The following is a 115,343-nucleotide window of genomic DNA, read 5'->3' as shown; positions in this document are numbered from 1 at the left end:
TCAACCTCCGCCTTATTGACCTTTCCCATGAAAAACCCACCAGCAAAAAATTGTTCGACTCTATATTCCAACATATTTGATCTCCTCCTCAAAAACATAATCACTCCATATATTGATATCTTACCCCTAAGTGTACTAATTACTCAGAGTTGCATGGCATGGATTTCCATTTGTCAATATTGGGAGAGCTGTTTTGCAACACCCCCCTTTTTCCTCCCCTAAGCCCCAACTGTCCCCAACCCGCCCCTTTTCCCGCCGCCCTGTTATCCCCTGCACAGAAATGGGTATCAATATAATCACAAAATATATCATTGCCGGGCATCCCTGCCCGCGCATCAGCACAATCTGTAAACCGGCATTTTACCCAGACCAAGCCTGAAAAAGGACAAAGGAGAAGTCCCATGGATACGTTTAGAAAACAGGATCTCGAACGTTTGCTACACGTTGAAGCAGAAGGCTGTGTCACCATCTATATGCCGACCTTCAAAGCCGGCCCTGAGGTCCAGCAGGCCCCAATCATGCTGAAAAATCTCGCCAAGGAAGCAGAGGAACACCTTGTGCAGCTTGGCCGCCGAAGGCCTGAGGTCCTCGAATCACTCAAGCCTATAGAAAAACTGATTCACGACTCTGAATTCTGGAAGCATCAAAGTGACGGTCTGGCTGTATTTCTTGCGCCAGAGACCTTTGAGACCTTCAGACTGCCGCTCCACTTCGAGCCTGCGGTTTCAATCGACCATAAGCTCAATGTCAGGCCACTGCTGTCCCACTTGCAGGATGATGGCACCTTCTACATTCTTGCCATCAGCTTGAATGATGCGCGTTTTTTCAAAGCCAGCAAATTCGAAATTGAAGAAGTTGAAATTGAAAGCCTGCCTCTCAATAAAGATCAAGCCCTCGGGCTTGACAAGTCTCAATCCATTTCTTTGAAAAACGCCGCGGGCGCAGCCTTTGGCGCTCCAACCCACGGCTCCCTTGAACTCAGTGACATTGAAAAAACAGAAATTCGCCAATACTTCAGAAAAGTTGACCATGCGCTTGCAGAACAGCTTAAAACGGAAAAAGCCCCACTCGTCGTGGCCAGCGTGGAAGCCTTGTTCTCCCTCTATAAAGAAACCAACACCTACCCACACCTGATGGCGGACTGCCTGAAAGGCAATCCTGAACCGCTCTCCCCTGCCCAGCTCCATGCAAAAGCTTGGCCGATGGTCGAGGAAAACTTCACTGCACCAATGGCCACCACCCTCGACAAATTCTCCATGCTTTACGGACAAAAGAGCCCTCTCGCCTCTGCCAAACTCGAGGAAATCTTCTTCGCTGCCCACCAAAGCCGCGTCGAAGCCCTCATGCTGGCTAAATCTGCCGCCCAGTGGGGCAAATTTGACCTCGACCTTCAATCCCTCGAGCCCGTCAGCGTGCCCGAACCAGGACACCGCGACCTCCTCAGCGCCATCACCGCCTCAGCCCTCCTCACCGGAGGCGCTGTCTATGTGCTGGAGCTGGAAGATATGCCAGAGGAAGAGCCTATTGCGGCGGTGTTCAGGTATTAGGCGGTACATTGAAAATTAAGTGAAAAACAGCAAAAGCAATAAGGAAGGAAGCCAGGGCAAGCCCCGGCTTCCTTTTATTGTTATGAGGAAAAGGTACTGGGGAACCTTTTGGTTGGGGACTGGGCCGAACCAAATCAAGCCGCACCAAATCACTCCAGCGGCTTATCCAGCAATACATTCCCAAGCGTTGCGCCCTTCTGCCCCTCCACAAGGATCTGAACCTTGTCTATACTCGGAAACTGCTTAAGTGTCTCGAGGATTGAAGACAACGTCATAATTTCTCCAGCGCTGCCTCCAGGATGGTTGTCTACAAATTCCCTTGAAAAGTCCACGGTGCAAATGCCATCCGCAATTGAGACGCCAAGCAGCCTCGTCCCATCAGGAATCGTTGGCCTTAAATTATCAGACTGAGGCCCCCAGATAAGCCCCATGACAGCCGCTTTGGCAACAGCACCATCCGCCACCAGCATGGTGCGCGACTCAGGAAGAAGGCCATCTGCATTCGGCGTTGCGAAATATAGCGTCAGCGACACCTCCGTCAGCTGACCACCCATATATAGGCTATAAGACACCGGAAAGGCTTCATCCGTCAGCTGCAGCAGCTTCTCGAACGCTATCACGCCAGCGCCTTCCCTGATAACCCTAAGCTCATAGTAAGACGTTCCCACTTCCTGATGCCGGATGGTATACTGCTTCTTTCCATCGACAACTTCAACCTTTTCAATAATAGCGTCCAATTTCGTCCAGCGGCCTGTTCGGTCCGTCAACGTCTCTGTCCAGGTCGTCCCAGCCACAAGAGGTGTTTCGGTCAGGGTCAGCCGGTCAAACCTGGAGTCCAGCATCCGAGGCGCAGCCAGCACCTGGACCATAGCATTGCCCTGAAGGACATAGCTGAGCTGAAGGGACCGGTCGAATGTGGCCTCCCCACCAGAGCTGTCCTCAATCTCCCCGGAAACCACATAAGTCCTGCGGTTTGCCGCCGCCTCTATACGGTCCAGTGTCATAGTATGACCATACTCGGCAAAACCGCTGTAGATCCAGGTATAGCCCGTTTCGGACGGCAGCAGCGCCGCCAGAGCTTCACCCTCATAGACCATGTCATCAATGCCAGCCGTCTTGGTATAAGCATTCCACCGCACATCCTTGCCCAGAAGCTCTGCCACTTCTCTCATAGGGACGTAAGTGCGTTTGTTGTAGAGAAAGTTGTCCATAGTGACAGGGCTCCCATTGACCTGAACCTGGATCAAATTGCGGTAGACCCGGATCATTTCACTGGTATCCGCCCCGCCTGAAACGATAAATCCCGCCGCGAAGCCCATCATCAGCAGCGTCATTGCAACAATAAACCATACGCGTCTCATTCCTTCACCTCCAAAAAATTATAATTTCCAAACAACGAAAGCGCCAATAAACAGTACCTGTAAAGCCCTGCCTCAAATCCCAAAAACACGCACAGACGTCAAGAGCCCTATGCCTGCTATTGCCTGCCGTGACTGCCAACGCCTGTGCTATGCCTATGTTTTAGCTTGTTACTTCACAAACTCCAGGATGGACTGAACTACCGCCACATCCACATGATTCGCCACATTATATTCATCAGGGGTACTCAGTGTCCCTGACTCAGCACCTTCAACGCCACCACCCGCCATCATCAGGTGGTTCAGCTCAGGAAAGCTTTTCAGCGTGACGCCATTTCTGCCGGAAAGCGCCGCTGCCCAGATCCTGAAATCCTCCATGGTCACCTGGTAATCACGCTCCCCTTGCAGGATCAGCAGCTTCAGGTTGAGCGTCTTCGCCACTTCAGCCGGCTGGTAGCCCTGAAGGTCCAGCCAGTAGGCTGCCGAAACCCCGAGAAGCTGATCCGGCGGCGTCTGCGGATCCAGCTTTGGATCCTGAATGCGAGCGACATGTTTTTCGACCTCAGTGAGATTCGCTTTTTCATATTCCGTCACCTCTCCGTCGATTCCAGCAAGGTAAGTCATCTGTTCCAGCATCAGCACTTCGAGCGGCCGCGCGGCTCCAGCCATGATGATCAGACCTGCAAGATCCCTCGACTGCACCCCAATCCTGGGCGCCAGCATCCCCCCAAGGCTGTGCCCCAGCACGTAAATCCTGGAAGGATCCACCTCAGGCAGAGACTTCACCAGCTCAATGGCCAACAAGACATCCTCAATACTCTCCTCCTGAACCGTCAGGTCCGGCATCTCCGCCATCAGCTTCTGCCCATGCACCAGCGTCCGCTTGTCATACCGCAGCACCGCGACTCCCTCAGAAGCCAGTCCCAGCGCTAAATCCTTAAAAGGCTTGTTGGGGCCGATGGTCTCATCACGATCATTCGGACCCGACCCATGCACAAGAATCACCACCGGCAGTCCCTCTGCATTGTCTGCCCCCACCACCGGCAGCGTCAAAGTGCCAGGCAGCGCCCAGGCACCCTCTCCAATAACGACCTCCCGCTCCACCAACCGCTCAAGATCCGCATAGTGTGGAGTTTCATATGCCGGCATCTCCGTTTCAATATTCTCTGCAGGCTGGAAGAACAACCCGGACATTCTGTGATCCGCGTTGAACACCATGCGCAGATTGAGGGGCGACTTCTCAAACTGGGCTGTCACTATGATCACATCATAGCCCTCTGAGACTTCCTGCTTCCTGGTGACCTCTTCCTTGTAGGCGCCAAACTGCCCTATGACCTGTTTCCACGCGCCCTCCAGCTGAGCAGCAGGCAGCGCTTTCAGCATTTCAGCGTCAAAGTAAGACGTGGCACCCTGAAAATCCTCTGCCGCAAGAGTTTCAATAAATTCGGTCGCCAGAGCATTAATATCCCCTTCGAGAGGTTCCAAAGCCGGCGGTTCTTCTTTCTTGGCACATCCGGCTAAGGTCAGGACGGCTGTTAACAGTAAAGCGCCTGTTATTAAAAACATTGAATGGAAATTAAGCCTGAAACAAAAACCCCGACTGTTCTTAAATGATCCCAAAATTGTCACAACCTTTCTTGGCGGTGCTTCATAACTCTGCTTTTATTTATCCTATTCTTAAATATACCTTTATTTTTGGGGTTTATTCCACGAACAAAAAAAACTGAATCCCAGCAGCCAATCCAGTGCTGAAATTCAGTGTATTATTCAGAAAAAAACTTCTCGATTATTTAATCAAATGACTTTAGAATGCCTTAAAACAATTTTGTAACGACAACAAAAATCCCATAGACTGCTAACAGCAGTAAATTGGTTCTCATTCAAACGGGGATTTTCTTATACCAAGGCTGCTTCAGTTCCTGCATGGTCATAACTCCTCTCAGGTTATACAAATAGATCAAAGCTGTTCTTTTAAAACCATGACATAAGACGGCTCCTCCTGCTTAAGGTCGTCATGCCATTTCATGCCCTCATAAGCGAAACCCAGCTTCTCAAGGATACTTGCGGAAATAGTATTCCTTGGATCAACAGAGGCTATGAGTCTGTTTATTGAGTTTACACCCAGCAGGTGTTCAATGCAAGCTTTGGCTGCTTCAGTGGCATAACCCTTTCCCCAATAGGCTTCGGCGAAGTGATAGATCAGCTCTGCCTCATCCGTCCTTTCACCTGGATTAAAGCCGCATGCGCCTATGATGCGGTTCAGTGACTTTTCTTGAACACCATAGACTGAAAATCCGCGTTGAAGAAACAAATTCTGATAATAGAGTACCGCCCTGAGCTCTCTTTCCTCACTGCCCGCCCCACCACAATAGCGCATAACCACTTCATTTCCCCAAAAGGTCATTATAGCCTCAATATCAGCAGACTCAAGCAGCCGCAGACCAAGACGTTCGGTTTCCATTAAAAACATATAGGCAGCCCCTTTCCTGAATTTTCAATTCTTTTTCCTTGTACCAGAGCATGTCCTCTCTAAAATTGGGTAACAGAAAAAAGTATGTGAGATACGTTTGAGACCTCAATGATCCGAAAGGAGCCCTCATATGACCGAAAGCTACAATTTCGACGACATCCTGAATCGACAAAACACGGATTCGCTAAAATGGGACTGGCTGAACAAATTCCTTCCCGAAGCCCCTGAAGGCGCACTGCCACTCTGGGTCGCGGACATGGACTTTCCCGTGGCAGAGCCCATCCTTGAGGCGCTCACTGCTTGCCTCGACCGCAAAGTCTTTGGCTACAGCTACTATAGATCTGAAGCCTACTTAGACGCTGTCACAGGATGGTTCAAACGAAGATTCGACTGGTCCATAGACCCTGAATCCATTTACTACAGCCCCGGAGTTGTCCCTGCCATAGCGGCGCTCATAAGGATCCTGACAGAGTCTGGAGATTCCGTCATCATTCAGCGACCCGTCTATTACCCTTTCACAGATAAAATTGTCAACAACGGACGAAACGTCATCAACAATCCACTCAAGCTGGTAAGCGGACGCTATGAAATGGATTTTGAAGATCTTGAAGAAAAACTTAAAGCTACGGACACCAAAGGCTTGATTCTTTGCAGCCCCCACAACCCTGTGGGCAGAGTCTGGGAACCAGACACCCTGAAGCGCGTTGTCGAGCTCTGTAAAGCCTACGGTAAATGGATCCTTTCTGATGAGATCCATGGAGACCTGACCAGAAAAGCCATCAGACATTATCCTTTGGAAGCCCTCTGTCCTGAATATAAGGATAAAATTATAACCTGTACGGCGCCGTCGAAAACCTTTAACCTCGCAGGCCTTCACCTCTCCAATATCATACTCAATGATCCGGCGCTGCGCAAGGCCTGGTCTGAGGAGGTGGACGGCCGTCTGTCCATAGGCATGGCGAGCCCGTTTGCCATTGTATCCGCTATTGCAGCTTACAATCAGGGTGAGGTCTGGCTGGAGCAGCTGAGAGCTTATCTGGATGACAATATTGAATTCGTCTATGACTATTTCAAAAACAAGCTTCCCGAGGCCATCGTGCACGAAACAGAAGGCACTTATCTCGTTTGGGTCGACCTGAGATCTTATGAAAACGATCCAAATAAGCTTGAAGAAAAGATGCTCAAAGAAGCCAAGGTTGCCCTGGACGAAGGCTATTTCTTTGGTCCTGAAGGAAACGGCTTCGAGCGCATCAATGTGGCTTGTCCAAGGGCGACGCTGAACGAGGCCCTCGAGCGGATGACGAAGGCGCTTCTAAAGTAACACACGCTTTTCACCCACGAGTTAAACCTTTTTTTCATAAAAGGGACGCCAGTCCAAATGGCAGTTATAGCCATTTGAACTGGCTTCCCTCTTTAGTTTTTTCCTGAGTCACACACTCGCGCCGCAGCGCCAAACGCCAAACTCGCTGAACCCGTAAACTTCCGCTTTTGTCACTTTGCCATTTGCCACTTTAACGACCTCTTCAAAGACTTCTCTCCCGAGCTCGTCCACAGTCTTTAGGCCTTCAAGAATGACACCCGCATTGATGTCAATATTGTCCTTCATCTTTTCGTAGGTAATGGAATTCCCAGTGAGCTTGATCACCGGCACCAGCGCGTTGCCCACCGGTGTACCGCGGCCTGTGGTAAAGACACAGATCTGGGCACCGCCAGCGACCATCCCTATGACAGAATCCACATCAAACCCTGGCGTGTCCATAACGACCAGACCTTTTCGCGTGGGTCTGACCCCGTAGTCCACGACCTCAACAGTAGGCGTTGTCCCGCCCTTGAAAATGCACCCCAGGGATTTTTCCTCAATGGTGGTAATCCCACCCTCAATGTTTCCTGGCGATGGATTCCCACCTCTCAGGCTGCCGCCCCTGGCTTCGACAGAAGCCTCCAGACGGTGCACAATATTGAAGATATCCTCAGAGACTTTGGGATCTATGGCTTTAGAAGCCAGGACATGCTCAGCGCCAATAAATTCTGTCGTTTCGCTCAAAATGGTCGTTCCACCTGCCGCAACAATTAAGTCAGACGCATAGCCCATACTTGGATTGGAGGCTAAGCCAGACGTTGGGTCAGAGCCCCCGCACTCGAGGGCGACTACAAGCTCAGACAGGTCACATTCAACTTTTTCCTCGCAGGACATGGACACACTGAGTTCAGTCGCGTAGCGGATGCCCTTCATAATTGCGTTTAGCGTCCCACCCTCCTCCTGAATCACAACCGTATGGACAGGCTTCCCACGTTTCGCGATTTCCGCGGCGACCATCTTGGGCTGAGCGGTTTCACAGCCAAGGCCAACCACGACCACCCCATAGACATTCGGGTTTGACCCTAATCCAATCAGGATATCAATGGTCCGCTTCGCATCTGCCCCCATTTGACCGCAGCCTTGCTGATTCTGGAAGGTGACCGCACCCTGGACCTGCTCTGCAATAATTCTCGCGGTTTCACCAGAACACGACACAGTAGGGAGAACCAGAATTTTGTTTCGGATGCCAACCCGGCCATCCGCACGCTTATAACCCATAAACTTTTTAACCTCTTCTGGAGCTGTCATTCCGTCACCCCCTCAGCGTCACAATATTGTGGACATGGGCATACGCCCCGGGCAAAATCCTTGCTTTGGCCTTGCCTATGACCTCGCCGTACTTATAGACCAGCTCACCCTCTGCAATCTCCACAAGGGCAATCTTATGGAAAATGGGAATGGACTCTTTTACCTCAAGCTCATAAACTTTCCCGAAACCTTTGACTTGAATCCGCTCACCCTGGCTCAAATCCCGCAGCGCAGTCGCCACGGTGTCCTTTTCATGAATGAGCAGTACCTCTGATACTGCCATAACTCACCAGCTCCTTTAATCCCATACCGCGCCATTCTTGGCCTGTGGCTTCACTTTGCCATATAAACCCAGCACACCTCTGACCTTTTTCTCCAGAGGCACCCAGTTTTTGCGGCGATCCTTGAGCTCAGCCTCAGAAACCTCTAAATTAAGAACACCCCTTGGAATATCGATTTCAATAAGATCACCGTCCTCGACAAGTCCAATTGCGCCGCCAAGGGCGGCTTCAGGTGACACATGGCCTATGCATGGCCCTCGTGTGGATCCGGAAAAACGCCCATCTGTCACAAGGGCTGTGGTATTCGCAAGGCCCGTGCCCATCAGCATGGCGGTAATCTGCTGCATTTCCCTCATCCCCGGTCCACCCGTTGGACCCTCGTAGCGGATCACAATGACAGAGCCTTCCACGATTTTACCCGCCTTGACAGCCTCAATAGCCGCCTCCATGGCGTCAAACACCACGGCAGGCCCCTTGTGGACACGCATGTTTTCTGCGACTGCGGACTTCTTGACAATAGCCCCTTCAGGCGCGAGGTTGCCCCAGAGCACCTTCAGTGCGCTGTTATCCGCAATGGGATTCGAAACCGGCCGGATCATTTCTTTGTCTGGCCACTCAGCCGCTTCAATGATTTGGCCGATGGTTACGCCACCCACCGTCTGACATGCCTGATCCACATAGCTTTCCAGCGACTTTAAAACCGCAGGCACGCCGCCGGCACTGTGAAAATCTTCAACCGGTCGCGGCCCTGAAGGATTGATCTTCGCAATGTATGGAACGTTTTGGTACCGGTCGAAAATTTCGTGGTTGAGCGGAATATCGAGCTCATTCGCAATAGCGGGAATATGCAAAACCGCGTTGGTCGACCCCCCTATGGCCATGACAAATTTCACCGCATTTTCAAACGCGGATGGCGTCATGATATCTGAAGGCTTCAGATCCTCTTGGAAGAGTCTCATGATTTCTTTGCCGGCGCGCTCACCATCGGCCAGCTTCTCTTCAGAAGCAGCGAACTGGGTCGCCGAGTGCGGAAATGCCATGCCAAGGGCTTCACACAGACAGTTCATAGTATTAGCCGTGCCCATCATGGCGCAGCTGCCTACGCCCGGACAAGCCTTTTCCTCTATTTCATGGAGTTCCTCAAGGGAGATCTGTCCGGACTGCGCTTTGCCAATAAACTCGCGCATCAGCGACAGTGTCAGCTTCTGGCCCTTGTGTTCACCGGCATGCATGATGCCGGGCGTCACGAAGATGGACGGGATATTGACTCTGGCCGCTGCCATCAGCATGCCCGGCGTAATCTTGTCACAGCTGGAAAGGAACACTGCAGCGTCAAAGCGGTGCGCCTGCAGCATGATTTCTATGGAATAGGCAATGATTTCGCGGCTCGGAAGTGAATATTTCATGCCTTCATGGCCTTGCGCTATGCCGTCACAGACACCTATGGTATTAAACTCCAGCGGTGTTCCTCCTGCTTCCCGAACGCCCTTTTTAACGCGCTCTGCGACCTCCCGCTGAGGGACACAGCCTGGCACAACTTCGTTGAAACAATTGACCACGGCTATGATGGGTTTGTTCAGCTGGTCTCGTTTAAGCCCCATGGAAAACAGCAGCGCCCTGCTTGCAGCGCGGTCAGAGCCCTCCGTGATTTGAAAACTTCGCAGCTTTTCTGACTTAATCAAAGTGATCACTCTCCCTGTCCGAGCTTGCAAGTGTCATAGGGACCTTGTTTTTTTATTGACAGAATGGCGCCAGTTCGGACGATTCTATTAAAACAGATTGCCTTTTTCATTGAAATTCAGAGCATACGGTTCGCTGATGACACGCATAAAGGGGCTCTTTTCAACTTCTTCCAGAAGATTTTCTGAGACTTCGATTTCTTTGACGGCGACTGTATTTTTAATTCTTACAAATCTGACTTTTGTTTTGTCCAAAATATTGCAGGTTTTTATGGCAGCCTGAATGGCATGTTCGTCATTTTTAAGGACCATAGGGATTTTGACACTCATAGGTACCGTGGAGGTCAGGGAATTGGGATACGTCATTTCAAACACGAACTTGTCATAAGCCCTGCGGGTTGTGAAGTCGAGGATGCCCAGGCCGTTGCCGTTGCCGTGAGAGCGATCGGTGATGTCGAGCACAGAGACTCTGGTAATCTGAGGACCACCACTGGCATAAGGCGTATGATAACGGCCTACCATGTTGGTGTCAAACCCCGTGCCGCTGATGTCTTTTCCAATCTCATCTATGATGAGGACGTCCAGCTGGTCAAAATAGAGCCGCGGTGACAGACGTTTCGCTTCTTCCTGAAGGCCTGGCTCTGCCTTTTCAATTTCATCTTTCATCAGAACTTCAATCCGGCAGACTTCATGATAGGCATTTTCAAGAATACCGACTGCGAACAAAATATTCGTCTTTTCAATAACCACACGCCCTATGGCAGGAATGTTGTGCGCCATTTTCCCAAAACCCAGCTCATGACAGATGTCCGCGCCTTTTTGTTTGCCCAGTCCTATGGTGACCATTTTCATAAGACCGCTCTCAAATGGACCGCGAAATGCGACGTGAGGCTTGACGCGGTTGATGATGACAATCCCATCGGCTTCATAAGCGTACTTGTCTATGTTGCAGGGCAGCCCATCCTCTGATTCGCCCACAACTACAGTATCCATAGTCGCGCGAATAGGTGCCCCTACATAGTCCTCTCGTATACCCATGCCAATCAACATTTCCTTTTGGCCCTCTGCTGTCGCGCCGCCGTGACTGCCCATAGCAGGCACAATAAACGGTACGCCGCCGGCGTCTTTAACAGCAGCCACTACGCCCTTGACCACAAGGGGGAGATCCGTGATGCCACGGCTGCCCACAGCAAGGGCAACAGACATACCGGGCGTAATTTTGGCGGTAATATCCCTGGCTGACATTTTGGTTTTGAGCTCACCTTCGACGTCCGTCAGTTTTGGCCTTTCAAAGGTCTGTTCCACACGGACAACCTTTGGGATAGGGATGGGATCCAGCAGTCGGTCAATCGTTTCCTGACTCATTAAAGCACCTCCAAGCAGTAATTCACAGAAAAATTCTGACAAAAGAGACCTCAAGCGAGGCCTCTTTTTCGTTTCAAGACGGGCAATATTTTATGGTTTGATCGCGACTCTCAAGCATTCTGAACAGGTCGCTGCCAGATCAAAGCCTGCTTCCCAATCGTCAAGGTCAAAGACGTGAGTTACAAGAGGTTTAAGCTGAACGGCGCCCGTACCAAGCAGATGAAGGGCAGTATGCCAATCATACGGAATTTGGGAGATTTCACCATAGACAGTAATTTCTTTGACTATGATCTTATAAGTATCCACCGGCGCTACTATGCCGCCGCGAATGCCACCGCCGGCCCATAGGACTTTGCCGCCTTTTCGCACAATGTCCAGAGACTCTTCAATGGGCTCCACAGATCCTGTATTTTCCAGGACATTGTCGACGCCAATCCCATTGGTTTTCTCCAGGATAATCTTCCTGAGATCTTCCTTTTCCACATTGATCACAGTATCTACGCCCATAGTTTTGGCCATTTCCAGCCTGAAGGCCTCATCCCGTTCAAGGCCGGTCATAAAGATTGGCCCCGCGCCTATTGCCTGGCAGACCTGCGCCATCAAAATACCTCGCGCGCCAGGACCTAAGATGGCTACGGATTCACCGGCTTTGATCCCCATCCTGGAAATAACGCTGTGGATGGAGCCAGCCGTTGGCTCTACCAAAACTGCCTCGACATCAGTGATATTATCCGGGAGAACATGGAGCTGCCACTCTGGCCAAACCGTATATTTGGCAAACCCACCGCCTGTCATGAAGTGCGCGCGGCCTTCCATAGGAGAAATTGTGTTGCAAATGTTGAATTTCCCTTCCAGGCAGTTTGGACAGTGGCCACAGTAGAAGGTAACGATTTCGTGTACGACTCTGTCACCCGGCTTCACTCGCGTTACTGCCGGACCGACTTCTTTGACGACAGACACAATTTCGTGGCCGACCACCACTTTCTTTGGCGACGTTTTTACCCCTTTTTTGTCAGCTTTCCACTTATGGATGTCACTGCCGCAAATACCGCAGTAAACTACTTCACACAGCACATCATGAGGCGCGTATGGATTGTTTCCAAGCTCTGGGACTGGCACTTCTTCAAGCATGATATCACCATTTGGGTAAGCGACAAGACCTTTCATCATTTCCATGAGACCACTCCTTATGTTTTTAGGATTTGGACATTGCAGATTTGATAGCATTAAACAACCGATCTGAAAGCGGTGTTGCCTGGAAAACTGATATGGCTGCTATGATAAGGAGGACAGTGGAAATTGGGTTGCTGAAGAATATCATCCAGCTGCCGCCGCTGATCATCAAGGATTGATGCAAGCTGACATTGAGCATTTGACCGAGGATCAGGCCCACGACCATAGGTGCGGTAGGGACGCCAATCTTGTCCATAAAGTAGCCTAAAAGACCAAAGATCAGCATCATGTAAACATCAAAGAAGCTATTGTTGATGGCGAACGAGCCAATGACGCAAAGAATTATGATGATTGGTGACAGGACTTTATTAGGCACACGTGTCACATGAATGGCAGCCCTTGTAAACATCAACCCCTCGAAAAACATGAAGAAGTTTGAGAATAACAGAGCCCAGATCAGTGTATAAGTGACATCCGCATATTCTGTCATCAGTGTTGGTCCTGGCATAATGCCGTGAACCATCAGTGCGCCCATCAAGATAGCAGTCGCAGAGCTCCCCGGTATCCCAAGGGTCAATGTTGGAATCAACGCGCCGCCAACGACTGCGTTATTTGCGGCTTCAGATGCAGCGACACCTTCAATGTCGCCTTTGCCAAAATTATCTTTATTCTTTGAAAACCGTTTTGCTTCATTATATCCAAACCAGCAAGCTGTATCTCCGCCCGTGCCAGGGATAATCCCCGTGAAGATACCTATTAGGCTGGAACGTAGAACGGTCACAATAATCTGTCTAATCTCTGCCAACGTCGGCAGCATTTTATCCTTGAATGAATTAATTCTTTTCTGGACGGCATCATCTTTCTCAATCAGTCGAATGGCCTGAGGAATCGAAAATAATCCAATTAGTGCCACCGTGAAAGATACGCCGGAGTAAAGATTGAGGATGCCAAAGGTAAATCTGGCACTCCCGGTAATCGGATCCATACCGACTGTAGCCAGCAGCAACCCAACCACACCAGACAGCAAACCCTTTACCGCCGAACCTTGTGAGAGCGATCCTATGATCGTAATGCCCAGGACCGCAACCGCGAAAAGCTCAACTGGACCAAACTGAAGGGCTACACTTCCAAGGATAGGGGCTATGGTCAATAAGGCGATTGAGCTAAGAACCCCACCAATCAAGGAAGCAAAAAGCGAAACCCCCAGCGCCTTGCCTGCTCTGCCTTGCTGCGCCATTGGATAGCCGTCAAGAACAGTCGCTGCGGCAGCCGGCGTACCAGGTGTTCTAATTAGAATAGCCGCAATGGATCCGCCATACATGGCGCCCATATAGAGAGAGGCCAACATGCTTAAACCTGTCGCGGGCGGCATATTAAACGTCAGTGGGAGCAATATGGCAATCGCCATGGTTGCTGACAATCCTGGCATAGCACCAACAAAGAGACCCAGAGCTGTTCCGAAGGAGATTGCCAGAAGGTTTGTTAAGGTCAGGACATTCGTTAAACCAATTTCAAGATAATCGAACACGCTGGCACCCCCTTAAAACATTGTGATTGGAATAGGCAAGTGAAGGAACCGGATAAAGAGCAAGTAGACAAAGATTGTAAAAAATGCAGCAATAATTAAGGCCGTCCTAAGTCTCAGTGCTTTGAGATACATGAAGATCCCAACGATAAAAATTGGCGTCACAATAAAATAACCTAAAATCTTGATCGAAAAAATATAGGCAGCAATGGCAAGGATAAAGACGATAATTCTATCATAATGAAGCTTTTCATTGTTTTCATCTTCATGGACGAGACCTTTCGCGGCTTCTTTCTTTGCCTTGAAGTAGGCCTCCAGATACATCGCTATAGAAAGCAGGACAATAATACCAATCAGTATTCTCGGTAATTGGTACGAGGTTTTCGACATTTTGAAAGTTTGTATGTAAAATACAATGGCAAATATAATGGTACATGTTGAGGCTATAGCAATTTTAGTTGTCCTTTTCATCACGCTTCAACCCCCTGAAACGCCCGAGTACTTCAGTCGACATGAGTTGCAGACAGGACTGACGCGTGTCAGCCCCGTCTGCAGCAGAATTGCCTGAATTACTGAGCGTATTCCCCTTTAACTTCTTCCCAAATTTCTGTAAAGACTGCCTCTTGCTCTTCCAGGTAGGCCATGTAGTCATCTCCAACCTTAATGTCGACTGGAAGCGCACGATCATCCGCGGCTTTAAGGAAATCAGGGTCTTTCGCCATTTCTTCGAATGCGGCGATCAGCGCCAGTCTGACATCCTCAGGGATGCCTGCCGGTGCGCTGTATCCGCGTGAAGACCCGTTAACGACATCATAGCCAAGCTCTTTGAGTGTTGGAACATCAGGTATAGCCGGGTTGCGTTCTTCAGAGAAAATTGCGAGAGGAATCAAGGTACCTGCTTCAATTTGTGGGAATGTGATGCCAAGGTTATTGAAGGAAGCGTCAATTTTACCGCCTGCAGCGGCCTGCCAGGAAGGTCCGTCACCTTCAAATGGGATCATGTTGAAACGGATGCCGGACATTTTTTGGAACATCAAGACGGTAAAGAAATCGTCGCCGCCAACACCGGAGTTGCCAACGGTAATAGTGTCCGGATTGGCTTCAGCTGCTGCAATAAGCTCTTCAGCAGTTTTATACTTACTGTCCTTGCCTACGACAATAATCCCAGGATCTGTGACGACGTTGGCAATTGGTGTGAGCTCGTCAATATTGTAAGTAATGTCTGAGTTCATGATGTAGTTGGTTTGAAGCATAGGTGTATTGGTGATACTGATGGTATAGCCGTCAGCATCCGTTTGTTTTGCCAGTTGTGTCCACGCTATAGCGCCCGTCGCACCCGGAATATACTGGTTGACAAAAGACTGGCCAAGGATTTCTGTAAGGAAAGGCTGTGTCAGTTGTGCCAAAGCATCACTGCCGCCGCCGGCTTTAAAGCCCTGAAGAACTGTGATTGGTTTTTCAGGATAGTTGCTTTCAGGCTCTGCAGGTGTTTCCGCAGGCGTTTCTGCAGGAGTTTCAGCAGGCGCCGCTGGCTCAGGTGAGCACGCAGCCATTGAGAACATTAGGATCGCGGCCAGCATTAACATCAGGATTTGCTTGAATTTCATCAATATTGCCTCCTTTTTAGTATAAATCTGGACCATACGTAAAATTCCAATAGCTAAAGATCACCCCCGGAATTATAAAATTTATTTTCTGCCATAGTGATGGCAAGTCGCATGGCGGCTTCCATGCTGTTTGCAGATGCTCTGCCCTGTCCAGCCCTGCCAAAGGCCGTCCCATGATCAACCGAAGTGCGGATGATGGGGAGTCCAAGTGTCACATTGACACCCTCATCAAAGTTGATGATTTTCATTGGGATGTGACCTTGGTCATGGTACATGACCACCATAACTTGATATTCTCCGGCCTTTGCCCTGACAAACAGACTGTCCGGAGGAACAGGACCAATAATTGTGGTAGCTGGATCTTCAATTCTTGCCGCTTCAATGGCGGGAATAATTTCCTGGATTTCTTCTGTACCGAAAGCGCCATTTTCCCCGCTGTGTGGATTTAGCCCGGCAACAGCTATTTTTTTGTTTTCTAAACCGCTCAGTTCAATGACCTCTTTAGCCAACCGTATGACGACGCCAACCCTCTTTTGGGTTGCCCGGTCACACGCTTGCCTGAGTGAGCAGTGCGTACTGACGTGGATGGTGTGGAGTCCGTCAGCGAACAGCATCATGGCATAATCTTCGGTATCCGTCATTTGAGCGAAAATTTCCGTATGTCCCGGAAAATGATGTCCTGCAAGATGGATGGCTTCTTTGTTGAGAGGCCCCGTTACAACGGCGTCTACTTCCCTGGCTTTTGCGAGCTCTATGCCTTTCAGGACATAAGTGACAGCCGCTTCACCTGCGACGGCGTCTACTTTGCCGTACCCAAGGGAGGAGACACCTGGCACCTCCATGTGAAGGACATCAATGGTGCCAAATTCGAAACGGCCCTCTTCCGGTGAGCGGATCACATTTAATTTCAAGGGAAGCTCAACGAATTTAAAACAATACTCAAGCCTTGTCAGGTCACCAATGACCAGCGGCCGCGCCTGGTCATAGAAAGCCTTGTTCGCCAAAGCCTTTACCGCTATTTCTGCGCCTACGCCACAAGGGTCTCCCATAGTGAGGGCAAGTATAGGTCTTGGTTTCATTCGGTACCTCTTTCTTTTAAGTACTTGTTTTTCAAATAGGCAATCCCTTCAATAAACGCGCCTTCCGTGCCAAACCCACCGGCTTTGGTTATGATGCCAAGCCCATTCAACGGGCCGCCAATGACTGTACCGTAAGGAAGTCCCACCTCCATCTCTTCAACCATCTTGACGCCGGCACCTTCTATCCCTCTGAGAATATACAGTGCTGTGGAGCCTCCGGTGACAATAATTCCAGAAAAGAGATGATGTTTTAACAGCGCTGCAGCAAAGTTCTGAAGTCCTTTGCCAATATTGGCCGGGAGCTCACGTTCCTCTGATATATCACGTCTCGCGCGATCACGGCTTGCCTTTCTCGCCTCTGCGCATTGATAGGTGTGAAGGATGATGTTCTTATTTTCCCTCAGGAGGGTTTCAGCCTTTTCGAGAGCTTTCGCAATCATGTCCGGATCCTGCATGCAATCTGGATCAAGGAAAACCTCCCCTGCGGCTTGTGCGCTTGTGGCGGCATCCATCAATCGGCGGTTATGGGGGTGGACGCTGCCCACTATGATCATGACCGGCGGTGCCTTTGGCTGCGTAAAAACTTTGCTGCTGGAGAGCATGACACTGGACATCCCTGCCGAGCCACAAAACAGCATAGGCGGCAGCAGCGCCCGATTGACTGAGATAAGGACTTCAAGGTCTTCATTGGTAACGGCGTCTGCGACAACCATGCATTTACCATTTCCAGCAAAGCGCAGCAAGGCCTCTGTGACGGCCTCAACACCTTTTCGAACAGTATTCAAATCAAGCAGTGAGACATTTAACGAAGTCTGTTTCTTTAGAAGCTCAGGCAGATACGATTCCCGGACAGGGCAGCCCGGATCCTGAGCAAAAGGCGTTTCCTCAAGCAAAATACCGTCTATGTAGAGAGACCCGCTGTGAACCGTACGCTGCAGATTTGGAAAGGTCGGACAAATTAAAGCCAATGGAATACCAATAGTTTCCATTATTGACTCAACTTCCGCGCCTATGTTGCCGCGAAACGTGGAATCTATTTTTTTGTAAATGTTGTCTATGCCCAACTGAAGCAAGTAAGTGGATACCTCTTTTGCGACCTCTGCTGCCTCCTGAGGGACAGACTCCCGGGTATTTGTCGAAATAGCCAATACATCACAAAAACCTGACTCTAACTGGAACCCTTCAGGATAATTCAAAACACAGCTGGAAAAACCATATTTGCTGAAATACACGGCTGTGTCATTTGAACCACTCAGGTCGTCGCCAATAATTGCTATACTCATTTCTGCAATCCCTCCTTCAGGGACACTCTTTGTTGCATTCTAATAACGCAAGGTTTGTGCCAATTAAATTTCAGCAGGCATTTTACTTGTATGCCTTGCTCTAACTGCCGCTTGTAATTTTTCATAATATTTCGAATTGTTGCGCAATAAAAATGCAACGTTGCATTTGCAACGTTGCAACACTTAATCCTATTGACGTTCATTCCTTTTATTGATTTTTTTAAGCCGCCGCCACAAAGTGGTCCGGTCCACGCCTAAATGCTCAGCTGCCATGGTTTGATTTCCACTACATTCAGACAATGTCTCCAATATCATTTCATCCGAAAGGGAAGCTCTGAAGTGAAGATTGCCTGGACTGTGGGACTGGGTTTTAATAAGCTTATCAATCTGAGCGTCTACAATCGATTTACGGATGAGATTTCCTTCGCTGTATACTATCATTTGCTGAATAAAATTAAAAAGTTGACGGACATTTCCCGGCCAATCATAGTGTTTTAAACTTTCAAAACCAAAAGGCTCCAATTTGATCAGCGGCGCGTGGGTCCTCAAATAATAAGCCGCCAGGACAGGCAGGTCTTCCCTGCGTTCAGCCAAAGTTGGGATTTCAAGGCGGAGCACATTGACCCTGTAGAACAGATCTTCCCGGAATTTCTTTTTTTCTACGGCTTTCCACAAATCTTCGTTGGTCGCTGCAATGATGCGTATATCTACAGGAATGATCCTGTCATCACCTAGTCGCATGACCTCCCGCTCCTGCATGACTCTCAGGACCTTTGCCTGAACAGACAGGCTCATCTCACTGATTTCATCCAGGAAAATGGTGCCTCTGTGGGCCAGCTCAAACAATCCTTGTTTGCCGCTTTTCCTCGCGTCCGTAAAGCTGCCTTCCACATAGCCAAACAGCTCGCTTTCCAAGAGGGTTTCCGAAAAAGCGGCGCAATTGACCGCGACAAAGGGACGGTCCCTTCTGCCGCTGAGATTGTGGATGCTTTGCGCGATCATTTCTTTACCGACGCCCGTTTGTCCAATGATTAATACAGTAGCAGTGGTTTCACTTATTTTAGCGAGCTGTGATTTGACAGCTTTAATCGCGTTACTGGTCCCAACAATGTCCTCAATGGTGTGCTTTGCAACCAAACCCTGCCTGTGAAGCTTTTTGCGGACCAACGTCTCAGTCTCCTGTATGGCACGAAGGGCCTTCATAACAATGACATACCCTTCTTCAAGGCTGCCGTCAAATCCCATCTGGCGTGTCGTCACCAGATACTGTCCGCCAGAGAGCGTTATAATTTCTTCTGAGCCATTATAATCAGGCAGCCACTCCTGTATGACATGGCCAACCAAAGTCCCACCAGACAATCCAAAAAATTCAACAGCCACCTGATTGCAATGCGTCACCGTTCCTTCGTGGTCCGTTGCAAGAATGCCTTCTTCAACTGAGTTCATTATGGTTTCTATTCTGGCCTTACTCAAGGCGTCTTTTTTTCTGACAAGCGCAATATTCTCCGCGCGTACAAGTGCTTCGTAAACTGCCCGCTTGCCAGAAGAGATCAATATGCCGCGAAGTCCAATTTCCAAAGCGACCTTGACTGAGATTGTATCTCCCACTATCACTTTGAGGCCATCTATTGCTGCGTGCTTAAGCTGCTGATATAAACGCTCCGGGTCTGTAACCAGAATCTCAAGAATTTCATAATCAAGCCATTCTCCGAGAGATGCCGCATCATAAATGGTGTTGGCATAGCCCACTACACCAATTCTGTGATCCTCTTTGGCGGCTATATGTATGGCTCTCAGCAAGTCCACCGTAGACACATCAATGGGCACACACGGAACAGGGTCCACCATTTGGCATATGTCAAGATAGGTGCCCCCACGGCTGATAATCACCTCAGAACCCTCATCTGCTGAAGCTTTTGCCAGCTGAGCGCCAAGGGCCAAATTACCTATGATCACTTCGCAGTTAAAGCCTTCCTCTTCAACGACTTGAACACCGACTTTATAAATATCTTCATTGGGCGCAATAAGCGTCATCCTTGGTCTCATGGCATCACACCTTTACTCAAATGTCATTTTCTCTGCTGCAAATAGAGTTCTATGCTTACCCATAAAGTCCTTTGAAGTTTTTGTTTTCTTTATGACCATATTATCCAGGAAGTGAGTTTGATTCCGCCCGAGTCGTTAATACCTTTCACTCCGTCGCTCCATCAACACCACATCATGAAAAGAACCGTCTTCCATCCTGCCCAGTCGCCATCGAACGCCTACTTCTCTGAAACCACACTTTAGATGAAGTTTTTGGCTCGCTTCGTTTTCTATCAAAATACCCGCCCAAAGCGTCCAGTAGCCTTCGGCTTCAGATGCTTCAATCAAGGTATTCAGCAGCGCAGTTCCGACTCCGAGGCCTTTGCTTTTTGGGGACACATAAATGCTAAGCTCCGCGACGCCGGCATAGCTGTCCCTGTCAGAAGTTTGAATCAACGCCGTCCAGCCCAGCACTTCCTCCCCCTGACGCGCTACCAGTCGGCAGGCTTCAATATGCTCCCTGTCCCATTCCTCCCAAGTGGGAATTTGAGAAACAAAAGTCGCGATCCCAGTGTCAATGCCCTCCTGATAAATCTCAGCAACTTGTGGCCAATCCTCTGGTTTCATTTTGTCTATATGATAAGTCATAAATGTCCTCCTTTTCTCAAGGTCCAAACACAATTATAGATACTGTTTATTTTTATCCCGTTTTTACACTTTTGAAACAGAAAATTCAAGAGAAAAGGACAGCGTATACGATGACAAAACAAAAAAGACAGCTGGTCATTTCACTTTGAAGCTTCAAAATGAAAGTCCAACTGTCTTGTAGTTGTAGAAACAGGGAATTACTTCACCGCATTCAAAATCAAAGCCAATTCTTCCTCCGTCAGCGTCACGAGAGCACCCTTCACATTCTCCGCTACTTGCTCAGGCCGCTTGCCGCCAGGTATGACGGCATCGACGCCGGGCTGATGAAGCAGCCAGGCCAGGGCAAGGTTTGAGAGTGTGGTATTCTTACCATCGGCAATCAGTTTTAGTCTTGAGACCCGGTGCAAATTCGCCTGAAACTGCTCTTTGTGGAAGAGGGCCACCTTGTTTCTCCAGTCCTCAGGTGACAGCTTGAAATCCGGGCCATACTTGCCGCCCAAAATGCCAAAAGCCAGCGGTCCATACGGTACAAAAGCAATGCCCGTTTCGACGCAGTAGGGCAGATGCGCTGCTTCCACTTCCCGCTGGAGCAAGTTGTAAGGGCCCTGGTACGCATTTAACGCGCCACTGTGGTTGGCTGCCTTCAGCTCCTCCGCCGTGGCATTGGAAAGGCCAATTGCCCTGATCTTCCCTTCTTCCTTCAGTCGCTCGAGGGCCCCCACGGATTCCGCGAGAGGCACCTCCGGATCCACGTAATGGATGTAATAGAGATCCACATAGTCCGTCTCCAGCCGCTTCAGGCTCGCCTCAAGGGCTGAGCGCAGGTACTCCGGCCTGTTGTTGATCCGCCTGCTTCCATCCGCCCCATTTTGAATGGCGCCTTTGGTCGCTATGACGACTTCATTTCTCTTGCCTCTGAGCACCTCGCCCAGAAGCTCCTCAGAACGGCCCAGTCCATAGGCGTCTGCCGTATCGAAAAAGGTAATCCCTTGAGCGAGGGCTTCCCTGACAAGGGCGCGCCCCTCAGCTTCATCCAGTGCGCTGTAGAGGTTATGGCCACCAACGGCATTGGTGCCGAGGCCAATTCTTGAAATATCTATGTCCGTCTTTTTGAGTTTGATCTTCTGCATAAATTTCTTCCGCCTTTCAGCTTAAGGTTGGTATCACTAACCAGGGTTGCTCAGATTGCATATAAACGCCTTTAGAACGTAATGATCTGATACCCCTTCTCCAGGTAATCCGCCATGGACGGATGCCCGCTCATGTCCCCTGTCACAGGTATGCCAGTAGTTTCATTGAATTCAAGCACACCCATTTTCGCGGAGCAGGCCTTACAGATGCAGTCGATCAGCCCCTGCTCTTTCGCCTTCATATAGAGCGGATTTTTCGAGGTTTCCAGCTCCTGTATAAGTTTGACGGCCTCGCCTTCAATGACAACCGCCACGGCCTCGGCCCCCCTGGCCTTGAGATCCAAAGCGTTGAGCAAGACATGGACAAAGCACATGGCGTTGCCGTTAAAAGCGAAAAGTGCGTACTTATTCATGAAAGCGCCTCCTCAGATGTGTGTATTCTTAAAAGTTTGTCAGCAAACATAGCCATTACTATGACGGGGACAGCCCCCTGGAGCACCATCACCGGATCATAAACGCGGATCCCGGCAATGATAGGGACGCCAAAGCCGCCAGCGCCTACCGTGGCGCCTATGGTGGCCACAGAAACATTGATCACCAGGGCTGTGCGAATGCCCGTCAGGATAATGGGCGCCGCCAGCGGAATATCAAGCTGAATGAACTGCTGCAGCTTTGTCATGCCCATACCGGTCCCAGCTTCACGAACACTTGGGGCAATGGTCTCCATGCCTACGATCACATTGCGGACCACAGGTAAAATGGCGTAAAGATAGAGTGCCAGCATGCTGGGCAGATTTCCGTAGCCCAAAACAGGCACAGCGAGAGCAATAACGGCCGCGCTTGGAATGGTTTCTCCTATGGCGCTGGCAGAAAGCACAAGGGATTTCAGCTCGCTGCTGCGGCTGAGGTGCACCAGACTCCCGAGCACCAGGGAAGTAAGGACCGCAAGGCCTGTGGCGACAACGACAATAAAGAAATGCTGCCACGCCAGGACATGAAGCGGCGTTCTCATCTGTACAGCAGCCCGTTTTGGCAGCCAGGGTGACAAAACCTGTACCGCGTCATCAAAAAAATAAATCCAAACGAAAAAGAGCAGAAAATAAATCAGCGCTGACACCCATTTTCGCCGCTGCTGTTTAAGTCCCCTCATACCCGTCACCCACTGACGGCCCTGTATGACCTCAATAGCTTTCATACCTGGGACACCTCTTTCAGCCACCCGGCAAGGTCCTCATAGGTGACCTGCGCCAACCGGCCGGTTTTGTCCCGGACCGGAATGCTTCGGAGCCCAAGGCGCAGCATTTCTGAAAGGACCTCCTTGAGACTGGCCTCATGTCCCGGAGGTTGACTGATGGCTTCGCCGGAGAAGTGATCCGGGATGGCGCCAAGCAGGGTGTCTGGCATGGTCTCTGGCACAGTGTCACGCATCCCCGCCGGCAAATCTCCCCGCCACTCCGGCAGCGTCTCCAGCGCCAGCACGGATACTTCATAACGCCTTAGCAGCTTCAGTGGGTACTCGGACCCCAAAAAGCTGACCACAAAATCATCTTTCAGCGCTCCTGCAAATTTTCCTGGCGTGCCTGCATCCAAGATCCGCCCCTGGTTCATCACCACAATCCGGTCCGCAAGGGTTATGGCCTCCTCCACGTCGTGGGTCACAAAGACCACAGTCTTTTTAAGCGCCTTCTGGATCTCTGTAAATGCCAGCTGAAGCCGTTCCCGGGTCAGTGGGTCCACAGCTCCAAAGGGTTCATCCATGAGCAGCACCGGCGGATCTGCCGCCAGCGCCCTGCAAACGCCTACTCTTTGAGCCTCGCCCCCTGAAAGCTCTTTTGGCTTTTTCAGCCTGTAAGACTCAGGAAGCCCGCTCATCTCCATGAGCTCCCGGACCCTAACCTCTATTTTCGCTTCAGGCCACTTCATAAGCCGGGGCACTACAGCAATATTGTCGTGAACCGTAAAATGCGGAAACAGCCCAACACCTTGGATACAATACCCAATCTGCCGCCTCAGAAGCTCCGGGGCATAAGCCCCCACGTCAACACCGCCCAGTTCAATGGTGCCCGCGTCAATGTCCACCATGCGGTTGATGGTCTTAAGCAGCGTCGACTTCCCGCAGCCAGAGGGACCTATCAGAACGGCACACTCCCCTTCAGGGATTTCGAGGTCAATGCCGCGAAGGGCTTCCAGAGCCCCATAAGCTTTAAATACCTGCTTCAGCAGAATCATAGGTCACCCCCATCCTGTCAATCACACGGGCTTCAGCGAGTTTGAAGACGGCTTCCAGCGACAACGCCATCAATACGACTGGAAGCGTTCCCAAAATCACCAGGTCTGGTGCCGATTGTGACAGGCCCAAAAAAATCAGCGCACCCATCCCCCCGCCGCCTATAAGCCCCGCGAGGATGGTATTGCCCACATTTTGCGTTACTGCCGTCCGAATACCGGAGAAAATCACCGGAAAAGCCAGTGGAAAGAGCACCTTTCTAAAAATTTGTTTATGTGTCATACCCATGGCCGCTGCGCTGTCCACCACGGAAGCCTCCACTTGGTCGAAACCGGAATAAGCATTCGCAGTGATGGGCAGCAGACAATACAGCGTCAGAACGATAAACGCTGGTGCAAAGCCAATGCCGCGAATGCCAAGAGCCGCGACAATCGGCACATTCTTCGAAAGAATAGTCAATGGGATCATAATGAGGCCCAAAAGCGAGAGGGTCGGTGCGACCTGAAACAGGTTGACGGCGCCAAGAATCCACTCGCGGAGCCTCGGTCGCCTGTGACAGGCATAGCCCAGAAGGATGCCCGGAAGAACGGCAACTGTCACGGAGGCAAGCGCCAGAACCAGATGCCGCTTCAGCTCTACGAAAAACGTCCCTCGGATGTTGAGAAATTCTTTGACAAGTGCCAAGTGAGGCGTTAGCCCTGCTGCAGGAATGGAGAGGGTCATGGTAAGCGTCAGGATCAGCAAGAGCCTCCCCCGTGGCGCGCTGCTCTGTAAAAGGAGTACGCCTGCAAGCAGCAGCCAGAAACCCGCACTGAGGGAAATTCTTGCGACCTCCAGGTCGTAGTCCACCCCTATGGGTCTGAGCCGTGAAAGCAGGATCAGCAGAAGTCCAGGCACGGGAAACCAGAGCCACGGCGTCACTAAAATCAGCTGCGACAACAGCCTGTTCCCAAAACGCGACCTTAAAGCGTACAAAATGCTCATAATCACGAGCACAAGACCTGCACCCCATCCAAAGACACCAGCCCATCCCCCTCCTTCAAGCAGCGCCGCGCCTTTAAGGGGAATCCCGCTCACGACGCGATTGGGCCTGAAGGCGCCAAGGGGTAATACCAGAACACTGAGAACAGCCAGAGTCAGACCCAGTCTGGCTTTTAAAAATGACGGCTTCATTTTTTCAAGAATCCATTTTCTACGAGATAAGCTTCCGCCACAGCCGCTGCGTCCTTGCCATCATAGGCGACCTCCGCGTTGAGCTTCTGAAGGGTCTCAAGATTAAGGGACTCGAAAACTGGCTTCAGAATCTCTTCAATTTCCGGGTAGGCTCTTGCGGTCTCTCCTCTGAGCACGGGTGCCGGCAGGTAAACCGGCGGCACTTGAGCCGGGTCTTCAAGGACAACGAGGTTCATTTTGTCAAGAGCGCCATCTGTGCCGTAGACCAGGGAAGCATTGACGTTATTGGTGCCTTCGGAGAGAGCTTTCAGCATTTCAGCCGTGTTCCCGGAGGACAGGATAATCAGCTGGTCATCTTTCAATTTAAAGCCGTAGGCCTCTTCATAGCCCAAAAGGCCCATTGGGTTCTCCGCAAAGCCAGCAGCGCAGATGAGTTTGAATGGGTTGCCTGCATTGATATAGTCCGCCATGTCTTCCATGGTGACAATGTTGTTGGCCTCGGCGAATTCCCTTTTAACAGCGATCATTTCCGTATTGTTGGCAGGCGCCGGCGTCAGCCACAGCAAATCCATTTTTTCTTCGTCCAGTTTGGCTGTCAGCAGATATCCAGCTTGCGGATCATTCCAAATGGAGGTGTCCGTGGCGTCCTCAGGGTGATAATACTGACCGGAGCCAGTGTAATCCAGCACTAAATCCACTTCACCGTTTTCGAGGGCGCGTCTGAGTATATCCGGTGTACCAAAATTGACTTTGTCAACGGTTTCAATGCCATTCGCGTTCAGCATTTGAATGATCATTTTACCGAATAGGCTGCCTTCAGAGTCCAGCATGGTTGCCACGACGACGGGCGCTTTTTCGCCATCGCCAGACCCAGGCGCTGCAGGTGTTTCCGCAGGCGTCTCTGAGGGCTGCTCCGCCGGTGCCTGCGCAGGCTGACTGCAGCCAGTGATCAGTACGAGCATGAGCATGAGCATCAAAAGAAGACCGGTTGTTAAGTGTCTAAAATTTTTCTTTTTTATTTGTCTCGTCATCATAAATGTATCCCCCAGTTGAATGAAAGTTGTAGGTAGTAGTGATGGTGTTGATGTAAGTGGCGCTGATGTTGGCGCTATCCATGGTGTTGGTCGTGCCATTGATAGTGTTGGCGTTGATAACCTTGCTGGCAATGTTTTATAATACCCGCTTATTTCAGCAAACTGCAGTTTTCAAGGACTGCTCTGGCTTCCCCCATTATGTCCCGTATAATCCATTCAGCAGATTCTAAATCATTTAACTGACTCAGGCTTTGTCCGGCAAGGGCAATCCCGTTCATGCCATCCACACCTGCCCCCTCCATAGCCATTCTCCTTGAGGCACCTCTCATCATGGTCTCAAGGCTCTGTGGGCTCCCGCCCTCTGCTTCCAGCGCCAGATACTTATCCGTAAAAGCACTTCTGATGCAGCGGGTCGCTTTTCCATAACGCGTCCCCAAAATGACGGAATCTTCATCAGTCGCATCCATAATTGCGTTCTTGTAATCCGGATGGACCTGACATTCATTCGCCAGAATAAAGCGGGTCCCCATTTGAATGCCATGGGCGCCCATGACTAAAGCCGCCGCCAGACCTCTCCCGGAAGCAAAGCCGCCTGCGGCGACGACAGGTACATGAAGCTCAGGAATGACATTCGTCATGAGTGACAGGGTGGTGCTTTTCCCAATCTTCCCACCAGCTTCCATCCCTTCGAGAATGATAAAGTCCACCCCTGCCGTCTCAAGCTTCTTTGCAAGTCTGAGACTTGGCACGATCCCGCCAACTTTAATGCCGGAGGCTTTCAGTGCCCGCAGATAAGGCAAGGGGTCTCCCGCACCAAGTGTAACGAAATCGATCCCTGACTCACACAGGACGTTTATAATTGCCTCTTTTTCAGGCGTTGAGATCAAAGGGACATTCACACCAAAAGGCCTGCCCGTCATGGTCCTTGCCTTCTGAATCTCCTCTTTGACCCAGGACGCCTCTCTTCCGCCTGCAGCAATGATCCCCGCACCGCCCGCATTTGAAACCGCAGCGGCCAGCGTCGATTCAGAAACCCATGCCATAGCGCCCTGCAATATGGGATAAGCCGTACCGAGCAGGCGCGTCAGAGGATTATGGACGGCGTCTTTAAAGCTGTCTGACTGACTTTTGGCTGCGGGGTCTGAAACAGGGTCTGAAACCGGCTCAAAAGCCGTGCTGGACAACTTCTTGCTCACGTTATGGCCCACCTCCTCTTCTGCTTGACCTGTTTTGAATGAAAGAAGCCGTTACAGGTACGTAACGGCATTTAAAAGTGCTGGCCGATGGTCAAAATTCCATTCTCTTCACAACAAAAGACTCCAGCTTCTTAAGCTCAGCCTCCAGCGCGTCCACTTCCTTCTCATTTCCAGGCATGAATTCAAGGATCAACAGCCCCTTGGAGCTGCAAGACCCTTCCGTAGGCGTATCATGAAGTCCCAGCCGCGTCTTGATGTAACAGCCGTACTTTGTCAGCAGCTCCTGAACCTTGACAGCTTCCTCTTCTCTGTGACCAATTAGAATACCCATAATGATTCTCATTGTCAAATCGCCTCCTGCTTAAAATCCTTTGAGGGACATTGAGTTCTGCTTGACGACATTGTGATAATACCCGCTTTTCAAGGATCTACACAAAAGGAAAAACGAAGTTTTGGGATTATTTTCATGCACGCTATAGAATTTTCACACAGTTTACAAAAGTATTAAAACTATTTTTGTTACATTCTGTAGGATTTTGTGTGATCCTGTGAGGCCCATTCTATAATGGGCTCAAGGTAATTTCATATATATATGAAGGAAAACGCACTCATTCAAAGCTTATATCACAGGAGGTATGTACATGTTCGAAATGAATCAAGAACTTGGCATGATGGCACTAAATCTGGATATGATTCAGTTTTTAGCTTTTGCGACGGTGATCCTGCTCATTGGTCAATTCCTGAGAAAACGCATTCACGTCCTTGAAAAGTACTGTATTCCAGCGCCAGTCATTGGCGGCCTGCTCTTCGCAATCTTGGCTCTGATCCTGAGACAAACCGGCGTCTTGGCCTTCGTCTTCAATACGACACTGCAAAGTGTCCTCATGACGGCTTTCTTTACCACAGTGGGTTTCACTGCAAGCTTCCGGGTTCTTAAAAAAGGCGGCGTTAAGGTCTTTATGTTCCTGGGGATTGCAGTTGTCTTAGTCGTCATGCAAAATATCCTGGGCGTCAGTCTTGCAAAAGTCTTTGGCCTCAATGAACTGATTGGTCTCGCAACGGGTTCTACGCCTATGACTGGTGGTCACGGTACTTCAGGTGCTTTCGCGCCGCTCTTTGAAGAACGCGGTGCCCTTGGTGCCATGTCTGTTGCAATGGCAGCTGCGACCTTTGGTCTCGTCTCAGGCAGTATGATTGGTGGTCCTATTGCGAAGCGTCTGATTGAAAAGCACAGCCTGAAACCGGATTCTGAATCCAAACTTCAGAAAACTGAAAAGCTTGACTACCCGCAAATGCATGAGGATCCAGAATTCGAAGAAACGCCAATTGAAGAGCAGCTCATTCCTAAGACCATTACCTCAGCCACGATTCAAATCATCATTGCTATGGGTGTTGGTACCATAATTTCCGCTTTCATTGGTCAGTTCCTGACCTTCCCGTCCTACATAGGCGCCATGTTCGCCGCAGCTATAATGAGAAATATTTCAGATTACGCAAAGACCTGGAAGACACCAGAAATCGAAATCGAAATGATTGGCGGCATAGCGCTTTCCCTCTTCCTCTCCATGGCCCTTTCCGGTCTCAGACTCTGGGAACTCGCAGATCTCGCTGTACCAATGATTGTTATGCTCTTTGCGCAAACTATTATGATGGCACTCTTCGCCTACTTCGTTACCTTCAACGTCATGGGCCGGGACTTCAACGCAGCGGTTATCGCTGGCGGCCACTGCGGCTTTGGTATGGGCGCGACGCCAAATGCGATTGCCAACATGGAAGCCATTACAGGCCGTTTTGGTCCATCCCCTATCGCGTTCTTCATCCTGCCATTGGTTGGAAGCTTGTTCATTGACTTCTTCAATGCGGCAATCATTACCACCTTTATGAACTTCTTCGGTTAAACTTTATATACTATGAAATTTAAAGGGAGGCAAAAGGCGCCAAGCACTGGCACCTTTTGCCTCCCTTTCTCTGCCTATGGTGAACTTCCCATAAAAACAGCTCTGATGCCGCGCATCAGAGCTGTTTTTGATATTTGACTCAATTAAACTTTTCTTCTTTGCAGTTAATGATCAGTTCTTCTTTAGACCGCTTAGGAACGTAGGTGATGTTCTCCTCATCCCGTGTATACCCAATATCCCCATCCTCTGGCACCTCCACCAGCCGCACCTCTTCATCCGGCTTTCCAAGGGCCAGGATCAGCACTGGCTCAAGATGGGCTTCCAGCGAAAGCGCTTCAGAAACTTTTCCAGCGTTGAAATTTCCAATCATGATCCCCCCAAGTCCCAGTTCAATGGAACCCAGAAGCATGGTCTGCGCTACAATACCCACGTCCTTCATGAACCGCTCTGGATTTGGCGCAATGTTTTTGTCCGCGCAGATTACAATAAATGCTGTAGGATTATGGCCTTCCCGGGGCAGCTTTAAGTGCGGCAGCCGTCTCGCCCAGCCCGTCAAAGGCTGAATTTTTTCATTTGTCTTTGGATCACAGGACAAAAAATACTTTAAAGGCTGGAAGTTGATGCTGGAGGGACAAAAGCGGGCTAATTCCACTAAAGTTTCAAGCTCCGACTTTGTCACTTTTCGCTCCTGATCAAAGCCTCTGTAACTGCGGTTTAGTTTTACGCGTTCCAAAAAATCCATAAATTATAGCCTCCCGTCTTTTTGTTTTGGCTCATACTTCGTATTGTAGCCTGGATTGTCTTCAGGTCTAAGGGCGTTTGGATAATAGATGTCACTCTTGATATCCACTGACATCTGTTTGATCCGTTTATACACCATATATGGATCTTCAATGTGCAGTAATGCCCCTTTATTCGTCGTCCTTTGGTCGCCTCTGCTGTTTCTGTAAAAGCCTGGCGTCAGGCGAATGGTACCACAGCCCCTGAGCTTTTCAATCAGACCTACGTTGACCTCTGGCTCTCGTATATCCGTAAATTCCACGACGTTGATGTCCCGTCCAATAATGCCGGATTGAATATAGACCCGTTTATCCGTGAGAATGTATTCAATGTAATTCCAGTTCACAGCTCTGTAGATTGGGCCCCCAATCGCGATCCAGACCGGCATGAGATGGAGGAGGAAGAACGGGATCATAAAGAGGCCAAAACCACCCGGCATTCCGACGCCTGCGCCAAAGAACAACCGGATAAACATAAAATCAAAGGCACCCCAGATTAAAGCAAAAACATAGAAAATGGGATTGCCTATGACATAAGTCAGTTTCTCAGGCTTTCCTTCCCAAATCTGATACTCGTTTGAATCCATCATATCCCGGATCATGCTGCAGCCCCCCTGTTTCTGATACCTTACAGCTTAAGTATAACAAAATGGCAGACAAAGTCGTCTGCCATTTTATTATGATTTCATTAATTTTTCCTTTTACGCCAGACCTTGGCACTCCTCAATCAAGGCTTTAAAGCCAGGAAGCGCGTTTTCAATGGTGCTGTAGGCGACGCAATACGCAATTCTGACATAGCCCGGGCAGCCAAAGGCACTGCCTGGGACCAGGAGGATATTCTTGGACTTTGCCATTTCAGCAAACGCCTTGTCATCCTCAACAGGCGCTTTGACAAACATGTAGAATGCACCCTCAGGCTTGATGCACTCATAGCCAAAGGCCTTCAAATTGTTGTAAAGCAGCTCGCGGTTTCGGTTGTAGCCTTCGAGGTCAACCTGGGCGTCGAGGCACTTTGCAATGACCCGCTGGAACAGTGAAGGCGCGTTGACAAACCCGAGAATTCTGTTGGCAATGTTCGCCGCGGAGACAAAGTTTTCAAAGTCTGCCATTTCAGAAGGCATGACAAGATATCCAATCCGCTCTCCAGGCAGGGACAGGGACTTACTGTACGAGTAGCCTACAATGGTATTCGCGTAATACTTAGTCAGGTAAGGCACCTCAACACCGTCATAGGCGAGCTCACGGTAAGGCTCGTCTGAGATCAGGTAAATGTTGGTCCCAAGGGCCTTTTGCTTTTCGCTCAGAATCTGTGCCAACTTGAGGATAGTCGCTTCAGAATATACGACACCAGTCGGGTTGTTTGGCGAATTGACAATGACCGCCTTTGTCTTCTCGGTGATCATGCTCCCAAAGGCCTCCAGATTAGGCTGGAAGTCCACGGTATTTGGCGGCACCACAACAAGCTTGGCGTCATAGTTTGAAGCGTAGCTGTTATACTCGCCAAAGAATGGTGCGAAGGTTATGACCTCATCTCCTGGATTGAGAAGGGTTTTGAAAACGACGTTCAGACCGCCAGCAGCGCCCACGGTCATTAAAATATTGTGGGCGTTGAATGCCGTCCCGAATTTTTTGTTCAAATGCTGCGCAACGGCTTCACGTACGTCCTCATAGCCAGAGTTGTTCATGTAGCTGTGAATTGCGCCTGGCTTTTCTTGCTGGACAATTTCAATGATCGCTTTTTTAACTTCCTCCGGCGCCTCAACGTTTGGGTTTCCAAGGCTGAAATCGTAGACGTTTTCTCTGCCATAAAGCTTGGCAAGTCTGTTGCCTTCCTCAAACATGGCCCGAATCACAGAGCTCTTTGAGACTTGTTCCATCATTTTGTTTGAAATCAATGGGAAATCCACCTTTCCTATGTATAATGGTTTGAATACATGGTTTAGAATACTTATTCACGACTGCAGAAAACACCAAGGCTTAGGGGAAAATCTGCATCTGCCTATATACTAATTTAGCATAAAAAATCAAAATTGTGGTTATGAATATTCAGTTTTCTATCGTTCCGCTCACAAAAGATTGAACCTCTCATGACTGAAGTCACAAGATTCCTAAGAACACCATTCTATCGAACAGTTTATTATTAGGATAACCCCGTCGCACCAACGGTTAGAAGCCTTAGGGCTTCGTTTTTGATATTTATGCTTGCGTTAAGATCTCTGTCGTGGACTATACCACACTCCGGACAAATCCAATCTCTCACAGCAAGATCCTTAACGTCTTTATTCTTATACCCGCAATTAGAGCACAATTGGCTTGAAGGAAAGTTCCTCCCCACTTTGACAACCTGCTTGCCATACCACTTTGCCTTATACTCAAGCATGCTTATGAAGTATGACCAGGACGCATCAGCGATGGATTTCGCCATTTTGTGATTCCTCAGCAAATTAGAAACCTGCAAATCTTCTATTCCGATCACATCGTGATTTTTGATGATCTCGTAAGAAAATTTGTGTAGGTTGTCTTTTCTTGCATTGGTGATTTTTTCATGGATTTTAGCGACTTTAACTCTTTGTTTCTCCCAGTTTTTTGAATGCTTCACGCGCCTCGAAAGCACCCGCTGTGCTTTTGCGAGCTCAGCCTCATATTTTCTGAAGCACTTGGGGTTTTCTCGTTCTGTGTGATCTGATACTTTGGCGAAGTGCTTGATACCCACATCGATGCCACAGACTGAGCCGGTCTTTTGTAATTCATGCATTTCTACTTCGGTGAGAATGGAGACAAAATATTTGCCCGATGGATGACGTCTTATTGTAGCGCTCAGAATCCTCCCTTCAACTTCTCTTGACTTAGCGAACTTAACAAGACCTAACTTTGGCAGCTTGATTTTGTTGCCGACAATACCGATGTTCCCATTCGTAAATTTGGTCGTATAGGACTGGACTTTGTTCTTTTTAGACTTGAAGCGGGGGCGATCATTTTGTTTTCTAAAAAATCGTTTATAAGCATCCTCCAGACACTTTAGCGATGACTGCAGGGCGATACTGTCCACTTCCCTCAGCCACTCGTACGCTTTCTCTCCTTTGAGTAAAGTCATTTGCGCAGCGCAAGTGTTGTAGGTGAGGCCCCTACCCGTTTTCTCGTAGGCCTTGTTCCATGCGCTTAGAAAGTGGTTAAATACAAACCGGCTGCATCCTATCGTCTTAACGATCAATACTTTCTGCGCTTCATTTGGATAAATGCGAAATCGATACGCCTTGTGAGCCAACATCCTTTTTCACCCCCCATAGAAAGCTCTCTTTGCTACTGCAAATCAAAAAACAAAAAAATCACTAAAATCCATTAAAAAGCGATAGGAAGCTCATTACATTACCCTACCGACAGTCATAGATTTTAAGTGATTGAAGGACGCCTGCGTTGATTCAAATTTAATTTTATGCTTTCATTGTATCAAACGTTTGTTCTTTTTCAAAGTGAAATCGAGAAAAATATTGAGTCATTTTATTGTATTTCTATTAGCACTCTTATTGGTATATCGTAGGAACATTGGTTGATAATGAAGGACACACACATTACTTTTATTGTGTTAATCAAGATTTTAAACCAAGTGCTGATGAGCGATTCATCCCATGACTGAAGTCACGGGTGTTCTCGCCACTCACATAAAAGGTGTGCAAGGACTGCAATTTTTTGTGAGGTGACCACTGGCAAACAAGTCTTTTGGGCTTTAAAACAGAACGAGGCGGGAAACCTCTGACCGCTGCCAAAAGTCTCTCACCTCGTATAATGTTTTTTCCGATGGTCGGTGCCCCGCAAAGCCTATTTAAATTCGCGGTCCAGAATTTCTGTAATTTGATCCTTGGTTTGAATACTGGCCGTCGCCGCGACAACTTTGCCATTTTTGTAATAAACCGTGAAAGGAAGCCCCCTGAAATTGCGGCACTCCGGCAGGGTCTTGATGATTTTTGCTTCTGGGGAATCGAACTCCATATCACGGAACACGACATTTGAATACTTGCCCTCGAGGCTTTCCATTGCGCCGTAGACAGGGATACACATAGGACCCATGCGGCCGCAGCAAACCATGACGTTTTCGTTCTGGCTGATGGTCTCTTCGAGTTCTTTGGCAGTCACCAGATGCTTGAGATTCGTATCTAACATTATTTAACACTCCTTTAATGTAAGTTGACTTGTTGAATTTATTATAACACATTATACCCCCGCGGGGTAGTGGGGTTTATAAATTTTTTAGAAATTAATGGGATGGGAGTCCCTTCACCTCAAAAAAAGATCAGTCACGCGCTAAAATCCGCTTTGACTGATCTTTTTTGAGAGATCATTCGGTTGGGGACTGTCCCCAACCAAACACTATGTTCTTCTTTTCCCCTGCTCACACCCGCATGCCATGGTTTCGGACCAGTCCCAGACCGAGAAGGCTGGCGGTGAGGCCCAGGAGGGCGCTGGCGCAGAGGGTGGTTACGGTGACCACGGGCAGCAGCTTTGTGAACTGAAAGGGTGGAAGGAAGCTGATGAGCTCTGTGGCCATGGGGCCGACACTTCGGGCAAACGCCCAGAACAGCAGCGACGCTAAGAGGCCCGCAGCGGTGGTGATCAGGACGCCTTCCAGCAGGAAGGGGCGGTAGATGAAGCCGTTCGGTGCGCCAAGGAGCTTGAGGGTCATAATCTGCTCACGGTTCGCATGGACACCTTCACGGACAATGTGGGCGGTGACTATGAGGGTCGCGGTGCCCACAGCAGCGGCCACGAAGATGGCAATGCCCGTGACAAGGCGGGCTATGGAAGCGACCTTTTCCAGGATGCTCTGATTGTCGCGGACGTAGTCTACGCCTTCGAGAGCCTGGACTTTCGCGATTAAAGCCGCAAGGTTTCCAAGGTCAACGCCAACCTCCAGGTACGCCTCAAAGGGATTTTCCTGGAAGTGCGTGAGAACACTGGCGTCTGTACCCAGGATCTCCGACATAGCATCAAAGGCCTGCGCAGCGCTGACAGGCTTGACGGTTCTGACGCCTTCAACAGCGCCAACTCTGGACACGAGGGCTTCAAGACCAGGCGCCCCAGCCTCTCCCAGGTCGGGCGCGTAATAGACGCTGATCTCAGCTTCATTTTTCAGCGCGTCGACCAGCAGCGAACTCAGCCACCAGCTGCTGCCCGCCAGAATGGCCACGAAAAAGATCAGGGTCAGGCTGATTATGGAAAGCAGGCTTGAGAGCCCGCTGAGAGAAAGGATCGTCCGCGCTTCCCTGAAGGTGAAGGCAAGGTTGCTTAAAGGCTTTGGCTTAACCTTAGTCATGGGCGCCCCCCCCTCTCCTTCGACGGCTGCAATAGGTGACCGGATGCCATGGCCAGATGGCGGCCGGCAGGGACCATAGAAAGCAAATGGGTGGCGTGGGTGGTGATCACAACGGTGGTGTTCGCGTCCCCAAAGGAGGTCAGCAGCCGCAGGATCTGCAGGGCATTGTCCTGATCCAGGTTCCCAGTGGGCTCATCCGCAATAATCAGCTCGGGTCTCCTGGCCACGGCCCTGGCTATGGTCACTCTCTGGCACTCACCCCAGGACAGATTGTCAACGGACTGGCGCCCTTTGTGCTCAAGGCCAACGCGCAGGATGCTCTCCTCCGCCTGGCGTTTCATGTCCGCAGCGGACAGGTCCAGAAAGCGCATGCCAAGGACAACATTTTCATAGACGGAACGGCCCTCCATGAGCCGGAAATCCTGAAAAACAGGACCAATGCGCTTTCTCATGGCCCGGATCGCCCCTTCCTCCCTGTGGGTCATGGACTGGCCCAGGACCTCCAGGGTGCCCGTCGAAGCAAACTCGATCCCCATGAGCAGCTTGAGCAGACTGGTTTTCCCTGAACCGCTGGGGCCTGTAATATAAAGGGTTTCTCCCTTTTCAACCATAAGATTAAATGGTTTCAGCGCCTGTGTCCCATCCCGGTAAATCAGGCTTGCGTCAACAGCTCGTATCATGGCACACCTCGCTAAAATAGTATGACGTCAATTAAAAGCTCTATGGCGCCGCGGTTATGGCGAACCTGCCTCAGCTTACTTTTTCCAATGGTTCCAGAGAGGTCAAAAACCAGCGTTCCCCTGGACACCAGATCCTCAAGGGCAGCCTCGCTCATGGACACCCCTTTGAATGTCCCGCCTTCAATCACAAATTTCAGCGTGGACTGATCCGCCACCTCAAAGCGGCCACTCAGTGCCGCGTCCTGGTCCACAAACTTCATGACAGCGCCTTTAGTCGTAAAGGCAAACACCAGCGGCGGCAGGGTTTTGTCCTGTGCGACAGCAAAATTAAGCTTTTCATCCGTAATGCGGCCAGTGGCCTGGAAGAGATTAAACTCAATTTCGAGGGTTCCCTCAGGCACCTTTCCGGTTTCGATCATTTCCGACAAAGCTGCCGCAGTATCCGTGAAGACAGGCTTAAAGGCAGTCCAGCCCTGGTCCAAGGCCTTAAGTGAAGCTTCGTAGCCGGCGCGGTCATCCTCAAGCGCCGCAAGCTGCGCTTCAAGGGTTTCCCGGGCCTCCTTCAGGCTGTCCAGGACCTCTTCCAGCGCGCTTTCTTTTTCTCTTCGGACCGCCAAAACTTTAGTGAGGGCAGCCTTCTCCCCTTCAAGGGCAGTCCGAGCCGCCTCGGCTTCCTGCATCAGGAGGTCCGTCTTTCGGGACAGCGCCCTGAGCAGATTGAGTCTTCGCAGCAAGTCCTTCAAGCTTCCGGCATTCAAAACAATCTCAAGTCTGGATGCCACGCCAGCGCGCTGCTGAGATCTCAGAACCTCGCCCAAAGTGCGCCTCACTTGTTGATATACCAATGTCTGAGCGTCAATGCCGGCCTGCTTTACCTCTATATCAAGCTGCACGGCTTTGATGTCAGTTTGAATGGCAAGGACCTCGTCCTCGAGCTGGGTAATCCGGGATGCGGTTTCGAAGAGCTCGGTGAGCAGGTCGAGTACCTCCGTGTTGAGCGCTGCGATTGCGTCGAGGGTTTCCTGGGCAATAGGGGTATGGGCCTGTGAAGGCGGACTTGGTGCGGTGCTGGTGGCGAAAACCACGGGCAAAGCACTTGAAGAAACCGTGGCAGCCACGAGAACTATGGCTATCCAAGGACTGAATGTTGTAAGCTTCATTTTTACCCTTTCAAAGCCACGGCCAAGGCCAAAGCCAAAGCCAAAAGCAAAAGCGTACTGCCGATGGTCACCGCAGCCACCACCGCCACCACACTTCACCCCGCAGCTTAATCGCCTATCCTGCATAACATCACCCGCCCAATAGATGTGCAGCCGGTACCAGACAAGCGTTTCCCGCCCGGCACCGGCTGCAATTTTCTGCCTGTACTTAAATGACCCACTTATCTTGAGGTCGTCAACACCTGCCGGATCAGATTCGCCGGGAAGGCATCCCTGTCCCACAACAGCTTAAAAGCCAGAAGGCCCTGAAGGATCCCCACAACAAACATGATGACATGGAGCGCGACGACCATTTGCAGCATCAGACACTGGACAACAATCCAAATAACCATGGCCCGCCAAGAATCCCTGTGGCATAGCCCTGCACCAAAGCGCCTGTCTCCGGCCTGCGCCAGTGGGTCATCAGCCAGGCTGCCGCGGCCAGGTTGCCCAGCCCAAACAGCGCAAACAGGATGATTCCCGGGATCAGAAAAGTTTCAAAGGGCCCGGTTTTAAGCAGCTCCGCGTTCGCACCCGCCGGCGCGATGGGGTCCAGGATGGCACCCATGCCACCCGCCGCGGCACCCACACCCACAATGATATGGAGCAGCAGCATGACAATACGACTGGTTTTGACGACCTTCATGGTTTTTCTTCTCCTTTGTATGTAAGTTTTTTGAAGCCAACTCACAAATTGCACCAAAGGTGCCCGTCAAAGGGTGTCGAGTACTGCTATGACCTTTAAAGCTCCAATTCCCACCGCTCCTCGGTCTGGGTTTTGCCCCAGATCTCGTGGGTCTCCGTTTGCGTCAACGTAAACCCATAGTCAATATATAGGTGACGCGCCGCGTCCAGCTGGCTGACCGTCCACAGGAACACCTTTTTATACCCCGCTGTGGCGGTAAAATCGAGGGCGGTTTTCATGAGCGTCCGGCCTAAACCGACGCCTCTATACTCCGGCTCAACGAGGTACCATCTGAGCTGAGCGGTCTCATCATCCACCCGCACAATAGCGATCATGCCCGCCCGGATCCCTTCAGACCCAGGACCCTTCCAGGCCTCAGCCACCCAGAGATTTTCCTTCTCGGGCTTCAAGGTCGCCCCAAAATCATACACCGGACCTTCCACATAAGGCCTGAAAGTGTGGTCGAACCCTTGCTCCTCTGCGTAGAGTTTGTCATGACGGTCGATCACCCAATCGAGATCGCTCTTTTGAAAATGCCTGATCGTGAAGCTCACACTCTCCTTTGCTGCTCCATGGCGCATTGCAGCCACTCTCCCCTATCTTAGAATATAAATCTCAAACGCTTCCGAAGCAAGCCTTTGCTGCGCAAAGTCCCATTCAAAGATCAAGACCTCGGAATTCCTCGTCTTTCGCGCCAGCAGCCGTTCACCCTGGTGAATGACCAGACTCTCCGCCTCCCAAAACTTGACGGTGCGGTCCTCCCCCGTCCGGTTGCACACGAACACCGGCAGCCCCGTTTCCCGGGACCGCTGCTCCCACTCGCCCTCCGGCCCGTACAGCCCAGGCCCCCAGGCACTCGGCGCCACCAGCACCTGCGCCCCCTGAGTCAAGTGACTGTTCGCCACCCTGTTCGTGTAAGCGTCCGCGCAGATCATGATCCCCGCTTTAATCCCGTTGATCTCCACTACAGAAAGATCTCCGCCAGGCGTCGACCACCCGTCCGAGTGCACCAACATTTTCCTTTGGCTGCCGATGGTCCCTCCGCCAACACCCAACACAACCACCACATTGTAAAACAAGCCATCCTCGCCTTTTTCCGCCAATCCCAAAAACAGATGGGCACCCTCAGCGCCAGCGCGTCGACCGAGCTCACAAGCCCAGACATCCGGCTGGGGCTCAATCCAGTCCGTCCCAATCAAATGGGAAAACTGAAGGCCGCTGACAGCTGTTTCCGGCGTGATGATCCAGTCCGCCTTTTGTTCAAGAGCAGTCGTTACACCCAGCTCAATGAGCCTTCGGTTGTGCTCCAGCTCACCCGCTATGGAATTTAAATGGAGCAGTGCGATACGTTTTGTAGTCACGCTATATACCTCCATGGTGCGCATCTATTAAGGCTTAACCTTTTGCAGTTTGGTTTCACTGCAGGGTTCCTTGGTTTCAAGATTGATATGTTCCATTTCAAGTTCATCCTCCGGCGAAAAATCCATCCAGTATTCCGGGACCTGATGGATAAAGCCGCAGAGAGGGCATTTGTAATAGATGAGTTCCATAGGGTTGAGCCTCCTCAAATCACAAAATATTATGAATTATTATAGCATATTTGAACATATGAAAGGGCTGCTGCAATACCAAATTTATTAGTTTTGCGGCAACCCTTAACTTGATTTTTTTAAGTTAAATTTTGAATTTATAGAGTTGATTGTTGCTTATATTGTCATAGCCTCTAACTATTATTTATTAAACTATCCATTGAGTCAATGAACGCAGTCATAGCTTCATCTGTCCCGGTAGAAATCCTACCCCAGGTATCATAACCCCAAACCGTCCCAGGTGTAATGAATATACCATCTTTGGAAAGATGTTGGGTCACTTCAGAAATAGGACGATTAAAATTTACAAATACAAAATTGGCATGAGAATGAATATATTCGATTTTGCGACTATTAAAATAATCGTAGAGTCTCATTAAAGATTTTTTGTTTTGTTCAATACTTTTTTGAACGTGTCTTGGATCTTGAAGCGCTGCCAAAGCAGCTGCCTGAGCTAAGAGATTCACATTAAAAACCAGTTTGATTTTAAGCAAAGCCTCAATTATTTTCTCCGAGGAAACAGCATAACCCACTCTCAATCCTGCAAGACCAAATGATTTAGAAAAAGTTCTAAGTATAATGAGATTTTCATGAGATTTTAGGTATGCCACACCATCTGGATAGTCCATACACTCTGCAGCATAATCATAATAGGCTTCATCAAGTAATATCACAATGTCTTTTGGAACCTGATTCAGTACTTCTATCAACTGCTCTCTTCTGATAATTGTACCCGTCGGATTATTGGGTGATGTCAAAAATATCAATCTCGTCTTAGATGTGATAGCGGATAGGATTGTTTTTGGTTCGAATTCAAATGTCTCACACTTAACTTCCTTAAGTATACCATTCATTAGCTGAACATTATTTTTATAAAGTGAGAAGTATGGGACAATGGCAATTGCTTCGTCACCTGGGTCAATTAAAATTTCTGTCAATAATCTTAAAATTTCGTCGCCACCATTGCCAATCATAATCTGTGAAGGTTTGACACCTAAAACGCCTGAAAGTGATTGACGAATTCTTTCAGATCCTGCGTCTGGATAAGTACTGATTTGTTCTAAAATCTCACTGACTGATCGCATAGCTTCTTTAGATGGACCATTTGGATTTTCATTTGCATTTAACTTATAGACCTGGTTTAATCCTAATTCTTTCTTTAAGACTGAAATTGGTTTTCCTGCTTTATAGGCATCAAGCTGATCCAAACATTTTCTAAACAAGGGTAAAACCTCCTTGTGGATGCGACGATGTTGCTCATAAACCAGTCAAGACTGGTAAGCAGTCTCCACCTCGTGGTAATACGCCAATTGATAATTTGTTGTTTTTTAGCAACAAGTCATCTATTGCCGCTTGAACACTTGCAACGCGTTTATATCCTAGAACATTAACAGCATCATCACTCAAGCCGTTTGATACAACTAAAATCTCTGCCTTTTCACGTGCTCTTGAATTACATACAGCAAGAACAGCAGATATTAAATCGATTGACTTGTCATCAACTGGTGCAGACTTTGTTTTTTGAAGAATATGAGTATAACTTAACTGAAGCCATTCCTCAAATTTGGGATGGTTATGGGCAAGTCCCTCATAGCATGGACTTGCAAAAATGATAGTTCCACCGGGTTTTACAGCAAAATAAGCAGCTGTGACACCCTTAAGCGCTTGCCAAAAGTCAAGATCTGCCGGATAGGAGCTGACAACAACAATATCAGCAAGCTCAGGCATTTCCACAGAAAACGCATTCCTGGAAATCCTGGCGCCTTCACGATGTGCTGTGACAAAGTCTCCACTTACAACTTCAATGACTTCTCCCCGATGGTTCTTCACTGTGTTAATTATGAATTTGAGCCCTGCTTGTTTCGCTACCTCCTCCATGCCCAGTCTACATGGATTGTCTACTACACCGAGTGGAATTTCATCCAACATGGCAGCTGAGATATGTGTCGCGGCTGTAGTAGGGTAACCACAAATTCCAGGTTGAAGGATCTTCGCCCCCCCAGAAAAACCGGCGTCAGAGTGTGGAATAATGTTTCCAATCCCTATGATAAAGTCCGCTTCCAGCGCCTTTCTATTCACTTGAACTGGAATTTCAAATCCATTCACTAAGACGGATGGCATAGTGACCATACTGCTTTCGTTTTGATAATCGTGCTGACTTATCTTTATTTTATCGATTAGTTCGGGGCCGACTTTTTCAAGAATTTCCGCATCGGTCAATATACGGTGCGAACCGGGTGCTGTAAGAATCTCAAGATTTTCTAAAGTCAACCCGCAGTCCAAAAGATAATCCACCAAAACCGGCAAGATTTCCTTTACCGGCGTTGATCTGGTCGCATCCTCAATGAGAATGAGGACATTATCCTTTGGATGTACGCAATCTTTAAGAGGCAAGCATCCAAAGGGTTCATCAAGACTTTTTCGAACTGCCTCAGCCAACTGAGTCTGACCACGGGTTTCCTTTAACGTTCCAACGAAAAGTAAATTTTCTTCAGGGATATTAAAACTAATGGTTTCTGAGCCATATGGAATCTCCATTATCATTGAGCGGATGCCCCCTTTAACACATGCTGATTACGTGCTGCACATCGACTGATTGAGGAAAAAGACCGTAACAGTCTATAAGATCTCAATCCAACCTTCAGTAGCATTTAATATTATACGGTCACCGTCTTTGATGTGCTTGTAAAATTCAGGGTCTACTTTGTGAACCATAGGCACCTCAAAGATCAGAGCACTGGATACCAGAACGGGATCAGCATGTTCGATAATCATGCCAAGTGGGCTTTTTTGATTGCGTCCAAGCTTATAGAGACCATCGGCCTGCACAACGGAGCTGCCCTTTCCAGATGGCATCATCAGAATCTTTCCGGCAATATTTCGACCTTCGAGATCATGATTACGCTCGACAACTAAACCCGTTTCAGGCTCAACCAAGTAATAACACACCGCATCTTTGGATATGATAACTTCAGCTTCCGCATAGCCTTCAGAAATCCGTTTACAAACAAATTTCGTTCCCATTATTTGAGCACCTCCCCGAGAATTGCAGCTTCAACTGCTTCTTCCAATGGACGGATGATAAATTTAATGCCTCTGATTTCATTGTAATAAGCGCACTTAGGCGAGTCCGTCACTGCATTCTTCCCGTAATACGGCTGCCAACAAGGCGGAACGTCAATACAAGTATCTGCGATAATATGGCCGCCGGCACGTTGAATGACATCTAAATAACCCATACGGTCAGCAAGTTCACGCGTCAGCGAGCTTGTCAGCACCCAGAAATCCACTGCGAATTTGCGTTCGCCAACAGTCTTGGCAATGGTCTCCACCTGATCGATATTGAGATGTGGACAACCAAACATGGCGAAGTCTATTTTGCCGGGTTCTCTGCACAAACGCTCACGCGTTGCGGCAAGATCCTGATCTGTGATTTTAATATGATGTTTGATCTTATTATTACCAAATGCGGCTTCGAGAGTCGGCGCTTCAGGTGTTATGCCGACCATGTGGTACATAGAGACTGCACCCGAAGTATTGAGCTGTGCGCCAAAATTCATGAAGCCAGCTGGTGTCGGCCTTGCTTTTATACCGGTGAATACTGGGATTTCCAGCCCCTTATAAAGCTCTGGATAGCACCAGCCGAGAAGCTGATAATCGAAATCTGTTTCTACTTTCGCCTCGACTTCAACAAGGATTTCTCCCTTTCTATTTTCATCCAAGAGTAATCCATACTCCGGCACAATGCCGGTCACTGCAGCACATAACGCGCTTTGCGAGGATTCTCGATTAGATCTCGCACCAAGTACTGAGTTGACATATGGCGTAGCACTGGATTCTGAGAAAGCAATGACTTCCCCAAATCCAGGTACGTTTTGTTGGAGATAAGGTGTACAGTCAAACGTTAAAGTTGCGCCAATTTTCCTATATGCCTCATTAGTCGAACTTACTATGTTTATGCCTGCCTTAGGAATCTCAAAAAGATTCTTGTTTAGATATTTTAAATCAATACTTGGATTAACCGTTGGTGATACTTTGCAGGTCGCGCCAAGATTTAGAAGCTTTTCCACAAACCACAGATCAGCGTCCTGGGCACTCAATGCAACGTGGGCCCGCGTGATGGGCACCATGCGTTCAGCTTCAAACGTCTCCCCCATTGCAACCTGAATTTTCATAGCAGCTGCAATGCCTTCCCCATATTTTCCTGCAAGCATGTCTTTTTCTTCAGAAGTTAGTTTCATATCGCACCTCCATAAATCAGTAAACTGAGCGTTACATAGTCAGGTCTCTTTATTAAATTGCCTATCTCAGCAAATTTACCAAAAACATAGTAGTTGCAGGGATATACGTTGTCGCCATTAAAACCAGTATCAATGCCAAAAGGAAGTATCTCATATATACCATCATGCTGCCGATAGATACTTTTCCAACTGCTGACGCCACAAACAGATTGATGCCATATGGCGGGGTGATAAAGCCGATCGCAAGGTTCATTGTGATGACAACACCAAAAGTGATAGGCGACATGCCAAGTTGGGTAACAATTGGCAGCAATATTGGAGAAAGGATTATGGTGGCTGGAATATTGTCTATCAAGGTGCCAATTGCCAAAAGAAACAGGTTGATAATCAACAATAACAGGAATTTATTCGTCGTTATGGTCATAATAGCATCTGCGATTGCCGTAGGAATCTGCTGTATGCTCAGATATCCTGCAAATGCCATGGAAAAGCCCACCATAAAGGTTGTGATGCCATTAATCAAAATAGTGTCAAATAAAGACTTGTATAGTAGTTTCCATGTCAGCTCTTTGTATATAAAAGCGCCGACAAAGGCCGAGTAGACGACTGCTATGACTGCAGCTTCCGTTGGTGTAAAAACGCCAGCGTAAATCCCCCCAAGTACAATCGTTGGCGCTAAGATCGCCCAGATTGCATCTTTGAAGGATAAAAGAACTTCCTTCGCTTTTGGAAAATGTCCTGTCCCTTTATAACCATACTTTTTTGCTAATAGGTACGAGGTAGTCAAAAGCGCTACACCCATTAAGACACCAGGAATGAAGCCAGCAATAAACAGGTCACTGATGGATGTATTGACAACGACCCCATAAATAACGAACGGAATACTTGGTGGAATGATTACGCCAATAGTTCCGGCTGCAGCAGTCAAAGACGCTGCAAAGCCTGTGTCATAATCTCTTTCCTTCATTGCTGGGATCATAAAAGTCCCAATTGCTGATGTCGTAGCCATAGCAGAGCCTGAAATAGCCGCGAAGAACATACAGGATACAGTTGTAACCATAGCAAGGCCACCGGTAAAGTAACCAAAAATCATATTCGCGAAGTCCAAAAGCCGCTTGGCTACACCACCCGTACTCATTAGACTGCCAGCGAGGATAAAGAAAGGGATCGCCATCAAAGGGAATGAATCACACCCTGCAACTGCGTTTTGTGTCACCATGACAAGTGGGATATCCGCAAAAAAGAACAGCGTTATCGCCGTTGATATGCCTACGGCGTATCCAATCGGAACGCTGAGAATGATCAGGACAATAAAGGATCCAAAAAGAAACAAAGCTTCCATTTTATATTGTCCCCCCTTCCGTTTCTTTTGCAGGTTTGAACAACTCAACCAATTGATCTATGAGATATAAGCTCGTTATTGCTGAACTGAATGGCAGTGATAAATATACATAGCTTAATGGTATTTTCAAGGCCGTTGAAAGTGCATTTCTTCCAGCAATCTTCATGACAAGCTGGTAGCCGTTTATGACTAGAAAAATACAAAACATCAAGAGTATTATCAAAGCTACAGCATTCAGCAGCTTTGCTCCAGTCTGACTCAATTTTTTCGCTAAAATTCCAACTCGGATTTGCTCCTTCAATCGAATTCCAACACCTGTACCTAACCAGATTTGCCAAATAAATATGTAACGCGCAAGCTCTTCACTCCATGATAGCGAATTGTTGAATACATATCGCATTATGACCTGTACGAAGATCAAGACAACTGTAAAAACCAGGCTCGCGATTAATAAACGTTCTTCCAACTTCGTATAGAGGTGCAGCAATTTTCTCATCCACGTCACCTTCTTCCAATGTGAACTTCTTTTCGGACTTCAAAAGCTTTCTGCAAAAATTGTTTTTAGAAAAATACCGGGAGGTATGAGTGACCTCCCGGCAAAAGTGGGGCTGAATTGCAAGGGGAATTTTAATTATTGTATTGTTCAATGAGGTCAAACCATTCCTGACCAAATTCAGCTTTGTATTTGTCATGCATTGGGACCAAAGCATCCATGAACTTTTGCATGTTTTCCGCTGAAATTTCATTTACTGTCATTCCAGCTTCTTTCAATTTGTCAACGGTTTCGATATTGTCGTTAATTTCATCTTCGCGTTCAGCTTCTACGAGGAACTTTCTGGCACCTTCCATGACAACCTTCTGCTGATCTTCAGATAAGCCGTTGAAGAAGTCAGCATTCATGACATTGGCGAGATATGATTGAACATGACTTGTAAGGCTATAGAATTCCTGTACTTCATAGAACTTTGAAGCATACACTAAAGCAGGCGCGTTTTCCTGACCGTCGACTGTGCCTTGCTGAAGGCCGGTGAAAACTTCACCAAAGCTCATAGGTGTTGGGTTTGCCCCCAGATATTTAAACATATCAATGAAAACTGGGCTTTCCATGACGCGCATCTTGATGCCTTCAAGATCTTTCGGTTCGTTGATTGGTCTGACATTATTGGACATACTGCGAGCACCGTTATAGCTGTAACCAAGGTTCATGAGACCGACCGGGGCCAGCTTTTCATCCAGCTTCTTGCCGAGATCTCCATCCAAAGCGTTGAAGCCTGCACGAACGTCTTTAAAAATAAATGGAAGGTCAAGCAGTCCGAATATAGGATCATAGGCTGTTAAAACTGCAGTTGAAGGAATAGCAATTTGAACTGTATTCAGTGCAACGGCTTCGGTTAACTGAAGGTCACCGCCCAATTGTCCATTAGGGAACAATTGAACTTCAATAGTTCCGCCGGATTCTTTCTCGACGTAATCCTTAAACGCTACTGCGCCGCGGTGTGTGGCTGTTTCTTCAGAAACTATGTGAGCCACTTTAATGACGACGGATTCAGCCGGTGTTTCCGCAGGGGTTTCTGCCGGCGCCTCAGACGGAGCCGCTGGCTCAGGGCTGCTGCAGCCAGTAGCCATTCCTAAAATCATAACAAAGATTAATAGAAATACAGATAGCTTTTTCATAGTCTTCCTCCTCAATTGTAATACTCACTCCAAACTCCCCAACCTTGCTTTGCAAATGTATTTGTTATTTGTCCGGACTTTCACCTCCCCAAGTTAATCCATTGATCTCACAAGGATTAGATAAACTCTACTTTTTCTGAATTTGCGTCAACTCTAACCCTGCAACCGTCCTTTAACGCCGCATAGAAAGATTCATCCAGCTGATCGACCATAGGGACTTCCATGATAATAGCGCTGGAAACAAGTACTGTATCTGGGTTTTGTATGATCATAGCTTTGGGTGCGTTCTGTTTCATTGCGAGCTGGTAAAGACCATCGGCTTGAACCACCGAACTGCCTTTTCCCCCTGGAAACACAAGTATTTTTCCTGCTATACTTTTGCCTTCAAGATCATGCCCTTTTTCAATAACCTCACCTGTTTCTGGCTTTATGAGATAAAACATGATGTCGTCCTTTGAAACGATGACCTCACCCTCCGCGACACCTTCTGATATACGATGACAAGGAAAACTTTTTTGTTGATCCGTCATTAATCGACCTCTCCTTTCAGCGCTGCATCAATACAGGTTTCAAGATCTCTGATGACGAAGTTCAGACCTCTGCGTTTAGGATAATAGGCGCACTTTGGAGAATCTGTAATACCGGTTTTGCCCGAGAGATAATGCCAGCAAGGCTGATCTGGACATGTATCTGACACAATATCCCCCCCGGCTTCTCTAATGATCTCCAGAAATCCCATTCGGTCTGCCATTTCTTTCGTATGACTTGATGTTAGAATCCACATTTCCATAGAAAGCTTTTTGCCTTTAACGCGTTCCGCAATGATCTGCACTTGACGCAATGTGAAATGAGGGCATCCAAACATTGCAAAATCAATTTTTTGACCGCCTGGCTCTGAAATTTGCGATAATATTTCCTGTAGATCTTCATTCGTGATGGTTACGACCCTTTTAGGCGCTTTGCCGCCAAATGCGGCTTCCATAGATGGCGCTTCCGGTGTTACGCCGAGTACATGAAACATGCCATAGGCACCTGAAGTGTTGAGCTGAGCACCCAGATTCATGAATGCCTCTGGTGTGATTGGTGCTGGCAGCCCTGTAAAGACTGGAATACCTGTACCAATTTTCTTTCCCATATATCCAAGAAGTTGATATTCGAAATCACTGTTTATATCTGCTTCTACATTGACTAAAATATCACCGTAACGATTTTCGTCGAGCAGAAGTCCATATTCAGGCACTACTCCAGTTATAGCCGCGCACAGCGCACTCTGAGCTGCCTCGCGGTTCGATCTGGCTCCCCATACACTATTAACATATGGTGTTGCGCTGGATTCAGAAAAGGCAGTGACTTCTCCGAAAAATGGCACATTGGTTTGTATGTATGGCGTACAGTTATAAGACAACACCGCACCAAGTGCCTTATAGGTATCATGGGTGCGTTGCATCAAATTTGCGTATTCTTCAGTAACCTTACCGGCGCTTTTGAAGTAATTAAGATTAAATCCTGGGTTTACTGTGGGTGGGATTTTGCAGCGCGCGCCTGCTTTTAAGAGCTTTTCTGCAAACCAAAGGTCAGCCTCTTGGTTGCTGAGCGCGACATGTGCCCGCGTAATTGGCACCATCCGCTTAGCGTGAAATGAATCTCCAATTGCAACCTGTATTTTCATTGCAATTGCGACACCCTCTCCATGCTTGCCCTCAAGCATTTCTCTTTCGTGCTTCGTTAATTCCACACTTTCGCCTCCCTCTTTTCGGGTAAATCCATCTGTTTGAAACAATACTTATAACGCCACATCTGTATTCAGGCAATATTCGACCTGTATACAGCATATCTTAAAACAAATTAATAATTTCACTTTTTTACATGCTTTAGATATGAAAATCTAAGTTTTTCAGAACGTTGTTTTCAGCAAAAAGAATGTGTTCCGCCAATAAACGTTTAATTTCTTCTTCGTCCCTCAGCTTGATTGATTGAATAATATCCAAATGCTGCTGTATGGTCACTATATGATAAGGAAACTTACTTATTGATAATGCCTGGATCCTTTGAATCCTCTGTCGAATACTGTGCATGATGTCTTTAAGAACTGAGTTATCAGATTTGTCATAAATTAATGAATGAAGCATGTGATCATATTCCGCCAAATCTTCATACGCAATCTCTTCACCGGCTTCCAATTTCTCTTTGCTGTTAATCCAGTTTCTTTCAATTTCAAGCAGGTCTTCTTCCGTCACATTTCTTAAGAATGATTTTACTGCCGCACATTCAAGCGCAGAACGAACTTCAAACAATTCATGTACTTCTCTTGTCGTAATATTACGAACTAAAATACCTATCCCATTATGGATTTCAACCAAATTTTCGCTTGCAAGTATTTTTAATGCTTCTCTGACAGGCGTTCTACTCATGTTGAGAGCTTGTGCAAGAATATTTTCACTCAAAAACTCTCCAGCTGGAATCTCATTATATATGATCATGTGTTTTATACTGTCATAGGCAATATCCGTTAGATTTTGCGCTTTTTTTTTCGGAATGACTAGTTTTGCTTGTTTAGTCAATTTTTCTCCTCCTCTATTAATTTTGGAAAATAATATCCAAAAAAAGCACAAGTGTCAACATGATATACTGTTAATCCATTTAAATTGTATTTTCTGAAGTTTCTGAATATACCACCTGTATACAGGTTACATCCAGCTCTAATATTTGTCAACCTAATTTTGAATCTATCAGAAAAGATTAAACGCCGGTCATGCGAATACACGATTAAAGACATCTATGTCCCATCAGCAAAATTTTGCGTCTATCATTGTGAATTATTCAACATTGCCTCGCCAAACACTGACTTGACCTGCCCTGACCAAAAACTCACCAAAGCCGTCCTCTGCAATGACAACGTCCTTTTCGACAACGCCCAGCCAGTCACCATAGGACATGCCCGCCTGGTCTTCACCCACGTACATGCGCAGGACGCCGTCGTCCATATTACTCATGATAACAGCGAGCTTCTCCGGGTGCTCCTCCGTGCCCAGCCTGACCCAGCCAATCCGGTTTGGGTCTTCAAAGTAATCTGTCTGCTCGCCATAGGCCACCTCTTTTCTAAGGCGCATCAAGATGTCGAGCTGACCTTGCAAGCCCTCAAACGGCTGATCACCGCCTGTACCAAAATAGTCCCCGTAGAAAACACAGGGATACCCTTTGTCTCTGAGGAGGATCAAGGCATAGGCGTGAAGCTTAAACCACGGCTCCACCCATGACTGAAGGGACTGTCCCGGCTGTGAGTCATGATTGTCCACAAACGTCACGGCCCGTTCAGGGAAGGCTTCCACCATGGAGCGCTCAAAGATTGTCCTCAGATCGTAATCCTTTCCCTTTAGAGAGGCCTCTTGGAAATTGAAGTGAAGGCCCACATCAAAAAGATCAATCTTGTGATGGGTCTGGTCCAGATATGCCTTCTTGGCTTCGAGATCCGGCGCCCAGTATTCGCCCACCATATAAAAGTTACCGCCATACTTCTTCGTGACACTTTCATAAAAGACGTTAATAAAAGCGGTATCAATGTGTTTTAAGGCATCCAGCCGAAAGCCATTGACGCCGGTGGTTTGAATGAACCAATCGGCCCAGGTACACAGCTCTACAATGACCTCCGGATGCGCGTGGTCAAGATCCGCGTGCATCAGGTAATCGTAATTGCCGTGCTCAACCGAAACGCCAAGGTTCCAGCCCTTGTTCTCCCCCACAATTCTAAAAATACCCTTTTCATTCTTTCTCTTATCAAAATCGACACCGCTGAAATGGTTAAAATTCCATTTGAACGCACTATACTTCCCATTTCTCGCCGGAAAGTCAAACCCCGTCCAGCCCTCAATTTCCCTGGGTGGTTCAAGCTCAAGACCCCGGTCCTTTGGGTCTACTTTAACCGCCGTGAAAGTCTCCGTGCGGTCCGCGCCGGCCTTGTGGTTCATGACGACATCCGCGTAGACTTGTAGGCCTTGCGCTTTCAACGCCTTGATCATGTCGATCAATTCTGCCTTAGTCCCATATTTGGTCCGTACGCCGCCCTTCTGGTCGAATTCACCCAAATCATAGAGGTCATAGATGCCGTAACCAACGTCGTCCTGACCGGTGCCTTTGCAGCACGGCGGGATCCACACCCCAGAGAAGCCTGCTTCTCTTAGCTGTGGCGCCAGCGCTTTCATGTTCTTATAATATGTTCCGTCGTTTTTCAGATACCACTCAAAACCTTGCAGCATTATGCCGTTTTCCATGGAGTCACCTGCTTTTTCCTATATTCATCATCCTGTTTACGGTTAGCAACAGACGCCAATTGAATCATTGACAATGGCGCCACCTTGCGTCCCAATTATTTAAACTTTGAAAACTTATATTACAAATTGATATTATCAAATTCCAAGATCATGTCATACCAGGTAGCCCCACCATGGGTCGATCCAGAAATCCCCAGGTTTACGAATCCAAATTTTTCATAATAGTGGATCAGATGCTCTTTGCAGGTCAGCACAAGGCCATAACGCCCAGCATTTCGAGCCGTTTCTATCATGTGGGCCATCAACATCTCACCAACGCCCTTTTTTCTGTACGCCGGAATGACGTCCAGGCCAAAAATGGTTTGATATTTTCCTTCAGGGATATGGAGCTTGGTGTCGTGGAACAGGTCATCATAGATGACTTTGCCGTTGATGACGCTGCCGTTGATAAAGCCAATAACTTTGCCCTCTAATTCCGCTACAAAAAAGCTGTCCGGAAACGTCTTGATACGCTGTTCAAAGGAGGTCTTGGACGCCGCCTCCGCCTCTGGGAAGCAAGCACTTTCAACTTCTGCAACAGCCTCAAGATCCTGCAGGGTGACCGGCCTGATGTTTACAGTCATATTTACCATCCTTTCCTGTGTGATTGAAGTCTCAAACGCTAAGCACTTTCCGCTGGAGCCAGTATGCTTCACCTGGCTTTAAGATCAAAATATCTATAGGCCCGCCCACCGTCTTCAGGCGATTCTGCACCTTCATAGTGTCCACGGTGGTGCGGATGGCGAATTCAGCAAAATCCACGGCATCCTGGAGGGTAAAGTAATTCCAGGAGATGTCGTAGGCTTTGAAGCTGACTGTGGTCCCATCCGGCTTTCTGATCTCAGCCGGACTCAGGAGCCTGGCCAGTACATCCACCTCGCCCGACCACGAGGCGCCTTGATTTTCCGTGCCTTCCCTCTTTATCTTTTTGGACTTGATATTGAGGTTCCAAAGCCGCTTTTCATAGACGCTGTTTGAGCCGGCAGCGCTGGTGATGACTGAGGGGCTTCTGGTTCCTGCAGGGCCGTCTGTACTGCCAGGTCTTCCCGAACCGACGGCACTTCCAACCTTTTTATAGCCCGCAACGAAAAAATTGGAATTGGGAACGTCCTTGAACGTATTGAAATACTGAATCAGCGCTTCCGGCACTGTGTCTATGTCCGTATCCGGCCCCATCTGCTCCCTGATAAACGCTTCAATGTACCCCGTCATAGGCTTGTTGTCAATGGACACCTCGCCGCAGACAGAAATGCCTATGTTGTTGGGGCACAAAAAAGTCTTATAGGTGGTATCCGTCGTGTGAATCCCCAGGGTCTGGATCTTTTTCTCCTTCGTCTCCTCAACGCGGTTGTAGGTCGAGCGGCTGTCACTGGCCAGCACGATCCCTTCTCCGACGAAAACGCAAACAATTAATGACATAGGCCGCCTCCTTCTTAAACATCACTGATTTCTCTGACTTCTGGCCCCTTGGGGCCGCGAAGCCTTCCCGTACTATTCCATGCGTCCCCACTTCATTTCGCGGTCTTTTCGTCTCATGCAAATCCTCCCTCGAGGTGTTTTGTGAATGTGGGGTGGGGATGGGGGACCATCGGCAAAAAAGGCCGTGGTCTAAAACATCTATACCCTATCAGCGATGCTTCATTCGCGGCAGTTTAGGCGAAACGGCAGGTGAAATTTGTGTTCAGGCGGTTAATGGGCGAACAGGGGGATATATATAAAAAGTATAGACTTCAAAGCTACATTGCGCAGCTTATTTCACTTTGACAGCAGGAAGCGCACCCGCGCCAGAAGGCAGAACAGCTGTCGCAGTCCACTACCCTGACAGATCAAAAGGAGCGACAAAAATGGCTGAAAGCGTTTATAAAGTTATTGAGTTGATTGGTACCAGCGAAGAGTCTTGGGAAAAAGCGGCTTTAGCGGCCGTCGAGCTGGCTACGAAGTCTCTTAAGGACATTCGCATTGCGGAGGTCATCAGAATGGACCTTCAAATCGAAGAGGGAAAAGCGGTTCTATTCCGAACCAAGCTGAAAGTCTCCTTCAAGTATCACGACGAAGAATAGCCTCATAGGCTGCGGGTGCGTTTTTATAGTTAAGACTGTGTTTAAGAGTTGGGTGGAGGGTGGTGAAAAAATGCTTCAGCTTGAGGATATTCGTCTGAAGGACGGCACTATGATGCCGCGGCTTGGCATGGGGACCTGGTTTTTTGGCGAGCAGTTCCGCTATCAGGCCAGGGAGGTCGAGGCGATCCGGCGGGGGCTGGATCAGGGGATCCGTCTGATCGACACCGCGGAAATGTATGGCGACGGCGGCGCAGAGACCATTGTTGGGAAGGCGATTCAGGACGTGGACCGCTCCGGGGTCTTCCTGGTATCGAAGGTTTATCCGCACAATGCCTGCCCGGGGAAAATTGTGACGAGCTGTTCGGAGACGCTGGCACGTCTGGGCACAAAATATCTTGACCTTTATTTATTGCACTGGCGGGGCGGGATTCCGCTGCAGGATACCGTGGCGGCCATGGAGGATCTGGTGGCGCGCGGAAAGATCAAGCGCTGGGGCGTTTCAAATTTTGACGTCGCGGACATGGAGGCGCTGTTTTCTGTGCCGGGCGGCGAGAAATGCGCTGTGAATCAGGTCATGTATCATCTGGGCTCCAGGGGCATTGAGTTCAGCTTGCGGCCGTGGATGAAAGCTCATGGCGTGGCTCTGATGGCCTATTCGCCGCTGGCTCAAGGCGGGGCGCTGAAAAAGGAGTTGGTATCCCATCCGGTTGTGGTTTCTGTGTGCGCCAGGAACAGAATCAATTTTCACCAGCTGATGCTGCTCTTTGCTATGCGTGATCCTGACGTGGCCGCGATTCCCCGTACTTCGAACGCCAAGCACGTGGATGAGCTGATCAAGGGGCTTTATGTCACGCTTTCAGAGGGGGACTGGGCCCGCCTGGAGGAGGTTTTCCCTGCCCCGGACAGGAAGGTGCCGCTGGATGTGATTTAAGGCGGGCCAGATGCATATTTAATTATAGTGAACTGTAGGTTTACATTACAGGCCGTGCTCAGAGTTTCTGGGCACGGCCTTTTGCAATTGAATGGAGGGACAGGGGCGCGCGGTTGGGGACAGGGCCGCGTGGCGCGGCCCTGTCCCCAACCATGCGCCCCTGTCCCTCACCAAAAAACTTCGGGGACGGTACTTGATTTTTTTAAAGCAATGCTGTATAGTAGAGCCATAGGAGGGGTTAATGATGGCGAGAACAGCCCGTGTTAAAGAAACCTACGGCATCTTTTACATCCATCAGACCAGCAGTGGCGAACGCCCCCTTTTCAGCAGCGACGAAGACCGGGCCTACTTTCTTGAAGTTTTGAAGCGAGCCCAGAAAAAGTTCGAATTTAAACTCTATGCTTATTGCATGCTTTCCCCAAATGCTTATCATCTTGTGCTGGATCCAAACGGCAGCGACTTGTCAAACATTATGAAGAGCATCAACATAGGCTATGCCATGCACGTCAAATGCGACCACCCGCTTTTCAGGGACCGGTACAAAAGTCTGCCTCTTAAATCCTCAGAGGAAGTCGCGCTTCAAATCCAGAAAATTCACAAGCAAAGTGACAGTCCGTTCAACAGCTACTGTCATTACGACCTGCAGCACCCCCTGCCCCTGGAATGGATTTCTTCATTGACACCGGACGCCTACAGCGGTGCGTCTCTCACTGAGGTCAACAGCAGGGTACAGGAAACCGAATGCAGAGCCTGCATCACGACACTTCGCGAGGCCCAGGGACATCTTGAGCGCCTCGCCAAAGAAGACGGCAAAAACACCACCGACCTGCTGAAGGACAAAACCTGCCGCAATCAGCTGATCAAAGACTTCCGCAGGCAATCCACCCTTTCATTGAAAGAGCTTGGCGAATTGTTTGGCGGCTTGTCGGAATCCTCAATATGCAAAATTTTAAACAAGTAGTCTGTTCTTGATCTGTCTTTAATGAGAGCTCATCAAACTGAAGCTCCATTATTTTTCGCCAGATATTCAAGTTTCGTCCCCAAGGAGGTAATCACGATGAAGCTTAATCTTTCATTCAATTTTGACAGCGGTACCGGTAAAAAGTCTGCCCTTGACCAGGAGATTCTATATGATCTGCTCATCATAGGCTCCGGACCAGCCGGACTGAACGCCGCCCTCTACGGCGCGAGAAAAGGTCTCAAGGTCGGCGTCCTGGGCGTCAAAAAAGGCGGTCAGGTGCTGGACACCTCCACCGTGGACAATTACATTGGCGTCGAGGACGCCACCGGCGAGGGGCTGGCGGAGCGCTTCGCTGCCCATGTCCAGAAGCTGCAGGTTCCCATTTTGGAAGAAACTGAGGTCATAGACTACTTTCAGGAAGGCAAATTCCATAACGTGGTTGTGTCCACTGGCGAAAGCTACAAAGCAAAGACCATGGTCATTGCTACAGGGTCAAAGCCACGAAAGCTTGACGTGCCCGGTGAGAAAGACTACGCCGGCAAAGGTGTCGCCTATTGCGCCATCTGTGACGGCCCGCTCTTTAAAGACAAGGACGTCTTTGTGGCCGGCGGCGGCAATTCCGCGGTGGAAGCGGCCCTGGACCTTTCCAAGCACGCCCGCTCAGTGACCCTGGTGCACCGCAGCCAGCTGAGGGCAGACCAGATCCTGATCAATCAAATGACTGCAGATCCTAAAATAACGGTTCACTTGAAGACCAAAATACTTGAGATCGTGGGCGATAAGGCCATGACCGGTATTAAGGTTGAGGACGCAGATACCGGTGAAACTAAAGTCCTCGCAGGGGATGGTATTTTTATAGAAATTGGTTACCTGCCAAACACCGGACCTTTCAAGAAGTACGTCGAGCTAAGCGAAAGCGGCGAAATCCTCACTGACCACCGCAAGGCGACCAACCTTCCGGGGCTGTTTGCCGCCGGCGACGTGACAAACTTCCCTTACAAGCAGATTGTTATTGCAGCAAGCGACGGCGCGGTTGCCGCCCTTGCCGCGAATGACTATATCCATCAAACTCAATTTAAATAATACAAACCCAAGGAGGAACTTATAATGAAAATGTTTGACGCAGAACTGGAAAAACAACTGAAGGACATCTTTAACGATCTGGCTGGCGACGTGACCATTGCTCTGTTTACAGAGGGTGATTGTTACAGCTGCACAGAGACGAGAAGTTACATGCAGGAAGTCTCAGAACTGAACGATAAGATAAAATTTGTGGAATACGACTTGAAAAAAGACGCGGATAAAGCTGCGGACTATGGCGTTGAGCTCGTCCCAAGCATTGTGCTGTTAGATGGCAAGGGCGACTACAAGCGCATTAAATTCAACGGCATCCCAGCGGGCCACGAGATCAACTCCCTGATCCCTGCCCTCATGGAGGTTTCCGGTGCTGAGAGCGAAATGCCTCAAGAGCTTACAAACCGCATTGAAGCCATTCAGAAGCCAATCGATATCAAAGTCTTCGTGACCCTGAGCTGCCCGCACTGCCCAGGGGCGGTCCAAAAGGCCCACAAGCTGGCCCTCATGAATCCTAACATCCGGGCAGAGATGATTGAAGCACAGACCTTTGCCGAGTTCTCGGACAAATACAACGTCTCCGGCGTGCCTAAGATCATCATCAACGAAGAGCACGAACTCGTGGGCAACCAGCCGCTTCAGGCGTTCCTCGACACTATAGAGTCAATTCAATAATTTAGGACTCAAAGTCCGCTCATAACGAAGGGAAGCCAGTGATCCCCCGGCTTCCCTTTTTATCCTTGTATTTATCTATATGCCCTCAATCCGTTTTTCCAGCCAGGCCTTGAGCACCACCGCGTGATTGACGACGGGATCCTTGGCGCCATAAAGCAGGGTCACCGGCTTTTCTGATAAGAGGTGCTGGAGGTGGGCGGCGTAACCATCGGCAAAAGCACTTTGGTCGAGCTCCATGCTGTAGCGGACCGTGAAGTCCGCCATGCGCTCCGGTATATGACAGAAATCCTTGCGCAGGGCCGGGCTTGGCGCCAGGTCTTTCGCCCAGTCGTCCAGGGCCGCCCGCTCTTTGCTGACCCCCCTGGGCCAAAGCCGGTCCACCAGGACACGGTAGCCATCCTCTTCCGACGCGGGGTCATAAATGCGTTTCAGCTTAAGTTCAAGCACTTTCCATCACCCTTTTTTCAAAGAATAATTGCCATGATCAGGCGGCTGCGCGTTGCCGTGAGACCTGAAGAAACGGCCAGCCTTGCATTTTTAAAATAACAGCATAGAATAGAAATAAAGAACCTGCCGCAGCCGCGGCAACAGACTCGAAAACCTGGGAGGAATTAAGATGAAGCACGAATATACCACCACACACAGGGGCGGCATGGCCTTTGAAATGACTCTGGACGGCCACCACAAGCTCATCATGGACGCAGAAGACGACTTTGGCGGCAAGGACCGGGGCCCGCGCCCCAAGCAGCTCCTCATCTCGGCCCTCACCGGCTGCACCGGCATGGACGTGGTGTCCATCCTGAACAAGATGAAAGTCGACTACACCGGCTTTGAAATCAAGGTTGAAGCGGACATGACCGAGGAGCATCCCAAAGTCTACTCCAAAATCCACCTGATCTACGAATTCACCGGCAAGGACCTTCAGGCCTCCATGAAACAAATCGAGAAGGCCGTCCACCTCTCCCAGAACCGCTACTGCGGCGTTGTGGACATGCTGAGCAAGGCCGCGGAGCTCACTAATGAGATCCGGCTGATTGAAGGCTAACACGCCCGCAGCTTTAGTTATGCGAATTTAAGAGCACGGACTTTTTTGGAGGCCTGCCACTCTTGGCAAGTTTTCCGGGAAGCCCGTGCTCTTTTTGTTTTTTGGGCAGATGGCCCCCTGCCCCCACCCGCTGAATCATTAGAATCATTAGGGACGGTTCCTAATGATTCTAATGATTGTTAAATGCACTTTTTGGTTGGCGGAATCATTGGGGAATCATTGGGGACTGTCCCCAATGATTCGTTTGTCATTTGACGACTATTTTATCAGCTTCGACAGCTTCTTAAACTCCGGCGTACCAGACACCTTAAGCAGATCAAACATCAGGGTCTCCGTGTTGCTGACCACTGCGCCCATCTCCGACATGAGCGCCAGCGCGTTCTTGAAATTGGCTTTGGTCCTGGAGCAGACGCCGTCCCTTGCGACATAGACGTTATAACCTTTTGTCAAAAGATCTCTGACAGTTTGATAAACGCAGATATGAGTCTCCATGCCCGTGATGATGACGCTTCTTCTGTGCGTGGAGCGCAGGTAATCCTCCACCTCCGGGGTCAGCCCGCAAAAGGCCATTTTCTCGAAGAATCTGGATTTCTCCGGCTCAAGATTGAGATTCTCAACAGTTTTCCCAAGCCCTTTGGTATATTGCTCGGTGATGACGACAGGCATATCAAAGGTTTCTGCAGTTTCAATGAGGACATTCGTGTTCTTGATAACCTCTTGGCCATATTTCATAGTAGGGACCAGCTTTTCCTGAATGTCAATAATCATCAGGAGCGCGTCCTCGTGTTTCAGGTTGTATTTTGTCAGCATAATTCGCAACCACCCTTAGCACATATTTGTTCCCACTTTACTAAAATCTTCGTTAAATTGCAAGGTCGGCGCAAAAAAATAAAGGCAGCGGTCACCCAGCAGGGGCGTCCCTTTCCGCCTTTTAATACGCGCAGCATTGTTGGCATAGCTTCTTATATACAGCTTCTTATATACAGCTTCTTCCATACAGTTCACTCTATGCGCCCATGAACGAAACAACACCGTGACTGAGGGCAAAAATTAAAATAGCCGCAATGAGATTCCCCACCAGGATCGCCGGAAACGCCCACTTAAAGCGCATATCCAGCAGCGCCGCCGCGAGGCTGCCGCTCCATATGCCCGTTCCCGGCAAAGGAATTGCGACAAAGACCAGCAGACCCCAAGCCCCATATTTCTGGATCCTGCCGCTTTTGCTGAGGGAGCGATGGGTAAGCTTGTGAATCAGTTTGTCAAAAGTCTTTGTTTTCTTCAGGGCATTAAAAATGGGGCGAATGGCGAATAGGATAAACGGCACTGGGATCATGCTGCCAATAAAGCTGATCACAGTTGCGTGCATGGGCGAAAGGCCCAGGGAAATCCCAACAGGAATGGCGCCCCGGAGCTCAATAATGGGCATGGCCGCCGTCAGCAGAACGGTCATTTCTATGGATAAAATCTTTATAAGTTCTTGAATCAAACCTCTCAACTCCACTAAAAAAATAAAAGCCCGCTTGAAGGCCTTTTTCAGTATACCAGAAATGCAAAGAGAGATGCGAATTATTTTCAAATGGTAATATAAAATGGGAAGAATTGGCGCCGCCGGAAACAGAGTGAGACGCGCTTCCCTTTAAAACGCCTGCTCTGCCGATGGTCTCAACCCCCAACCCCCTCTTCCCATGCCCACCTCACTCGCATTTCTCCCTGCAATATGGTACTATAAGCTTCAGTATTGGTCAGAAAATGGAGGTCATCACAATGAAAAGAAAAATTATTGCGCTTCTGACTCTTGTCGTCATCCTCGCCGCCTCGGCAGCAGGCTGTGCCGGCATCCGGGACGCGGTGGCAAAAATCAAAGGGGACCTGGTCGGTCAGAAATTTGTCATCTCTGTGTACGACGACTACGCCGACAAAACCCTTGAGGTCACCGGCAGCAAAATAACCGTGGGGCTGCTTGAGAACTCGTCCAACTTCGACGTTGAGAACCCGGGCTTTGAATCCGAGGTCATTGAGATCACCGTCAACGGGAATCAAATGTTCCAGGTTGGCAACACCGTGATCTTCGCGGAAACAGGCCTCGACATGGTCAAGGACTACGCCGTACCAACGCAGGCCAGCGGCGGCCAGGGCGGCGGCTTCGTGCCTTTTGACCGCTACGTCAACGACATCAAGAATCAGATTGGCAAAGACAAGACCATTATTATTTCGAGTCAAATGGGGATCCCCATTGGGGTGTTTCAGGGAAAGGACGTTTATGTCACAGTTCCAGAAGACCTTCCAAAGATGACCAGGCTGAACATTGACGGGAAAAGCCTGTACATCCACAGGGCCAATTACGTCATTATGGATTCGGAGATGCTGGATTAAGTTTACGCGCAAGGATAAAAAGGAACTTAAAGAAAAAAAACGACCATGCGAGTCAAGTGGCTTAAATCTGCTCGCATGGTCGTTACTTTTTTGTGTTTATCCGGTCAACCTGCAGACATCTCTGCGGGTTATCCTATGTAGCTTCATAAAGCCACGTCAAATTATAAGTTGCCTACCACTTGCCCTTGCCCATGTGGCCGGCAAGCTCAGCTTTGCTGCGCTCCTTGATGATCCAGGCCTCGTCGTGTGCTTTTTTGAAATCAGAAACGCAGGCAGGGTCGAGGTTGATCTCAATACCTTCTTTGGCAAGATCCTTGATCTTCATGGCCAGATTGATGATCTCCATGTGAATGTCGTTGGTGCGGTCAGAAGCAAAGACTTTTTTGGCTTCTTCTTCGGTCAGCTGGACGGCTTTTTCTTTTGGCGCGCCACATTTTGGACATACCTCATAAGGCTCATCACCCTCATGAAGATAGCCGCAGACTGTGCATTTCCATAACATGATGGATACTCCCCTTTCTTGGTTTCAACTGAGTTCTGACTTGTGTTCTGCCTGATTTTTGCCCGGATGACGGTAACCCGGGGTTTTGAAAATTGACATTATTGCATATTGCACTGTTACCCTATTTTAACGGTTTAAACCTATTCGTCGGAAATGTCGGTGATGTTGGCGGCGGCTTTGATGCGGCTGAGGGAGACCATCGGCAGAGCCTCTGGGGCAGTGTCGCTTTGGGTCCCAGGACGGAAGGTGATTTGGCGCAGGAGGCCGCCGTCGCTCGGACGGATGAAGGTCTTGAGGGCGTCCAGGTTCGAGTTCATGCAGAAAATGACGAGGCGGTCACCCACGGTGAGGACGGTGCTGCCATTTGGAATGATGGCCTGGTGATTGCGTGCCAGGGCGCCTATGACGAGGCCTTTTGGGAGGTCGAGGTCCTTGATTTTTTGGCCGACGCAGGCGAGTTCTTCATGGACAATAATCTCGACCACTTCCGCCTGGCCCTCAAGGAGCATGGTGGCGGCGACAATCTGGCCGCCTCTGGCATATTTCAGGATTTCAGTGATGGAGATGTCCGTTGGGTTCAGATAAAAGTCTATGTTCAGCTTGCTGAGAAGGTTGAGATAGCTGAATTTACCGACTTTGGAGACGACGACCGGGACGCCTTCCTGCTTGGCCAGCAGGGCCATCAGGAGGTTGTGCTCATCAAAGCCGGTGACGCCAATAAACGCATCCATGTGTGGCAGATCCTCGTCGTCCAGCAGCTCTATGTCTGTGCCATCCCCGTGTATGATGATGGCGTCCGGGAGGCTGGTGCTGAGGTACATGCACTGGTCGCGGTCCTGCTCGACAATTTTGACGCGCACACCCAGGCGCAGCAGCTGACGGGCCAGGAAAAAGCCCACCTTGCCGCCCCCAAAGATCATAACTTTTTTGATCTGGCGGGTATCCATGCTGATGCGGTAGCGCTTCAGCACCTCACTGAGGCGGGGGCTCTTGCCTATGATAAACAGCAGGTCGTCTGTTTCGATCACCGTGCTGCCGTCCGGAACCATAACGACGCCGTCTCGTTTGATGACAGGAATCAGCAGGCCTTCAAAGTTTTCTGCATGCCTCAGCTGGTTGACCTGTTTGCCTATGACGCTGGGCATCTTCGCTGCCAGGATGTCCATCATGACGAGCTTGCTGCGCTCAAAATCGCCGGACTGGAAACGGTAGCCCTTCATGAGAAAGCGGGTGATCTCCTGGGCGGTGGCAAGATCCGGATTGACGACCTGGTCAATGCCCATGTCATTTTTGAGGTATTCCTTTTGGCGAACGTTCTCGGGCTTTCGGATTCTGGCCACTACCTTCTTGATGCCGTGCTTTTTCGCAAGGAAACAGACTATAGTGTTGGTCTCGTCGCTGCTGGTCGCCGCCACGAACATGTCGTAGGTCTGTGCGTCCAGCTCCCTGAAAAGCTTGCTGTCCAGGCCATTGCCCGTGATCGCCATCACCTTGAGATGGGATTTGACGTGCTCGATGGCCTCTTTTTTCGTATCTATAATTGTGACCTCTATGCATTCCTTATCCATAGTTTCGGCGAGCCTGTATCCAAATTTTCCCGCGCCTACGATCATGACCTTCAAGTGGTCTCACCGCCTTGTCTTATGATGCTCTTGAAGTGTTGCTCTCAATTCGCTCAATTTGTTCGAGTTTGACCTCATTATAAGCTTTGTTCGCGATTTAATCCATAGCTTTCTTTGGGGATTATTGGGGTATATCATTATGTAAATGCGTGAACTGTGTGTCTGGCGTGTTGGGGTTGGTGGTGCGGCCCAGTCCCCAGCCATGCGGCCCAGTCCTCAGCCACGCGGCCCAGTCCCACACCACGCGGCCCAGTCCCACACCACGCGGCCCAGTCTCACACCAAACAGTCCAATCTCAAGGAGGGCACCCCATGAAAAAGCAGAAGGCAGATTATCACACCCTCAAGATTCCCACCGCACTTTACATAAGTTTGATCATCCTGGCACTGTCCCTGCTAACCCTCACCGGCTGCAACCGAAACACGCTATCCCCGGCACCCCCACCCGCGCCAGAGCAGAATTCCGGAGATTTTCAGGGCATTCCCGAAGCGCTGGAAAAGGAAATTGAGGACCGGAACAACCTCAAGGAGAGGGTCCTGGCCACTTATGCCTTCTACAAAGGCAAAGCCACCATCATGGACGATTCCATCATTAAAGGTGAATCCGAACGGGATGAACTCTCCGGTTCCGGCGATCACCTCTTTGAATCCGAGGACGTGCTCATTTACGATCCAAAAACCCGCCAGGTCTATCTGATCGCCCGCGCGCTCTACTACTCCGGGGAAGACCGCATTATCTACACAGACCTGATTACCGGCTTCAGCGATAAGGAAACCATGAGCTACAGCGGCGAGCTCTACGAGGTTTATGGCACTGGCCAGCTCGTTAAAAAAGAGTTGATGGACGCTTCTGCCAGCACCCAGGGCAGCGAGGGCTTTGACACCAGCGCCGGCAACACTTCCAGTTCCAGTGATTCTGCCGATGGTCCCCAGTCCCCCCTCCTCGCCACCTCAAACTACGAGCTTCTATTTCCTCTAAATCCCATCCGCATGCGACCTGAGGACAAAGTCATCCTCACAAATCCACCCACCCAAAACCTCTATTGGGTAACCCTCAGTTCAACAAGGACCGACTCTGCCCAGGTCACCAGCCTGTCCAACCAACCTGACGAAGTGTCCTACGAGGTCCTGAACCTGATCCCCGGACTTCCGGACATCTACACCCAGCGAACCTATAACCAAAGTCTCACGACCATGGCCCAGCTCACCAACGGTCTTTACGGTTTCCCAAGCGGCGCCTTCGAATGTGAATACGTCAAGATCACCTATGAGGAAGCTATGGCATCAGTAGAAGAAATCCGCGAAGCCAAAGCGGACCAGGAGACTTATGAAGCCCTCGCCAAAAACCGGGTTGAGGCCTGGCAGGAAACTGCCAAATTGGGGGATGCCATGAAAGGTATGGCGGACGCTTCTTCTGTGCTGTCAAACTATCCAAATTCATCTGATGGCATTGAATATGCGTCAGATCCAAACCGCGCCCTTCGCGACGCTGACGCCCTTGTCACAGATCCCGACGTCCCAAGCCAACTGGACCGTCTTGATGGTCTTGGAGGCGACGGACTTCAGGCCAGCCAGTCTTCAGGAGAACCTGAAAGCAGCGGTACACCACGCAGTCTTGAAAATTTTGTCCTCGAGACTTCAGGCGACCCTGATGCAGGCACTGAACAGCAGCGCCTGTCTGTAAGCTACGGCGGAGCCCTGCCGGAGCTCATCAGTGTCTTCGAGGCTTACAGCAAAGCTGCAGCAGATATGAAAGTGCAGCTTTCATTGCTCCAGGCCATGGCGCCAATCACAGCGGACACGGATCCCGCTCAGGTTATTCCAGTTCTGGAAGCGTTTTCAGACGCGAGAGATGATCTCACCGCTGCTGCTGCCAAGTCCACGTCGTTGCTGAATGCGTTGCATACTATTCTCAGCAGGTTAAGTCTCGAAGAAGAGCCTGAAGCGGAGGTCGAATACGGTCAGCTGAATGTCTTGTATGACCTTTGGGCAAACGCTGAGGCTGAAGGAAATGCCTCCGTCGACCTCGACTCTGACATGGCGCTCCCAGAGGATTATCCCCTCGACGTTGTACCGCTTCCTAAAAACGCCGCTATTGTGATTTACGAGTCCCTCTCAGAAGGCGGTGTATCTTCAGGCCACAGCCTTACCCTGAAAACCACTGCTGCGCCAGCTGAAATTTCCGCCTATTACACCACTGTCTTTGCTGACTCAGAGGACATTGAGGTTATGAACATGGGCGAGATGACCATCTTCTCCGGCCAGCGCGGGGACTGCGAAGTTTCCGTCATGGTCACCGCCAACAGCCTTGGTGGCACAGAAAAGTCCATGGTCCAGATCACACTGATTAATTAGGTGTCCAACGCGGCCCAGTCCCCAACCACGTGTCCCTGTCCCGCGCCATGTGTCCCTGTCCCCAACCAACAAACAAAATAAGAAGGTGCGAAGATCAACCCCTGCCCAACCGGCAATCTGATCATGCGCACCTTCATTAATTTCACTCAAGACTTCGTCTGAAATTTATTCTGACACTTTGGACAAGTTACCCTGATCTTGCCCTTCCCCCTTGGCACCCGCATTACGGCCTTGCACTGGGGGCACTTAACGTACTTGTTGACCTTCGCGTCCTCAGAAGCCGCCTTCATCCGGCTGTTAAGCTTATGCAGCCTGCCATAGACCGGACTCAGAAAAATAGCGAACTTATAATTCTCAAGCCGCCGCTTCTCCACATTCCTGGACAGGATCCTAAAAACCGCCACACCCAGCGGCACATACCCAACCGCCACCAGCAATGCCTGATCCAGCACCTGACCCAACAAAGTCAAGCTCAGCGAAATCAAGATGAGAAAAGTCGAAAGCTGGTCCCCGCCATTTCTGCCGGCCATGAACTGAATTATTTTTTCCTTGAATTTCAAAAAGATCATTCCAATCGATTATATTTTTGTCCCATGCCTCAAGAGTCCAAAGCCTAAATCACACTCATAAACCCAAGCATAACCGCCACAGACGCAATCAGCGTCCCAAGCAGCAGCGGCGCGTAGAGCTTGTACTGGGCGTAGAGCTCATTCGTCGTCACGCCCATGAGCTGCAGCGTAAACGCCTGACACAGGTGAAGCGGTGAAAAGAAATACCCAATAAATGCGCATCCAAAGGCAAAATACGTATAGACATGCAGTAACCCAATTGAAGCCCCAAGCTCAGAAATCAGGGGCAGCGTAATCGCCAGTGATGCCACGCTGTAGCCCGTAATATAGCCTATTAAAAGCGACGTGAAGAAAATGACGGCAAATACCATCACTACACTGCCGCTCGCGCTGAACATGGCATTCACCATCCCCATCAGGTCCTCCATGTGAAGAATGACATCCTTCATCACCAGCACCGCGATCACCGTCAAGACTATATGAAGGTTAAACGACTTTCCAGCCACCTTGAAAAAATCCTTCTTGTCACTTAAAAAATAAGCCGTCACAAGGCTCGCCACCATGGCAACATAAAATGGTACTCCAAAGATCAGGTTGATCAGTACACAAATGTAAATAGGCGAGCTGTAAAGCAACAGCGCCTTAATATCCGCCAGCTTATGCCCCGACCGCTCAGCCTTCTCGACCTTGGGCACCTTGACCTCCCTCAGAAACAGCAGCTGCCCTATCCCCAGCATAGCCGCCACCATCACCAGATTCAGCCCAATAATCCTGTAAATGTCCAGCTCCGGCAGAATGGACCCAATCACCAGCAGCGACGTCGAAAACGGCAGCACAAACATGGCCACGTGCCTGAATACCAGGTTGATCGCCGCCCTCCGGGCCGGCAAAATCCCAAGCTCTTCGCCGATGGTATTCACAAACGGCGCCGAAAGCATAGCACCCCCCGGCACGATCAGCACCCCAATCAGCGCCGGAATCAGCATCATGGACACCTTCTTGTTCCCGGTAATCGTCTGGAGCTTCTCAACCACCCGGTTTAGAATTCCATAATGCTTCATGATCCCGCCCAGCATGCTGACCATTGACACGACCAAAATCGTATTCAACGACGACACCGACGTAAACAGCGATCCCAGAATTCCCAGGATTGCCCCGCCGCCTATGCCGGAAAACACACTCAAAACAGTCGCCGTGATCAGCAGCGTATAGCTCAGCTTGACCTTCCTTCTAATCAAAATGGGAATCAACATATAAGACAATACGACAACCAATAACTGAACCATACCCAACCTCTTTTCAATGATCATTTCAACTCAAACGAAAAAGAAATTGATGCCAATTGGACGTCGGCCCCGACGCCCGCTGCACCAATTTCCTTTCACCTTTTTATCAATTAATCATACTCTTTCTTAATATTACAGACTAATCTTCCCATTGTCCATAGGTACGAGACAATTGCCACGCCCCACACCACGTGAATATGGCGCTTGAACAGCTTCTTGTAATTCAGCCCAAACAGCACTCCAATCGACATTAAACACAGCTTCAGCACCGCAAAATCAAGCACTGTATACTGCCTGGACGCATTCATGGCTTTTTCAATAAAATCCCTCATGCTTCTCACCCTCCTCAAGAAAATGTTAAATCGACTTCACCAACACTTCTCACTTTATTCTTACCAACGTCTGCGACTTTTCAATCTATAAATCCTCCGCTGGAATCAGATACCATCTATAGTGGGTGATCGCCTCGTATCCAAGCCGACGGTAGACTTTCTCCCCGGCTATGGACGCCTGAAGCACGACACATTTCGCTCCCAGCTCGAAGCCCCCGTTCGTCGCCGCCACTGTGGCCAGCGCGCCCAGGCCCTTGCCCCGCTCGTCCGCCACGGTCCCCACATAGTAGATCCCCGCGGCCTCCCCGCTCGCCACCATCATTGCCCCAGCTTTTGGCCTGTGATTTCCATAAACCACCCACGCCCCCACATTCTCCGCGACAACACTCCCCAAACTTCCAAACATCTCACGAGCCACAGCCTCGCTCTTGTCAAAGGCATCCCGCACAACCGCCGCGTAATCTGCAGCCTCTTGCGAACCCATAACCTTTTTTATCTCTATACCATCCCCAGACACCGGCATTTCTATGGGCTTTTGAATCATCATGCCTGTGGAGCCCGGCTCTCTCAGGGGCTTATAGCCTCTGCCCTTCAAATATGTCTCCAGCTCAAAATCCGCATGGTCCCTGACCCAAATAACGAAGCCTCTTTTGTCTTTCCCAAAGAAGGTTTTTGCTTCATTAAAAAGCGCTTCGGGCTCAGGCCCTGTCCCAGTCCCAGACACAGTCTGCCCAAGACACAGCACCCCGTTCAAGTGCCCGTCCATGTTATCTATGCCTATATTGAACATAATTGACTGATCCTTCTTAGCCACGCTGCCATGAGGCGCATGGCTGTTTCTATGGAGAATGGCAGCCGCCAGGTTTTGGTCGGCAAGCTCAAGAAAATAATTTGAATTAAAAGTTGTCATATTAGTCACCTCGATATAGTTAGGCATTATTTTTATCCCCTCGATAGATTTCAACCTCTTCTTTAAGCTGCTCTGTTGAATCTATCAGGGTATTAACTTTATAAACATAAGGAAAATGAGCTTTTCTATTAGGTGATTTAAAATACAGATCAAAGTTGTCCATGTATTCAGATGCATATTCTACTAAATCTTGTAAGAGTGTTTGTTTCAATTGTTCTATGGACGATTCGTTTGCAGCAAGATCCAAGTTATCTATAGACCCAGTAAAAGTACCGTCCTCTTCTTGAATGACACAAATTTTGATTTTTTGTGATTCTAACAAAGCTTCCAGTTGATCCATTGATAATACCGCAAGTAGATCTCGATTCCTTTTAACCTGAGCTGGTTTGTTTCTCACAACACTATCTATAAATTCGCTCCAATGCTTTCTGACCTCAGTAGCATTTAATGGCTGATTCATCATTATCACCTCTATTTAATTATATAGAATAACGGCGCAAGTTACAATAAATGTACGTACACAAATTACATAGCGTACGTTTTAAACTTATTGTTCATGTCAAAACATAATTCACGTCTTCCTGAAGTATTATTCATCTTCCCGGGTATATATATAACGCATACTTGGTTTGATTTGTGCCAGGGGGTTAAATCGTGCTTCTAACATTAAAAATATTAATTAACCCGCCGGCCTGATAGGGTCGGCCTTTTTAATTCAAGGAAAGGGTGAGAAAAATGACAAAAACCAAAAAACTGCTGAGTCCTCTCTTCTCGATTTTGATGCTGACTATTCTTTTAATTTGGGGCACCGGTTTTTCAAGCGCTGCTGAAACTGTAACCCCAGTTCCAGCTTCAGGATCATCCATTGAGACAACTGAAGTCACTATGGAAGTTTTGATGAACAGAATTAACGCCCTTGAAAACCAAGTCACAACCCTTCAGGAAACCATCACGCAACTCGAATCCAGATTAGACGCTGTGGATGATCCTGAGCTGGAGGCCTCTCTGACCAGCAAATTCAACACGCTGTTTAAAGGCGTCACCAGAGAGATGGTGGGCGAACGCGATACCCTCCGCTTTTCCGGTATGAACGTTCAAATCGTCAACGGCCTTGGCGAAACCTCCATTCTGGATGGTCAGGGTCTTGGCAACCTGATCATAGGCTACAACAAAAGCAGGGTGACGGTGCTTGCACCACTGAAACCAGAAAATGATGTCAGAACAGGCTCCCACAACCTGATTTTAGGGGATTACAACAACTACGAAGAAGATGCCTTTGGTGGCATTGTGGCAGGCTACTATAACCAAATTGGCGCGCCATATGCTTCAGTTCTTGGCGGCGAATCCAACAAAGCCCTTGAATCCGCAGCTGCAATCCTTGGCGGCAATGGCAATACAGCCTCCGGTAAAGGCGCAACCATTTCAGGCGGCGCTTCAAACACTGCCAAAGGAAGCTACGCGACTATTTCAGGCGGGTTCAGCAATATGGCCAGCGGCCAATACGCTTTTGTCGGTGGTGGGAATAAAAACACTGCCAGCAATCTCTTTACCGCGATCCTCGGCGGCTACAGCAATACCGCAAGTGGCGTCCGCGCCTCTGTTTCCGGCGGCGACGCCAATACAGCAAGCGGTGCCAACGCTTCCGTCGCTGGCGGTCAAAGCAACCAGGCACTTGGTGTCAATGCCTCTGTCTCAGGCGGCAGCAATAACCTGGCCAGTGGGACCAATGCTTCTGTCTCCGGCGGCGATCAAAATACAGCAAGCGGCGACGGGGCGTCCGTTACAGGGGGTTCAACCAATACGGCAAGCGGCATAAGTTCAGCGGTTACGGGTGGTTTGGGGAATACGACCATCGGCAATAACGCCTCTGTTACTGGAGGTCAGAACAACCTGGCCAGCGGGGCACACGCGTCCATCTCCGGTGGCGACACCAACACCGCGAGCCAGCGCGACGCCTCCATTCTGGGTGGCTATAAAAATACAGCCAGCGGCATTGCGTCAACCATCTCCGGCGGCGGCACGAATAAAGCAACGGGCACAGGCTCCTCAGTCCTGGGCGGCGGCAATAACACCGCGGCAGGCAGCGGCTCCGTCGTCATAGGCGGCGAGCGCCAAACCGCGACGGGCTGGTACGCGATCCTTCCAATGGTTGAATAATCCTCATTAACAAAGTATTGCGCCACTGTTCTCAGGCGGGCCCAGTCCCCAACCAAATTCACAGGAAGTCCCTGTCCCCCTCCAAAATTCCGATTGGGCCCAGTCCCCCACCAAAATCTCAGGGAGTGCCTGTCCCCCACCAAAAAATGTGCTAAAATAGTCCCTGAGGTGATTGTACTTGAACGTATTTAACTTAGAAGATCCTAACGCGAAGCGTTATCATACCTGGAACCAGCACCTGAAAGACCACTTTGGAGAAAAGGTCTTCAAAGTCGCTTTGGACGGCGGCTTCAGCTGCCCCAACCGGGACGGGCGAACTGGGGGCGGCGGATGCACCTTCTGCTCAGAGTCCGGCTCCGGCGACTTCGCCCAGAGCGCCCTGGATCCCCTTCCCCTCCAGCTGCGAAAGGGTATTGCCCAGCAGCACAAGAAGTGGCCCCAGGCCAAAAAATACCTTGCCTACTTCCAGAATTTCACGAACACCTACGCCCCCGTGGACGTGCTGAGATCCCGTTATGAGCAGGTCCTGAATGAACCCGGCGTTGTGGGCCTCATGATCGGGACGCGAGCCGATTGTCTCCCGCCCGAAACCATCGCATATCTGGCAGAGCTGAACCAGAGTCACTATCTCTGGGTAGAGCTGGGCCTCCAGACCATCCACGAAAGCACCAGCCGCCTCATCAACCGGGGACACACCTACGAAGCTTACCTCAAAGCCGTGGAGGCCCTGCGTCAGCACGACATTCAGATTTGCACCCACCTGATTAACGGGCTGCCTGGCGAAGACCATGCCATGATGATGGAGAGTCTGAAGCGGGTCCTGCTGGACTCGGACATCCAGGGGATCAAGCTCCACCTGCTCCATCTCATGGAAAACACCGCCATGGTGAAGGATTATGAGGCTGGCAGACTGAGATTTCTCGAAAAGGACGACTACGTCAGCCTCATCTGTGATCAACTAGAGATCATCCCTCAGGAGATCGTGATCCACAGACTGACGGGGGATGCGCCCAGGAAGTCTCTGATTGGACCCAAGTGGAGCCTCAAAAAATGGGAGGTTCTGAACAGCATAGATGACGAGCTGAAGCGTCGTGGCACCTATCAGGGGATCTATGACATCCGTAGGCGAGGTGAACGCCATGATTGAGTCGCCGCTGATGTTCAGCCACTTTCTCCTCAGGCAGTGCGTGCGCGAGGGAGATGTCGTGGTAGATGGGACTACCGGTCATGGGCATGACACGGTGCTGATGGCCGAGCTGGTAGGATCAGAAGGACAGGTGCTGGGCTTTGACATCCAGGCCGAGGCCATTGAAAGCACACGGGCGCGGGTCACAGCAGCAGGTCTTGAGTCCCGGGTGACGCTGTATCAGGAAAGCCACGAGCACGCGGTGTCGCGGCTGGCAGAGGGTCAGCAGATTGGTGCGGTCCAGTTCAACCTGGGATATCTGCCCGGCGGCGACAAAGGCGTTGTGACTCAGGGATCATCGACACTGAGGTGTCTCGAGGGTCTCCTTCCAAGGCTTCGAAAAGGCGGCATGGCCATTTTTGTCATCTATCACGGTCACACCGGCGGGCCGGAGGAACGGGACGCGCTGCTGGCGTTCGCTGCTGGCCTCGACCAGAAGGTCTACACCGTTCTGCGCTACGACATGCTCAACTGGCGGAATGATCCCCCGTTTCTGATTGCGATTGAAAAGCGGTAATAAAACTTAAAAAAAACGCCCCGGAAAGCGACAGGCCAGTGATGGCAAAGCTGCTTACCGGGGCGTTTTTTCGTTTGTGATGCTGCCGTTAATGCATCTGGCCGTAAATCTGAACCACGGCGGTGATATAGTAAAGGGGCAGCCTGGTGCCTTCACTTATAACCCGGGCTGCTTTGACCGCATTAATGTGGTCCTTCTCAGTTTCAATGAGACCAAGGCGCCTGAAGCCACGCATCAACTCCCTGTTTGGCCTGAACACATCAAAGCCCAGCTCTGCCATAAGATTCAGGGCGGTGATTTCCCCCATAAAATCGAAGTGGAGCTGCAGGCCCTCCCAGAGATGTGCCAGACTCTCGTTGCTATAGTCGTCGTTCAAAACATCCAGGAACCCTTGCATGGAACCGCAGTGCAGGCCTATGGTCGAAACGGTCCAGGCATTGTTATAGCACGCCATAATTTTACTTCTGTTCTTGATCATGCCAGGATCTTGCATAATTTCATCCACATGCGCTCTCGTGTAGGTCATAACCTCTTGATAATCAGAAAAATATCTGTTGACTGTGGGCAAATAGCGGTCAATCACCGTGGGGCGAAAGCCTGAGTAAAAGATGGTTTTGACCAGCGCGCTGTAGAAGAAGTCATCAGAGACCTTGGGTTGAATGGGTAGACAGTAAGCGCGGTGCATCACTTCCAGGCCTTCCTCTGTCGCTCTGCATTTCAGGACGAGGTCCTGATGAAGCTCATAAAACAGAGTCGTCAGGGCGCCCTGATCGAAAACGTCCTGCGCCTCCTCTTCCATAGCCTCATAGCCAAGAAGGTCGCGCTTGTCGATAATGAAGGATAAATTGTCTCCAGGTTGAAAGCTGTCCAGGTGTTCCATGTGATCCTCTCCCTTGATTTTTTGTTTATCTGATTGGCATTTCACTGGAGAGTTGAGAGCGACATGGATTAGACCTGGCTCAACCTTGTGCTGGATTATACCTTATGGATTGTCAGAGCAGCAGAGCTTGTGTGAAGGTATTTTAGTTCCCTTTTTAAAATTCCTTATTTTTACATCTGACTCCTTATATAATAACCATATTATTACATTTTGTAAAGAAAAAAGGGGCTACTGCAAACAAGTTTTTCAAGTTTGCAGCAGTCCCAAATAAATTTTGTCTGGTTGTCTCGATCCCATGTAAACGGGATAGCCCAAGGCTCTACGCGTTCATGTCCTCAAGCACCTCGAGCACCTCTTCACATTCGGCTTCGGTAAGCTCATCTTCCATAACCTTGAGCAGCTTATTGTATTCCTCGAGATCATTCGCGTTCTTTAACACTTCGATCCAGTGCTCAATCAGCTTTTGGGTCGTCATGGCGATCCCTCCTCAACCTTGAGTTGCCTCAGTGAAGGTGCTTATTATTATGATTCCCCAAATGGGGGATTCTAAACTTTGGGAATCAAAGGGGACGGTTCCTTTTGATTCCTTTTGAATCCTTTTGTGCCTCCCAAATCAAAAAATGTAATTGCCTATAGTTTTATTTAGGCGACCATCGGCAAAGAGTCAAAAGGGACAATCAAAAGGGACGGTTCCTTTTGTCTTACCAAAAGAAATCAAAAGGGACTGTCCCTTTTGTCTTTCCCTTTTGTCTTAAAAACCCAGCTTCATAATAAACGCCTGCTGAAAGTCCCCTAACCCTGAGAGTTCAACATACTCCATTTTTTCCTTGATAGCTTCAATGGCCTTCAAAGCCTCCTTTGACCTCAGCGCCGCCACAGCACCCATCCCAGCGGCGTTGCCCACGACCCTGGCCCTGGACATCAGGCCCTTTGGCAGCAGCTTGATTTCCTCGGCACTTTCCAAATTCAAGAAGCTGCCAAAGCCGCCGGCCAGATCCACCTGATCGATCTCCTCGGGACCAATGCCAAGCATCCCCATCAGAATTTCAACCGCCGCGTGGATCGCGCCTTTCGCCAGCTGAAGCTCCCTGACGTCCTTCTGGGAAAGAAAAATCCCCGCCGCCTCGTCCAGGAAGTAACGGTCGTTTTCATCCCGCTCCAGCAGCCTGCCGGGCCTGCTCAGCTTGCCTTCTCTTAGCAGCTCGGCGCAGAAATCGATCAGCCCTGAGCCACAAAGACCCTTAGGTGCCACCCCGCCGATGGTCGTATAACCACACGGCCACGAAAAATCAACTTTGTCTATGGCGCCGCTGACGCCCCCCATCCCACAGCTGATGGAACCGCCTTCGAAGGCCGGTCCAGCCGCCGTAGCGCAGCACAGCATCCTGCCTCTGCCCGACAGCACAATTTCGCCGTTGGTGCCTATGTCAATGAGAAGCTGCACCTTGTCCTCCGGCTGCTGATGGAGGCCGGCCGCGTAGACTGCGGACAGGGTGTCGGCGCCCACGAAGGCCGCTTTCGAAGGGAGGACCGTCAGACGACCGTCCGGATGGATGCTGAGGCCAAGGTGGGCGGCGGGTGTGGTGAGGGTATGGGTGACCATCGGCAAAAAAGGGGAAATGCCCATGAGGCCGCAGTTGACGCCCAGGAGGAGCTGCTGCATGGTGGTGTTGCCGGTGGTGACCACGTGGAGGAGGTCAGCGCGGTCTATGCCCGCCTGGCTGGCCAGGCTGTGGAGCATGGTGTTCAGCTCGGCAATGAGGCGGCGGCTGAGTTCGGTGGCGCCGTCTTTGTTAGAGGCGGCGTAGTGGAGGCGGGTCATGACGTCTTTGCCACGGACGGCCTGGGGGTTGAGGGCTGAGGCGGTGGCGGTGATTTCGTCGGTGCCGTAGTCGTAAAGGTAGGCGGCCAGGGTGGTGGTGCCTATGTCAATGGCGGCGCCAAAGGGGCCGACGGGACGTGAGATGGGTTGTCCGGTGGGATGTCCGGTGGGATGTCCGGCGGTATGTCCGGTGGGGTCAGACCCCGGTGGATGATTTAGCTGGGATTCTTCAGTCAGGGTCTGGACCGGCGTGTTGACGTCGACAATCTCTTGATCCAGGGTGACGACTTCGAGGGTCTGAGACTTGCCGGTCAACAGGGCTGCGGTTTTGATGAGGGCGTTCAGGGAGATGCCGGTGGTCCCCGGGACGGCGGCCATCAGCGCCTCGGCGAAGCCGCGCTGGTCCGTGAGGGTGGATGGGTCGACTTCAATGCGCGCTTTTTTCACCCAAGGGTCTCGTTCGGTGTTCTCCGTTTTCAGGCCGGCTATCATGATCTGGGCCTGGGCGGACTGATGGGGCAGCGTGATTTCCATGTCCCTGTCCATGGGAATGAAGCACATGAGCCGCTCGTCTGCAGGCGCGTTGTGCTTGCGAAGCAAGGCCAGCTCTTCAGGGGTGGGCCCTGGGATGTTGGTTGGGGACAGTCCCCAACCGGACGTTTGTGGGTCAGTCATGGTTTCGGTTGGGGACTGTCCCCCCTTTAGAATTGCCCGGCACTTGCCGCAGGTTTTGTTGCCGCCGCAAACGCTGTCGACTTTGTAGCCTTGTTTGATGACTGCGTCCATGAGGGTCAGACCCGCACCGACATAAAATTCGTGCCGGCCGGTGATGTCATTGATCACGAGTCTATATTTTGGTGTCACTGGCGCTTCTCTCCTTCCTGAACTGGCAGCACTTCAAGAGGCAAAGGCCGCAGTCGTGATGCACCTCGCTGAAGGTGCCGTCCAGGGTCTTCCCTATCACGAAGGACAGGCTGTTTTCCGGGTCCATCATGAGACTGTCGTTGAGGCTGACGCTGAGGGCGGGCTCCTTTACCCTCAGAAGCCTGAACAAAGTGGCCTGGTCGGAAATGGGCCAGGCGTTTTCACCGGGCAGGTACAGCCGGGTAAGACCGGTTTTTTTGCCGATGGTTTCTTCATTAAACCCCTTAAATTCATTTGACAGTGATCCAGCCTTGGACTGAGCGGCCATGAAGTCCCAGAACGCCTCCACGAGGGTCTCAAGGCCGGCGTTGGCGATGGCCTTGAGGATCAGCTGTTCTGAGGCGGGGCGCTGGGTCTTTTCGGTTGTTTTCAACGTCTTAGCCATTGAGACTTCAGGGATTTCTGAGGTTTTTATGGTGGCAACAGCTACAATGACCTCGCAGCATCCCTTTAGAACCTCTACAGCAAAGGGGGACCTGAACGCCGCCTCAGTTCCAATGATTTCAATGGCCTGGCCATCTTCGGTGACTTGGGTGGGGAAGGTGTGATGGAAGACCATCGGCAAAAGCCTTGTTTTTGACTCTTCAAACAAGCTCAACAGCCGCTCTGTGACCTTTGCGGGTGGGTTCACGCCTGGCGGATAGCCCATGTGCTTCAGGGCTGCAGCGAGGTCTGCTTTGAGGGCGGACTGAAAAATCATTCGATCACCTCTGGGCGGGCTTTTTCGTTCGCTGCCGTCTCGCGTCTGTATTGATTCGGCGTGACGCCGACGCGGGCCTTGAACAGCTTGCTGAAGTAGGACATGTCGTGGATGCCCACTTTGGCGGCTATGGCGGAGAGACTGAGGTCGCTTTCCGCGATCAGTGACTTGGCTCTGTCAATTCTGTACTCATTGAGGTATTTGACATAATTTTTGCCGTAGAGCGCTTTGAATTTGCGGCAGAAGTAGGAGGGGCTCATGCTTGCCACCTTGGAGATTTCATTTAGTGAGAGGTTTTCGTAGTAGTAGGTATGGATGAACCCCATGGCTGCCTCGAAGCCCTTCTCGCAGCCTCTTTCGCAGGCTTCTTTGACCTGACGTGATAGGCCCTTGGCGTAGTCGCTCACAATCTGCTGGATGCCCGTCAGGGAGTTGGTCTTCAGGATCGCGACGGTCGTGTCCACCGAGGCCTTGGAAATCACCGTGGAATCGAGGCCAATATTCACGCCATATTCCAGCAGGTTGAAGATCATTTTGGTGAAGATGGACTTGATGGTCTCTTCGCTGTAATGGTTCGCGACTAAAAAGCTGCACCACTTTTCTATGAGGGTGTCCATGTCCGCTGTGCTGTTCTTGGAGATCAGCTTGGTCAGCTCGAACTCAAAGCGCTCGGTTTCGTTGAGGAGCATTAGGTCCAGCGCTTTGTCCGTGAAGAGGTCGGCGTAGTGCAGGATGACGCCTTTTTCGTAAGTGAAGGCGTGGCTCAGCGTCTGGAAGGACTGCTCATAGGCCTTCCAGAGCTCGTTGTAGCTTGGGCAGACGCTGCTGATGGCGACCTTGACGGAGTAGCGGGTCAGGCCTTCCACGGCTTTGATTAAGGTTTTGCCGATGGTCTCCGCTTCCACCCTGTGTTCCGCCGCCAGCACTTCAGCTAAATTAGCTAAAACTATAATTTTATCTGTGCCGATCAAGGAGGTCGTGATGGCTGGATATTCTTGTTTTTTCAGTGTGGACCTGACCACATTGAGGATTCTGCGTTTGACGCCGTAGCGCTGCTTGTTGTCGAGGCGCTCGCAGATTTTCCAGAAGTCGTCCACCATGAGGAGCAGCACCACGTGATTTGGGGACTCGAGCGGATAGAGTGTCTCCAGGGACTTCAGCTGGGTAATCCGGGTGGCGTAGCCGTAGATCAGATCATAGATATATTCCATGGTCAGCATGTCTTTGTAAATGGCGTCCTGGTCTAAGTCCTGAACGGCTGGCATGGGGGGTCACCTTCTTTCGGGCGGTTTTTGGGGGAGCCGGGTTAGCTCGGGGGATTTGATGATGGTTTAGTTTAATTGTACATCAGGACTGGGCAAAGGGCCACAGCGTGGTGCGGGACAGGCACTTGTGGTGCGGGACAGTCACTCGCGGTATGTCCCTGTCCCGCGCTGTATGTCCCTGTCCCCCGTGACGTGTCCCTGTCCCGCGTGGTGTGTCCCTGTCCCCCTCTGTACTTAAACAAAGAAAGGCCGACTGCAGTCGGCCCACCTTTATAAATGTCTTTGTCCCAAGCCCCCACACTCAGCCCCTACTCAAACTCAAGACCCAAAGCCTCAAGCTCTGCCTTGACCTCATCGTAGAGTGCCAGATAATGGTCTTTTGGCTGCACGGTTTCGACGTCGTAGAGCTCCTCGAAGCTAAACCCTTCAGGCCCTTTGCCAATCTTGTCCTCATAATGCATATAAATCTTCTGGACGACCTCCTCGGCCTGCTGGCGGCTGAGCTTCACGGCTGCCCGGGCGATGTCCCCCATCCATCGGGATTCAAGGCCGGTGCCATGATTGTCCTTGGTCGGCTTGTGGATCCTGACGCCAAAGATATGGTACCCGGACACCGTCTGGGAAATGACGGACGCCGCAATCTCATAAAGCATCTGCTTCGTCCCGGGACCCGCTGAGGTCGTGACCGTCCCCTGCAGAATAGCCTTCGTATTGCGCACTATAGCCTGACCCGCTGTAGACAAAATCCACAGGGACATCCTGTCCGTTGCGCCGGCGTTATAATACGGCGTCACCTGAAGGTCCAGATAAGCGGAGCCAAGGTGTGCCTGGCCCACCACCACCGCGTGGAAGAGCCCCCCCACCGCAGCAATCGCTGAACCCTCCGCGCCGCCGGCAAACGCCCCAATCACCGGCGCCCACCACACCTGACGCATGCAGCTGTAGTGAATGGTATGCATAATTTTGTTCAGGGCATCAAAGTCCGTCTTGAGCTCAGACGTGGTATGGGCGCAGATCCCATCCGTGCTGCGAATCCCCCCGTCATAGCAGGTGCAGATGTCCGCCATGGCCGAGCCACAGCCGCCCAAAATATGCATCCCCGCCCTGCCGGACTTCTGCAGTGCCTCCCTGATCTTCATCACCGAAACCCTGGCCGCGTAGAGCTCAATAGGGCTCCCAAACATGACCGGCCGGTTCTCGAAGACGTGAGGCGGATCAAAGTAAAAGGAATCCACATAAGGCTCCTGGGCCACACTTTGATACAGCGGCACCAGCATATCCTCCGTGGCCTTGCCCCCTATGACCCCACCCTGAATCGTTGGCAGGGACGGATCCTCCACGTTTCTATGGCGCATGACCCGCGCGTCCTTGCCGGTGCCTATGACAATCTGCTCCGGCAGGCTCCTGAGAATCTCGTTCAGCTCTTTTTCCGTAACCTTGATGACCCTCTTGGTCTCCATAGTATACGTCCCCATGGTCAGGTAAAATTCCTTGCCGGCGGCGTAGAGCCGGTCCGCCATGTCATCGTCAAGATTGATGAGCGAATGCTTGTCAAACTTGATGTCGTACTTCTTCATAAGGCGCGTCGTTTCCTTATAAACCTTCATGTCGAACTCCCGGGCTTCCATCTTCTCGCCCGTGTTCAGCGCTCTGTCTGCTATTTCCATGCTGTTGAGAAGCATGCGATCTCCCCTTACTGCCTTATAGTCTTATGGCCAGGCCGCCGCTGAGGCCGCCGGCCAGTGAATGTCCAAGTCTGTCACAAGCTGCTTTTAAGCCTTATGCCTTTAAGCGCCCTTCCCCACCAGCGCCTTCGCCATGTTGACCCCGCCGGCCGCGTCCACAGAGTACCCGTCTGCGCCGATGGTCTCCGCATACGACGCCTGAATCGCGCCGCCACCGAGAATCACCTTAAACCTGTCCCGCAGCCCAAGCCGCACCAGATCCTCCATCAGCTCCTTGGTCTGCACCATGCTGGTAGTCATCAGGCAGGACATGGCAATGATGTCCGCGTCCACTTCCTTGGCCTTCTCAATAAAGCTGTCAATATGATTGTCAATTCCAATATCGTAGATCTCAAAACCGGACGCCATCAGCAGCGTCGCGAAAATATTCTTTCCAACGTCATGGATATCCCCTTTTGGGGTTCCTATGACCACTTTTCCATTTACGAGACTATTCTTTTCACTCTCGGGCAGGGTCGAAATAAGTAAATTGATGCTCTCCTTTACCGCCTCCGAGGCGAAAATCAGCTCCGGCAGGAAGTATTCCAGCTTCTCGAATTTGTCCTTCACGATCTCAATGCCCGGAAGAAGGCCTTCGTCTATGATTCGCAGAGGGTCGACCCCCCGCGCAATGAGCTCCTTGACGAGCTCTATCACCGCGTCGTGGTTGTATTCCACGACTTCGCCGGAAAGCTTTGAAAACAGTTGGCTTACATCCATATTGCGCACAAAATCACTCCGTAAGTCATGACATAAATTTAGGGTCAAAGGTAAAAAGAGACCAGTTATACCGGAGGTTTGAACTTGGGGTGAAGGGACCATCGGCATAACTGGTCTTTTGAGGTGGATTGAGTGAGGTGTTAAAAGCTAAAGGTTACGCCTGGTTCGCCTTCGCGGCGCCTGAAGGGCGCTTTTTCCTGCCAAAGAGCTCTTCTGTGACAGAGTCGTGGAACTTCTCGACGATCTCCTTGGAAGGGGCCGGTGTCACGAGGGAGACGCCCACCAGCAAGGCCACGTTTGCGATCATGCTCCAGATCAGCGCCGTGATCTTGAGCGGGTTAGGCCAGACGAGGGAGAACAGGACCAGGATCAGGAAACCGCCAAGGGTCCCGGCAATCGCGCCTTCCCTGTTCGCGCGCTTCCAGAAGAGGCCGGCAATGAGCGGCGGGAAGAGCTGGGCGTAGCCCGGAGTCGCGAAGCGCGTCGCAGTGCTGAACACGTGCGGCCAGTAGAGGCCAAAAGCCGTGGAGATGATGACGAACACCACTATGGCCGCGCGGCCCATGAAGACGATCTTCTTGTCAGAGGCCTTCTTGTTGAGGAACCGCGTGTAGAGGTCGCTGGTGAACATGTTGGAGCAGGCCAGGAGCTGGGAGCTCGCCGTAGACATGGCCGCCGCGAACGCCGCCAGGAAGATGCCCGCGCCCAGAATAGAGCCGCCTTTAATGGTGTTGATGGCCTGGTGGATGCTCATCTGCGCTTCAAGTGGGGACAGTCCCCCACCAAACAGATAAGGAATGATGATGATGCCAATCAGGAGCAGCGGCACCATGCAGAGGACTTCGTAAAGCGGGTAAACCGTCGCGAGGGTCTTGTAGGTTTCCTTGGACTTCGCGATAAAGAAGCGGATAAAAATGTGCGGCCAGACCACGAAGGAGCCGATGGTGATAGCAAGGTGCAGCGTGAGCACCGGCGAATACAGATTGTTCGGTCCTGGGTAGCCGTTAAGACCCGGACGGGCTTCCGCAGCCTTTTGGGCCACCACGGTGAGAGGCTCCGGCATGGAGATGAAGAGCACCAGCAGTGCCACGAGCACGATCACGGTGAAGACGACGCCCTGAACGGCGTCCGTCCAAGCCACCGAGCGCATGCCGCCCACGGAGACGAAGATCAGGAGGACCAAAGCGATAGAAACCGTACCGACGAGCACCGGCACGTTGGCCGCACCGTTGAGGCCGGAGCCGAGGCCGCTGAGCTGCAGCCCTATGTAAGGCATGGTGAAGAAAATGAGTCCGACAGCGGTGACAATCCTGAAGAAGTTGGAATAATAGCGTTCGCCAAAGAAGTCGCCTGGCGTTGAAAAGCCGTATTTTTTACCAATCATCCAGAGCCTGTAGCCCACAATAACCAAGAGGCTCGAGCCCCAGAAGATGCCCTGGGCAATGCCGAGGGAACCGACACCGTTGATGTAGCCTTCGCCAACGACGCCGTAAAAGGCCAGCGTACTCCAGATGGAAAAGATCAAGGTCATGATGGTGGCGAAGGAACCAATGCTCCTGCTGCCGAGGAAGAAGCCGTCGTTAGTCTGTTCATTTTTCTGGTTGGCGAAGATGCCAACACCAATGAGGACCAGTGAGAATAGGATGGTTGCGACAATGGTAATCAATTATTTCGCCTCCCCGTAGTTCTTGAAGAAAAGGTGGTTGATCACGGAAGCATAGATGCCGGTGAATATTATGGAGACGACGGAGATTGGCAGCCAGCCGAATACCAGCGGAGGGTTTGGGCCGAGCAGGAAGCCTCCCCAGACGCCCCAGACGAAGCCTATGAGGGTCAGAATGACAAAGACAGTTTTAGACACTTCACATCATCCTTTCAGGTTTTCATAAAGCATTAGCGTGACCCCGGGTGTGCACTTACCCTTGGACAGGTGGTGCTCTATTAGTTTGAATATTAAAACAATTGGATAAAGCAAACAATGAAATATTTTGTCGAAAAATGTAAAGATATTGTCATGGCGGAAATCAACGGGGACGGTTCCTTTTGATTATGGCGGGAAATCAACGGGGACAATCAAAGGGGACGGTTCCTTTTGATTCCCTTTTGTACCCCATCAAATCAAAAGGTAAATCAAAAAGAACCGTCCCTTTCGTTCTTTCGTTCCCTTTCGTTCTTCAAAAAAACCTTTGCCGATGGTGGTGGGCAGATCACCATCAGCAAAGGTTCTTGTGCGAAAGTAGTGTTTTGTGTTCCTCTAATCATGGGACAGCCGCCCGTCCCCGCTGATTGGTATGACCTCCCCAAGAAAAGTGGGCTCAGGCTTATACAGGGTCTGAAAGAAATCCTTGTTCCGGGCGAGAAACTCCCTCACGTCTCTCCCCCACTGCCCTGCATACCGCCTTTCCAGAGTGCTTATGCCGATGGTCTCCAGTCCGAGCTGCTTTGCAATAAACAGAGCCCTGTAGAGGTGGTACTTCTGGGTGACAATAATGGCGCGCTCAACCTGAAATATAGCTTTGGCACGATAAACCGACTCATAGGTGGAGAAACCCGCATGATCCAGAAAAACGTCCTCCTTCGGGATGCCATGCTCCAGGACGTATTGCTTCATAGCATTGACTTCGTCATAACGCTCCTGCCCATTGTCACCGCTGAGCAGCAGCTTTGGCGCGGCGCCAGCTTCGTAAAGCTCAATGCCCTTGTCCAGCCGGTCTCTCAGCATGTAGCTGGGCCTGCCATCCGGGGTGATGCCTGCGCCCAGGACCAGGATGCAGTCTGCTTGAAAGCCGGTGACTTCCTCTTGGGGGAGGATCCGCTGCGTAGTGCTTAAGGTCACATAGCGGTTTATTGTGAAGGGCGCAGTCAGTACTATAAGCAGGAATAGAAATAGGATTATTCTTTTCTTTTTCATCATCATCACTTCTTCTTAATTTTTTTCATATTCTTCATCAGCTTCTTCATGCTATCACTCCACGTGAATGTAGATCGCAATCATTAGCAGCACTGCCACGCCGCGGTGCAGCTTGAGCCAAATGCCGCCACGCTTCTTTTTCAAGTGACCGTAAACCCCAAGCGCAACCTGTAAAATTAATACAGAAGCCGCTGCAGCACCGGTCACGCTTAGTCCATAGGTAAAAAATTGAACTGCAAAATGCGACAGGAGCGCGGCAATCGTTAGCAAACCAAAAACCTTATGGTGCTTCACTATGACCTTCATGATTGCGCTGAATCCTTTGAAGACAAGATCATTTTTCTTGAGCTGCCCTCTGAATTTCTTGTTCACCCATTTGACAAAAAAATTGAGAATGGTCAGTCCATAGAGAAAGATAATGGTCCCACCCAGAAATTCACCCAAATCCTCGAGCATAAGTTAAACCCCCTTAGTCCGAAGTCAAATTAAAACTTCTCGCCACTTTCATAAATTTGTACTTTCCTTTTCACGTTACTTTGCCGTTTATCCATTTGTCAAGTCACGTAAAAATAATTGTACCCATACGCTGAGTTAATTTTCTTCCAAATCAGGATTTCCAATCATTTACGGGTATAAATATTTATAGCCATAGGAGGTGAAAACAATGAGAAAACTTCTCGTACCTATTGATTCAAACACACTCCCGGACTCGCTTAAGAAGCTTCTTGAAGATTTTGTCGCAGTTATGGATTATGAAGTTACCCTCATTTACGTCACGCCAATCAGCCGCAATCAGGTTCATGGCGACTTAATGGCTTTCAGGGAAGAGAATGAAGCCCTTTTCGAAGACCTCGCCAAGAACATGCTGAGCGAAGTGGAGGCAGAGCTGAAGGCCGTTGGCATTGAACGCATACAGAAGGTGCACGTCATGGGTGATCCAGCGGAGGAAATTCTTAAGTTTGCTGAAGCTGGGGAATTTCACAGCATTGCCATGAACAGTCGCGGCATGAGTGCAGTAAAAAGGCTGCTGATTGGTTCAGTCACCAATAAAATTGTGCACCATGCTACAATTCCTGTTATTGTCGTCAAGTAATTCAATTGAGAAACGCAGTTGCCGCCCTTTCGGGAGACTCTCCCGCAGGGCGGCTTTTTCAGGAGGGGACAGTCCCCCACCAGATTCTCTTGGACGCTACAGATTTTTGGTTGTGGACTGTCCCCAACCAAGCTTTGCCCATTTTTCAATTATTGAGGCCGTGACCCCCTGATTGAGGCAAAGGTCCGCGTAAAAGACGCCGCTTTTTCGCAGTGTCCTTTCCTGTGTATTGAAATCCACAGCGTAGAGGCCAAAGGGACCTGACTCCCCTTCCAGCCATTCGAAATTGTCGAGCAGCGACCAGTGGTAGTAGCGCTCGATGGGGATGCCCTCTTCTATGAGCTCAGAGATCATTTTCAGGTGATTGTAAATGAACTGGAGGCGGAAGGCGTCCGCGGCGTCGCAGGTGCCGTTTTCGGTGATCCAGATGGGAAGGGGGATCTGATGGCGGTGACGGTGGCGGTGGTGGGACCATCGGCAAAGCTTTTTCAGGCCCTCTGGGTAGATTTCCCAGCCAAGGTCATTTCGCGGGGTGCCAGGAAGTGGCTCAAAGCTGAAGTTTTTCCCGTGCACCCCCGCGCGGCTGTAATAATTGATGCCCATGAAGTCTGAGTAGCGGCGTCTGCCCGGCGCTTCAGAAGAGCTCCGGCTTGAGGCTGCTGCGGCTGCTGCGGTTGTTGCGGCAGAGGTTGCTGCAGTTTCCAGTGGCCTCCCGCCAGGTACGCTAAACCCCAGCGGCGGCAGGAGCCGGCCCGTGGTAAAGGCCTCCACCATAGCCCCCTGGAACAAGTGGTCCGCCAGCTTGGCGGCAAGGCGGTCCGGAAGGCTGCGGCTGAAGGGCTCAAAGACTATGAGGTTGTGGGCGGCGCCGACCCGGGTCGGACCTTCAAACTGATGGTCTTCGCGCAGCGAATGAATCAGCGCATAGGCCGTGAGGTGGCAGCGGATGAGATTCCTGCAGACCTTTAGGGTCTTTCGAAAGTCCCGGATCCCCGGCGGCCAGATGCCAAAATAGTAGCCGTTGGTGGCGTAGACGTTTGGTTCGTTGAGTGTGACATAATCCTGGACGAGGTCGCCAAGGGCTTCGACGACCCGGCGAACGTAGCGTTCAAAATAGACGACGCTGTCCGCATTCAGGAAGCCGCCGAGGTCCGCGAACCAAAGTGGTATAGAGAAATGGTGGAGGGTGACCAGAGGCCGTAGTCCGTTTGCTATAAGAAGCGTCAGCTCACGGCGGTAGTGCGCCAGGGCTTCGTCGCTGAAAACGCCGGCCTCTGGCTCAATGCGGCTCCATTCGAGGCTCATGCGATAGGTGCGCTGATGTGTGGCCGTCAGAAGCTTGAGGTCTTCCTCGACCCGGTTCCAGTGGTCCGCGGCGCGCAGGCAGCTCGAGCCGTCTTTGATGTGGCCCGCAGCGCACCACCGGTACCAGGTGTTGTTTCGGTCGCCGCCCTCAATTTGGGTGGCGGAGGTGGCGCTGCCCAGGAGAAAGTCTTTGGGGAGTGAAAAGGGCTTCATGGCGGTCGCCTCCTTGGTTTTTGATGTGTGTCAGTCGCTTTATTTTTACCCCAAAGTCGGGGGTGATAACGAGGCAGCCGTGGGACGCGCTTTGGTTGAGGCGGACAAAATAAGGACTTTTGCCGATGGTTGCGGGAATCAGAACCATCGGCTAAAGTCCTTTTTATTGTGCTTGAATTATGGCAAAAACTGCGGCGCTGACACGGCCCAAGAATCCAAATCGAAAGCCTTGCTGCCCTATTTCTGAACAAAATAGACCGCAATGCCGAGCAGCGTGGAAAACACCACCATGAGGGAATAATCCTTTAGCTTATAAATCGCGTAGGCGCCGAGTATGGTCGCAGCGGCCAGCGCGCTGATGGCAACGAGAAGCAGCACGTGCGAAATGATTTCACCTATCGAACCAATGGCCCAGGGCTGGTTCTGAAAATCAAAGGCCAGGTTCGAGACGGAGATGAGCAGGTAAAACGAGACGGCGCAGATGACAGAGGCTTTGCCTGCCAGTGTATCTGGTAAAACTTTTATTTTTATTAGCTTCTGTCTTAATTTTTTTATCTGTTTTGGCGTTCTTATCTTGCTTATGACTTTTGGCATTCTCGGCAATTTTATCTTTTTCATCTCTCTGATCATCCCCATTCAATTTGCCACGACTTTGAAGACCCTTGGTGGTGTTGCCGCGTATGTAATGGAAGGCTATTCGGCTTCAGGTGCTGGGATGGGTTGGGTTGGGATGGAATGCGCTGCATTGGGGGCTGCTGGAGTGAGTGCTGGCAAACGGAAGAGGATTTGTATCTCTATAAAGATGCCTATACCCAGAGATGGCTCGGATGGCGCAGGTTTTACGAGATTTTTTTTTGGTGCGGCCCAGTCCCGCACCATGTGTCCCTGTCCCCCACCACGTGTCCCTGTCCCTTTTCACAAAATTCCCTTGAATTCTTCAATATTTCTGTTAAAATCAAAAGTAATTCAATAAGAACGATCTCAGGTGCCCCATTCGGGGAGAATAGGGAAACCGGTTAAAGCCCGGTACGGACCCACCACTGTAAGGACGAGTCTTTCGCTGATCCACTGGCTTACGCCGGGAAGGGGGCGATTTTAGATGATGACGTCTGAGTCAGGAGACCTGCCTGAGCATCAAAAGTCTTTCCTGGGTAATGGAGAGCGGCGGAGATGACGGCAAAGTCCCGACCACAATACTTGTATTGTGGCGGGACTTTATTTTTTTACCAAAAATTGACTGGAGGCGAATTGAATGAACACAGAACTTGATTTTCAGAAATTCCACGGCCTTGACCCAAAGGCCCTTGGCAGCGCCAGCGAGGCCATGCTTGAAGAGGCCCTTGAGACCCTTGTGAGCGGGATTGATAGACTTGACCAATCCGCCGCGGATAAGATGCAGGAGAGGCTTGACGGAAAAATCAAGCCACTGCGCAGCCTGGGAGTCCTGGAGGACATTGCGTCGCAGATCGCCGGGATCATGGGCACGCCGGAGCCAAAAATCAACGGCCGTGCCGTCCTGTTAATGGCCGGGGACAACGGGGTCGTAGTGGAAGGCGTCAGCGCAGCGCCTCAGGAGATCACGGCGCAGATGTTCTACAGCTACCTGAGGGGCGAGGCGGGCATCAACGTCCTGGCCCGGCACGGGGGCGCGGAGGTCATCTGCACGGACATTGGCATTGTGTCACCGCTCGACCCGCCAGCGCTCATGGCCCGACGGGTCAAAAACGGCACGGATAACATCTCAAAAGGCCCTGCCATGACCCGGCGCGAAGCCCTGCAAGCCATTCTTACAGGCGCGCAGATCGCCGCGGAGGCCATTGACGCCGGCATCAACCTGCTGGCAACCGGCGAAGTGGGCATAGGCAACACGACCCCAAGCGCCGCCCTGATTTCCGTCTTCACCGGCCACAGCGTCGAGGAAGTCACCGGCCGCGGCACGGGGCTGAAGGACGAAGCCCTGAAGCACAAGGAGTCCATTATCAAGCGGGCCATTGAGGTCAATCAACCGGATCCGGCAGATCCTGTAGGCGTCCTGTCCAAGGTGGGCGGCCTTGAAATTGCCGCGCTCTCCGGTGCAATCCTGGAGGCGGCTTACCGCCGTGTGCCTGTCATTCTCGACGGCATTATCTCCACGGCAGCGGCCCTGGCAGCAGCGAAGCTCGCGCCGCACTGCGCCGAGTACATGATCTCCTCCCACAATTCCGAGGAGAAGGGCCACGAGATTGGCCTCCGCCAACTGGGCATCAACTTCCGGCTGGATTTTCACATGCGGCTTGGGGAAGGCACCGGCGCGGCGCTGATGTTCCCTATGGTCGACGCGGCGCTGAAAATTGCAGATGAGATGGCGACCTTCAACGCAGCTGGAGTAACGACCGGGGAATTTTAGCCTTATATTGAATAATGTCAAACCCATCAAGCAAAGACTAAAACCTTTGCCGATGGTCTCCTCCAATCACATCCCCTTCTTTAGCAACACCCGTTTAGAATTTACATGTATTTGGGCTTTTTTTCAATATATTTACAGCATCTAATCAAAAATGAAGGCAACCGTCATAGTTGCCTTTTTTTGTTGCGTGTTTGCGGAAATTTTCGCAGCTGACTTAGGAAACAGGAGGAAAAGACACGTTTTCCCATACCTTAACCTCTCTTCACACGCCACCGGGAAAGCAACCGCCGCCCCCACACATACACCAAAATCCCCGTCGCCGCACCACCGCTGTCAATCAGCACGTCTTTGACCTGACCGCCGCGGCCGGGCACGAAAAGCTGATGCACCTCGTCACTGATCGCGTAGCTGACGCAGATCAGGCCGGCCAGCAACCAGCGACGCCTATAGGCGGCGGAGCCGCGTTCCTTGAAGTTCTTCAGCTTTTCAACAGTTTCACCCACCATCAGCGCATTGATCACGAGGAAGCCGAGCAGGAAATAAGCAATAAAGTGGGCGTTCTTTCGGACGTAGTGGTTGAAATCGTTGAGGGTTAGGTTGACCATCGGCAAAATCTTTTGGATTAAGTCAATGATGAGGGCCGTAATCCCCCGGCTCAGGTCATTCGAGGCACTGGCAGGCTGGGCTGACAGGGAAAAAATCACCGCCATCCACAGGATCACCAGGGCCCAAGCGAAATGCTTTCTAAAGTTCATTCAACAATCCTCTTCTTTTCATCTATTTCCAGGCAATCACAAATCCAACGCTTCAGACACCTGAGACGCATTCGATGCCTGTGATGCCTCCAAACTCTTCAAAAAATACGCCATAGACGACCTGTAAATGGCCCTATCGAAAAAATTCTCACTTTCCCCTGAGAGCTCAACGCCCTTTCGCATCAGCACCTCGAGGAACGGCAGCAGCTGATCCCCGTAAATCTTCATGGACACCTCCGGGAACACCCCGGGCCAGGCATTGCAGGAGACCGCCACCCGGCGAAACTGCGTGGTCACAGCAGCCGGAATCGCCGCATACTCCGGTGCGTCCGTCTCAAACACATACTTTTCCAGCGTGCCGTAGGGCACCCCCTCAAAAGCCTTTGCCTGCATGGGCGTCGTCTGGACATTATAGGGATCCGCCGTCAAGTCAAGAATAATCGCCTCATCCTTGAGGCAGCCTATCAGGTCGTTCGTCAAAATGTACTCAGAGAACACGTCCCGCTTCGTCGCGTCCACCAGCAGATCCGTGCCTGAGAGGATTTGCCGCAGCTCATTCTTCGATTTGACCGAGCTACGGCCCACATAGCGCACCAGTGCCCCGTTCACCAAACCCAAAACGCCCCGCTCCATAAACTTCTCGTCAAAATACTTCGTGCACAGCCGGCCGGCATTCACGCCAAGGTTGCCCATGCCAAAAATTGTAACATAATACGGCTCACGGAACTCTGAATAAAAGTCCGTCCGGCGCTTTTCCATCTCATCAAGAGCCACACTGATCCCGCCCCAGGCCGTCTGCTCGTAAGTCACCACGAGGCGCTGGAGCTGGTCGTTGGCTATGGCGTCCATCGAAAAACTGTGGATCCCGTTCTTAATAAGCCGCTCCACCCTCAGCGGCCTGGACTCGTAGTGCAGCATGGAAACCAGGGCGGCCCCACGCTTCATCAGGTCGAGCTCGTCCATGCTGGGTGCCTTTAGTACAATCACCATATCCGCCTGATAGGCCTCACTGTGGGAGACCACCCGCACCCGCGGGTTTTCTCTGATGTAATCCTCTATCCTGTAGCCCATCAGGGCGCCGTAGCCCTCTTCGATCCATACATCGACCTCAAATTGCCTCAGCGCCTTCACGAAGTCCGGCAAAAATGCACGTTTTTCCCCTTCGCCGCTGAACATGGAGGGCAGTCCAATACTCTTAAACATGTTTTCCCGTCCCCTTCCCAAGGTGCCTGTTTTTGCGGTGCTTTGACCGGCGTCTGTGACAGTTGATGCTGTCACTTTACCTTGGGGGCGCTTCGCTTTAAGATTTCTGTGTTTGGGATCGTTTCACCATCGGAAGCTTTCCGTCCCAAAATCGTTCTCAAAGCTGCGCCCAAAACCCAGAGCTTCTGCCGATGGTCCTCACCACACACTTTTTTTCTCTATACCCTGAGAATGTTGTTCATCCCCACCCTTTTCCAGTTTTCTCGTGTGCTATCTCGAAGCCGCGGCCCCTTGTTTAAACACGTACGCGTTCAACTGGACCCCCAGTGCCCTGGCAATTTTATCACATTTAGCCTTAAGCAGGAAGTAAACCGGTCTTGGTGCTTCAGACAAGGCCTCAAAATTGCCTTGACCCTTGCTGAGGACAAGATCTGCCTCATCAAACCGTTGTCTGAATGCCTCGCTGCAGCAATCCAGCACAGCCCCTGGCGCGCCGCACCCCGTCGAAATGAGCTCAACAAGGCTATCCAGCCCTGCGCTTTTAGCATCTTCAAGGGTGGCGTCATTGATGATGGGTTTGTCTCTCACGGCATAGGTAACCTCAAGTCCTTTGAAATCGGAAAGGGTGTTGACTAAGACTTTGTCAAACACAGCCTCTCCTGAATTGTCTCCAATAATCAGGATTTTTCTGGCACTTTCCAGTTCTCTTTTAAAAGCTTCATAGTCGTTTACGGCAAAAGGCTTTTCAAGCTCTGACATCAGGCATGCTTCCAAATCCAGGTTGCTGTAAAGGGCCGAATCCATGACGTTTCCCGTGGCGGACACTTTTAATGCCACCGCGAGCGCGTCAGAACCCGCCTTGACAAAATCCCGGATCAGCGGCTCAAGCCGCAGGGCTTCTGAAATATCACGGGCCTTTACGGCGGCATATGGATCCTCAACACCGGTCAGCCTTTTTACGACGCCATGCATGGCCTCAGCAAGTGCTGGCGCGGTTTTGAAGGTTTTATAAGCCGCCAGCGTCTCAAGCGCCTCGTCCATGATGCTTTCTTGAAGAGCCTCATCTTTTGTCGCCATCTGCGCTGCCTCTAGCACTTGTCTCAGCATGCATGGTAAACAATCAAGAAATAGCTGCATATTAATCCTCCTCGTATAAATAAGCGGGTAGACAATTGTATATAAAACATATCGTTTTCAGATTCATTTTGCATACCTTTTCAAGATAGGGCACTCACCCAAACCACCTGTCCTCACAGTCCTTAGCCTACACATTCTCAGCAAAACTGAAACTTAGCCGGGTATACTGGGTATAAATACTAATAATCATGGCCGTATATACACTCTTAGCAATATACAATTGTACTGTTATTGACTGCTTAAACCAATTATACAACACCAGCTCGCCGCGACAACTTATGTACCTATCTATCTCAATTTGCGGCGTTGTCAACCGGATAATTTGCAATAATTGAGAAAATTAGAGTATGCATTTTGAAGACAATAATACAACAATAAAGTTACAAGTTTGACACCAAGGTTGACATAATAGGCACAAAAAAATATAATAACCGAAAACACAGAGTTTGTAATTAATAATGTAACAGTTTTAAATTTAAGAAGCTTCAAGCATTAGTAAGAACAAAAGTAAATATTGGAATGATCTTATACAAGTGGAAACAGCTGTTTTAAATTCGAATCATGCCGTACACTACGAACGGCAGTGGAAATTTACACTTGTATACAAAAATGAATTTAGGAGGATTCTATGTTTAATTTTCAATCTAAAAAGCTTAAAAAATATTTATCACTTTTTGTAATTTTATTAATGATGTTATCAACAAATCCATCATTTAATTCGTTTTCAGCGGATAATGAGGGAATTTCAGAGCATTGGGCAAAACAAACAATTCTAAGTTGGTTAGAGAAAGGATTTATTTCTGGTTATCCTGATGGGAGTTTGAGACCTGATAATAATATTACTAGAGCGGAGTTTATGACACTTGCGAACAAAGCTTTTGGATATACGCAAAAAACATCAATGACTTTCTCAGATGTTAAAACTGATGCTTGGTATGCCAATGCAATTTCAATTGCGAGAGCAGCAGGTTATATCAGTGGGTATCCTGATGGTACAATGAGACCTGAAAATCTCATCAGCAGAGAAGAAGTTGCTTCAATCATTATGAAAATCAAAATGCTTGAAGCTGATCCTGTCGCAGCAAATATATTTGAAGATTCATCTAGTTTAACATGGAGTAAAGGTGCTATTGGCGCCGTAGCTAAAACACAGTCAATGAACGGATATCCTGATAATACTTTTGCACCACATGATTTTATTAAAAGAGGCGAAGCAATTGTTGCATTAGATCAAGCTGAAAAATATATTGAGGTATCAGTAACACCTAAGGCTTCTTCAGCGCCATCAGAATCAAAGGTAACTGCAACAACGAAAGCTCCGTCTACAACAACAACAAAAACTCCGTCTACAACGACAACGAAAACTCCGTCTACGTCACCAACAACAACAACAACGAAAACACCATCTACGGCAACGACAATCCCATCAACTCCAATTGTTGCTGATGCCCATTATGTTTCGTTAACTGGCAGCGACTCAAATGCCGGCACTGCTGAAGCACCTTGGAGAACTATTCAAAAAGCTGCGAATACTGCTTCTGCTGGCGACACGGTCTACATCAGAAGTGGGGTTTATAATGAATCTGTAACCATGAATGTATCAGGCACCAGTGGAAACCCTATCACTTTTACCGCTTATAATGGCGAAAATGTTACTATCGACGCCCGAAACCAAGGTATTCCTATTAATTTAAATAAACAAGGGTTCATAACAATAAAAGATCTTAGTGTAAAAAATTCCACTTATCAGGGAATTGGAGACATGTCCTCCGCATCTCCAGGAAATTACAGTTTAGGCGCACATGATATTATTATTCAGAACTGCCAAACAGATTCAACCTTCTCGAGTGGTATAGGATTTAACAGCGGTAAAAATATCACCATTGATAACTGTACAATACAGAACGCTAACATAGGTATGGATCAGGAAGCGCTGACCATATCTTCGGTTGACGGCTTCACTTTAAGCAATAACGAGTTATTAAATAACCGGAAGGAAAACATTGACATTAAAGATGGCTCAAAAAACGGAAAAATTTATTCAAACTATATTCATAGTTTTGATGACGATTACCAATGGGGCACTCCTGCCATCTATCTTGACTGTTTTGGAATGGCACAGTCAAATATTGAAATCTATAATAACACCATTAAAGATACAGCAGGTGGATCTATCACGACAGGCATTATGGTTAGCAATGAAGTAACAAATGGTGGCAATGGTATGACGAATATCAATATTCATGATAACATGATCACAGGAACAGACTATGGTTTCCTGGTTGAATGGGGAAATTATCCTGAAGCATCTCAATGGCCTCTGTCAAACCTGAATTACCACCATAATACTCATGAAGGCGTGCGCTACTTGGATGTCAGGGTAAGAGTTGGCACCGGTTATGCTGAAAATTGTTATTTGCAAAACAACACATTTTCAGGCGGAAGTCAGAATATATCCTTTGAAAATGGTGAAGGCGGCTGGGCTATAATTGGAAACAGTTAAATTAATATCCAGTTGACACGAAAAATACAGAACCTGATAGGTTAATAAATTGGTAAAATAATAGCCACGTGGTAATCTGCCATGTGGCTTATTATTTTATCCATATGCTATTCCCTCTGATCAGTGTATTATAAATACTGATCCATCCGGGAGCCTCCCCCAGACCATCCGAACGCCATGACAAAGTCCCAAAATAAGTCCAGCCGCAATTATATTCCCCACTAAAATCGCCGGAAACGCCCATTTAAACCGCATGTCCAGCAGCGCCGCCGCAAGACTTCAGCTCCAGATCCCAGTCTTGGAACCGGGATCATGCTGCCTGTAAAACATATTTAAGTAGCGTGACTGGTGTTAGTCCAAGCGAAATACCTACGGGTATCGCACCCCTGAGCTCAATAAACGTATTCTTATGCGTTATTCTGTTCGAATCTCCAGGAATCCCTAACCATCTCTTTTACGCCACGCTTCGCCTTCCAACCAAGCTCCCGCTCAGCCTTGGATGCATCCGCATAGCATACAGCAAGGTCTCCAGGCCTCCGCCCAACAATCTTATAAGGTACCTCGACCCCATTGACCTCCATAAACGCATGTACCAGCTCAAGCACTGAAGTGCCGCGACCAGTACCAAGATTGTATACTGAAACTCCCCCAGAACCAGCCTCGACCATCTTCTCAATCGCCGCCACATGCCCTTCCGCCAGGTCCACAACATGTATGTAATCCCTAACCCCAGTCCCATCCACCGTCTCATAATCATTCCCGAACACACTGAGTCCAGGCAGCACACCCCTGGCCACCCTCGTCACGAACGGCATCAGGTTGTTCGGTATCCCATTCGGCTCCTCCCCGATCAGTCCGCTCTCATGCGCCCCCACTGGATTAAAATACCGCAGCAGCGTCACGGTAAAGCCAGGATTCGCCCGCGCTGTATCCTCGAGAATCCTCTCGCTCATGGCCTTTGTTTCACCATATGGGTTCGTGGTCCTCCTGAGCTCAAGATCCTCCCGCAGCGGCGATGGCTGCTCCCCATACACCGTAGCTGATGAACTGAACACAAACTTCCCCACCCCGAACTTCAAGCACAGCCGACTGAGCACCATGGTTGACACGAGATTGTTGTAATAGTACTCCAGCGGCTTCTCCACCGACTCACCCACAGCCTTCAGCCCAGCGAAATGGATCACACCATCGATCTGATGGTCTTTGAACACCCTTTCCGTCTGAACCGCATCCGTCGCGTCGATCTCATAGAACGTCGGTTTGCTGCCTGTGATTTGATGTAACTTATCCAGAACCTCCAGCTTAGAGTTGACCAGATTGTCCGCTATGATTACTGTGTGATTGTTTTTTATAAGCTCCACGACCGTATGGCTGCCAATAAAGCCAAGACCGCCAGTCACTAAGATATTCATATGTTTAGGATCCTCCTTAATTCAATAATAAGCCAGAGCAAAGCCTCCGCCGATGGTTCCCATTCTTCACTCCCCACCAGTATATCAATTCAATGATTTAATGATTCCCACTCTTACTAAACCGCAGCAGTATCTATTTACCCTTGCCGGCCCAGTCCCCCACCAAAATTTGAAACTTGATCGGTCATACAGGGTATAAATGGCCAAAGTTCGCGGTCGTATATCCACCCTCTGCGATTTAAAAGCCTACTGTTCTTGACCCTATAAGCTTATTATACAACACCAGTCCGCCACGACAACCTTAACCCTGGGCCAAGCGCCAAAAAGGCCCTAAAAAGTAAACTTCATGCTCCAGTGGATCGCCCGGGAGTATCTGGCTCGCAGAGGGACCATCAAGTTTGGACCCGGCCAGCTGAATTGTAGCCCGGTGATTCTCGAACGACAAAAACACCTCGTCATACCGCATTTGATATGCCGTATGACGAGGTGTTTTGATTTGACATGAAAGATCACAAAATCCTATTACTATATAACTAGTCCTTCATTCAAGTGCTTGCAGTTTGTTGCGATAGCATTCATTGCAGCTGCATTTACAGGGTATGCAATAGGGGAAGCAGTCACTAATGGGTGCGTCGCGACCTGCATTGTATTAAGCTCTGTCGCAGTCGCTCCTTTTTGGATCGCCAAGCTCAAGACATTGATCATCTCAGCGACACCTTCTCCGCCGGAAATTTGAGCACCCAAAATTACACCTGAGCACTTTGAAAACATCAATTTAATAGTCGTCTTTTGAGCGCCAGGTAAAGAGCCTGGATGGCGGTCTAAAGTAGAGAATTCTCCAATCATAGTAGCGAAGCCCTCATTGTTGGCCTTGGATTCAGTAATTCCGGCAGCCGCAACTGTCTTACCAAAGATTTTAGTTGAGAATGCACTGATTGTCCCTTTGTTCGCACGAACCAGTCTCAATTGGAAAGCGTTGCTTCCAGCAATCTTTGCTTCCATTGCTGCTGTGGATGCCAACAAAACTGGAACATCTTGACCTGTGAAGAAACAGCTCTTCATAGCGCAGTCTCCAACAGCAAATATATCCGGATCGTTTGTCCTTGTATATTGATCTACTATAATAGCACCCTTGCTGTTAGTTGTTATTCCTGCATTCTTTGCCAATTCAGCATTTGGTTTCACACCAAGGCCAAGGATGACAAGATCTGTCGGAATTTGTTCTCCGCCTTCCACTTCAACAGCTTCAACGGCTTTTGTACCAATAAATTTGGTTACCTTTGTACCTGTCATCAGCTTAATGCCGTTTTCTTTCATTGAAGCTTCAATGTCATCTGTGAAGCTTTTATCGAACGCTTGCCATAGGCATGCATCTGCCAGCTCAATCAAGGTGACGTTTTTACCTAATAGTCTGATCTGTTCTGCAAATTCAACCCCAATGAAACCTCCGCCAATGACCGTTACATTATTTGCTGCTTGAACTTTTTCAAGGAGCCTATCAAGGTAATTCTGATTTTTTAAGACGCCATAAATATTCTCCAGATCATGCCCTGGAATAAACGTAGGGACAATAGGCAAAGACCCAGTAGCAATTATCAATTTTTTATAAGCTACGGTTTCATTGCTTTCCGTTATCACTGTCTTTTCTGCGCGATCAATTTTTACTACCTTGTCTACCATTAGATTTATTTTTGCTTCGTTAATACCTGCATCCGGGATCACGTTTTTATTTGTATCATGCAGAGTACCGTATATGTATGGAATACCGCACGGAACCATGACCTTTTCAGTGTCACGAATGATGGTGATATCAATGTCACCGTATACTTTTCTTGCCGTCATTGCACTTAGTATACCGCCAGCGCTTCCACCAATCACTAATAGATCTGTCTTTTTCATTTTCATCCTCCTGATATATGTTATTTTGATCGTGTTAAACAGTTTCCGGAAAAAATTCGCTAATTACCGTTAACATGATTTTCCTTACTCTTTCATCCGAAATCGAATAATAAATATTGGTTCCTTCTCTTTTTCCAACTATGATATTTGCAGCTTTCAGCTTTGACAAATGTTGAGAAACCTTGGATTGTGCCTCATCCAGACAGTTCTGCATATCCGTAACATTTGATTCTCCCTTTTCACATAATGTTTTGACTATGCAAAGTCGCTGCGGATGTGCCAATGCTTTAAGAATTTCAGCCAATTCTATAAAAGTTTCAGGCCCTGTTCTGTATAGATACATAATTTGATTTCTCCTTTTTTAAAGCCCATCACATTCAACTATTTGAATATATTAATATTCTAATGTATTGGACAATATTTTGTCAATCTCTGTACACAACTTCCGAATTTAATTTCGACATATGTCGTTTATTTAGTCAGACAGAGCATTCTGATGAATTATTGCAGAGGTTTTAAAGCCATTTGCTGAGAATTATACATCATCTCGATCCATGACTTGAATGATCATTTTCTCAATGCGTTTATCCGTCACATCGACCGCCTGGATCAGCAAATGCTCAAACACCACCTGACTAATTTGACCTTTTGGAGGAATATTCCCATACAAGCTGATAAAAAAACCATTCAGCGTCTCAAATTCCTCCACTGGCAGCTCAACCTCCAGATATTCCTCAAGCTCTTAAAGACTGATCATGCCCCTGACCTCATAGGTGTATGGATCGATTTGCTTAACTTCTTTGTCCTCTTCTTCATCATATTCATCATAAATATTGCCAACGATTTCTTCTTCTGTAACATGCTCATCCGGAGCATGCGGATCAATGCCAAACAGCCTTACAGAGAAGTTTTATAAGCAGTAAGAAGCTTGACGAATGGGTTTGTAATTTTTGACAATAGCGTCAACGTCGTCACCACAAAGAAGGCTATGCCCTCAGCCTTTTTCATTGCGACACGCTTAGGCACCAATTCGCCGAACACCAATGTAAAATAAGACAAAATAATCGTAATAGCCAGCACTATGCCAGCTTTTAACACAGCTTCAGAGACAGGCAGACTATAAGCACCCAAAATAGCAACCAAAGGATCAGCAAAGGATTCAGCTGCTAGTGCGCTAGCCAGAAAGCCTGCTAAGGTAATACCAATCTGAATCGTTGCCAGGAAGCGGCTGGGCTCCCCTAACAATTTCACTAAATGTCTGGCCTTTTTATCCCCTTTTTCAGCCATCAGTTTGATTTTGTTGTCATTTAGAGAAATCAAAGCCATTTCAGAAGCAGCGAAAAAAGCATTCACGGCGATCAATATAGTTAAAAACACAAATTTTATGATCAAAGCTCTCCCCTCCAGTAAGATGTCATGGCGTGTTATTGACATCTTACTTACATTGTACCCGTCCAGCATTCCACCATTCTAAAACCTTTGCAGGTTTATTGCAGATAAAATCGGGCGCTGCTGAGTGATACCTCGCCATAAGTATTATAATATTATGGAAGTTGTACTTGGAAATAAAACCCATTATCTCAGACCTTCTTTCAGGCATAGTGATAATGGGTTTTATTTTTGTTGTTAGAGCATATTTCAAAAGTCGCCATTATGCTTGTTTGTTCTTACACATTGATACATGACCATTATTTCACGGTGTGAAATATTTTGAGAGTGTATCCTCCCTGATGACCTTCCGCCTTGAGATACAGGGCATATTCCCCTGGTGTCTCAATAATAAAGGTGAATTCGGAGGTGGGAATATCCTCTGCTATGTAATGATCTTGTCCTCATCCTCCTGAAGTGCTAGGTAAGTATGTGAAACTGGTCAGAAGATCTTGTTAGCCGTATGCGAGGCTGAACAGAAATAATTTTTCCTTCAAAAAGCAGTTTATTCATGGCTTTCTCAGCGTCTTCCGTTGCTAAAACTCGGGGTGTCAAAATCAAAGATCAAAGATATTTGCCGATGGTCATCCATCCCCAATCAAGTGACAACAGGTACTGTCACATCTAAACCTAAAATAAATTTTCCTAAATAAACATGCTTAACTCAATATGCTTCATACTTTCAAATTTTATATAAATAATGAGATCTGGATGAACACCGTTATCAAACAATTTATTTTGTATCAATTTCACGATCTGTACCTGCGGCTGATGCCTATCGCCCCCGCGAACGAAGTTGATGAAGTTCTTTTTGTCAGGACTAAGGGATTGCAGACTTTTCAATTTTTTTAACGTTAGCGTTCCGAAAATTGTTCCTGGGAAACCTCCGAAAAAGTCATCATTTTTTGAAACAGGAAATTTTAGCAAATTTAGAACATAGAATTTCCAACGATTATAGCGATCTAAATTTTGCCTTTTCGATCAAAAATTTAGTTTTTCGGAGCTTTCCCAGGTACGGGCCGCTCAACCTTATACGCATTCAACAGCTCAAGCAACTAAGTACTTTTCCCCGTTCCCAGGTTATAGACTGTTACAATTTATACTCATCACCTTCATGTTCTTCAAATCATCACCCGCGAGCAGGCCAAGATATGTTTTCCGGCCGTCGTTTGCGCTGAAATAGACGCGCATACCGTCGTGGGCCTTGACCGAGCAGCTTCTGTATAGACCGGCTCTGAAAAACCGATTGAACATGAGCGGGCTTGGCCTCAGAAGCTCCTTGACATAGCGGAAACGGATCCCGTCATCGCTCTCATAATAATGGAGCCCTTGCTTTCCAGATAAGGTGTAATTTATCATGTGATGCCTTCCATCAAACAAACTGACGTCGATGTGCCATGGTTCGATATCTCGATCCATGCAAATCGCCGCCTTGCCTGACCACGTCATGCCGTCTCTGCTCTCCGCATACATGATTTTCCGGCCACTGAGTGATGGCAGCGAATCCACATACCACATGCGGTATATTTTTTTGTTGTCGTCCCATAGAACTGCCGGACTCCTCACCATGACATCGAGGCTTTTCGGATTCTGGAGATCGATAAGGACCTCCCTTTCCCCCCAATGCAGGCCGTCTTTGCTTTTTTTCCTGATGATCCAAGTCGGATACTGATGCTGTTCCTGCGAATCATTGTGGTTCATATGGGTTATCCGGTACCAGCACTCCAGCATATGGGTATCTTTCCGGTAGACCAGATGGGGATCTGAAAAAAAATCTCCATTATCAATCTCACCAGGATTCAGATCGTCGATGGGGTTTACCCCGGGATCGGTGACCCAGCGGATGCCGTCCTCCGAATAATAGATGCAGGGGCACTCCCACCTGTCCCGATAAGGGAGCCCATCGATCGGACACGGCGTCTGGACCATCCAGTACCTGTAGCCGCAGAAACCCTCCTCAAAAAAAAGTACCGAGGGATGGTAGGGCTGGTTGTATCCGCTGAAATCGGCAATCTCCAGCGGCCTATAAGACAGACTCTCAATCCTCGGTATCTTGAAAAGAAGCCCATTCCCACGTTCGGCTATTTTTTTATACCCATTTATTATCCACATATGAAAACCTCCACAGATCATGACTTTCGAGGTCTGATTAAGGGAACAATGTCACGGCGACCGCAATCTGGTACCAACGCTCAGCATGTAGAGATTAAACCGGAGACGATGTTTTGTCCTGCTGAACTGCCGGTAATTTCTTTATTCACTTTTCCAAGACTGGCTCAAGATAATGTTGTTTTCCCGCGAAAGTTTGTAAACCAGGAACAAATCTTCGCAGTACGCGTTCCAAACAGCTTCCAATCAACGATAAAATTATATCAGTCTGCAGGTTTTCAAGCAATGCGTAACTTTGTCTTATGGTCGTCAGCAGAGAAACTCAGCAATTATTTCCGCTATGCGCCGACGACTTGGCTTTTTATGTCAAACACGCACGTCTCAACGCGCACATAATTCGGAAACATATCAAAACCTTATCCTGAAGATTCCCCTTCTCAAACCCCCAAGCATCTCTCTAACGGCAGGCCTTTCCTTCTATGATAAGCCAGCGCCAAGACTCTGCCGATGGTTCTCATTCCTCACTCTCCATTAGTATATCAAAATTATGGAAGTCGCGTCTCTTTTTTAACCCATGATCTGATGGCGTACGACAATGGATTAAGGTTGAATTGTAAAACAACTTCATCATTTTCTTTGATCTGTACCTGTCACGCTGAGCGAAGATGATGAAGTTGTTTTTGCTGAGATCTTTTGATTTCAGACTTTTCAAATTAGTTTTACGTAATTTTCCAGAAAATTGTTCCAGGTACAGGCCACACTCATAGGTGCCAAGGGCTTACCCTTAGCCGTCTCAGCTTTCACTGCCTTCACTTCCTTCACTGCTTTCACTTCTTTCACTTCTTTTTCCCTGACATAATGCGTCGCATAAGCCGCCTCGACCTTTGGATTCCCACTCTTACTGAACCGCAGTGGCATCTTTTTACCTTTTCCGCCCCATTTTATGTACACCGAAGGTGAAGCCTTGAGCCCCGCGCTGCGCGCATAAGCCTTGATCTCCGACATAAGAAAAGACAGAGCACTCAGATTCATTTTGCACACCTTCTCAAGATAAGGCACGCGCCCGAACCGCCAGTCCTCACAGTCCTTTGCCGACACAATCCCCAATTGCAGCAAGACGTCCAGAGGACTGATGTGGTTCTTTTCAGCCAGCAGCTGCCCCATCACGACGTGCAGCTTTTTCTTTAATTCCACTCGATTCATGATCCTGCGTTCCTCACTTTATCTAACTATTAAAACTCAAGAGGTTTTCTGCCGATGGTCACCCTATCACCCACCCGCCCAAAAGTTACTTTCTCGTTCTATCGTCCGGCAATGCTCAAGCCGGCCCAGTCCCCCACCAAAAATTGAAACTTCTCTGGTCCTACGGGGTATAAATATTCAAAGCTTGTGGTCTTATATCCACCCTCTGCAATTTACAGCGCCATTGTTCTTGACAGCACTACCTCATTATACTATACCCGCTCAATACGACAACCTTCGAACCCATCTGCATTTAGAAAGGGGGCGCAGCTCATGGAAAGCATCATTACGCGCATGATAGTACCGGAGGTCTTAACAAAGCTTCTAACGGATTGTAAGGGCATCACCGTGCCAGAAAGCCGGGAGGCGCTTTTAAACCTGGCTATGGGGATATCTGATGGGGAGCAGGAACGGGACCAAGCCCACAACCCCAACTTCCTGGAAGTCGCCTACAACATACCCGGCAAAGGCCACATTGTGGAAGCCACGGTCGCAAAATGCCGCAACGGACTTGTCACTAATTACATGGAGCCCTATTTAAGGCGCCGGGACCCCGACTGCATGGTGATCGCGGATGAAAAAGGTACAGACAAACAAACCTACTGCGACCGCTACGGCAACGACTTTGAGGCCCTCAGAGCCAGCAGCTTCGACTGGATTGCAGAACAGGAACTGATTGTCATGCCCTTCATGGCCGGCGGTCCGGAGTTTGGTTACCCGGCGCTCTTGGTTGGGCCTAAAAACGCGGGCTTCTTCGCCGCAGCCCTCGCGGACATCCAGGGCTTTATTCCAGGGCATCAGCTTAAACAGGGCTACAAGCCAAAAGCCATCATCTATTTGGCCCCAACCTTTCGCCACACTCACTTTGAAGGCAAGCAAATGGTGGTACACAATCGTTTGGAAGACGTCTATGAGCTCTTTTCCTACAACCTATACCCGGGACCGAGCGCCAAAAAAGGCGTCTATGGTGTGCTCATCAAGATTGGCGAGGAGGAAGGCTGGGTCACCGCCCATGGCTCCACCGTCGTGGTCATCACACCTTACGACAATGTGCTGACCATTATGCACGAGGGCGCCAGCGGCGGCGGAAAGAGCGAGATGACAGAGCAGATTCATAGAGAACTGGACGGACGCATCCTTCTCGGCGAAAACCTGGTAACCTCAGAACGTCTCTACCACGACATCAAGGAAACCTGCGAGCTGCGGCCGGTGACCGACGACATGGCGCTGTGCCATCCAAGATTTCAAAACGGCAATCACAAACTTCTGGTGAAGGACGCAGAGGAAGGCTGGTTTATTCATACGGATCACATCAAACATTACGGTACCGACCCATATCTCGAAGCCCTGACCATCCATCCGCCAGAGCCGCTGATCTTCTTCAATTACAGCACCGTGCCGGACGCCACTTGCCTGCTCTGGGAGCACACCCTGGACGCCCCCGGCAAGCCTTGCCCGAACCCAAGGGTCATCCTCCCGCGGCGCTTTGTGCCCAACATTGTGGACGACGCGGTGGAAATTGACCTGCGAAGCTTTGGTGTCAGGATGCCACCTTGTACCAGAGAAAACCCAACCTATGGAATCCTTGGCCTGTTCCACGTCCTGCCCCCAGCCTTGGCCTGGCTATGGCAGCTGGTAGCGCCACGGGGCTATAACAATCCCAGCATCACAGATACCAAAGGTCTCAGCAGCGAAGGCGTAGGCTCCTACTGGCCATTCTCCCCCGGCAAGCAGGTGGATCAGGCGAATCTCCTCCTTCAGCAGTTTAGGGAAGCCTCCAGCACCCGTTACATCCTGGTGCCAAACCAGCACATAGGTGCCTATAAAGTCAACTTTATGCCCCAGTGGATCGCACGGGAATATCTGGCGCGCAGAGGGACTGCCAAGTTTGGCCCCGGCCAGCTGCAGCCCGCCCGCTGCATTCTGCTGGGCTATGCCCTCACCAGTGTCAAGGTCGACGGCGCCTATATCCCAAGGGAGCTCCTGGAAGTCGACCGCCAGCCGGAAGTCGGCGAAGAGGGCTACGACTTTGGCGCCGCCCTCCTGACGGATTTCTTCAAGAAGGAGCTTGAGAAATTCCTGATGCCAGACCTCAACCCCCTTGGCCGCCAGATCATTGAGTGCTTTATTGCCGACGGTGACCTTCAAGACTACCTTTCATTTTTGCCAATGAAGTTTTGAACTTACCTTTCGAAAGTGTTACCAGTACTTCCTTATTCGGTGCCTGACACTTGATAAGAAGATGCGAAAAAGAATTCCCACCCCACCCGCTTAAATACCAGCAAATCTCAGCGCGGCTATTTAATCAACTTCGCCAAATACTTTGACCGGATCTGTTCATTGGCCAGCAGCTGTTTTGCGGGCGGCATGGTTAAAATGGCAGACAAAATTGAAGCCAGCACGCGGTGTGAGGCAAGGGCATCATTGTCAAAAATCAAATTTGGCAGCATGCCTTTGTCAATGGCCGCGAGCACTACATGGTGCACTGTATTGACCGGTGTCATCACCCTGCGTTCCCGCCTTATAAGCTCAAGCGCTCCAAAATGACAATTCCGCACACAAACGCCGCATCCCAGACACATTTCTTCTTTCAAACGCAAGCGCTCCGGACTTTTCTCCCGGTCCCAGTCCAACGCGTCAACAGGGCACACCCGAACACATTTTCCGCAGCGCGTACAGTTTTCATGGCTGATTTGTGGCAGATAATTTGTGGTGGCAATCGTCAGTGTTGTGCCAAATTTCTTTGCCGCCAGCAGTGCTTCACAGCAACAGCCACAGCAGTTGCAAATAAACGCCACCTCATTTTGAACATTTTCCCCGACCTGAACCAGATTGTGGGCATACGCCTGATTCAACAGAACCAGACATTCCTCTGACGTAATGCGCTTCGCATACCCTGATCGAATCAGCGAATCTGCCACGTTGCCAAAGGTCATGCAGATCTCCATAGGTGCGTCGCACTGCTTCCCCACATGAGCCATCTTGTGGCGGCAATAACAGACCCCCACGCCAATGTGCGCCGCACCTTTGATGACCTCCGTGGCGCGCTCATAATCCATAATTTCGAGCATCTCCGGTTGAGAAAGCGCAGGCTCATTGACAAAGGCCCTGACAATTTTTGTGTCTGTATCAAAAAACAGCGCTCTGATAAAATCCTCTTCAATGTTCATGTATTGGTAGAGCAATTGCCCAAGACTGTGCTGATCAATGTCCTCCCGGATCCTCATCATGGAAAATTCAATGAAGCCTGCCATAGGCGGCGGTAAGATATAATAGGTGGTCTCCCCTTTAAGGATGTCCACCAGCAGTGCCCGCCTTGCCAGGCTGTCCAGGATTTCAGCGGCTTCATGGGCAGACATTGCCCAGCGCTTCGCTGCAGTGTCCGCGGTAAATGCGCGAATGGGCAGCTTTGAAATCAGCTCCGCTTCCCTTTCATCCAACAAAATGCCCAAAATTTTGTACAGGGTTTCTGAAGGCGGTGCCCCCTGTGGAAATTTATTTAACCGCGCGACAAGATTTTCATAGCCGTTTTTTGCAGTGAGATGGCCCATGATTGCCTCCTTCAATGCGTTTAATTTTTAGCCCAGGTTGTTTTGGTACGCCTTGAAACCATAATAAGTAGAGCCAAGACTTTGCCGATGGTTCCCATTCCCCACCCATCATCTTCTTTGATCTGTACCTGTCACGCTGAGTGAAGATGATGAAGTTGTTTTTGCTGAGATCGTGTGATTGCAGACTTTACAAATTAGTTTTACGTTAGCGTTCCAAAAATCGTACCAGGTACGGGCACGGTACGGGCCCGCATCAGGAAACTCAATATTCTTGAGGGTTGGGTGCAGCAAAGGGGTAATATTTATATGAGATTCCGGCAAATTGCATTATTCGCAATTGCTTTATAATTCATAATGAATGTCTTGTTGACGAGAAAAAAATGAATCGAGATGCCTGAAAGGTGTGATTTAAATGGCCAGACATTACATTTACTCGCTTTCCAGTAGAAGGCTGCACCCTTATGCAGGCAGCAAGGCAGTGAATATTCATTTTTTAGTGCGTCAAGGAAGGGCGGTTCCAAATAGCTGGGTCATCATATGGACGGCCTGCGAGGATCATAAAAAAGACAGTCATGTTACACTGATGACCCTTCGCAAAGAACTGCTCAAACGGATTGATCCAAACAAATTTTATGCGGTGCGTTCTTCTGCCTCTGTAGAAGATTCAGGTGATTTTTCTTGTGCAGGGCTATTCAAAAGCTTTCTCCAAGTACAGGGAATTGAAAATATTCTTAATTCTGTTGTTAATGTTTGGGCATCCCTGGAGTCCCCAGAGTTTAAGGCATATTGGAATTGCATTATGTCTGAGGGTAAAGTTCCACGTATGGCCGTCATCATCCAAGAAATGGTACAAGCTCAGTTTTCTGGGGTGGTTTTCACTAAAAATCCTGTAACGAGTTTGTCTGATACGATTATTGAAGCGGGTGCTGGTCTGGGTGAATCACAAATTCAGGAGCGTCGGGATCCGGACCGTTGGGTAAGCAAGTGGGGCAAATGGACTCAGAAGCCTGAAGAGAGTGAAATGAGCGAATCGCTGGCAAGAGACATTGTCGAACAAGCCACCTCTATTGCCAGAAAGTATAAGCGTCCAGCGGATCTGGAATGGGCATGGGATGGTGAAAAGCTTTATTTCCTTCAAGTTCGCCCAATTACAAGACTGGATATTCCGGTCTATTCCAACCGAATTGCACGTGAAATGTTGCCAGGGATTATCAAACCTCTGGTATGGTCCGTTAATACTCGATTGATTAATCCAACTTGGGTCAATATTTTAACTCGACTTACAGGAAACCCTTCATGGGACCCTGATAGCCTAACGGGTTATTTTTACAACCGAGCCTACTTCAATATGGGCATTTTTGCACGTGTGTTCGAGCGTTTGGGCTTGCCGGGCGAGGCTCTGGAATTATTATTTGGATTGGAGAAAGATGGACCGGAAAAACCCCATATGCATCCCGGTTTCGGAATAATCCCGCGATTACCACGACTATTTGTATTTGCATTAAGTTTTATTGGGATTCACCACCGTCTCCAACGCTTAGTTAAAAACAAAAAAGTTGCCTACGATAACCTGATCGCAAGTATGAAGGCGGACCTGAAACCGGAAGACTGGCTGCAAAAGGCTTCGTTGATTTTTGATGAGACACAGGAAGTGGCTTACTATAATATAATTATCCCCTTATTGGCCATGATGCACTATCAATTGCTGGCTGCCCTTTTGAAGCAGTATGGTTATGATGTTCGCATGCTGGAGCTTGAGGGGAGCAGGGAAGCTGCCTCAAAATATAATCCTCAATATACCTTACAAGCGCTGCACGCGTGTTATTTTGAAAATGTGGTAAGCGATCCGGATGGCGCCTATCCATTGTCTGATGAACAAGAGGCGCGTTTGAAGCAGGATATTGACAAGTTTTTGGAAGTTTTTGGACATTTCAGCGACAGCGGGAACGACTGTTCCAGTGTTCCATGGCGAGAAACGCCTGAACTGATCCGGCGCATGATTGCAAGACCACAGCAGGCGGTAAAAAACGGACATCCATCTTTGCGTTTCAAAGATCTGAAGATTCCTTGGATGCAACGGATTATGACAGGCATCATTTACCGGCGTACAAGTCGATTTGCTGTTAGCCGTGAAGAAATCAGTTCCCTGTATACCTTTGGATATGGCCAATTTAGAACTTGTTTTATCAACATTGCTGAACAGTTGGTCGCCGGGGGCGTCATTGATGATCGGGAAGACATCTACTATCTGCATTGGGATGAGCTCATAAAGCTTTTTGAGAACCAGCAGTCAGCACCACAGCAGGACTTGGTTTCATCGCGGCAAAGGGCTATGGCGTTATACCGCAGTGCTGTTTTACCAGAGATGATCTTGGGATCTGAGCAGCCACCAGTAATGGTTTATGTACAGGATTCTTTACGGGGTATTCCCACCTCTCTTGGTGCTTACTCAGGTCCGGCAAGGGTGATTCAAGGCATTAACGAATTTGAAAAAGTTCAGGATGGAGATGTATTGATCATTCCGTTTTCGGATGTTGGATGGACGCCACTGTTTGCTAAAGCGGGGGCTGTCATTTCAGAATCAGGCGGCATGCTGTCCCATAGTTCAATCGTCGCCCGGGAATACCGCATTCCTGCTGTTGTATCCGTCGCGGGAGCTTGCCGCATTGAGGACGGCGTTCAAGTCGCCGTCAATGGTTACACCGGCGATGTTGTTTTGTTATAAAGTAGGGGAGGACATTCTCTTGGCATCTCATTTAATCTTCATACTGACAATCGTTTGTGGATATTTGATTGGCTCAATATCATTTGCCCGCATTGTGTTTGCAATTTTAAAACCAGGTGAGCCTCTGACCTTGATTCGTACACCCACTACAGATGCTCAGGCTGAACTGGTCTCCCATGCTGTAGGCGCAACTAATGTTATGATTGCCTTTGGCCCACGTTGGGGCATAATGGTCAGCGTTCTCGATGCTTTAAAAGCATTTTTGCCAACTTTGATCATAAAGATCATGATTCCTGAGGCTCCTTACTATTTGTTGGCAGCAGTGGCGGTACTGGTTGGACATCTTTGGCCAGTCTGGCACCGGTTTTCAGGCGGGGGCGGAAATTCAAGCATCATGGGGATGATGCTGGCCATCAGCCCCGTGGGTTTGCTGGTGACCCATGCTGGCGGGATGCTGTTTGGGCGTTTCGCTCCCATGTTTTCTTTTGTAGGTGGGGTTGCTCTAACGATCCCTTGGTTCGCTTTTCGCAATGGTCTATATAGTCTGGAAGTGGTTTTTGCGCTGACCATCACCATTCTGTACGTGTTGGCAGAGCTGCCGGAGATCATGCAGCTCAGGAAATTGACACGACAAGGTCATACCCTGGATAACAGGCATGTTGTCTCAATGATGAAAAAATCAGTGAAGATCGAAAAACCTGGAAATCATCATGAGGATCAAGGCTCTGAATCTGAGTAGGCAGGCTCATTTTGGCGATCTCCGGATTGGTGCCTTAAAAAACCATCGGCATCCCCTCTTTGATCCCATAATAAACCAAAGCCAAAACTCTGCCGATGGTTCCCATTACGCACGCTCCACTCATATCCCTAATTCTCATTCATTTGGGAGCTTTTCAAACTTTGGTACGTTCTCAAGCTCAGTATCCCAGTTCGCTTTTTTTGAATAATAGATATGTGCTTGCGGCTTTATGTTCAAATCACCGTCAATACTTCCCGCAGGAACGACCAGCAATTTTCCATCCATCTGAATATTTGGCAAAGCAGATCCACAATTAAGACAAAAGCTTTTTATATGTCCCCTTGAACGAAAATTGAAGGTTTTCGTTTTTTCTTGACCAGACAGCCATCTTAACTTGGCTGTGGAAGAAAATAGGTTGGCGGCATGCGCTGAACCAGTATCTTTGCGACATAGCCCACAATGACAAAGATAAAAATTTTCAAAATCTCCTTCTATCTCGAACGTAACTTCACCGCAAAGACATGATCCTAAATATTTCATAACCAGCGCCTCCTCTTAATGCGTTCATTGCTACTCATCAGGTTCCCTGTACCCCGTCATTTCCTCATCCACCCAGTCCTCTTCCACATAGACCATGCCTTTTCGTCCCTCAACCCTCCGCTTGGCTAATCCCAACTGAAAATATGGATAGCCGGTTTTCAAGCTCTCCCTCCATTCTCACCGCGTACCCTAAGTAAGTATGCGAAAACTGGTCAAAAGATCTGGTTAGCCGTATGCGCGGCTGAACGGAACTAATTTTTCCTTCAAAACGCAGTTTATCCATGGCTATCTCAGTGCCTTCAGTGCATAAAACTGGGGGCGTCAGCATCAAAAATCAAAGATATTTGCCGATGGTCACCCTCTCACCCACCTGCCACAACACGGCTTCCTTGTCTTGTCTTCCGGCAAATGCTCAAGCCGGCCCAGTCCCCCACCAAAAATTACGCTTCCCCACGATCCATGACCTGAATAATCATTTTCTCAATGCGTTTATCCGTCACCTCTACAGCTTGAATCAGCAAATGCTCAAATTCCACTTGACTCACTTGCCCTTTTGGCGGAATATTCCCAAACAAGCTGATAAAAAAACCATTCATCGTCTCAAATTCCTCCACTGGCAGCTCAACCTCAAGATATTCCTCAAGCTCATAGAGACTGATCATGCCACTGACCTCAAAGGTAGATGGATCAATTTGCTTAACTTCCTTGTCCTCTTCTTCATCATATTCATCATAAATATTGCCAACGATTTCTTCTACCAGGTCTTCCAAAGTAATCATTCCAGCCGTGCCGCCATATTCGTCTATGACAATGCCTACATGGGTTTTGGCTGCCTGTAGGTCGACGAAAAGCTCATCAATTTTCTTCTGAATGGGAATAAAGAACGGCTCCCGCATATAGGCTGACAATTCAAAGGTCCTATCAGCATCCACTTTAACCAGCTCCAGCAAATCAAGCAAATCCTTGACATGCAGGATGCCAATAATATTGTCAATAGTCTCCTCATAGACTGGGATTCGAGAATACTTCTTAACTTTTAAAACTTCTATTAGCGCCTTTAATTCAGTGTGTGCCGGTATACCGACAATTTCCATTCTGTGAGTCATAACGTCTTCCGCAGTTTTATTATTAAACTCGAAAATGTTGTTGATCATTACTTTCTCATGCTTTAGAATAGAACCCTTTTCTTCTCCAACATCCACCATCATTCTGATTTCTTCTTCTGTAACATGCTCATCAGGGGCATGCGGATCAATGCCAAACAGCCTTACAGAGAAGTTTGTAGAAGCAGTAAGAAGCTTGACGAATGGGTTTGTAATTTTTGACAATAGCGTCAATGGTGTCACTACAAAAAAGGCAATACCCTCAGCTTTTTTCATGGCGACGCGCTTAGGCACCAATTCGCCGAACACCAATGTAAAATAGGATAAAATAATGGTAATAGCAAGCACGATACCCGCTTTTAATACAGCTTCAGAGACAGGCAAATTATAAGCATCCAAAATAGCAACCAAAGGATCAGCAAAGGATTCAGCTGCTAATGCGCTGGCCAGAAAGCCTGCCAGTGTAATGCCAATCTGAATCGTCGCCAGGAAGCGGCTGGGTTCACCCAACAATTTCACTAAATGTCTGGCTTTCTTATCCCCTTTTTCAGCCATAAGCTTTATTTTATTGTCATTTAGAGAAATCAAAGCCATTTCAGAAGCAGCGAAAAAAGCATTCACTGCGATTAAAATAGTTAAAAACACAAGTTTTATGATCAAATCCTCATCCCTCCAGTAAGATGTCATGGCGTTGTTGACATCTTACTAACATTGTACCCGCCCAGCATTCCATCACTCTCAAAACATTAGCAGAGTTGAATTCTAAAATCGTGCCAGCCGCACGAGAGACTGCTCAAAAATGCTGCCGATGGTCACTTCGCCTCAGTCTCTCTTTTTTTAGGTTATAACCGCAAAACAATTGATTTTCAACTCAAAAACAGGTATAGTTTAATTCGAGGTGGTGGCTATGAAGCAACGAGAATTATACCTTAATAAGTTAATCCAATTTAAAGACAAGCCGCTCATTAAAGTTATTACCGGCATTCGACGCTGCGGTAAATCCACTCTGCTGAGCTTATTTGAAAAGCACTTAATTAATGCCGGAATTTCAAAAAATCATATTATTCGAATGAACTTTGAATCCTTTGAATTCGACGAGATCACTAATTATAAAGCACTGCATGCCTATATCCAAAAAAGACTTACGAATTCAAAGGATAGACATTATATTTTGCTTGATGAAGTGCAGCAGGTGCCTTCGTGGGAAAAAGTAATAAACGCATTTCTCGTGGATGCAAACGTTGATCTCTATATTACCGGTTCAAATGCTTACTTACTGTCCTCAGAGCTTTCGACGCTGCTTTCCGGAAGGTATGTGGAAATTAAAATGCTGCCGCTATCCTTTAAGGAATATCTGGACTTCAATGCTGTGGACCTCAACAAGCTTGAAGATGCGTTCAGTGATTATTTGAAGTATGGTGGTCTGCCAACCATTGCAGATCTTATGGACCGACCGGAAACCATCGGCCCATTTTTGGAGGGCATTTACAATACGGTGCTCATAAAAGACGTCATGGAACGAAACAACATTCGAGATGCCGCACTTTTAGAAAGTATTTTGAAATTTATTGCGTCAAATATTGGCAGTGTCGTTTCCACGAAGAAAATCAGTGATTACCTGACCAGCAGCGGAAGAAAGACAACCAGCGAGACCATTGATAATTATCTGAAGATGCTTGAGAGCGCTTTCATTGTTTATAAGGCAAATCGTTACGACCTGAAGGGCAAAATGTTTCTCAAGACGCTGGAAAAATACTATCTGGTCGACCAGGGGATCAGAAATCAGCTCACGGGGCTTCGAGACACGGACTATGGACACGTTTTGGAGAATGTCGTTTATTTGGAGCTTCTGAGGCGTGGGTACGAGGTGACCATCGGCAAAATTGGTGCTTTGGAAGTGGATTTTGTCGCGACGAAGCCAAACGAAAAGGCCTACTTTCAAGTCTGCGCAAGCATCCTGGATGAGAAAACCCGAACGCGGGAGCTGCGGCCTCTCGAAGCGATCCCTGATCATTACCCAAAGTTCATTCTCACCATGGATAAAAATATCTACAGCGACTTTTCCGGGATCCGTGTGATCAATATTATTGAATTTTTGATGGCGACTGAGTGAAAAATGGCAATGCTATCAACAGGATTGTTAATATGTGGAAGCCTCGTTTCAAATGGAGCCCATTATCTTGAATTACGATAATGGGCTTTTTTGTTTAGCGGATTACTCCAGCAATCCATGAAATTTATTTTTCATTCATCTCACGCCTTACCCATCCTCCGCGCCTTAACCAGCGCTTCGCTCCCTTCAAGATCCCGCGGCACACCCGCGCCAAGGGCCAGGATTTCTCCTGCGGCTTCCCAGTTCAGATACCGGCAAATCGTCCTGTAATGGGCTACCAGTGCCTCCATGGCCCATGGATCCTGATCCGCGCCAGCACTGATCAGATAAACCTTTTTAGACGCTTCAAGCAGCGCCGGATTAATGGCATAGAACCGGTCCACAGCCCGCTTGAGCTGCGCAGTCATCCCAAAATAATATAGCGGCGTCACCAGGACCAAAGCCTCTGCGTCCAGCAAGTGCTCGCGAATCTGGTTCATATCATCCTCATGGACGCAGCTGCCGCTGATAATCCTGCAGTGATCACACCCCAGGCAAGGCTCAATTTTCAGCTGCGCCGTATCAAAGCGCACGATTTCATGACCAGCCTCTAAAGCACCAGCGCAAAATTCATCTGCCAGCAGCGCCGTGGTGCCCTGGAGATGCGGGCTGCCCGTTAACATTACTATTTTCATGGGGTTGACCTCCTTCTTGCGTTCATTGCCACTCATCCGGTTCCTTGGCACCGAGATACCAAAATCGCGCCTGGCATCGAGATAATTCAGTGGCAGATGGTATCTATAACTCCAAAAACCCAAGTGCCGCGCTCACCAGCGCCGCGACGCCAAACTTCATGGCGTTCTCGTCGAACGCTACTTTAGGATGGTGCAGAGAATAGTCATAGCCCGCTGCTTTCGAGCCCGCGCCAATGTTCAGATACAGGACTGGAACCTCTTCCCCGTAAAAGGCGAAATCCTCCGAGCTCATAAATTTATGCTGGTAGTCCCTGACTTTGTCCTCGCCAAGTTCTGCCTGGATAGATGGCAGCAGCTTCTGCGTGAGTGATGCATCATTGATCACTGGCGGCAAAAATACGCCGGTTATAAAGGTGGCTTCAACCCGCAGGGCGGCAGCCAGCGCTGTGACAATCTCCTCGATCCGCTGGATGGCGTATGCGCCGACTTCTTTTTTAAAGAACCGTATGGTGCCGGACATCCGCCCGCTTTGAGGGATGACATTGCAGGTTTTCCCAAAGGCGAATTCCCCGATGGTCATCACCATCGGCTCCTGGGCACTGATCTCGCGCATTTTGACGGACTGCAGAGCCTGGTAGATCTGCACCGCAGCGTAAATTGGATCAATGGCGTTCTCAGGTGCGGAGCCATGGCCGCCTTTTCCGGTGATCTGAATCTCAAAGGGAATGCTGCCCGCCATGACCGGTCCACTCTGACCTATGATGTCGCCAGTCTCCAGAAATAATCCCGGCACAACGTGAAGACCAATAACTGCCTCGACCTTAGGATGCTCGAGAACGCCCGCCTCGATCATCTTCTTCGCCCCCATCAGCCCCTCTTCGTCTGGCTGAAACATCAGCTTCACACAGCCCTGGAGCTCCGCCTCACGCTGCTTGAGGAGAATTCCGGCGCCCAGCAGGATGGCGGCGTGGAGATCATGACCGCAGGCATGCATCTTGTTTTCATTGGCAGACTTATAAGGGAGGTTTGTCGCCTCCTCAATGGGCAGCGCGTCCAGATCCGCCCGCAGCATGATCGCAGGGCCTTCCGTGCGACCGATTTGAGCAAGGATGCCGCTTCCCGCGACGATCTCGTAAGGGATTTGGTGCTGTTGCAGTACCGCCGTGATTGTCTCTATAGTTGCAGGCAGCTCGAAACCCAGCTCCGGCTGCTGGTGCAGCTTGCGTCTTATGGCGACAAGTGTTTTAAAGAGTGCTTCAATGTCCTGATCAAACTTTCCCATAATGCGCCCCTTCCTTTCAAATTTACCTGTTATTGTCACTATTTAAGGAACTCAAACACTTCAGAAATAATATGGTTTTAGGGTTATACCCATAAATTATTCGTATTTCTTAGTCTTGTTTAGGTTTAAAGCTTAAAGATTAATCTCAATTTGACGGCACATGTTGTCCACGAGCTGCTTCGCCCGCTGCCCCCATACCTCAATCCCCGCTACTCATCCGGTTCCCTGTGCCCCGTCATCTCCTCATCAACCCAGTCCTCTTCCACATAGACCATGCCTTTTCGCCCCTCAACCCTCCGCTTGGCCCCAGCTTTGTAATGCTTGCAGCTCAGCGGCCCGTAGCAAAAGGTTTCGTCTCTGTAGTCCACGCGTCCCCTGGGATCCCACTGGTCAATAATGATCTCCACCGCCATTCGCACACCCCAGCAGCAGCTGCTGCATTTTGTATCATAAGTCCTTGCCGCCAGCCGTCTGTGCCCCCGCTCCCTGTAGATCTCAAGCTCCGGTGCGATAAGTTCCCAAGGCTCTGAATGGCTGCCCGCCTCACCCACAGAAACCACTTGAAGCTTTGAAACTTTGTAAAATTCAACCGGCTCCAATGACGGATCCGCCACCGGCAGACACGACCCGGAAATGACATCATTCACTTTTAGCTGATGCTTCGCCTGCGCCGCTTTGCCAATCCCAACAGAAAATGTGGATGGCCTGTTTTCAAGCTCCCCCTCCAGTCTCACCGCGTACCCCAGGTACGTATGCGAAAACTGGTCAAAAGATCTCGTTACCCGTATGCGCGGCTGAACAGAACTAATTTTCCCTTCAAAATGCAGTTTGTCCATGGCTTTCACAGCTCCTTCAGTGCCTAAAACTTGGGGCGTCATCATCAAAAGTCAAAGATATTTGCCGATGGTCACCCATCTCCAATCAAGCTTCATTGGATTTATTTCTTTTACGAATTCATCCGGGATAATCCACCGATATCATCCGGTTGTAATTCACGAAATATTACGGTTGATATTTCCGAAAACATTGGGTTGTTTATAATTGGCCTATTCAGTTCCCGGGATTGGTGCTCTTATTGTCCGAGATATCTGATCTACCTCACCGTGATTACCACTCGACGCGAACGAAATATTCAATTCCTACTTTTATTAAGCTGTTTTTTTATTTTAACTGAACGTGCCAAAGTCACTCTCAACCGTGCCTTAATTGTCAATTTAGGGATGAGTTGTGGAGCTGTACTTTAGTTTGTGTTAAATTATGGAAGTCGCATCTCTTATAAAACCCATTATCATGGACAATGGGTTACGGTTGAATTGTAAAA

112 protein-coding genes, 1 pseudogene and 1 riboswitch (1 of these 114 running past the window's edge) are annotated in these 115,343 nt (G+C 49.3%); of the genes and pseudogenes, 22 read left to right on the top strand and 91 right to left on the bottom strand.

Annotated features, from left to right (window positions below):
• Positions 1–74 carry the start of a DUF4177 domain-containing protein gene (locus BLP63_RS05730; RefSeq protein ID WP_170829316.1) on the bottom strand. Its footprint begins 121 nt before the window's first position, so the window shows 74 of its 195 coding nt (coding positions 1–74); its start codon is at positions 72–74; the stop codon falls past the left edge of the window.
• A 327-nt stretch (positions 75–401) separates the two neighbouring features.
• On the opposite strand from BLP63_RS05730, the gene BLP63_RS05725 reads away from it, so the two are divergent.
• Positions 402–1,547: a baeRF3 domain-containing protein gene (locus BLP63_RS05725; RefSeq protein ID WP_092589950.1), complete on the top strand. Its 1,146-nt coding sequence runs from the start codon at positions 402–404 to the stop codon at positions 1,545–1,547.
• 149 nt (positions 1,548–1,696) lie between these two features.
• Here the strand turns inward: BLP63_RS05725 and BLP63_RS05720 are convergent, their stop codons facing one another.
• From BLP63_RS05720 to BLP63_RS05710, 3 genes are all read right to left on the bottom strand, one after another.
• Entirely contained in the window at positions 1,697–2,908 is a 1,212-nt protein-coding gene (locus tag BLP63_RS05720) for a GerMN domain-containing protein (RefSeq protein ID WP_092589949.1), read from the bottom strand.
• A gap of 168 nt (positions 2,909–3,076) precedes the next feature.
• Positions 3,077–4,390: an alpha/beta hydrolase gene (locus BLP63_RS05715; protein ID WP_170829315.1), complete on the bottom strand. Its 1,314-nt coding sequence runs from the start codon at positions 4,388–4,390 to the stop codon at positions 3,077–3,079.
• A 472-nt stretch (positions 4,391–4,862) separates the two neighbouring features.
• Positions 4,863–5,375: a GNAT family N-acetyltransferase gene (locus BLP63_RS05710; RefSeq protein ID WP_092589947.1), complete on the bottom strand. Its 513-nt coding sequence runs from the start codon at positions 5,373–5,375 to the stop codon at positions 4,863–4,865.
• Positions 5,376–5,505: 130 nt separating this feature from the next.
• Between BLP63_RS05710 and BLP63_RS05705 the strand changes: the two genes are divergently transcribed.
• Complete coding sequence (locus tag BLP63_RS05705; RefSeq protein WP_092589946.1) at positions 5,506–6,696, top strand: MalY/PatB family protein; 1,191 nt, start codon at positions 5,506–5,508, stop codon at positions 6,694–6,696.
• A 108-nt stretch (positions 6,697–6,804) separates the two neighbouring features.
• Here BLP63_RS05705 and BLP63_RS05700 read toward each other — a convergent pair whose 3' ends face one another.
• The 20 genes from BLP63_RS05700 to BLP63_RS05605 all read right to left on the bottom strand — a co-directional run bounded on the left by BLP63_RS05700 (position 6,805) and on the right by BLP63_RS05605 (position 27,751).
• On the bottom strand, positions 6,805–7,983 hold the full coding sequence (locus tag BLP63_RS05700) for a UxaA family hydrolase (protein ID WP_092589945.1): 1,179 nt from the start codon (positions 7,981–7,983) through the stop codon (positions 6,805–6,807).
• A gap of 4 nt (positions 7,984–7,987) precedes the next feature.
• Positions 7,988–8,266: a UxaA family hydrolase gene (locus BLP63_RS05695; RefSeq protein ID WP_092589944.1), complete on the bottom strand. Its 279-nt coding sequence runs from the start codon at positions 8,264–8,266 to the stop codon at positions 7,988–7,990.
• Between the two features lie 15 nt (positions 8,267–8,281).
• A complete protein-coding gene (ilvD, locus tag BLP63_RS05690; protein WP_330387097.1) occupies positions 8,282–9,946 on the bottom strand; it encodes a dihydroxy-acid dehydratase in 1,665 nt (554 codons plus the stop codon).
• Between the two features lie 87 nt (positions 9,947–10,033).
• Entirely contained in the window at positions 10,034–11,308 is a 1,275-nt protein-coding gene (locus tag BLP63_RS05685; RefSeq protein WP_092589943.1) for a nickel pincer cofactor-dependent isomerase, group 22, read from the bottom strand.
• Between the two features lie 90 nt (positions 11,309–11,398).
• On the bottom strand, positions 11,399–12,484 hold the full coding sequence (locus BLP63_RS05680) for a zinc-dependent alcohol dehydrogenase (protein WP_170829314.1): 1,086 nt from the start codon (positions 12,482–12,484) through the stop codon (positions 11,399–11,401).
• A gap of 19 nt (positions 12,485–12,503) precedes the next feature.
• A complete protein-coding gene (locus tag BLP63_RS05675; RefSeq protein WP_092589941.1) occupies positions 12,504–14,009 on the bottom strand; it encodes a tripartite tricarboxylate transporter permease in 1,506 nt (501 codons plus the stop codon).
• Between the two features lie 12 nt (positions 14,010–14,021).
• On the bottom strand, positions 14,022–14,477 hold the full coding sequence (locus BLP63_RS05670; protein ID WP_092589940.1) for a tripartite tricarboxylate transporter TctB family protein: 456 nt from the start codon (positions 14,475–14,477) through the stop codon (positions 14,022–14,024).
• Positions 14,478–14,575: 98 nt separating this feature from the next.
• Complete coding sequence (locus BLP63_RS05665; RefSeq protein ID WP_242870809.1) at positions 14,576–15,613, bottom strand: tripartite tricarboxylate transporter substrate binding protein; 1,038 nt, start codon at positions 15,611–15,613, stop codon at positions 14,576–14,578.
• Between the two features lie 53 nt (positions 15,614–15,666).
• Entirely contained in the window at positions 15,667–16,692 is a 1,026-nt protein-coding gene (pdxA, locus tag BLP63_RS05660; protein WP_092589939.1) for a 4-hydroxythreonine-4-phosphate dehydrogenase PdxA, read from the bottom strand.
• Complete coding sequence (locus BLP63_RS05655) at positions 16,689–17,975, bottom strand: four-carbon acid sugar kinase family protein (RefSeq protein WP_092589938.1); 1,287 nt, start codon at positions 17,973–17,975, stop codon at positions 16,689–16,691. Before BLP63_RS05655 ends, pdxA begins: the two co-directional genes overlap by 4 nt.
• Positions 17,976–18,164: 189 nt before the next feature.
• The gene (locus tag BLP63_RS05650) at positions 18,165–20,021 is read right to left on the bottom strand and encodes a sigma 54-interacting transcriptional regulator (protein WP_092589937.1); all 1,857 of its coding nucleotides are present in this window, start codon (positions 20,019–20,021) and stop codon (positions 18,165–18,167) included.
• 135 nt (positions 20,022–20,156) lie between these two features.
• On the bottom strand, positions 20,157–20,648 hold the full coding sequence (locus BLP63_RS05645; RefSeq protein WP_092589936.1) for a GNAT family N-acetyltransferase: 492 nt from the start codon (positions 20,646–20,648) through the stop codon (positions 20,157–20,159).
• A gap of 197 nt (positions 20,649–20,845) precedes the next feature.
• A complete protein-coding gene (locus BLP63_RS05640; RefSeq protein WP_092589935.1) occupies positions 20,846–21,778 on the bottom strand; it encodes an aldo/keto reductase in 933 nt (310 codons plus the stop codon).
• A gap of 71 nt (positions 21,779–21,849) precedes the next feature.
• Positions 21,850–22,191 (bottom strand): DsrE family protein, encoded by a 342-nt coding sequence (locus BLP63_RS05635; protein ID WP_092589934.1) that lies wholly within the window; start codon positions 22,189–22,191, stop codon positions 21,850–21,852.
• On the bottom strand, positions 22,188–22,973 hold the full coding sequence (locus BLP63_RS05630) for an ABC transporter permease (protein WP_092589933.1): 786 nt from the start codon (positions 22,971–22,973) through the stop codon (positions 22,188–22,190). Before BLP63_RS05630 ends, BLP63_RS05635 begins: the two co-directional genes overlap by 4 nt.
• Positions 22,970–24,007, bottom strand: coding sequence for an ABC transporter ATP-binding protein (locus BLP63_RS05625; RefSeq protein WP_092589932.1), 1,038 nt, complete (start codon positions 24,005–24,007; stop codon positions 22,970–22,972). The genes BLP63_RS05630 and BLP63_RS05625 overlap by 4 nt, the downstream gene beginning before the upstream one ends.
• Complete coding sequence (locus BLP63_RS05620; protein ID WP_092589931.1) at positions 23,982–25,178, bottom strand: ABC transporter permease; 1,197 nt, start codon at positions 25,176–25,178, stop codon at positions 23,982–23,984. The genes BLP63_RS05625 and BLP63_RS05620 overlap by 26 nt, the downstream gene beginning before the upstream one ends.
• Positions 25,175–26,212, bottom strand: coding sequence for a glycine betaine ABC transporter substrate-binding protein (locus tag BLP63_RS05615; protein WP_170829313.1), 1,038 nt, complete (start codon positions 26,210–26,212; stop codon positions 25,175–25,177). Before BLP63_RS05615 ends, BLP63_RS05620 begins: the two co-directional genes overlap by 4 nt.
• 149 nt (positions 26,213–26,361) lie before the next feature.
• Complete coding sequence (locus BLP63_RS05610; RefSeq protein WP_242870808.1) at positions 26,362–27,408, bottom strand: nitronate monooxygenase; 1,047 nt, start codon at positions 27,406–27,408, stop codon at positions 26,362–26,364.
• A 91-nt stretch (positions 27,409–27,499) separates the two neighbouring features.
• Positions 27,500–27,751, bottom strand: coding sequence for a hypothetical protein (locus tag BLP63_RS05605; RefSeq protein WP_092589929.1), 252 nt, complete (start codon positions 27,749–27,751; stop codon positions 27,500–27,502).
• A gap of 298 nt (positions 27,752–28,049) precedes the next feature.
• Between BLP63_RS05605 and gltS the strand changes: the two genes are divergently transcribed.
• The gene (gltS, locus tag BLP63_RS05600; protein WP_330387095.1) at positions 28,050–29,306 is read left to right on the top strand and encodes a sodium/glutamate symporter; all 1,257 of its coding nucleotides are present in this window, start codon (positions 28,050–28,052) and stop codon (positions 29,304–29,306) included.
• Between the two features lie 139 nt (positions 29,307–29,445).
• Here gltS and BLP63_RS05595 read toward each other — a convergent pair whose 3' ends face one another.
• The 26 genes from BLP63_RS05595 to BLP63_RS05480 all read right to left on the bottom strand — a co-directional run bounded on the left by BLP63_RS05595 (position 29,446) and on the right by BLP63_RS05480 (position 52,529).
• Positions 29,446–30,048, bottom strand: a complete 603-nt coding sequence (locus tag BLP63_RS05595) for a nitroreductase family protein (protein ID WP_092589928.1) — start codon at positions 30,046–30,048, stop codon at positions 29,446–29,448.
• A gap of 3 nt (positions 30,049–30,051) precedes the next feature.
• Entirely contained in the window at positions 30,052–30,687 is a 636-nt protein-coding gene (locus BLP63_RS05590) for a PH domain-containing protein (protein ID WP_207646420.1), read from the bottom strand.
• A 99-nt stretch (positions 30,688–30,786) separates the two neighbouring features.
• Positions 30,787–31,980, bottom strand: a complete 1,194-nt coding sequence (locus BLP63_RS05585) for a pyridoxal phosphate-dependent aminotransferase (protein ID WP_092589927.1) — start codon at positions 31,978–31,980, stop codon at positions 30,787–30,789.
• 245 nt (positions 31,981–32,225) lie between these two features.
• Positions 32,226–33,353, bottom strand: coding sequence for an IS200/IS605 family element RNA-guided endonuclease TnpB (tnpB, locus tag BLP63_RS05580; RefSeq protein ID WP_092589926.1), 1,128 nt, complete (start codon positions 33,351–33,353; stop codon positions 32,226–32,228).
• Positions 33,354–33,901: 548 nt separating this feature from the next.
• Positions 33,902–34,243: a thioredoxin family protein gene (locus BLP63_RS05575; protein ID WP_170829312.1), complete on the bottom strand. Its 342-nt coding sequence runs from the start codon at positions 34,241–34,243 to the stop codon at positions 33,902–33,904.
• 229 nt (positions 34,244–34,472) lie between these two features.
• Complete coding sequence (locus BLP63_RS05570) at positions 34,473–35,393, bottom strand: cell division protein FtsX (RefSeq protein ID WP_092589924.1); 921 nt, start codon at positions 35,391–35,393, stop codon at positions 34,473–34,475.
• Positions 35,390–36,073 (bottom strand): cell division ATP-binding protein FtsE, encoded by a 684-nt coding sequence (locus BLP63_RS05565; RefSeq protein WP_092589923.1) that lies wholly within the window; start codon positions 36,071–36,073, stop codon positions 35,390–35,392. The genes BLP63_RS05570 and BLP63_RS05565 overlap by 4 nt, the downstream gene beginning before the upstream one ends.
• Before the next feature lie 11 nt (positions 36,074–36,084).
• Positions 36,085–37,359, bottom strand: a complete 1,275-nt coding sequence (locus tag BLP63_RS05560) for a coiled-coil domain-containing protein (protein ID WP_092589922.1) — start codon at positions 37,357–37,359, stop codon at positions 36,085–36,087.
• Positions 37,360–37,454: 95 nt separating this feature from the next.
• Complete coding sequence (locus tag BLP63_RS16815; RefSeq protein WP_170829311.1) at positions 37,455–37,625, bottom strand: hypothetical protein; 171 nt, start codon at positions 37,623–37,625, stop codon at positions 37,455–37,457.
• Positions 37,595–37,918, bottom strand: a complete 324-nt coding sequence (locus tag BLP63_RS05555; RefSeq protein WP_092589921.1) for a hypothetical protein — start codon at positions 37,916–37,918, stop codon at positions 37,595–37,597. The genes BLP63_RS16815 and BLP63_RS05555 overlap by 31 nt, the downstream gene beginning before the upstream one ends.
• Positions 37,919–38,013: 95 nt before the next feature.
• Positions 38,014–38,538 carry a GNAT family N-acetyltransferase gene (locus BLP63_RS05550; protein WP_092589920.1) on the bottom strand — a complete coding sequence of 175 codons (525 nt, stop codon included), beginning with the start codon at positions 38,536–38,538 and terminating at the stop codon, positions 38,014–38,016.
• A gap of 15 nt (positions 38,539–38,553) precedes the next feature.
• Positions 38,554–39,318, bottom strand: a complete 765-nt coding sequence (locus BLP63_RS05545) for a carbon-nitrogen hydrolase family protein (protein WP_092589919.1) — start codon at positions 39,316–39,318, stop codon at positions 38,554–38,556.
• 27 nt (positions 39,319–39,345) lie between these two features.
• A complete protein-coding gene (locus BLP63_RS16810) occupies positions 39,346–39,507 on the bottom strand; it encodes a hypothetical protein (protein ID WP_170829310.1) in 162 nt (53 codons plus the stop codon).
• A gap of 173 nt (positions 39,508–39,680) precedes the next feature.
• Positions 39,681–40,769, bottom strand: coding sequence for a histidinol-phosphate transaminase (hisC, locus tag BLP63_RS05540; RefSeq protein WP_170829309.1), 1,089 nt, complete (start codon positions 40,767–40,769; stop codon positions 39,681–39,683).
• Between the two features lie 34 nt (positions 40,770–40,803).
• A complete protein-coding gene (locus tag BLP63_RS05535) occupies positions 40,804–42,090 on the bottom strand; it encodes a nickel-dependent lactate racemase family protein (RefSeq protein WP_092589917.1) in 1,287 nt (428 codons plus the stop codon).
• 75 nt (positions 42,091–42,165) lie between these two features.
• Entirely contained in the window at positions 42,166–42,570 is a 405-nt protein-coding gene (locus BLP63_RS05530) for an aconitase X swivel domain-containing protein (protein WP_092589916.1), read from the bottom strand.
• On the bottom strand, positions 42,570–43,787 hold the full coding sequence (locus BLP63_RS05525) for an aconitase X catalytic domain-containing protein (protein WP_092589915.1): 1,218 nt from the start codon (positions 43,785–43,787) through the stop codon (positions 42,570–42,572). Before BLP63_RS05525 ends, BLP63_RS05530 begins: the two co-directional genes overlap by 1 nt.
• Positions 43,788–43,848: 61 nt before the next feature.
• Entirely contained in the window at positions 43,849–45,129 is a 1,281-nt protein-coding gene (locus tag BLP63_RS05520) for a TRAP transporter large permease (RefSeq protein WP_092589914.1), read from the bottom strand.
• A 1-nt stretch (position 45,130) separates the two neighbouring features.
• Positions 45,131–45,625: a TRAP transporter small permease gene (locus BLP63_RS05515; protein WP_092589913.1), complete on the bottom strand. Its 495-nt coding sequence runs from the start codon at positions 45,623–45,625 to the stop codon at positions 45,131–45,133.
• A gap of 131 nt (positions 45,626–45,756) precedes the next feature.
• Positions 45,757–46,803 carry a DctP family TRAP transporter solute-binding subunit gene (locus tag BLP63_RS05510; protein WP_092589912.1) on the bottom strand — a complete coding sequence of 349 codons (1,047 nt, stop codon included), beginning with the start codon at positions 46,801–46,803 and terminating at the stop codon, positions 45,757–45,759.
• A gap of 116 nt (positions 46,804–46,919) precedes the next feature.
• Positions 46,920–47,333: an aconitase X swivel domain-containing protein gene (locus BLP63_RS05505; RefSeq protein ID WP_092589911.1), complete on the bottom strand. Its 414-nt coding sequence runs from the start codon at positions 47,331–47,333 to the stop codon at positions 46,920–46,922.
• Positions 47,333–48,583, bottom strand: coding sequence for an aconitase X catalytic domain-containing protein (locus tag BLP63_RS05500; protein ID WP_330387094.1), 1,251 nt, complete (start codon positions 48,581–48,583; stop codon positions 47,333–47,335). Before BLP63_RS05500 ends, BLP63_RS05505 begins: the two co-directional genes overlap by 1 nt.
• Positions 48,584–48,674: 91 nt before the next feature.
• A complete protein-coding gene (locus tag BLP63_RS05495) occupies positions 48,675–49,364 on the bottom strand; it encodes a GntR family transcriptional regulator (protein ID WP_092589909.1) in 690 nt (229 codons plus the stop codon).
• A 255-nt stretch (positions 49,365–49,619) separates the two neighbouring features.
• Positions 49,620–51,071, bottom strand: a complete 1,452-nt coding sequence (locus BLP63_RS05490) for an alpha-amylase (RefSeq protein WP_092589908.1) — start codon at positions 51,069–51,071, stop codon at positions 49,620–49,622.
• Between the two features lie 119 nt (positions 51,072–51,190).
• Positions 51,191–51,694 (bottom strand): GNAT family N-acetyltransferase, encoded by a 504-nt coding sequence (locus tag BLP63_RS05485; protein WP_092589907.1) that lies wholly within the window; start codon positions 51,692–51,694, stop codon positions 51,191–51,193.
• A 31-nt stretch (positions 51,695–51,725) separates the two neighbouring features.
• Entirely contained in the window at positions 51,726–52,529 is an 804-nt protein-coding gene (locus BLP63_RS05480) for a hypothetical protein (RefSeq protein WP_092589906.1), read from the bottom strand.
• Between the two features lie 425 nt (positions 52,530–52,954).
• Here BLP63_RS05480 and BLP63_RS05475 point away from each other — a divergent pair, with 425 nt between their 5' ends.
• From BLP63_RS05475 to pdo, 5 genes are all read left to right on the top strand, one after another.
• Positions 52,955–53,170 (top strand): dodecin family protein, encoded by a 216-nt coding sequence (locus BLP63_RS05475; RefSeq protein WP_092589905.1) that lies wholly within the window; start codon positions 52,955–52,957, stop codon positions 53,168–53,170.
• 70 nt (positions 53,171–53,240) lie between these two features.
• On the top strand, positions 53,241–54,101 hold the full coding sequence (locus BLP63_RS05470; protein ID WP_092589904.1) for an aldo/keto reductase: 861 nt from the start codon (positions 53,241–53,243) through the stop codon (positions 54,099–54,101).
• A 241-nt stretch (positions 54,102–54,342) separates the two neighbouring features.
• Positions 54,343–55,062, top strand: coding sequence for a transposase (locus BLP63_RS05465; RefSeq protein WP_207646419.1), 720 nt, complete (start codon positions 54,343–54,345; stop codon positions 55,060–55,062).
• 96 nt (positions 55,063–55,158) lie between these two features.
• Positions 55,159–56,145, top strand: coding sequence for an NAD(P)/FAD-dependent oxidoreductase (locus tag BLP63_RS05460; protein ID WP_092589902.1), 987 nt, complete (start codon positions 55,159–55,161; stop codon positions 56,143–56,145).
• A 24-nt stretch (positions 56,146–56,169) separates the two neighbouring features.
• The gene (gene pdo, locus BLP63_RS05455) at positions 56,170–56,811 is read left to right on the top strand and encodes a protein disulfide oxidoreductase (RefSeq protein WP_092589901.1); all 642 of its coding nucleotides are present in this window, start codon (positions 56,170–56,172) and stop codon (positions 56,809–56,811) included.
• A 75-nt stretch (positions 56,812–56,886) separates the two neighbouring features.
• Here pdo and BLP63_RS05450 read toward each other — a convergent pair whose 3' ends face one another.
• Complete coding sequence (locus BLP63_RS05450; RefSeq protein WP_092589900.1) at positions 56,887–57,258, bottom strand: DUF488 domain-containing protein; 372 nt, start codon at positions 57,256–57,258, stop codon at positions 56,887–56,889.
• Between the two features lie 169 nt (positions 57,259–57,427).
• Between BLP63_RS05450 and BLP63_RS05445 the strand changes: the two genes are divergently transcribed.
• Complete coding sequence (locus BLP63_RS05445) at positions 57,428–57,856, top strand: OsmC family protein (RefSeq protein WP_092589899.1); 429 nt, start codon at positions 57,428–57,430, stop codon at positions 57,854–57,856.
• A gap of 258 nt (positions 57,857–58,114) precedes the next feature.
• On the opposite strand, the gene BLP63_RS05440 is transcribed toward BLP63_RS05445, so the two are convergent.
• From BLP63_RS05440 to BLP63_RS05435, 3 genes are read right to left on the bottom strand one after another with little or no spacing between them, the layout of a single operon-like run.
• Complete coding sequence (locus BLP63_RS05440) at positions 58,115–58,666, bottom strand: isochorismatase family protein (RefSeq protein WP_092589898.1); 552 nt, start codon at positions 58,664–58,666, stop codon at positions 58,115–58,117.
• 15 nt (positions 58,667–58,681) lie between these two features.
• The gene (locus tag BLP63_RS16805) at positions 58,682–58,852 is read right to left on the bottom strand and encodes a hypothetical protein (protein ID WP_170829308.1); all 171 of its coding nucleotides are present in this window, start codon (positions 58,850–58,852) and stop codon (positions 58,682–58,684) included.
• Between the two features lie 10 nt (positions 58,853–58,862).
• On the bottom strand, positions 58,863–59,342 hold the full coding sequence (locus BLP63_RS05435; RefSeq protein ID WP_242870807.1) for a COG2426 family protein: 480 nt from the start codon (positions 59,340–59,342) through the stop codon (positions 58,863–58,865).
• Between the two features lie 278 nt (positions 59,343–59,620).
• Here BLP63_RS05435 and BLP63_RS05430 point away from each other — a divergent pair, with 278 nt between their 5' ends.
• Positions 59,621–60,229, top strand: a complete 609-nt coding sequence (locus BLP63_RS05430; protein WP_092589897.1) for a DUF5052 family protein — start codon at positions 59,621–59,623, stop codon at positions 60,227–60,229.
• A gap of 172 nt (positions 60,230–60,401) precedes the next feature.
• Here the strand turns inward: BLP63_RS05430 and BLP63_RS05425 are convergent, their stop codons facing one another.
• Both BLP63_RS05425 and trkA read right to left on the bottom strand, forming a co-directional pair.
• Positions 60,402–60,731 (bottom strand): rubredoxin-like domain-containing protein, encoded by a 330-nt coding sequence (locus BLP63_RS05425; protein ID WP_092589896.1) that lies wholly within the window; start codon positions 60,729–60,731, stop codon positions 60,402–60,404.
• 140 nt (positions 60,732–60,871) lie between these two features.
• On the bottom strand, positions 60,872–62,344 hold the full coding sequence (gene trkA, locus BLP63_RS05420) for a Trk system potassium transporter TrkA (protein ID WP_242870818.1): 1,473 nt from the start codon (positions 62,342–62,344) through the stop codon (positions 60,872–60,874).
• A 320-nt stretch (positions 62,345–62,664) separates the two neighbouring features.
• Between trkA and BLP63_RS05415 the strand changes: the two genes are divergently transcribed.
• The gene (locus BLP63_RS05415; protein WP_092589894.1) at positions 62,665–64,707 is read left to right on the top strand and encodes a hypothetical protein; all 2,043 of its coding nucleotides are present in this window, start codon (positions 62,665–62,667) and stop codon (positions 64,705–64,707) included.
• 146 nt (positions 64,708–64,853) lie between these two features.
• On the opposite strand, the gene BLP63_RS05410 is transcribed toward BLP63_RS05415, so the two are convergent.
• From BLP63_RS05410 to BLP63_RS05390, 5 genes are all read right to left on the bottom strand, one after another.
• On the bottom strand, positions 64,854–65,267 hold the full coding sequence (locus tag BLP63_RS05410; protein ID WP_242870806.1) for a zinc-ribbon domain-containing protein: 414 nt from the start codon (positions 65,265–65,267) through the stop codon (positions 64,854–64,856).
• Positions 65,268–65,320: 53 nt separating this feature from the next.
• Entirely contained in the window at positions 65,321–66,562 is a 1,242-nt protein-coding gene (locus tag BLP63_RS05405; RefSeq protein WP_170829307.1) for a DUF401 family protein, read from the bottom strand.
• 110 nt (positions 66,563–66,672) lie between these two features.
• Positions 66,673–66,894 (bottom strand): hypothetical protein, encoded by a 222-nt coding sequence (locus tag BLP63_RS05400; protein WP_092589891.1) that lies wholly within the window; start codon positions 66,892–66,894, stop codon positions 66,673–66,675.
• Positions 66,895–66,979: 85 nt separating this feature from the next.
• On the bottom strand, positions 66,980–67,831 hold the full coding sequence (locus BLP63_RS05395) for a GNAT family N-acetyltransferase (protein ID WP_092589890.1): 852 nt from the start codon (positions 67,829–67,831) through the stop codon (positions 66,980–66,982).
• Positions 67,824–68,264 carry a hypothetical protein gene (locus BLP63_RS05390; protein ID WP_092589889.1) on the bottom strand — a complete coding sequence of 147 codons (441 nt, stop codon included), beginning with the start codon at positions 68,262–68,264 and terminating at the stop codon, positions 67,824–67,826. Before BLP63_RS05390 ends, BLP63_RS05395 begins: the two co-directional genes overlap by 8 nt.
• A 275-nt stretch (positions 68,265–68,539) precedes the next feature.
• Here BLP63_RS05390 and BLP63_RS05385 point away from each other — a divergent pair, with 275 nt between their 5' ends.
• The 3 genes from BLP63_RS05385 (at position 68,540) to BLP63_RS05375 (ending at position 71,664) form a co-directional block, all read left to right on the top strand.
• Positions 68,540–69,961 carry a hypothetical protein gene (locus BLP63_RS05385; protein ID WP_092589888.1) on the top strand — a complete coding sequence of 474 codons (1,422 nt, stop codon included), beginning with the start codon at positions 68,540–68,542 and terminating at the stop codon, positions 69,959–69,961.
• 178 nt (positions 69,962–70,139) lie between these two features.
• Complete coding sequence (locus BLP63_RS05380; RefSeq protein WP_092589887.1) at positions 70,140–71,108, top strand: TIGR01212 family radical SAM protein; 969 nt, start codon at positions 70,140–70,142, stop codon at positions 71,106–71,108.
• Positions 71,074–71,664, top strand: coding sequence for a tRNA (mnm(5)s(2)U34)-methyltransferase (locus BLP63_RS05375; protein ID WP_207646418.1), 591 nt, complete (start codon positions 71,074–71,076; stop codon positions 71,662–71,664). The genes BLP63_RS05380 and BLP63_RS05375 overlap by 35 nt, the downstream gene beginning before the upstream one ends.
• 88 nt (positions 71,665–71,752) lie before the next feature.
• Here the strand turns inward: BLP63_RS05375 and BLP63_RS05370 are convergent, their stop codons facing one another.
• The 11 genes from BLP63_RS05370 to BLP63_RS05325 form a co-directional block, all read right to left on the bottom strand.
• Complete coding sequence (locus BLP63_RS05370; protein ID WP_092589885.1) at positions 71,753–72,544, bottom strand: DNA-3-methyladenine glycosylase I; 792 nt, start codon at positions 72,542–72,544, stop codon at positions 71,753–71,755.
• Positions 72,545–72,863: 319 nt separating this feature from the next.
• Positions 72,864–73,019, bottom strand: a complete 156-nt coding sequence (locus BLP63_RS16800; RefSeq protein WP_170829305.1) for a hypothetical protein — start codon at positions 73,017–73,019, stop codon at positions 72,864–72,866.
• Between the two features lie 276 nt (positions 73,020–73,295).
• On the bottom strand, positions 73,296–75,230 hold the full coding sequence (locus BLP63_RS05365; protein ID WP_092589884.1) for an ASKHA domain-containing protein: 1,935 nt from the start codon (positions 75,228–75,230) through the stop codon (positions 73,296–73,298).
• Positions 75,214–75,990 carry a hypothetical protein gene (locus BLP63_RS05360; protein ID WP_092589883.1) on the bottom strand — a complete coding sequence of 259 codons (777 nt, stop codon included), beginning with the start codon at positions 75,988–75,990 and terminating at the stop codon, positions 75,214–75,216. The genes BLP63_RS05365 and BLP63_RS05360 overlap by 17 nt, the downstream gene beginning before the upstream one ends.
• Complete coding sequence (locus BLP63_RS05355) at positions 75,987–77,255, bottom strand: helix-turn-helix domain-containing protein (RefSeq protein WP_092589882.1); 1,269 nt, start codon at positions 77,253–77,255, stop codon at positions 75,987–75,989. Before BLP63_RS05355 ends, BLP63_RS05360 begins: the two co-directional genes overlap by 4 nt.
• A gap of 308 nt (positions 77,256–77,563) precedes the next feature.
• Positions 77,564–78,937, bottom strand: coding sequence for a monomethylamine:corrinoid methyltransferase (locus tag BLP63_RS05350; RefSeq protein WP_092589881.1), 1,374 nt, complete (start codon positions 78,935–78,937; stop codon positions 77,564–77,566).
• Positions 78,938–79,042: 105 nt separating this feature from the next.
• Positions 79,043–79,699, bottom strand: coding sequence for a cobalamin B12-binding domain-containing protein (locus BLP63_RS05345; RefSeq protein ID WP_242870817.1), 657 nt, complete (start codon positions 79,697–79,699; stop codon positions 79,043–79,045).
• Positions 79,700–79,853: 154 nt separating this feature from the next.
• Positions 79,854–81,365 (bottom strand): sodium:solute symporter family protein, encoded by a 1,512-nt coding sequence (locus tag BLP63_RS05340; RefSeq protein WP_092589879.1) that lies wholly within the window; start codon positions 81,363–81,365, stop codon positions 79,854–79,856.
• A complete protein-coding gene (locus tag BLP63_RS05335; protein ID WP_092589878.1) occupies positions 81,366–81,560 on the bottom strand; it encodes a hypothetical protein in 195 nt (64 codons plus the stop codon).
• 393 nt (positions 81,561–81,953) lie between these two features.
• Positions 81,954–82,610 (bottom strand): SanA/YdcF family protein, encoded by a 657-nt coding sequence (locus tag BLP63_RS05330; protein WP_092590065.1) that lies wholly within the window; start codon positions 82,608–82,610, stop codon positions 81,954–81,956.
• Positions 82,611–82,664: 54 nt separating this feature from the next.
• A complete protein-coding gene (locus tag BLP63_RS05325) occupies positions 82,665–83,066 on the bottom strand; it encodes a hypothetical protein (protein ID WP_092589877.1) in 402 nt (133 codons plus the stop codon).
• A 208-nt stretch (positions 83,067–83,274) separates the two neighbouring features.
• On the opposite strand from BLP63_RS05325, the gene BLP63_RS05320 reads away from it, so the two are divergent.
• Entirely contained in the window at positions 83,275–83,703 is a 429-nt protein-coding gene (locus BLP63_RS05320; RefSeq protein WP_092589876.1) for a universal stress protein, read from the top strand.
• Positions 83,704–83,799: 96 nt separating this feature from the next.
• Here the strand turns inward: BLP63_RS05320 and BLP63_RS05315 are convergent, their stop codons facing one another.
• Together BLP63_RS05315 and BLP63_RS05305 are read right to left on the bottom strand one after the other, a co-directional pair.
• Positions 83,800–85,221: a glycoside hydrolase family 1 protein gene (locus tag BLP63_RS05315; RefSeq protein ID WP_092589875.1), complete on the bottom strand. Its 1,422-nt coding sequence runs from the start codon at positions 85,219–85,221 to the stop codon at positions 83,800–83,802.
• A 237-nt stretch (positions 85,222–85,458) separates the two neighbouring features.
• A complete protein-coding gene (locus BLP63_RS05305; RefSeq protein ID WP_139159779.1) occupies positions 85,459–85,839 on the bottom strand; it encodes a hypothetical protein in 381 nt (126 codons plus the stop codon).
• Positions 85,840–86,187: 348 nt separating this feature from the next.
• Positions 86,188–86,366, top strand: a riboswitch (cobalamin riboswitch).
• A 107-nt stretch (positions 86,367–86,473) separates the two neighbouring features.
• Between BLP63_RS05305 and cobT the strand changes: the two genes are divergently transcribed.
• The gene (gene cobT / locus BLP63_RS05295; RefSeq protein ID WP_092589871.1) at positions 86,474–87,607 is read left to right on the top strand and encodes a nicotinate-nucleotide--dimethylbenzimidazole phosphoribosyltransferase; all 1,134 of its coding nucleotides are present in this window, start codon (positions 86,474–86,476) and stop codon (positions 87,605–87,607) included.
• 251 nt (positions 87,608–87,858) lie between these two features.
• Here the strand turns inward: cobT and BLP63_RS05290 are convergent, their stop codons facing one another.
• The 3 genes from BLP63_RS05290 to BLP63_RS05280 form a co-directional block, all read right to left on the bottom strand.
• Positions 87,859–88,362 carry a VanZ family protein gene (locus tag BLP63_RS05290; protein ID WP_092589870.1) on the bottom strand — a complete coding sequence of 168 codons (504 nt, stop codon included), beginning with the start codon at positions 88,360–88,362 and terminating at the stop codon, positions 87,859–87,861.
• Positions 88,363–88,398: 36 nt separating this feature from the next.
• Entirely contained in the window at positions 88,399–89,565 is a 1,167-nt protein-coding gene (locus BLP63_RS05285) for a Rossmann-fold NAD(P)-binding domain-containing protein (RefSeq protein WP_092589869.1), read from the bottom strand.
• Positions 89,566–89,835: 270 nt separating this feature from the next.
• Entirely contained in the window at positions 89,836–90,702 is an 867-nt protein-coding gene (locus tag BLP63_RS05280; protein ID WP_092589868.1) for a damage-control phosphatase ARMT1 family protein, read from the bottom strand.
• A 628-nt stretch (positions 90,703–91,330) separates the two neighbouring features.
• Between BLP63_RS05280 and BLP63_RS05275 the strand changes: the two genes are divergently transcribed.
• On the top strand, positions 91,331–93,205 hold the full coding sequence (locus tag BLP63_RS05275) for an S-layer homology domain-containing protein (RefSeq protein WP_092589867.1): 1,875 nt from the start codon (positions 91,331–91,333) through the stop codon (positions 93,203–93,205).
• A 407-nt stretch (positions 93,206–93,612) separates the two neighbouring features.
• On the opposite strand, the gene galE is transcribed toward BLP63_RS05275, so the two are convergent.
• The gene (gene galE, locus BLP63_RS05270) at positions 93,613–94,617 is read right to left on the bottom strand and encodes a UDP-glucose 4-epimerase GalE (protein ID WP_092589866.1); all 1,005 of its coding nucleotides are present in this window, start codon (positions 94,615–94,617) and stop codon (positions 93,613–93,615) included.
• A 346-nt stretch (positions 94,618–94,963) separates the two neighbouring features.
• Here galE and BLP63_RS17330 point away from each other — a divergent pair, with 346 nt between their 5' ends.
• A complete protein-coding gene (locus BLP63_RS17330) occupies positions 94,964–95,122 on the top strand; it encodes a hypothetical protein (protein ID WP_408605860.1) in 159 nt (52 codons plus the stop codon).
• A 20-nt stretch (positions 95,123–95,142) separates the two neighbouring features.
• On the opposite strand, the gene BLP63_RS05265 is transcribed toward BLP63_RS17330, so the two are convergent.
• The 6 genes and pseudogenes from BLP63_RS05265 to BLP63_RS05240 all read right to left on the bottom strand — a co-directional run bounded on the left by BLP63_RS05265 (position 95,143) and on the right by BLP63_RS05240 (position 101,256).
• Entirely contained in the window at positions 95,143–96,516 is a 1,374-nt protein-coding gene (locus BLP63_RS05265; protein ID WP_092589865.1) for an FAD-dependent oxidoreductase, read from the bottom strand.
• A gap of 34 nt (positions 96,517–96,550) precedes the next feature.
• Entirely contained in the window at positions 96,551–96,859 is a 309-nt protein-coding gene (locus BLP63_RS05260) for an ArsR/SmtB family transcription factor (protein ID WP_092589864.1), read from the bottom strand.
• Between the two features lie 192 nt (positions 96,860–97,051).
• Positions 97,052–97,246, bottom strand: a pseudogene (locus BLP63_RS17265) (transporter associated domain-containing protein); the annotation flags it as partial.
• Between the two features lie 167 nt (positions 97,247–97,413).
• On the bottom strand, positions 97,414–97,908 hold the full coding sequence (locus tag BLP63_RS17260; protein ID WP_330387093.1) for a CNNM domain-containing protein: 495 nt from the start codon (positions 97,906–97,908) through the stop codon (positions 97,414–97,416).
• 1,116 nt (positions 97,909–99,024) lie between these two features.
• The gene (locus tag BLP63_RS05245; protein WP_092589862.1) at positions 99,025–100,056 is read right to left on the bottom strand and encodes a glycoside hydrolase family protein; all 1,032 of its coding nucleotides are present in this window, start codon (positions 100,054–100,056) and stop codon (positions 99,025–99,027) included.
• Positions 100,057–100,761: 705 nt separating this feature from the next.
• The gene (locus tag BLP63_RS05240) at positions 100,762–101,256 is read right to left on the bottom strand and encodes a hypothetical protein (protein ID WP_242870805.1); all 495 of its coding nucleotides are present in this window, start codon (positions 101,254–101,256) and stop codon (positions 100,762–100,764) included.
• A 312-nt stretch (positions 101,257–101,568) separates the two neighbouring features.
• On the opposite strand from BLP63_RS05240, the gene BLP63_RS05235 reads away from it, so the two are divergent.
• Entirely contained in the window at positions 101,569–103,476 is a 1,908-nt protein-coding gene (locus BLP63_RS05235) for a DUF4914 family protein (protein WP_092589861.1), read from the top strand.
• Positions 103,477–103,592: 116 nt separating this feature from the next.
• On the opposite strand, the gene BLP63_RS05230 is transcribed toward BLP63_RS05235, so the two are convergent.
• Complete coding sequence (locus BLP63_RS05230) at positions 103,593–104,846, bottom strand: 4Fe-4S dicluster domain-containing protein (protein WP_092589860.1); 1,254 nt, start codon at positions 104,844–104,846, stop codon at positions 103,593–103,595.
• Positions 104,847–105,258: 412 nt separating this feature from the next.
• On the opposite strand from BLP63_RS05230, the gene BLP63_RS05225 reads away from it, so the two are divergent.
• Together BLP63_RS05225 and BLP63_RS05220 are read left to right on the top strand one after the other, a co-directional pair.
• Entirely contained in the window at positions 105,259–107,571 is a 2,313-nt protein-coding gene (locus tag BLP63_RS05225) for a PEP/pyruvate-binding domain-containing protein (RefSeq protein ID WP_092589859.1), read from the top strand.
• A 19-nt stretch (positions 107,572–107,590) separates the two neighbouring features.
• A complete protein-coding gene (locus tag BLP63_RS05220) occupies positions 107,591–108,310 on the top strand; it encodes a glycerol-3-phosphate acyltransferase (RefSeq protein ID WP_170829303.1) in 720 nt (239 codons plus the stop codon).
• Between the two features lie 135 nt (positions 108,311–108,445).
• On the opposite strand, the gene BLP63_RS05215 is transcribed toward BLP63_RS05220, so the two are convergent.
• From BLP63_RS05215 to BLP63_RS05210, 3 genes are all read right to left on the bottom strand, one after another.
• On the bottom strand, positions 108,446–108,850 hold the full coding sequence (locus BLP63_RS05215; RefSeq protein WP_092589857.1) for a GFA family protein: 405 nt from the start codon (positions 108,848–108,850) through the stop codon (positions 108,446–108,448).
• Positions 108,851–108,880: 30 nt separating this feature from the next.
• Positions 108,881–109,012, bottom strand: coding sequence for a hypothetical protein (locus tag BLP63_RS17170; RefSeq protein ID WP_278278123.1), 132 nt, complete (start codon positions 109,010–109,012; stop codon positions 108,881–108,883).
• A gap of 278 nt (positions 109,013–109,290) precedes the next feature.
• The gene (locus BLP63_RS05210; RefSeq protein ID WP_170829302.1) at positions 109,291–110,613 is read right to left on the bottom strand and encodes a hemolysin family protein; all 1,323 of its coding nucleotides are present in this window, start codon (positions 110,611–110,613) and stop codon (positions 109,291–109,293) included.
• Positions 110,614–110,860: 247 nt separating this feature from the next.
• Between BLP63_RS05210 and BLP63_RS05205 the strand changes: the two genes are divergently transcribed.
• Positions 110,861–112,066 (top strand): ATP-binding protein, encoded by a 1,206-nt coding sequence (locus tag BLP63_RS05205; RefSeq protein ID WP_092589855.1) that lies wholly within the window; start codon positions 110,861–110,863, stop codon positions 112,064–112,066.
• Positions 112,067–112,206: 140 nt separating this feature from the next.
• On the opposite strand, the gene BLP63_RS05200 is transcribed toward BLP63_RS05205, so the two are convergent.
• The 3 genes from BLP63_RS05200 to BLP63_RS05190 form a co-directional block, all read right to left on the bottom strand.
• On the bottom strand, positions 112,207–112,740 hold the full coding sequence (locus BLP63_RS05200; RefSeq protein ID WP_092589854.1) for a flavodoxin family protein: 534 nt from the start codon (positions 112,738–112,740) through the stop codon (positions 112,207–112,209).
• 103 nt (positions 112,741–112,843) lie between these two features.
• Positions 112,844–114,022, bottom strand: a complete 1,179-nt coding sequence (locus BLP63_RS05195) for a M20 metallopeptidase family protein (RefSeq protein WP_092589853.1) — start codon at positions 114,020–114,022, stop codon at positions 112,844–112,846.
• A 209-nt stretch (positions 114,023–114,231) separates the two neighbouring features.
• The gene (locus tag BLP63_RS05190) at positions 114,232–114,858 is read right to left on the bottom strand and encodes a hypothetical protein (protein WP_092589852.1); all 627 of its coding nucleotides are present in this window, start codon (positions 114,856–114,858) and stop codon (positions 114,232–114,234) included.
• Positions 114,859–115,343 lie beyond the last annotated feature (485 nt).

The sequence above is a fragment of the Acidaminobacter hydrogenoformans DSM 2784 genome (assembly GCF_900103005.1).
In the GTDB taxonomy this organism is placed as follows: domain Bacteria; phylum Bacillota; class Clostridia; order Peptostreptococcales; family Acidaminobacteraceae; genus Acidaminobacter; species Acidaminobacter hydrogenoformans.
The sequence above is the reverse complement of the archived record's forward strand: the minus strand, read 5'-3'. Positions and strand labels throughout refer to the sequence as shown.

What these genes read in the sequence shown, in the direction of transcription:
- BLP63_RS05560 (WP_092589922.1), bottom strand. Translation starts at nt 37,359, where the DNA reads ATGCAGGATAGGCGATTAAGCTGCGGGGTGAAGTGTGGTGGCGGTGGT.
- BLP63_RS05515 (WP_092589913.1), bottom strand. Translation starts at nt 45,625, where the DNA reads ATGAGAAAATTGCTGCACCTCTATACGAAGTTGGAAGAACGTTTATTA.
- BLP63_RS16815 (WP_170829311.1), bottom strand. Translation starts at nt 37,625, where the DNA reads ATGGTTATTTGGATTGTTGTCCAGTGTCTGATGCTGCAAATGGTCGTC.
- BLP63_RS05355 (WP_092589882.1), bottom strand. Translation starts at nt 77,255, where the DNA reads ATGCCAGCCGTTCAGGACTTAGACCAGGACGCCATTTACAAAGACATG.
- BLP63_RS05575 (WP_170829312.1), bottom strand. Translation starts at nt 34,243, where the DNA reads ATGTTAGATACGAATCTCAAGCATCTGGTGACTGCCAAAGAACTCGAA.
- BLP63_RS05235 (WP_092589861.1), top strand. Translation starts at nt 101,569, where the DNA reads ATGGAAAGCATCATTACGCGCATGATAGTACCGGAGGTCTTAACAAAG.
- BLP63_RS05480 (WP_092589906.1), bottom strand. Translation starts at nt 52,529, where the DNA reads ATGTCATTAATTGTTTGCGTTTTCGTCGGAGAAGGGATCGTGCTGGCC.
- BLP63_RS05530 (WP_092589916.1), bottom strand. Translation starts at nt 42,570, where the DNA reads ATGGGAACGAAATTTGTTTGTAAACGGATTTCTGAAGGCTATGCGGAA.
- BLP63_RS05680 (WP_170829314.1), bottom strand. Translation starts at nt 12,484, where the DNA reads ATGGAAATGATGAAAGGTCTTGTCGCTTACCCAAATGGTGATATCATG.
- BLP63_RS05190 (WP_092589852.1), bottom strand. Translation starts at nt 114,858, where the DNA reads ATGGACAAACTGCATTTTGAAGGGAAAATTAGTTCTGTTCAGCCGCGC.
- BLP63_RS05485 (WP_092589907.1), bottom strand. Translation starts at nt 51,694, where the DNA reads ATGACTGTAAACATCAGGCCGGTCACCCTGCAGGATCTTGAGGCTGTT.
- BLP63_RS05400 (WP_092589891.1), bottom strand. Translation starts at nt 66,894, where the DNA reads ATGAGGGATTTTATTGAAAAAGCCATGAATGCGTCCAGGCAGTATACA.
- BLP63_RS05700 (WP_092589945.1), bottom strand. Translation starts at nt 7,983, where the DNA reads ATGACAGCTCCAGAAGAGGTTAAAAAGTTTATGGGTTATAAGCGTGCG.
- BLP63_RS05475 (WP_092589905.1), top strand. Translation starts at nt 52,955, where the DNA reads ATGGCTGAAAGCGTTTATAAAGTTATTGAGTTGATTGGTACCAGCGAA.
- BLP63_RS16800 (WP_170829305.1), bottom strand. Translation starts at nt 73,019, where the DNA reads ATGACGACCCAAAAGCTGATTGAGCACTGGATCGAAGTGTTAAAGAAC.
- BLP63_RS05555 (WP_092589921.1), bottom strand. Translation starts at nt 37,918, where the DNA reads ATGAAGGTCGTCAAAACCAGTCGTATTGTCATGCTGCTGCTCCATATC.
- BLP63_RS05625 (WP_092589932.1), bottom strand. Translation starts at nt 24,007, where the DNA reads ATGATTCTGCTGAAGCAGGTATTTAAAGCTTATGGGGCTCTGGAAGCC.
- BLP63_RS05470 (WP_092589904.1), top strand. Translation starts at nt 53,241, where the DNA reads ATGCTTCAGCTTGAGGATATTCGTCTGAAGGACGGCACTATGATGCCG.
- BLP63_RS05685 (WP_092589943.1), bottom strand. Translation starts at nt 11,308, where the DNA reads ATGAGTCAGGAAACGATTGACCGACTGCTGGATCCCATCCCTATCCCA.
- BLP63_RS05490 (WP_092589908.1), bottom strand. Translation starts at nt 51,071, where the DNA reads ATGGAAAACGGCATAATGCTGCAAGGTTTTGAGTGGTATCTGAAAAAC.
- pdo (WP_092589901.1), top strand. Translation starts at nt 56,170, where the DNA reads ATGAAAATGTTTGACGCAGAACTGGAAAAACAACTGAAGGACATCTTT.
- BLP63_RS05350 (WP_092589881.1), bottom strand. Translation starts at nt 78,937, where the DNA reads ATGCTTCTCAACAGCATGGAAATAGCAGACAGAGCGCTGAACACGGGC.
- BLP63_RS05445 (WP_092589899.1), top strand. Translation starts at nt 57,428, where the DNA reads ATGAAGCACGAATATACCACCACACACAGGGGCGGCATGGCCTTTGAA.
- BLP63_RS05645 (WP_092589936.1), bottom strand. Translation starts at nt 20,648, where the DNA reads ATGACTTATCATATAGACAAAATGAAACCAGAGGATTGGCCACAAGTT.
- BLP63_RS05320 (WP_092589876.1), top strand. Translation starts at nt 83,275, where the DNA reads ATGAGAAAACTTCTCGTACCTATTGATTCAAACACACTCCCGGACTCG.
- BLP63_RS05635 (WP_092589934.1), bottom strand. Translation starts at nt 22,191, where the DNA reads ATGAATAAGTACGCACTTTTCGCTTTTAACGGCAACGCCATGTGCTTT.
- BLP63_RS05375 (WP_207646418.1), top strand. Translation starts at nt 71,074, where the DNA reads ATGACATCCGTAGGCGAGGTGAACGCCATGATTGAGTCGCCGCTGATG.
- BLP63_RS05240 (WP_242870805.1), bottom strand. Translation starts at nt 101,256, where the DNA reads ATGAATCGAGTGGAATTAAAGAAAAAGCTGCACGTCGTGATGGGGCAG.
- BLP63_RS05230 (WP_092589860.1), bottom strand. Translation starts at nt 104,846, where the DNA reads ATGGGCCATCTCACTGCAAAAAACGGCTATGAAAATCTTGTCGCGCGG.
- BLP63_RS05415 (WP_092589894.1), top strand. Translation starts at nt 62,665, where the DNA reads ATGAAAAAGCAGAAGGCAGATTATCACACCCTCAAGATTCCCACCGCA.
- BLP63_RS05620 (WP_092589931.1), bottom strand. Translation starts at nt 25,178, where the DNA reads ATGAAGCCGTCATTTTTAAAAGCCAGACTGGGTCTGACTCTGGCTGTT.
- BLP63_RS05595 (WP_092589928.1), bottom strand. Translation starts at nt 30,048, where the DNA reads ATGGATTTTTTGGAACGCGTAAAACTAAACCGCAGTTACAGAGGCTTT.
- pdxA (WP_092589939.1), bottom strand. Translation starts at nt 16,692, where the DNA reads ATGAAACCAAGACCTATACTTGCCCTCACTATGGGAGACCCTTGTGGC.
- BLP63_RS05640 (WP_092589935.1), bottom strand. Translation starts at nt 21,778, where the DNA reads ATGCAGAAGATCAAACTCAAAAAGACGGACATAGATATTTCAAGAATT.
- BLP63_RS05520 (WP_092589914.1), bottom strand. Translation starts at nt 45,129, where the DNA reads ATGGAAGCTTTGTTTCTTTTTGGATCCTTTATTGTCCTGATCATTCTC.
- tnpB (WP_092589926.1), bottom strand. Translation starts at nt 33,353, where the DNA reads ATGTTGGCTCACAAGGCGTATCGATTTCGCATTTATCCAAATGAAGCG.
- BLP63_RS05225 (WP_092589859.1), top strand. Translation starts at nt 105,259, where the DNA reads ATGGCCAGACATTACATTTACTCGCTTTCCAGTAGAAGGCTGCACCCT.
- galE (WP_092589866.1), bottom strand. Translation starts at nt 94,617, where the DNA reads ATGAATATCTTAGTGACTGGCGGTCTTGGCTTTATTGGCAGCCATACG.
- BLP63_RS05505 (WP_092589911.1), bottom strand. Translation starts at nt 47,333, where the DNA reads ATGACGGATCAACAAAAAAGTTTTCCTTGTCATCGTATATCAGAAGGT.
- BLP63_RS05605 (WP_092589929.1), bottom strand. Translation starts at nt 27,751, where the DNA reads ATGAGAATCATTATGGGTATTCTAATTGGTCACAGAGAAGAGGAAGCT.
- BLP63_RS05385 (WP_092589888.1), top strand. Translation starts at nt 68,540, where the DNA reads ATGACAAAAACCAAAAAACTGCTGAGTCCTCTCTTCTCGATTTTGATG.
- BLP63_RS05705 (WP_092589946.1), top strand. Translation starts at nt 5,506, where the DNA reads ATGACCGAAAGCTACAATTTCGACGACATCCTGAATCGACAAAACACG.
- BLP63_RS05465 (WP_207646419.1), top strand. Translation starts at nt 54,343, where the DNA reads ATGATGGCGAGAACAGCCCGTGTTAAAGAAACCTACGGCATCTTTTAC.
- BLP63_RS05260 (WP_092589864.1), bottom strand. Translation starts at nt 96,859, where the DNA reads ATGTATCTATACAGAACAGGGCCTGAAACTTTTATAGAATTGGCTGAA.
- BLP63_RS05370 (WP_092589885.1), bottom strand. Translation starts at nt 72,544, where the DNA reads ATGGAACACCTGGACAGCTTTCAACCTGGAGACAATTTATCCTTCATT.
- trkA (WP_242870818.1), bottom strand. Translation starts at nt 62,344, where the DNA reads ATGATCGTAGGCGCGGGAAAATTTGGATACAGGCTCGCCGAAACTATG.
- BLP63_RS05510 (WP_092589912.1), bottom strand. Translation starts at nt 46,803, where the DNA reads ATGAAAAAGCTATCTGTATTTCTATTAATCTTTGTTATGATTTTAGGA.
- BLP63_RS05535 (WP_092589917.1), bottom strand. Translation starts at nt 42,090, where the DNA reads ATGATAATGGAGATTCCATATGGCTCAGAAACCATTAGTTTTAATATC.
- BLP63_RS05460 (WP_092589902.1), top strand. Translation starts at nt 55,159, where the DNA reads ATGAAGCTTAATCTTTCATTCAATTTTGACAGCGGTACCGGTAAAAAG.
- BLP63_RS05430 (WP_092589897.1), top strand. Translation starts at nt 59,621, where the DNA reads ATGAAAAGAAAAATTATTGCGCTTCTGACTCTTGTCGTCATCCTCGCC.
- BLP63_RS05345 (WP_242870817.1), bottom strand. Translation starts at nt 79,699, where the DNA reads ATGGATGTAAGCCAACTGTTTTCAAAGCTTTCCGGCGAAGTCGTGGAA.
- BLP63_RS05265 (WP_092589865.1), bottom strand. Translation starts at nt 96,516, where the DNA reads ATGAAAAAGACAGATCTATTAGTGATTGGTGGAAGCGCTGGCGGTATA.
- BLP63_RS05205 (WP_092589855.1), top strand. Translation starts at nt 110,861, where the DNA reads ATGAAGCAACGAGAATTATACCTTAATAAGTTAATCCAATTTAAAGAC.
- BLP63_RS05525 (WP_092589915.1), bottom strand. Translation starts at nt 43,787, where the DNA reads ATGAAACTAACTTCTGAAGAAAAAGACATGCTTGCAGGAAAATATGGG.
- BLP63_RS05650 (WP_092589937.1), bottom strand. Translation starts at nt 20,021, where the DNA reads ATGAGACCAAGGATGACGCTTATTGCGCCCAATGAAGATATTTATAAA.
- BLP63_RS05200 (WP_092589854.1), bottom strand. Translation starts at nt 112,740, where the DNA reads ATGAAAATAGTAATGTTAACGGGCAGCCCGCATCTCCAGGGCACCACG.
- BLP63_RS05695 (WP_092589944.1), bottom strand. Translation starts at nt 8,266, where the DNA reads ATGGCAGTATCAGAGGTACTGCTCATTCATGAAAAGGACACCGTGGCG.
- BLP63_RS05425 (WP_092589896.1), bottom strand. Translation starts at nt 60,731, where the DNA reads ATGTTATGGAAATGCACAGTCTGCGGCTATCTTCATGAGGGTGATGAG.
- gltS (WP_330387095.1), top strand. Translation starts at nt 28,050, where the DNA reads ATGTTCGAAATGAATCAAGAACTTGGCATGATGGCACTAAATCTGGAT.
- BLP63_RS05665 (WP_242870809.1), bottom strand. Translation starts at nt 15,613, where the DNA reads ATGAAATTCAAGCAAATCCTGATGTTAATGCTGGCCGCGATCCTAATG.
- BLP63_RS05720 (WP_092589949.1), bottom strand. Translation starts at nt 2,908, where the DNA reads ATGAGACGCGTATGGTTTATTGTTGCAATGACGCTGCTGATGATGGGC.
- BLP63_RS05360 (WP_092589883.1), bottom strand. Translation starts at nt 75,990, where the DNA reads ATGATTTTTCAGTCCGCCCTCAAAGCAGACCTCGCTGCAGCCCTGAAG.
- BLP63_RS05710 (WP_092589947.1), bottom strand. Translation starts at nt 5,375, where the DNA reads ATGTTTTTAATGGAAACCGAACGTCTTGGTCTGCGGCTGCTTGAGTCT.
- BLP63_RS05550 (WP_092589920.1), bottom strand. Translation starts at nt 38,538, where the DNA reads ATGCGCCATGGAGCAGCAAAGGAGAGTGTGAGCTTCACGATCAGGCAT.
- BLP63_RS05280 (WP_092589868.1), bottom strand. Translation starts at nt 90,702, where the DNA reads ATGCAGCTATTTCTTGATTGTTTACCATGCATGCTGAGACAAGTGCTA.
- BLP63_RS05215 (WP_092589857.1), bottom strand. Translation starts at nt 108,850, where the DNA reads ATGAAATATTTAGGATCATGTCTTTGCGGTGAAGTTACGTTCGAGATA.
- BLP63_RS05655 (WP_092589938.1), bottom strand. Translation starts at nt 17,975, where the DNA reads ATGAGTATAGCAATTATTGGCGACGACCTGAGTGGTTCAAATGACACA.
- BLP63_RS05405 (WP_170829307.1), bottom strand. Translation starts at nt 66,562, where the DNA reads ATGGTTCAGTTATTGGTTGTCGTATTGTCTTATATGTTGATTCCCATT.
- BLP63_RS05670 (WP_092589940.1), bottom strand. Translation starts at nt 14,477, where the DNA reads ATGAAAAGGACAACTAAAATTGCTATAGCCTCAACATGTACCATTATA.
- BLP63_RS05325 (WP_092589877.1), bottom strand. Translation starts at nt 83,066, where the DNA reads ATGCTCGAGGATTTGGGTGAATTTCTGGGTGGGACCATTATCTTTCTC.
- BLP63_RS05630 (WP_092589933.1), bottom strand. Translation starts at nt 22,973, where the DNA reads ATGAAAGCTATTGAGGTCATACAGGGCCGTCAGTGGGTGACGGGTATG.
- BLP63_RS05315 (WP_092589875.1), bottom strand. Translation starts at nt 85,221, where the DNA reads ATGAAGCCCTTTTCACTCCCCAAAGACTTTCTCCTGGGCAGCGCCACC.
- BLP63_RS05305 (WP_139159779.1), bottom strand. Translation starts at nt 85,839, where the DNA reads ATGAAAAAGATAAAATTGCCGAGAATGCCAAAAGTCATAAGCAAGATA.
- BLP63_RS05330 (WP_092590065.1), bottom strand. Translation starts at nt 82,610, where the DNA reads ATGAAAAAGAAAAGAATAATCCTATTTCTATTCCTGCTTATAGTACTG.
- BLP63_RS05195 (WP_092589853.1), bottom strand. Translation starts at nt 114,022, where the DNA reads ATGGGAAAGTTTGATCAGGACATTGAAGCACTCTTTAAAACACTTGTC.
- BLP63_RS16805 (WP_170829308.1), bottom strand. Translation starts at nt 58,852, where the DNA reads ATGGAAGAAGCTGTATATAAGAAGCTGTATATAAGAAGCTATGCCAAC.
- BLP63_RS05590 (WP_207646420.1), bottom strand. Translation starts at nt 30,687, where the DNA reads ATGATCCGGGATATGATGGATTCAAACGAGTATCAGATTTGGGAAGGA.
- BLP63_RS05565 (WP_092589923.1), bottom strand. Translation starts at nt 36,073, where the DNA reads ATGATACGAGCTGTTGACGCAAGCCTGATTTACCGGGATGGGACACAG.
- BLP63_RS05290 (WP_092589870.1), bottom strand. Translation starts at nt 88,362, where the DNA reads ATGAACTTTAGAAAGCATTTCGCTTGGGCCCTGGTGATCCTGTGGATG.
- BLP63_RS16810 (WP_170829310.1), bottom strand. Translation starts at nt 39,507, where the DNA reads ATGGAACTCATCTATTACAAATGCCCTCTCTGCGGCTTTATCCATCAG.
- BLP63_RS05725 (WP_092589950.1), top strand. Translation starts at nt 402, where the DNA reads ATGGATACGTTTAGAAAACAGGATCTCGAACGTTTGCTACACGTTGAA.
- BLP63_RS05395 (WP_092589890.1), bottom strand. Translation starts at nt 67,831, where the DNA reads ATGCCTAACTATATCGAGGTGACTAATATGACAACTTTTAATTCAAAT.
- BLP63_RS17330 (WP_408605860.1), top strand. Translation starts at nt 94,964, where the DNA reads ATGCTCCAGTGGATCGCCCGGGAGTATCTGGCTCGCAGAGGGACCATC.
- BLP63_RS05390 (WP_092589889.1), bottom strand. Translation starts at nt 68,264, where the DNA reads ATGAATCAGCCATTAAATGCTACTGAGGTCAGAAAGCATTGGAGCGAA.
- BLP63_RS05440 (WP_092589898.1), bottom strand. Translation starts at nt 58,666, where the DNA reads ATGCTGACAAAATACAACCTGAAACACGAGGACGCGCTCCTGATGATT.
- BLP63_RS05285 (WP_092589869.1), bottom strand. Translation starts at nt 89,565, where the DNA reads ATGTTTAAGAGTATTGGACTGCCCTCCATGTTCAGCGGCGAAGGGGAA.
- cobT (WP_092589871.1), top strand. Translation starts at nt 86,474, where the DNA reads ATGAACACAGAACTTGATTTTCAGAAATTCCACGGCCTTGACCCAAAG.
- BLP63_RS05245 (WP_092589862.1), bottom strand. Translation starts at nt 100,056, where the DNA reads ATGTGGATAATAAATGGGTATAAAAAAATAGCCGAACGTGGGAATGGG.
- BLP63_RS05275 (WP_092589867.1), top strand. Translation starts at nt 91,331, where the DNA reads ATGTTTAATTTTCAATCTAAAAAGCTTAAAAAATATTTATCACTTTTT.
- BLP63_RS05615 (WP_170829313.1), bottom strand. Translation starts at nt 26,212, where the DNA reads ATGATGACGAGACAAATAAAAAAGAAAAATTTTAGACACTTAACAACC.
- BLP63_RS05570 (WP_092589924.1), bottom strand. Translation starts at nt 35,393, where the DNA reads ATGACTAAGGTTAAGCCAAAGCCTTTAAGCAACCTTGCCTTCACCTTC.